General features: G+C 65.5%; 104 protein-coding genes, 1 tRNA gene and 3 pseudogenes (2 of these 108 only partly in view). 41 read left to right on the forward strand and 67 right to left on the reverse strand.

The window, feature by feature from the left end:
* From WS70_RS27990 to WS70_RS28050, 14 genes are all read left to right on the forward strand, one after another.
* On the forward strand, positions 1–1304 hold the end of the coding sequence (locus WS70_RS27990) for a phage tail tape measure protein (RefSeq protein WP_059598234.1). It extends 1309 nt beyond the left edge of the window; only the last 1304 of its 2613 coding nucleotides appear in the window; the start codon falls outside the window, past its left edge; it ends in the stop codon at positions 1302–1304.
* Between the two features lies 1 nt (position 1305).
* On the forward strand, positions 1306–2196 hold the full coding sequence (locus WS70_RS27995) for a phage tail protein (protein WP_059598233.1): 891 nt from the start codon (positions 1306–1308) through the stop codon (positions 2194–2196).
* Positions 2196–2405, forward strand: a complete 210-nt coding sequence (locus WS70_RS28000) for a tail protein X (protein ID WP_059598232.1) — start codon at positions 2196–2198, stop codon at positions 2403–2405. The genes WS70_RS27995 and WS70_RS28000 overlap by 1 nt, the downstream gene beginning before the upstream one ends.
* Positions 2393–3598, forward strand: a complete 1206-nt coding sequence (locus WS70_RS28005) for a contractile injection system protein, VgrG/Pvc8 family (protein WP_059598231.1) — start codon at positions 2393–2395, stop codon at positions 3596–3598. The genes WS70_RS28000 and WS70_RS28005 overlap by 13 nt, the downstream gene beginning before the upstream one ends.
* Entirely contained in the window at positions 3595–4197 is a 603-nt protein-coding gene (locus tag WS70_RS28010; RefSeq protein WP_059598230.1) for a phage baseplate assembly protein V, read from the forward strand. The genes WS70_RS28005 and WS70_RS28010 overlap by 4 nt, the downstream gene beginning before the upstream one ends.
* 53 nt (positions 4198–4250) lie before the next feature.
* Entirely contained in the window at positions 4251–4604 is a 354-nt protein-coding gene (locus WS70_RS28015) for a GPW/gp25 family protein (protein WP_059598229.1), read from the forward strand.
* Positions 4601–5752 carry a baseplate assembly protein gene (locus WS70_RS28020; RefSeq protein WP_059598228.1) on the forward strand — a complete coding sequence of 384 codons (1152 nt, stop codon included), beginning with the start codon at positions 4601–4603 and terminating at the stop codon, positions 5750–5752. Before WS70_RS28015 ends, WS70_RS28020 begins: the two co-directional genes overlap by 4 nt.
* On the forward strand, positions 5745–6326 hold the full coding sequence (locus tag WS70_RS28025; protein WP_059598227.1) for a phage tail protein I: 582 nt from the start codon (positions 5745–5747) through the stop codon (positions 6324–6326). Before WS70_RS28020 ends, WS70_RS28025 begins: the two co-directional genes overlap by 8 nt.
* Positions 6326–7408 (forward strand): gp53-like domain-containing protein, encoded by a 1083-nt coding sequence (locus tag WS70_RS33295; RefSeq protein WP_059598226.1) that lies wholly within the window; start codon positions 6326–6328, stop codon positions 7406–7408. The genes WS70_RS28025 and WS70_RS33295 overlap by 1 nt, the downstream gene beginning before the upstream one ends.
* Before the next feature lie 4 nt (positions 7409–7412).
* Entirely contained in the window at positions 7413–7868 is a 456-nt protein-coding gene (locus tag WS70_RS28035) for a tail fiber assembly protein (RefSeq protein ID WP_059598225.1), read from the forward strand.
* 137 nt (positions 7869–8005) lie between these two features.
* The gene (locus WS70_RS28040) at positions 8006–8254 is read left to right on the forward strand and encodes a Com family DNA-binding transcriptional regulator (RefSeq protein WP_082722416.1); all 249 of its coding nucleotides are present in this window, start codon (positions 8006–8008) and stop codon (positions 8252–8254) included.
* A complete protein-coding gene (locus tag WS70_RS32575; RefSeq protein ID WP_203236010.1) occupies positions 8211–8375 on the forward strand; it encodes a hypothetical protein in 165 nt (54 codons plus the stop codon). Before WS70_RS28040 ends, WS70_RS32575 begins: the two co-directional genes overlap by 44 nt.
* Entirely contained in the window at positions 8372–9499 is a 1128-nt protein-coding gene (locus WS70_RS28045) for a hypothetical protein (RefSeq protein WP_059598224.1), read from the forward strand. The genes WS70_RS32575 and WS70_RS28045 overlap by 4 nt, the downstream gene beginning before the upstream one ends.
* Complete coding sequence (locus WS70_RS28050) at positions 9490–10104, forward strand: formyltransferase family protein (RefSeq protein ID WP_059598223.1); 615 nt, start codon at positions 9490–9492, stop codon at positions 10102–10104. Before WS70_RS28045 ends, WS70_RS28050 begins: the two co-directional genes overlap by 10 nt.
* Positions 10105–10284: 180 nt before the next feature.
* Here the strand turns inward: WS70_RS28050 and WS70_RS28055 are convergent, their stop codons facing one another.
* The 13 genes from WS70_RS28055 to asd all read right to left on the reverse strand — a co-directional run bounded on the left by WS70_RS28055 (position 10285) and on the right by asd (position 25773).
* Positions 10285–11556: an O-succinylhomoserine sulfhydrylase gene (locus WS70_RS28055; RefSeq protein WP_197419294.1), complete on the reverse strand. Its 1272-nt coding sequence runs from the start codon at positions 11554–11556 to the stop codon at positions 10285–10287.
* Between the two features lie 176 nt (positions 11557–11732).
* Positions 11733–13268 carry an amidophosphoribosyltransferase gene (gene purF / locus WS70_RS28065; RefSeq protein WP_059472837.1) on the reverse strand — a complete coding sequence of 512 codons (1536 nt, stop codon included), beginning with the start codon at positions 13266–13268 and terminating at the stop codon, positions 11733–11735.
* A gap of 51 nt (positions 13269–13319) precedes the next feature.
* Positions 13320–13814 (reverse strand): CvpA family protein, encoded by a 495-nt coding sequence (locus WS70_RS28070; protein ID WP_010109891.1) that lies wholly within the window; start codon positions 13812–13814, stop codon positions 13320–13322.
* Between the two features lie 6 nt (positions 13815–13820).
* Entirely contained in the window at positions 13821–14633 is an 813-nt protein-coding gene (locus WS70_RS28075) for an SPOR domain-containing protein (RefSeq protein WP_059472836.1), read from the reverse strand.
* A 29-nt stretch (positions 14634–14662) separates the two neighbouring features.
* Complete coding sequence (gene folC / locus WS70_RS28080; protein WP_059472935.1) at positions 14663–15976, reverse strand: bifunctional tetrahydrofolate synthase/dihydrofolate synthase; 1314 nt, start codon at positions 15974–15976, stop codon at positions 14663–14665.
* Between the two features lie 98 nt (positions 15977–16074).
* On the reverse strand, positions 16075–16947 hold the full coding sequence (gene accD / locus WS70_RS28085) for an acetyl-CoA carboxylase, carboxyltransferase subunit beta (protein WP_059472835.1): 873 nt from the start codon (positions 16945–16947) through the stop codon (positions 16075–16077).
* An 83-nt stretch (positions 16948–17030) separates the two neighbouring features.
* Positions 17031–17846: a tryptophan synthase subunit alpha gene (gene trpA, locus WS70_RS28090; RefSeq protein WP_059598222.1), complete on the reverse strand. Its 816-nt coding sequence runs from the start codon at positions 17844–17846 to the stop codon at positions 17031–17033.
* Positions 17847–18287: 441 nt separating this feature from the next.
* Positions 18288–19136, reverse strand: a complete 849-nt coding sequence (locus tag WS70_RS28095; RefSeq protein WP_059472833.1) for a DNA-methyltransferase — start codon at positions 19134–19136, stop codon at positions 18288–18290.
* Between the two features lie 10 nt (positions 19137–19146).
* Positions 19147–20340: a tryptophan synthase subunit beta gene (gene trpB, locus WS70_RS28100; protein ID WP_059472832.1), complete on the reverse strand. Its 1194-nt coding sequence runs from the start codon at positions 20338–20340 to the stop codon at positions 19147–19149.
* A 69-nt stretch (positions 20341–20409) separates the two neighbouring features.
* The gene (locus WS70_RS28105) at positions 20410–21132 is read right to left on the reverse strand and encodes a phosphoribosylanthranilate isomerase (protein ID WP_059597661.1); all 723 of its coding nucleotides are present in this window, start codon (positions 21130–21132) and stop codon (positions 20410–20412) included.
* Positions 21129–21941, reverse strand: coding sequence for a tRNA pseudouridine(38-40) synthase TruA (truA, locus tag WS70_RS28110; protein WP_059472830.1), 813 nt, complete (start codon positions 21939–21941; stop codon positions 21129–21131). Before truA ends, WS70_RS28105 begins: the two co-directional genes overlap by 4 nt.
* Positions 21941–24517, reverse strand: a complete 2577-nt coding sequence (locus tag WS70_RS28115) for a FimV/HubP family polar landmark protein (RefSeq protein ID WP_059597660.1) — start codon at positions 24515–24517, stop codon at positions 21941–21943. The genes truA and WS70_RS28115 overlap by 1 nt, the downstream gene beginning before the upstream one ends.
* A 134-nt stretch (positions 24518–24651) precedes the next feature.
* Complete coding sequence (gene asd, locus WS70_RS28120) at positions 24652–25773, reverse strand: aspartate-semialdehyde dehydrogenase (RefSeq protein WP_059472828.1); 1122 nt, start codon at positions 25771–25773, stop codon at positions 24652–24654.
* Between asd and WS70_RS33955 the strand changes: the two are divergent.
* A pseudogene (locus WS70_RS33955) lies at positions 25772–25927 on the forward strand (3-isopropylmalate dehydrogenase); the annotation flags it as partial. The gene asd and the pseudogene WS70_RS33955 overlap by 2 nt on opposite strands.
* 177 nt (positions 25928–26104) lie before the next feature.
* Here the strand turns inward: WS70_RS33955 and leuB are convergent.
* The 5 genes from leuB to WS70_RS28155 all read right to left on the reverse strand — a co-directional run bounded on the left by leuB (position 26105) and on the right by WS70_RS28155 (position 30271).
* Complete coding sequence (leuB, locus tag WS70_RS28130; protein WP_059472826.1) at positions 26105–27172, reverse strand: 3-isopropylmalate dehydrogenase; 1068 nt, start codon at positions 27170–27172, stop codon at positions 26105–26107.
* 93 nt (positions 27173–27265) lie between these two features.
* Positions 27266–27916, reverse strand: coding sequence for a 3-isopropylmalate dehydratase small subunit (gene leuD, locus WS70_RS28135; protein ID WP_059472825.1), 651 nt, complete (start codon positions 27914–27916; stop codon positions 27266–27268).
* Positions 27917–27984: 68 nt separating this feature from the next.
* Positions 27985–28131 carry an entericidin A/B family lipoprotein gene (locus WS70_RS28140; RefSeq protein WP_059472824.1) on the reverse strand — a complete coding sequence of 49 codons (147 nt, stop codon included), beginning with the start codon at positions 28129–28131 and terminating at the stop codon, positions 27985–27987.
* A 4-nt stretch (positions 28132–28135) separates the two neighbouring features.
* Positions 28136–29545, reverse strand: a complete 1410-nt coding sequence (gene leuC / locus WS70_RS28145) for a 3-isopropylmalate dehydratase large subunit (protein WP_059472823.1) — start codon at positions 29543–29545, stop codon at positions 28136–28138.
* A 198-nt stretch (positions 29546–29743) separates the two neighbouring features.
* Positions 29744–30271, reverse strand: a complete 528-nt coding sequence (locus WS70_RS28155) for an Lrp/AsnC family transcriptional regulator (RefSeq protein WP_059597659.1) — start codon at positions 30269–30271, stop codon at positions 29744–29746.
* Positions 30272–30432: 161 nt separating this feature from the next.
* Here WS70_RS28155 and mdeB point away from each other — a divergent pair, with 161 nt between their 5' ends.
* On the forward strand, positions 30433–33156 hold the full coding sequence (mdeB, locus tag WS70_RS28160; protein ID WP_059597658.1) for an alpha-ketoglutarate dehydrogenase: 2724 nt from the start codon (positions 30433–30435) through the stop codon (positions 33154–33156).
* Between the two features lie 147 nt (positions 33157–33303).
* On the opposite strand, the gene WS70_RS28165 is transcribed toward mdeB, so the two are convergent.
* From WS70_RS28165 to WS70_RS28175, 3 genes are all read right to left on the reverse strand, one after another.
* Positions 33304–34548 carry a DUF1479 domain-containing protein gene (locus WS70_RS28165; RefSeq protein WP_059472820.1) on the reverse strand — a complete coding sequence of 415 codons (1245 nt, stop codon included), beginning with the start codon at positions 34546–34548 and terminating at the stop codon, positions 33304–33306.
* A 113-nt stretch (positions 34549–34661) separates the two neighbouring features.
* Positions 34662–35171 carry a hypothetical protein gene (locus tag WS70_RS33300; protein ID WP_226382881.1) on the reverse strand — a complete coding sequence of 170 codons (510 nt, stop codon included), beginning with the start codon at positions 35169–35171 and terminating at the stop codon, positions 34662–34664.
* 195 nt (positions 35172–35366) lie between these two features.
* Positions 35367–35756: a VOC family protein gene (locus WS70_RS28175; RefSeq protein WP_059597657.1), complete on the reverse strand. Its 390-nt coding sequence runs from the start codon at positions 35754–35756 to the stop codon at positions 35367–35369.
* A gap of 75 nt (positions 35757–35831) precedes the next feature.
* Between WS70_RS28175 and WS70_RS28180 the strand changes: the two genes are divergently transcribed.
* Entirely contained in the window at positions 35832–36794 is a 963-nt protein-coding gene (locus tag WS70_RS28180; protein WP_059472934.1) for a helix-turn-helix domain-containing protein, read from the forward strand.
* Positions 36795–36891: 97 nt separating this feature from the next.
* On the opposite strand, the gene gltA is transcribed toward WS70_RS28180, so the two are convergent.
* From gltA to WS70_RS28220, 7 genes are all read right to left on the reverse strand, one after another.
* Positions 36892–38193, reverse strand: a complete 1302-nt coding sequence (gltA, locus tag WS70_RS28185; protein ID WP_059472818.1) for a citrate synthase — start codon at positions 38191–38193, stop codon at positions 36892–36894.
* Between the two features lie 52 nt (positions 38194–38245).
* A complete protein-coding gene (locus WS70_RS28190) occupies positions 38246–38518 on the reverse strand; it encodes an FAD assembly factor SdhE (RefSeq protein ID WP_059472817.1) in 273 nt (90 codons plus the stop codon).
* Between the two features lies 1 nt (position 38519).
* Positions 38520–39221, reverse strand: a complete 702-nt coding sequence (locus WS70_RS28195) for a succinate dehydrogenase iron-sulfur subunit (protein ID WP_006028608.1) — start codon at positions 39219–39221, stop codon at positions 38520–38522.
* Positions 39222–39242: 21 nt separating this feature from the next.
* Positions 39243–41018 (reverse strand): succinate dehydrogenase flavoprotein subunit, encoded by a 1776-nt coding sequence (gene sdhA / locus WS70_RS28200; protein WP_059472816.1) that lies wholly within the window; start codon positions 41016–41018, stop codon positions 39243–39245.
* 4 nt (positions 41019–41022) lie between these two features.
* Positions 41023–41391: a succinate dehydrogenase, hydrophobic membrane anchor protein gene (sdhD, locus tag WS70_RS28205; protein WP_059472815.1), complete on the reverse strand. Its 369-nt coding sequence runs from the start codon at positions 41389–41391 to the stop codon at positions 41023–41025.
* A gap of 4 nt (positions 41392–41395) precedes the next feature.
* Entirely contained in the window at positions 41396–41812 is a 417-nt protein-coding gene (gene sdhC, locus WS70_RS28210) for a succinate dehydrogenase, cytochrome b556 subunit (protein WP_059472814.1), read from the reverse strand.
* 199 nt (positions 41813–42011) lie between these two features.
* A complete protein-coding gene (locus WS70_RS28220) occupies positions 42012–42812 on the reverse strand; it encodes a GntR family transcriptional regulator (RefSeq protein WP_082722317.1) in 801 nt (266 codons plus the stop codon).
* 299 nt (positions 42813–43111) lie between these two features.
* Between WS70_RS28220 and WS70_RS28225 the strand changes: the two genes are divergently transcribed.
* From WS70_RS28225 to acnA, 5 genes are all read left to right on the forward strand, one after another.
* Entirely contained in the window at positions 43112–44095 is a 984-nt protein-coding gene (locus tag WS70_RS28225) for a malate dehydrogenase (protein WP_059597655.1), read from the forward strand.
* 190 nt (positions 44096–44285) lie between these two features.
* Positions 44286–45305 carry an HpcH/HpaI aldolase/citrate lyase family protein gene (locus WS70_RS28230; protein ID WP_059472811.1) on the forward strand — a complete coding sequence of 340 codons (1020 nt, stop codon included), beginning with the start codon at positions 44286–44288 and terminating at the stop codon, positions 45303–45305.
* A 149-nt stretch (positions 45306–45454) separates the two neighbouring features.
* On the forward strand, positions 45455–45964 hold the full coding sequence (locus tag WS70_RS28235) for a hypothetical protein (RefSeq protein WP_059472810.1): 510 nt from the start codon (positions 45455–45457) through the stop codon (positions 45962–45964).
* Positions 45965–46042: 78 nt separating this feature from the next.
* The gene (locus WS70_RS28240) at positions 46043–47494 is read left to right on the forward strand and encodes a bifunctional 2-methylcitrate dehydratase/aconitate hydratase (RefSeq protein WP_059472809.1); all 1452 of its coding nucleotides are present in this window, start codon (positions 46043–46045) and stop codon (positions 47492–47494) included.
* A gap of 51 nt (positions 47495–47545) precedes the next feature.
* Positions 47546–50263: an aconitate hydratase AcnA gene (gene acnA, locus WS70_RS28245; protein WP_059472808.1), complete on the forward strand. Its 2718-nt coding sequence runs from the start codon at positions 47546–47548 to the stop codon at positions 50261–50263.
* A gap of 382 nt (positions 50264–50645) precedes the next feature.
* Here acnA and WS70_RS28250 read toward each other — a convergent pair whose 3' ends face one another.
* The 5 genes from WS70_RS28250 to WS70_RS28270 form a co-directional block, all read right to left on the reverse strand.
* Entirely contained in the window at positions 50646–51020 is a 375-nt protein-coding gene (locus WS70_RS28250) for a DUF2784 domain-containing protein (protein ID WP_059472933.1), read from the reverse strand.
* Between the two features lie 470 nt (positions 51021–51490).
* Positions 51491–51925, reverse strand: a complete 435-nt coding sequence (locus tag WS70_RS28255; protein ID WP_059472807.1) for a hypothetical protein — start codon at positions 51923–51925, stop codon at positions 51491–51493.
* A 120-nt stretch (positions 51926–52045) separates the two neighbouring features.
* Positions 52046–53668: a tyrosinase family protein gene (locus tag WS70_RS28260; RefSeq protein WP_059597654.1), complete on the reverse strand. Its 1623-nt coding sequence runs from the start codon at positions 53666–53668 to the stop codon at positions 52046–52048.
* Positions 53669–53719: 51 nt separating this feature from the next.
* Positions 53720–54469, reverse strand: a complete 750-nt coding sequence (locus WS70_RS28265) for a DJ-1/PfpI family protein (RefSeq protein ID WP_059472805.1) — start codon at positions 54467–54469, stop codon at positions 53720–53722.
* Positions 54456–55088, reverse strand: a complete 633-nt coding sequence (locus WS70_RS28270) for a hypothetical protein (RefSeq protein ID WP_059472804.1) — start codon at positions 55086–55088, stop codon at positions 54456–54458. The genes WS70_RS28265 and WS70_RS28270 overlap by 14 nt, the downstream gene beginning before the upstream one ends.
* On the opposite strand from WS70_RS28270, the gene WS70_RS32235 reads away from it, so the two are divergent.
* The 3 genes from WS70_RS32235 (at position 55029) to WS70_RS28280 (ending at position 58584) form a co-directional block, all read left to right on the forward strand.
* Complete coding sequence (locus tag WS70_RS32235; RefSeq protein ID WP_162498990.1) at positions 55029–55232, forward strand: hypothetical protein; 204 nt, start codon at positions 55029–55031, stop codon at positions 55230–55232. The two genes, WS70_RS28270 and WS70_RS32235, sit on opposite strands and share 60 nt — an antisense overlap.
* 1040 nt (positions 55233–56272) lie before the next feature.
* Positions 56273–56407, forward strand: coding sequence for a hypothetical protein (locus WS70_RS33490; protein ID WP_082716366.1), 135 nt, complete (start codon positions 56273–56275; stop codon positions 56405–56407).
* A gap of 428 nt (positions 56408–56835) precedes the next feature.
* Positions 56836–58584, forward strand: coding sequence for a S53 family peptidase (locus WS70_RS28280; RefSeq protein WP_059597653.1), 1749 nt, complete (start codon positions 56836–56838; stop codon positions 58582–58584).
* 110 nt (positions 58585–58694) lie between these two features.
* On the opposite strand, the gene WS70_RS28285 is transcribed toward WS70_RS28280, so the two are convergent.
* From WS70_RS28285 to WS70_RS28300, 4 genes are all read right to left on the reverse strand, one after another.
* Entirely contained in the window at positions 58695–59534 is an 840-nt protein-coding gene (locus tag WS70_RS28285; protein WP_059472802.1) for an ABC transporter permease, read from the reverse strand.
* A 29-nt stretch (positions 59535–59563) separates the two neighbouring features.
* Positions 59564–60823, reverse strand: a complete 1260-nt coding sequence (locus tag WS70_RS28290; protein WP_059472801.1) for an ABC transporter permease — start codon at positions 60821–60823, stop codon at positions 59564–59566.
* Positions 60824–60923: 100 nt separating this feature from the next.
* A complete protein-coding gene (locus tag WS70_RS28295; RefSeq protein ID WP_059472800.1) occupies positions 60924–61970 on the reverse strand; it encodes an ABC transporter substrate-binding protein in 1047 nt (348 codons plus the stop codon).
* 71 nt (positions 61971–62041) lie between these two features.
* Positions 62042–63142: an ABC transporter ATP-binding protein gene (locus WS70_RS28300; RefSeq protein WP_059472799.1), complete on the reverse strand. Its 1101-nt coding sequence runs from the start codon at positions 63140–63142 to the stop codon at positions 62042–62044.
* Between the two features lie 108 nt (positions 63143–63250).
* On the opposite strand from WS70_RS28300, the gene pdxR reads away from it, so the two are divergent.
* Positions 63251–64783, forward strand: coding sequence for a MocR-like pyridoxine biosynthesis transcription factor PdxR (gene pdxR, locus WS70_RS28305; RefSeq protein ID WP_059597652.1), 1533 nt, complete (start codon positions 63251–63253; stop codon positions 64781–64783).
* Between the two features lie 85 nt (positions 64784–64868).
* On the opposite strand, the gene WS70_RS28310 is transcribed toward pdxR, so the two are convergent.
* From WS70_RS28310 to WS70_RS28330, 5 genes are all read right to left on the reverse strand, one after another.
* Complete coding sequence (locus WS70_RS28310; protein WP_059597651.1) at positions 64869–65903, reverse strand: lipase secretion chaperone; 1035 nt, start codon at positions 65901–65903, stop codon at positions 64869–64871.
* Positions 65904–65906: 3 nt separating this feature from the next.
* Positions 65907–67001 (reverse strand): esterase/lipase family protein, encoded by a 1095-nt coding sequence (locus WS70_RS28315; RefSeq protein WP_059597650.1) that lies wholly within the window; start codon positions 66999–67001, stop codon positions 65907–65909.
* Between the two features lie 328 nt (positions 67002–67329).
* Positions 67330–69492 carry a TonB-dependent copper receptor gene (locus tag WS70_RS28320; RefSeq protein ID WP_059597649.1) on the reverse strand — a complete coding sequence of 721 codons (2163 nt, stop codon included), beginning with the start codon at positions 69490–69492 and terminating at the stop codon, positions 67330–67332.
* A gap of 86 nt (positions 69493–69578) precedes the next feature.
* Positions 69579–69971, reverse strand: coding sequence for a DUF2946 domain-containing protein (locus WS70_RS28325; protein ID WP_059472794.1), 393 nt, complete (start codon positions 69969–69971; stop codon positions 69579–69581).
* Between the two features lie 151 nt (positions 69972–70122).
* Complete coding sequence (locus WS70_RS28330; protein ID WP_059472932.1) at positions 70123–70659, reverse strand: cytochrome b; 537 nt, start codon at positions 70657–70659, stop codon at positions 70123–70125.
* Positions 70660–70925: 266 nt separating this feature from the next.
* Between WS70_RS28330 and WS70_RS28335 the strand changes: the two genes are divergently transcribed.
* On the forward strand, positions 70926–71561 hold the full coding sequence (locus tag WS70_RS28335; RefSeq protein ID WP_059472793.1) for a Pr6Pr family membrane protein: 636 nt from the start codon (positions 70926–70928) through the stop codon (positions 71559–71561).
* A gap of 92 nt (positions 71562–71653) precedes the next feature.
* Here WS70_RS28335 and WS70_RS28340 read toward each other — a convergent pair whose 3' ends face one another.
* The 4 genes from WS70_RS28340 to gndA all read right to left on the reverse strand — a co-directional run bounded on the left by WS70_RS28340 (position 71654) and on the right by gndA (position 75210).
* Positions 71654–72403 carry a peptidoglycan DD-metalloendopeptidase family protein gene (locus WS70_RS28340; RefSeq protein WP_226382882.1) on the reverse strand — a complete coding sequence of 250 codons (750 nt, stop codon included), beginning with the start codon at positions 72401–72403 and terminating at the stop codon, positions 71654–71656.
* Positions 72404–72574: 171 nt separating this feature from the next.
* The gene (locus WS70_RS28345) at positions 72575–72937 is read right to left on the reverse strand and encodes a cupin domain-containing protein (RefSeq protein WP_197419293.1); all 363 of its coding nucleotides are present in this window, start codon (positions 72935–72937) and stop codon (positions 72575–72577) included.
* Positions 72938–73262: 325 nt separating this feature from the next.
* A complete protein-coding gene (locus WS70_RS28350) occupies positions 73263–73595 on the reverse strand; it encodes a DUF4148 domain-containing protein (RefSeq protein ID WP_010112559.1) in 333 nt (110 codons plus the stop codon).
* A 199-nt stretch (positions 73596–73794) separates the two neighbouring features.
* A complete protein-coding gene (gene gndA, locus WS70_RS28355; protein ID WP_059472791.1) occupies positions 73795–75210 on the reverse strand; it encodes an NADP-dependent phosphogluconate dehydrogenase in 1416 nt (471 codons plus the stop codon).
* Here gndA and WS70_RS28360 point away from each other — a divergent pair.
* Positions 75199–75321 (forward strand): annotated as a pseudogene (locus tag WS70_RS28360) (6-phosphogluconate dehydrogenase); the annotation flags it as partial. The gene gndA and the pseudogene WS70_RS28360 sit on opposite strands and share 12 nt — an antisense overlap.
* Positions 75322–75587: 266 nt before the next feature.
* On the opposite strand, the gene WS70_RS28365 reads toward WS70_RS28360, so the two are convergent.
* The 3 genes from WS70_RS28365 to WS70_RS28375 are packed head-to-tail and all read right to left on the reverse strand — an operon-like array spanning position 75588 to position 78578.
* A complete protein-coding gene (locus WS70_RS28365) occupies positions 75588–76202 on the reverse strand; it encodes a DUF938 domain-containing protein (RefSeq protein WP_082716365.1) in 615 nt (204 codons plus the stop codon).
* A gap of 25 nt (positions 76203–76227) precedes the next feature.
* Positions 76228–77157, reverse strand: a complete 930-nt coding sequence (locus WS70_RS28370) for an NAD-dependent protein deacetylase (RefSeq protein ID WP_059597648.1) — start codon at positions 77155–77157, stop codon at positions 76228–76230.
* On the reverse strand, positions 77154–78578 hold the full coding sequence (locus WS70_RS28375; RefSeq protein ID WP_059472789.1) for a purine-cytosine permease family protein: 1425 nt from the start codon (positions 78576–78578) through the stop codon (positions 77154–77156). Before WS70_RS28375 ends, WS70_RS28370 begins: the two co-directional genes overlap by 4 nt.
* A gap of 120 nt (positions 78579–78698) precedes the next feature.
* On the opposite strand from WS70_RS28375, the gene WS70_RS28380 reads away from it, so the two are divergent.
* On the forward strand, positions 78699–78965 hold the full coding sequence (locus WS70_RS28380) for a hypothetical protein (RefSeq protein WP_156438314.1): 267 nt from the start codon (positions 78699–78701) through the stop codon (positions 78963–78965).
* A gap of 8 nt (positions 78966–78973) precedes the next feature.
* Here the strand turns inward: WS70_RS28380 and WS70_RS28385 are convergent, their stop codons facing one another.
* From WS70_RS28385 to rpoD, 3 genes are all read right to left on the reverse strand, one after another.
* Positions 78974–80749, reverse strand: coding sequence for an SWIM zinc finger family protein (locus WS70_RS28385; protein ID WP_059597647.1), 1776 nt, complete (start codon positions 80747–80749; stop codon positions 78974–78976).
* 390 nt (positions 80750–81139) lie between these two features.
* A tRNA-Ile gene (locus WS70_RS28390) sits at positions 81140–81215 on the reverse strand.
* Between the two features lie 122 nt (positions 81216–81337).
* Positions 81338–83380 carry an RNA polymerase sigma factor RpoD gene (gene rpoD / locus WS70_RS28395; RefSeq protein ID WP_059472786.1) on the reverse strand — a complete coding sequence of 681 codons (2043 nt, stop codon included), beginning with the start codon at positions 83378–83380 and terminating at the stop codon, positions 81338–81340.
* Positions 83381–83438: 58 nt separating this feature from the next.
* Between rpoD and WS70_RS33305 the strand changes: the two genes are divergently transcribed.
* Positions 83439–83777, forward strand: a complete 339-nt coding sequence (locus WS70_RS33305; RefSeq protein WP_059472785.1) for a hypothetical protein — start codon at positions 83439–83441, stop codon at positions 83775–83777.
* 46 nt (positions 83778–83823) lie between these two features.
* Here WS70_RS33305 and dnaG read toward each other — a convergent pair whose 3' ends face one another.
* The 4 genes from dnaG to WS70_RS28415 form a co-directional block, all read right to left on the reverse strand.
* Complete coding sequence (gene dnaG / locus WS70_RS28400) at positions 83824–85704, reverse strand: DNA primase (RefSeq protein WP_059472784.1); 1881 nt, start codon at positions 85702–85704, stop codon at positions 83824–83826.
* A 91-nt stretch (positions 85705–85795) separates the two neighbouring features.
* The gene (locus tag WS70_RS28405; protein ID WP_059472929.1) at positions 85796–86242 is read right to left on the reverse strand and encodes a GatB/YqeY domain-containing protein; all 447 of its coding nucleotides are present in this window, start codon (positions 86240–86242) and stop codon (positions 85796–85798) included.
* A gap of 167 nt (positions 86243–86409) precedes the next feature.
* A complete protein-coding gene (gene rpsU / locus WS70_RS28410) occupies positions 86410–86622 on the reverse strand; it encodes a 30S ribosomal protein S21 (RefSeq protein ID WP_004190342.1) in 213 nt (70 codons plus the stop codon).
* Positions 86623–86697: 75 nt separating this feature from the next.
* On the reverse strand, positions 86698–87930 hold the full coding sequence (locus WS70_RS28415) for a BaiN/RdsA family NAD(P)/FAD-dependent oxidoreductase (protein ID WP_257791910.1): 1233 nt from the start codon (positions 87928–87930) through the stop codon (positions 86698–86700).
* 121 nt (positions 87931–88051) lie between these two features.
* On the opposite strand from WS70_RS28415, the gene tsaD reads away from it, so the two are divergent.
* Entirely contained in the window at positions 88052–89092 is a 1041-nt protein-coding gene (gene tsaD / locus WS70_RS28420; protein ID WP_059472782.1) for a tRNA (adenosine(37)-N6)-threonylcarbamoyltransferase complex transferase subunit TsaD, read from the forward strand.
* A 344-nt stretch (positions 89093–89436) separates the two neighbouring features.
* Here the strand turns inward: tsaD and folE2 are convergent, their stop codons facing one another.
* The 4 genes from folE2 to WS70_RS28440 form a co-directional block, all read right to left on the reverse strand.
* Positions 89437–90246 carry a GTP cyclohydrolase FolE2 gene (gene folE2, locus WS70_RS28425; protein WP_059472781.1) on the reverse strand — a complete coding sequence of 270 codons (810 nt, stop codon included), beginning with the start codon at positions 90244–90246 and terminating at the stop codon, positions 89437–89439.
* A 118-nt stretch (positions 90247–90364) separates the two neighbouring features.
* Positions 90365–92269, reverse strand: a complete 1905-nt coding sequence (gene dxs, locus WS70_RS28430; protein WP_059597646.1) for a 1-deoxy-D-xylulose-5-phosphate synthase — start codon at positions 92267–92269, stop codon at positions 90365–90367.
* An 84-nt stretch (positions 92270–92353) separates the two neighbouring features.
* Complete coding sequence (locus tag WS70_RS28435) at positions 92354–93238, reverse strand: polyprenyl synthetase family protein (protein WP_059472779.1); 885 nt, start codon at positions 93236–93238, stop codon at positions 92354–92356.
* Positions 93235–93528 carry an exodeoxyribonuclease VII small subunit gene (locus WS70_RS28440; RefSeq protein ID WP_059472778.1) on the reverse strand — a complete coding sequence of 98 codons (294 nt, stop codon included), beginning with the start codon at positions 93526–93528 and terminating at the stop codon, positions 93235–93237. Before WS70_RS28440 ends, WS70_RS28435 begins: the two co-directional genes overlap by 4 nt.
* 269 nt (positions 93529–93797) lie before the next feature.
* Here WS70_RS28440 and WS70_RS28445 point away from each other — a divergent pair, with 269 nt between their 5' ends.
* Both WS70_RS28445 and WS70_RS28450 read left to right on the forward strand, forming a co-directional pair.
* A complete protein-coding gene (locus WS70_RS28445; protein WP_059472777.1) occupies positions 93798–94904 on the forward strand; it encodes an aromatic ring-hydroxylating oxygenase subunit alpha in 1107 nt (368 codons plus the stop codon).
* A 154-nt stretch (positions 94905–95058) separates the two neighbouring features.
* Positions 95059–95928 (forward strand): sulfurtransferase, encoded by an 870-nt coding sequence (locus WS70_RS28450; RefSeq protein ID WP_059597645.1) that lies wholly within the window; start codon positions 95059–95061, stop codon positions 95926–95928.
* 48 nt (positions 95929–95976) lie between these two features.
* On the opposite strand, the gene WS70_RS28455 is transcribed toward WS70_RS28450, so the two are convergent.
* Positions 95977–96852 carry a dienelactone hydrolase family protein gene (locus tag WS70_RS28455; RefSeq protein WP_059472775.1) on the reverse strand — a complete coding sequence of 292 codons (876 nt, stop codon included), beginning with the start codon at positions 96850–96852 and terminating at the stop codon, positions 95977–95979.
* 451 nt (positions 96853–97303) lie between these two features.
* Positions 97304–97633 carry a hypothetical protein gene (locus tag WS70_RS33310; protein ID WP_159082986.1) on the reverse strand — a complete coding sequence of 110 codons (330 nt, stop codon included), beginning with the start codon at positions 97631–97633 and terminating at the stop codon, positions 97304–97306.
* On the opposite strand from WS70_RS33310, the gene WS70_RS28470 reads away from it, so the two are divergent.
* Positions 97626–99422, forward strand: a complete 1797-nt coding sequence (locus WS70_RS28470; RefSeq protein ID WP_059597662.1) for a TadG family pilus assembly protein — start codon at positions 97626–97628, stop codon at positions 99420–99422. The genes WS70_RS33310 and WS70_RS28470 overlap by 8 nt on opposite strands.
* Positions 99423–99814: 392 nt before the next feature.
* On the opposite strand, the gene WS70_RS28475 is transcribed toward WS70_RS28470, so the two are convergent.
* Entirely contained in the window at positions 99815–101197 is a 1383-nt protein-coding gene (locus WS70_RS28475; RefSeq protein ID WP_059472771.1) for an NAD(P)/FAD-dependent oxidoreductase, read from the reverse strand.
* Between the two features lie 305 nt (positions 101198–101502).
* Positions 101503–104274 carry a DNA polymerase I gene (gene polA, locus WS70_RS28480; RefSeq protein WP_059597643.1) on the reverse strand — a complete coding sequence of 924 codons (2772 nt, stop codon included), beginning with the start codon at positions 104272–104274 and terminating at the stop codon, positions 101503–101505.
* A gap of 1 nt (position 104275) precedes the next feature.
* Here polA and WS70_RS28485 point away from each other — a divergent pair, with 1 nt between their 5' ends.
* Complete coding sequence (locus tag WS70_RS28485) at positions 104276–105025, forward strand: LOG family protein (protein ID WP_059472769.1); 750 nt, start codon at positions 104276–104278, stop codon at positions 105023–105025.
* A 347-nt stretch (positions 105026–105372) separates the two neighbouring features.
* On the opposite strand, the gene WS70_RS28495 is transcribed toward WS70_RS28485, so the two are convergent.
* Positions 105373–106695 carry an IS5 family transposase gene (locus tag WS70_RS28495; RefSeq protein WP_059474209.1) on the reverse strand — a complete coding sequence of 441 codons (1323 nt, stop codon included), beginning with the start codon at positions 106693–106695 and terminating at the stop codon, positions 105373–105375.
* A 249-nt stretch (positions 106696–106944) separates the two neighbouring features.
* Between WS70_RS28495 and WS70_RS28500 the strand changes: the two genes are divergently transcribed.
* Entirely contained in the window at positions 106945–107235 is a 291-nt protein-coding gene (locus WS70_RS28500) for a hypothetical protein (RefSeq protein ID WP_059598580.1), read from the forward strand.
* Between the two features lie 294 nt (positions 107236–107529).
* Here the strand turns inward: WS70_RS28500 and WS70_RS28505 are convergent, their stop codons facing one another.
* Both WS70_RS28505 and WS70_RS28520 read right to left on the reverse strand, forming a co-directional pair.
* On the reverse strand, positions 107530–108243 hold the full coding sequence (locus tag WS70_RS28505; RefSeq protein ID WP_226382884.1) for an SOS response-associated peptidase family protein: 714 nt from the start codon (positions 108241–108243) through the stop codon (positions 107530–107532).
* Positions 108244–109390: 1147 nt separating this feature from the next.
* A complete protein-coding gene (locus WS70_RS28520; RefSeq protein ID WP_059472766.1) occupies positions 109391–110917 on the reverse strand; it encodes an AMP nucleosidase in 1527 nt (508 codons plus the stop codon).
* Positions 110918–111072: 155 nt separating this feature from the next.
* Between WS70_RS28520 and WS70_RS28525 the strand changes: the two genes are divergently transcribed.
* The 5 genes and pseudogenes from WS70_RS28525 to WS70_RS28545 all read left to right on the forward strand — a co-directional run.
* Positions 111073–111471 carry a hypothetical protein gene (locus tag WS70_RS28525; protein ID WP_059472765.1) on the forward strand — a complete coding sequence of 133 codons (399 nt, stop codon included), beginning with the start codon at positions 111073–111075 and terminating at the stop codon, positions 111469–111471.
* A gap of 97 nt (positions 111472–111568) precedes the next feature.
* Positions 111569–112564, forward strand: coding sequence for a homoserine kinase (locus WS70_RS28530; RefSeq protein ID WP_059598579.1), 996 nt, complete (start codon positions 111569–111571; stop codon positions 112562–112564).
* On the forward strand, positions 112555–113364 hold the full coding sequence (locus tag WS70_RS28535) for a BPSS1780 family membrane protein (RefSeq protein WP_059472763.1): 810 nt from the start codon (positions 112555–112557) through the stop codon (positions 113362–113364). Before WS70_RS28530 ends, WS70_RS28535 begins: the two co-directional genes overlap by 10 nt.
* Before the next feature lie 435 nt (positions 113365–113799).
* Positions 113800–114252, forward strand: coding sequence for a MarR family winged helix-turn-helix transcriptional regulator (locus tag WS70_RS28540; protein WP_059472762.1), 453 nt, complete (start codon positions 113800–113802; stop codon positions 114250–114252).
* Between the two features lie 265 nt (positions 114253–114517).
* Positions 114518–115019: pseudogene (locus tag WS70_RS28545) on the forward strand (IS110 family RNA-guided transposase); it runs 511 nt beyond the window's last position.

Raw genomic sequence — 115019 nt, forward strand, 5'->3', positions numbered from 1 at the left:
TGGATCTCGGTATCACGGTCGGCCGTGCGCTGTTGCCGTCGCTCACGGACCTGATGAACACGGTCACGCCGCTGATCCAGCGCACCGCACAGTTCGCGGCCGGCCATCCCGGCCTGATCCGCGGCTTGGTCGGTTTCGCAACGGCGGTTATCGGTATGAAGGTCGCAACGCTCGCGGCCGGCTGGGGCCTAAATTTCTTCGTCAAGTCGCCGCTGAACATGGTCAGCACGGCGCTGACGACCGTCGGGGCGAAGTGGACGCTGTTTCGGGCGCTCTGGATCGGCGGCGGTTCGCGCCTTTCCACCGTGTTTCAGATTTTCGGGATGGGTGCAGGAACGGCCGGCAAGCTGGCGGCCGGAATCGGGCGCGCTGGGAGCCTGTTTATGGGATTGGGCCGTGGTGCGCTCGTGGTTGGCCGCGCGCTACTCCCGTTCGGTCAGGGCATGCTGATGACGATCATCGGGCCGCTGCGCCTGCTCATCCAGGGCGGGATGCTGCTCGGTCGCATTCTCGGCGGGCAGTTGGTCAATGGCCTGATGCTCGTCGGCCGCACGGTGCTCTGGCTCGGACGCGCGCTGATGCTCAATCCGATCGGCATCGCCATTACGGCGATCGCCGTCGGCGCTTACCTCATCTATCGCTACTGGACGCCAATCAAGCAATTCTTCGGTGGTATCTGGAACTCGATCCGCAGTGCGTTTAGCGGCGGAATTGGCAGCGTCATGCGGCTGATTATCAACTGGTCGCCGCTCGGCCTGTTCTACCGCGCGTTCTCGGGCGTACTTCGCTGGTTTGGCGTCGGGCTCCCGAAAACCTTCGCCGAATTCGGCTCGCACCTGATCGACGGCCTGGTCAACGGTATCCGTAATCGCTTCACGAGCGCGAAAGACACGCTGGTGGAATTCGGAAGCAACGTGAAAGCGTGGTTCGCCAATACGCTCGGCATCAAGTCTCCGTCCCGCGTGTTCATGGGGTACGGCGACAACATTGCACAGGGCGCCGCGATCGGCATCGGACGATCGTCCGCAATCGCCGCGCGCGCGGCCGCCGGGATGGCAACGCAAGCCGCGGCCGCAGCGTCCATACAGCGTATCAATGCGGCCCGTGGTGGCACGCCGGCGGGCGCTTCGGTAGCCGGCGCTGGGATCACGGTTCACTTCTCGCCGACGATCACGGTTCAGGGCGGTTCGCCCGAAGGCGTCAGGGACCAGGTGAACCAAGGGCTCGGCCTGTCGTTGCGCGAACTGGAGCGGATGCTCGATAACCTGCTCGCGCAACGCGCGCGCCGCTCGTACGGGGGCTGACGTGTTCGCAATTCTTGGCGATATCGAGTTCGACCTGATTGGCTACTTCGACGGTTTCGACGCGACCTTCGGCGCGGACTATGCCGAGCACGCGCTCCTGCAGGGCAAGCCGCGGCTGCAGCGCATGGGTGACAAGCTCGATGACATCCGGATTGCCCTGTCGTTTCACTACTGGTACTGCGACCCGGAGGCCGAGCTGGCGAAGCTGCGTGCGGCCGTGAGCGCGAAACAGGCCATGGCGCTTGTGTTCGGCAATGGCGATTACAAAGGCTGGTTCGTGCTGACCGAGGTTCAAGCGACCAGCAAACAGACCGATACGTCAGGGACGGTGCTGTCACTCGAGGCGAACATTACGCTGCGCGAGTTCGTCGGCGACAAGAAGAACCCGCTCAAGCCGCCAGCCGTGCAGCCCAAGGTGCCTCCGGCGGCCGCACAGGCAGTTTCCAGCGTCGCGTCGGCAGTTTCCACAGCACGCGGCACGGTCCAGCAAGCCGTGACCTGGGCGAATCAAGCGCAGTCCGCGATGCGCGCGGCCGTCGATGCGGTCAAGGCCGTCCAGAAGCTGAAGGACGATCCGCTCTCCGCGTTGAGCCGCTCCTCAAGCGTGCTGACCAACATCAAGCAAGCCGCCGATCCGTTGGCGAATCTATCACCGGCGCTGGCATCGCTGACGGACCAAATTCCCGAAGCGGCCGGCATTCTGCGAGCCAGCAATACCGCACTGGACGCTGTTCGATCGGCGGAAGGCCCTTTGGCGAATGCAACGATCGGCACGATTACGGGCGCGATCGACCATGCGGCCGGGCAGCTCACGACGGCGACCGGCGCGCTGAGTTCGGCCGCGCCCAGCCTCAGCAAACTGGCCGCGAAAGTTGCGACGCGGAGGATTTAATGTTTTTGACCCACATCACAACCGACGGCGAGCGGTGGGACCAAATCGCCTACCGCTATTACGGCGACCCGTTTGCCTACGAGAGGATCATTGCCGCGAACCCGAGCGTGCCGATCACGCCGCTTCTCGCGAGCGGCATTGCGCTGTCGATTCCGGTCGTTGCCGCCGACGACGTACTTGATGAGGAGCTTCCGCCGTGGATGCGGTAGTCGATACCCCGACGTCGGTTGCCGACGTTCCCGAGCCAGTTTTTACGCTCGTCTACGAGCAAAAAAACATTACCAACGACATCGCGCCCTACGTGGTGTCGGTGTCGTACACCGATTTCCTGTCCGGGCAGTCCGACGAGATCGAGGTCGTGCTCGAGGACACGGACGGCCGCTGGCTGGACGCATGGTATCCGGGCAAAGGCGACGCACTGACGCTGAAGATCGGCTATACAGGTGCGCCGCTGCTCGCGTGTGGGCGCTTCGAGATCGACGAGATCGGCTTTGACGAACCGCCCTCGACAGTCACGATTCACGGGCTCGGCACCGGCGTGAAAGCGTCGGTCCGGAGCCGCAAAGCCAAGGCGTACGAGCACACGACGTTGGCTACGATCGCGGCGCGCGTCGCAAAACGAAATCACCTGACGCTCACCGGTCGCATTCGGGATATCCGCATCGACCGGGTTACGCAGTATCAGGAACAGGATGTGGCGTTCCTGACGCGGCTCGCGCGCGAGTACGGGTATGCGTTCAAGATTTCGGGCAGCAAGCTCATCTTCAGCGAACTCGCGGACCTGAGAGGATCGGACGCTGTGCTGCAGTTCAAGCGCGAAGACCTCAAATCGGTCCGCCTGCGCGACAAGATCAAGGACGTCTACGCACAGGCCAAGGTCGGCTATCACAACCTGAAGACGAAGAAGCTCGTCGTCTACGGTGTGGCCGGTGATTCCGTGGGCGTCGTCGGTCAGTCCGAGGTGGCGGCCGGCAAGCGTAAGTCTTCCGGTCAGGCGACGAGCGGCGACACGTTGCGGCTGTCGACTCGGGCCGGCTCGAAGGCAACGCTGCAGACGAAGGCCCGTGCGGCACTTGACCATGCGAACCTCAAGCAGACTGGCGGAACGGTCGAGATGATCGGCGATACGAAGCTGGCCGCGGGTGCATCGATCGAGCTGCGCGAGCTTGGCAAGCTGTCCGGCAAGTATCTGATCGAGTCGGCACGGCATCGTCTCAATCGCGGCGGTGGCTACCAAACGGAAGTTGAGCTGAAGCGCTCGGCGATCGCGGTCCAGGCCGGCAAAGGCGGCGGCGCCGCGAAGAAACCCACCAAGGGGCTGCAGGTCTACGGCGTCACGGCGAAGGGCGACGTCGGTGTCGTGGGATCTACGCCCGTTGCGGCGAAAGGCAAGAAGAAATGAACGATACCCTCGACGAGTTCGGTGCAACGATCAAGTTCGGTACGGTCAGCGCTTCGAAGCCCGGCTTCGCGCGCGTGCGGCTGACCGACCTCGGCAACATGCGAACCATGTGGTTGCCGATCGCGTATCCGAAGACCTTGGCCGATCAGGCTTGCTGGACCTACGATGACGGCGAACAGGTCGCTGTGCTGCTGGACAGCCGCTGCGAGGACGGCGTCATTCTGGGCGCCATCTACTCCGATGCCGACAGACCGCCGGTGACCGATCCGAACAAGTTCATCGTGCGCTTCAAGGATGGCGCGGTGCTTGAATACGATCGTGCAACCCACACGCTGACGTGCTCTGGCATGCAGACGGTGATCGTGGATTCGAAGACGGAAATTGTGCTGCGCGCGGGCGAGAAGGTAACTGTCGACACGCCGGAGGCCGAGTTCACCCGTAACGTCACGGTGAAGGGCAAGCTGACCTATCGGGGCGGCATGGCCGGCTCGGGCGGCGACGGCGCGGTGCTGACGGGCGACATGAAGATCAACGGCAACGTCGACGCATCGGGCACGATCATGGACGCCGGCGGTAACTCGAATCACCACAGCCACTGAGCTTTTAGCCGGCTTTAATATCCCTTCGCGCGGTCGCGCGGCAACATTGCTGCATGACCCAGCTCTCAGAAATCACCTCCGTTCACTGGCAACCGGCCCTTAACCGCGACGGCGTGGTTGAGGGCTTGGACGACATCAATCAGGCGATCAGCCTGATTCTGGGAACGCCACAGGGTAGCGACCCGCATCGCCCCGATTTCGGTTCAAAGCTCTATCTGTACCTCGACATGCCGATCGACCGCGCCACACCGCATATCGTGCGTGAGTCGGTCGACGCGATCCGGCGCTGGGAACCGCGTTGCGAGGTCGTACGCGTCATTCCGTCTATTGCAGAATCGCGCGAAACGATCCGCGTGCAGTGGCGGCTTGCCGACGGCGTCATTCGCGAGACGGAGGTGCCGCGATGACGCTCGACGAACCGGATTTCATTGCCCGCGACCCCGAGGTCATTACGGCGGAGATTGTGGCCGACTACGAGGCGCGCACGGGGAAGACGCTGTATCCCGCGCAAGTCGAGCGTGTCCTCATCGACATCGTTGCCTATCGCGAAACCCTCGTTCGTGTCGGCGTCCAGGAAGCCGCGAAACAGAACCTCGTCGCGTTCGCTCGGGCTCCCATGATCGATTACCTTGGCGAGCTCGTCGGTGTGACTCGGCTGCCCGCGCAGCCCGCGAAGACGACGCTCCGCTTCTCGACCGACGCGGCGTTGCCGTCGAACCTGCTGATCGCTGCCGGCACACGCGTAGAAACGAGCGACGGTGCCGTCTCCTTTGCGACCGACGTCGACGTGACGCTCGTTGCAGGCCAGTTGACGATCGACGCGGCCGCGACCTGCGAAACGGCTGGTTCGATCGGGAATGGCTGGCAGCCGGGCCAGCTCGGCTCGCTCGTCGACGACTTGGGCGACGTCGACGTAATCGTGGCCAACACCAAAATCAGCGCGGACGGGTATGAAGAGGAGGACACCGACCGCCTGCGTGAGCGCATCAAACTGGCGCCAGAGGCATTCAGCACGGCGGGCTCGCGGCTCGCCTACGTGTTCCACGCAAAAAGTGCACATCAATCGATCATCGACGTCGGCATCATCCAGCCGGAAATGGAAATGCGAGATGGTCGGCTGGTTTCGGTCAACGGAGTGCCGCCCGGCTGCGTGCAGGTCTATCCGCTCGTCGACACGGGACTACCGAGCGACGCGATTCTCCAGCTCGTGCGAGACAACCTCGACGACGAGCGCAAGCGCCCGCTGACCGACTACGTCGACGTCCGATCGCCGACGCCGGTCGATTATGCGATCGACGTGCGACTCACGCTATACAAGGACGCCGACGCCGACACGACGATCACGCAGGCGCGCGCCGCCGCGAAAACCTACCGCGCCGATCGTGCCGCCGGCCTGGGGCGCGACATCGTCCCGCGCCAACTCAGCCGCGCCGTCCAGGTTCAAGGCGTGTACGACGTGGACCTTCTCGGCCTCGAGCTGCGCGTGCTTGCCGGAAATGAATGGGCGCGGTGTACGGGCGTGAGCGTTGTGCCGATCGGAGTAGCAAATGGCTGATTTGCTGTTACCGCCCGCTCTGGCGAAAGATGCGCGCTTCAAAGCACTCGCGCAGTTGGTCGAACGACTCGACAACGTTGACCTCTCTCCGCTCCTGGTCTATCTGATCGACGGTGTTGACGCGTCCGCTTTGCCGTTTCTGGCCGACCAGTTTTCCGTCATGGGTGAGGACGGATGGAACCTCGCCGAGTCGGACGAAGCCAAGCGCGCGCTGATCAAAGGTGCGATCGAGCTTCATCGCTACAAGGGCACGCCGTGGGCAGTCCGCGAAGTCATCCGCCGTCTGGGCTTCGGCGAAGTCGAGCTCGTCGAGGGCATCGCGCGCGTGTTCTACGACGGTAAGCGCCGTTACAACGGCTGGATGGTGCACGGAGATTCGGGTTTGTGGGCGGTCTACCGGGTCATCCTACTCGATCGGGCAATCACCAATGATCAGGCGGCGCTGCTGCGCGCGACGTTGGCCGCGTTCGCGCCGGCGCGCTGCGTGCTGGCCAGCCTCGAATACCGGGGCGTGCCGGTGCGTTACAACGGCGCCGCCCACTACGACGCACAGTACAACCACGGGAGCAGTTAATGGACAAACTCGTCGAGTCTTCCCAATGGGAGGAAGACCTTTACCAAATCGAAACGTCTGATCCCGTCGAAGGCGGTCCGGATGGCGTTTCGAACAAGCAGGCGAAGCAGCTTGGCGGCCGCACGCGCTATCTGAAGCAGCATGTCGAACAGTCTCAGTCCGGTCTCGCGAGCCACATTGCCGCGGGTGATCCGCATCCGCAGTACGCGACCAAAGCAGACCTCGTCCAGGAACTTGGCAATCTGGTCGGTCAGGCTCCGGGGACGCTCGATACGCTGAATGAGATCGCCCAGGCGCTCGGGAAGGATCCGAATTTCGCAACGACGATGACGAATGCGCTGGCATTGAAGGCGCCAATCGATTCGCCGGTTTTCACCAGCGTTGCGAAAGGGGTAACACCTCCTCAGTTCGACAACAGCACGAAGCTGGCGACGACGGCGTTTGCGCAGCGTGCGCTCGGCAACCGTCAGGCGATCAGCTCGACAAATACGAATCAGACGCTCACTCTCGCTCAATGCGGACAGACGCTGCAATATTACAGCGCGTCGGGCGGCGTATGGACCCTTCCCACCGCCGCGACAATCCCGAATGGCGCTGAATACGAAATTTTGAACGGGGGCAGCGGAACGCTCTTGATTCAAGTGGCTGGTGGCTCCGACAAGATCATTAGTAGCGCTGGCGTTGCCATAGCGTCCGTTACCCTTCAGTCCGGCGACTCCATTCGGATCGTCGGGAGTGCTGGAAGTTATGTATATGCGACTGGCGGAACTGGGACGATTCAGTGGTCTGCTTCGTTCGGCTCGTCCATCGCGCTAAACGGCTATCAAAAGCTGCCGAGCGGTTTGATTATCCAGTGGGGGGCTTTTACCAGCAGTGCGTCCGGAGATACGAGTGTCGCTTGGCCGATCGCGTTCCCGAGTACCTGTTTAAGTGTGATATCCACGCCAAATAACAATGGCTATTCAATGGTGACGCAATACAACAGCAGCAGAACCGGGGCGCTCTTCAATAACTGGCAGATGAGCGGTGGTAGCGCTGTGCGAATGGCCGGGGCTGTTCAATACGTGGCAATCGGAAACTGAAATCATGGGCCAAAAACAAGCAGCATACGACGCGAAAGGCAACATCGTTGCCTTCTACGATACGGTTGACAGCCCGGCGCCGCAGGGGGCGTCGGTGATCAACTTGACTGATGAGGAATGGGTGGCTCTCGTGAATGCGCAGGCGGCCGGCAAGCGCATCGTTGTCGACAGTGCCGGGAAACCTGTTGCGCTCGATCCGCTGCCGCCAACGCGAGCAGAGATCGCAAGCGCCAAGCGCGCAGAGCGCGACTCGGCTCTCGGCGCGACCGACTGGCTCGTTGCTCGACACCAAGACGAAAAGTTGCTTGGCAACGGGACGACGCTGTCGGCCGACCAGTTCGTGATGTTGCTCGGCTATCGGCAGTCGCTGCGGGAATGCAGTTCAATGCCGAACTGGCCCGACGTAACACTTCCGTCGCCCCCGCCGTTCGTGTACGAGCACGGGATGGCTTCTTCGTAAAAGACAGAGCGACCGCCGTGGGTGTTGGAGCACCCGCGGCGGCCACCGCATCACTGCTGTAGCCAGTGAATTGGCCAAGGCCCCGCCACCTTCCGGAAGGCGGGCGCCATTCTATCCTACGGAAAGGGCTTTCACATATGGCAAACAGTCAGCGCGCGCCCACGCCGCAATTGGCGGCCGGCGCACTCGATATCCGTTGTGGCCAGTGCCGCCGCAAGCTGGCCTCGGGCCGGTACATCGAGCTGAGCATCAAGTGCCCCCGTTGCGGGGCGATCAATCATCTGAAGGCCGCGAGCCTCGAACCAGCGCGCCACCGAGCGCCCAGACACATGGAATTTTGTAATGGGCGCGAAAATGCCTCTCCCGGTCAAACAGCCGGGTCGTAACGGGTACAAATACAAGCCGCGGTACGGCGTTGTCGTCGTCTGTCGGGATGAAGCTGAACAGCAGGCGGCCTATCAGGCTCTGCGCAAGCAGGGTTACAAGCTGAAGGTGGTGTGCGTATGAAGCTGGCCGTACACCACCGCTGCGCCGACTCGACGTCGTATCGCGCAGCGCGCGTTAAATCTCTGTTCAACGTCGACGATGGCCGGCGCTTCGATCTCGAGGCGGATCTGCCGATCGACGACCAGGACTGGCAAATCGGCGTTATCGTCGGGCCGTCCGGCTCAGGGAAGACCAGCCTCGGAAAGGCGATCGGGCCGTTGTACGCACCCGCATGGCCGGCGCGCAAACCGATCATCGACGCGATCGCGCCCAAGGGCTCCTTCGACGCGGTGACGGCGGCCTTGTCCGCCGTGGGTCTCGGTAGCGTGCCAACATGGCTCCGGCCATTTTCCGTGCTTTCCAACGGCGAGCAGTTCCGAGCGACCTTGGCTCGGCTCGTATGTGAAGCGCCGCAACTGGCTGTCATCGACGAATTCTCGTCTGTAGTGGATCGGCAGATCGCGCGAATCGGCGCCGGCGCCTTCTCGAAGGCATGGAGGCGCACAGGCGGCCGCGTCGTGCTCCTGTCCTGTCACTACGACATCCTTGATTGGGTCCAGCCGGATTGGGTTTTCGACACCGCATCCGGCTCGTTTGAACGGGGGCATCTTCGGCGCCGGCCGCCCATCGAGTTGGACGTCCGGCAAACCGACTGGCAATACTGGCCTCTGTTTGAGCCGCATCACTATCTGAAGCTGCCCCGGATGATCGCGGCGACCAATTACGTCGGATGGATCGACGGCGCGCCTGTTGCGCACCTCGCCGTCAGCACACGTCCAGGTCTCATTGAGGCCCGCGCATGCCGCCTCGTCGTGATGCCTGAGTGGCAAGGCGCGGGCGTGGGCATGCGGTTTCTGAACGTGGTTTGCGACGCCTGGAATCGCGGCCGCAACCGGTACGGCAGACCGATGCGGACGCTTTTCCATACGAGTCATCCGGGACTTGCGGCCGCGCTGCGCCGCGATCGACGCTGGACTCAGGTTTCCGGCGGCTTGGTTGGCGAGAGCCGGCAGCGTTCAGTTGAATCGCTGGCGGCCAGTCGCGCGCGCGCCGGCGCTGAGGGAAAGGCGACCGGCGGCTACGGCGGTCATTTCCGGGCGGTTCAAGGATTCCGTTTCCTTGGCGAGGAGGCGGCATGCGCTTGATGATCGTCGGCCAGAAATGGCTCGGCGCTGAGCTGCTCCGGCAGTGCGCGAGCGCCGGGCACGATGTAGCTGCCGTCGCCGCGCCGGGTGCGGTTGGCGAGGACTACGACCGCCTGTATGCGGCCGCGCAGCAGCTCGGGGTGCCGGCGCTCGTCGTCGGCCGTCGGCTCGACGCGGACGCTGTTCCGGACGGCGTGGACCTCATTCTTGCCGCCCACGCCCATGCGTTCATCCCGCGCGCCGCTCGCGAGCGGGCGCGGCTTGGCGTTCTGGGATACCACCCGTCGCTGCTGCCGCGCCATCGAGGGCGGGACGCCGTGCGCTGGGCTATTCACATGCGGGAGCCTATAACGGGCGGCACGCTCTACTGGCTCGACGATGGAGCAGACACCGGTCCGATCGCGTTACAGGATTGGTGCCATATCCGGCCGGAGGATACGCCGGCGTCGCTCTGGCGCCGGGAGCTAGGCCCAATGGGACTGCGCCTGTTTGCGGCTGCGCTGGCGATGATTGAAGAAGGCGAGTGCCGGCAGCTTGCGCAAGACTCCGCGCTGGCCACGTGGGAGCCGGCGTTTCATTCGAAGTCGCTGGCCGCGGCGGCGTAACCGGGCGATTGCATGGGCGGTTTGCAATTCGTTTGCGGCATGTGCAAACTCTGCCCATCCCAATTTATCGCGCGTGATCGCGTTCAAATATCGCGCCGCGCTTCACGCGGTGCCGCGCGGCTCGGCACGATGCGCATCAAGCACGATGCGCCGAGTCGAGCCGCGTCGAAACCGGCCGCGTCAGCCGGCGAGGCCGCGCGCGAGATCGCCGCGGATGTCCGCCGGATCCTCGAGCCCGACGGCGAGCCGGATCAGCCCTTCGGTGATTCCCGCCGCCTCGCGCGCTTCCGGCGCGATCCGGCTGTGCGTCGTCGTCGCCGGATGCGTGATCGTCGTGCGCGTGTCGCCGAGGTTCGCGGTGATCGACACGATCTTCGTGCCGTCGATCACGCGCCATGCGTTCGCGCGCTGCTGTTCCGGCGTGTCGCCCGTCAACTCGAACGACACGACCGAGCCGCCCGACTTCTGCTGACGCTTCGCGAGCGCGTATTGCGGATGCGATTCGAGCCCCGGATAGAACACGCGCTTGACGGCCGGATGCGCTTCGAGCCAGCGGGCGATCTCGAGCGCGTTCTCCGACTGCCGGTTCACGCGCAACGACAGCGTCTCCATCCCTTTCAGCAGCACCCATGCGTTGAACGCGGAAAGCGTCGGCCCCGCAGTGCGCACGAACGGGAACACCTTCTCCATGATGAACGCCTTCGAGCCAACGAGCGCGCCGCCCAGCACGCGGCCCTGGCCGTCGAGGAACTTGGTCGCCGAGTGCATCACGACGTCCGCGCCGAGCTTGAGCGGCTGCTGCAGCACCGGGCTGCAGAAACAGTTGTCGACGACAAAGAGCGCGTTCGCTTCCTTCGCGATCTTGCCGATCGCCTCGATGTCGGCGAGCTCGGTCATCGGATTCGACGGCGTCTCGAGGAAGAACATCTTCGTCTCGGGACGCACGGCGGCGCGCCACGCGTCGAGATCGGCCGGATCGACGAACGTCGTCGTGATGCCGAACTTCGCGAAGATCTGCCCGAACATGCCGAGCGTCGAGCCGAACAGGCTGCGCGAGCTGACGAGGTGGTCGCCCGCCTGCAGCGCGGCCATCACGACCGACATGATCGCCGCCATCCCGGACGCGGTCGCGATGCACGCCTCGCCGCCTTCGAGCGCCGCGAGGCGATCCTGAAACATCGTGACGGTCGGGTTCGTGAAGCGCGAGTATGTGTAATAGTCTTCCGAATGCTTGAAGCGCTCGGCCGCCTCGGCCGCGCTCGCATAGCAGAAGCTCGACGTCAGGAAGATCGCTTCCGAATGCTCGTTGAATTCGCTGCGCAGCGTGCCCGAGCGGACGGCGAGCGTGTCGAAGTTGAGAGAGTCGTCCATGTTCCGTTCATCCGTTTTCAAGCGCATCGCCGCCATGCGCGCCGCGCGGCGAATGCGCAGACCAACAAAAAGCCCGCTCATGCGTCGGCATCAGCGGGCTTAGTGTGCGGTACGAACAGCTATCGACTCGGGCCGGCGTGGCGCTCCTCGCCGGCCTTCGCTTTAGCTGTTTCGGGTTGCCCCGCGTCCGCAAGCTGAAATCAAATCGACGCAAGGCGCCATCGTATCACGCCTTTTCGGTCGCGTGCGCGCGGCGCTCACTCGACCGATAGCTGCAGGTTCATCTGCGAGCGCGCGGCGCCTTCGCCGCTCGGATCGCGATCCGCCTGCGACGCGGGCGCGAGACGCGCGCGCTCGATCGCGTCGAGATACTCGGGCGTGACGTCGCCCGTAATATAGTCGCCGTCGAAGCACGACGCCTCGAAGCGCTCGAGCGACGGGTTGATGTCGCGCACCGCGCGGCGCAGATCGTCGACATCCTGATAGATCAGGTAATCGGCGCCGATGATCTTCGCGACTTCCTCGTCGGTGCGGCCGTGCGCGACGAGCTCGCCGCGCGTCGGCATGTCGATCCCGTAGACGTTCGGGAATTTCACGGGCGGCGCCGCCGACGCGAAGATCACCGACTTCGCGCCCGCGTCGCGCGCCATCTGCACGATTTCGTGCGACGTCGTACCGCGCACGATCGAATCGTCGACGATCAGCACGTGCTTGTCCTTGAACTCGATGCTCATCGCGTTGAGCTTCTGGCGCACCGACTTCTTGCGCACCGCCTGGCCCGGCATGATGAACGTGCGGCCGACGTAGCGGTTCTTGAAGAAGCCTTCGCGATACTCGACGCCGAGCTTCGCCGCGACCTGCATCGCAGCCGGACGCGACGAATCGGGAATCGGCATCACGACGTCGATCGGCACGTTCGGCAGCTCGCGCTTGATCTTCTCGGCGAGGTAATCGCCCATCCGCAGACGGACGTTGTAGACGGGCACGCCGTCGAGGCACGAATCCGGACGCGCGAGGTACACGTACTCGAACATGCACGGATTCAGGCTCGGCTTGTCCGCGCACTGGCGGCTGTGGAACTTGCCGTCGACGTCGATGAAGATCGCCTCGCCCGGCTGCACGTCGCGGACGAACTCGAAGCCGATGCCTTCGACCGCGACCGACTCCGACGCGACCATCCATTCGGTGCCGTGATCGGTTTCGAGCTTGCCGAGGCAAAGCGGGCGGATGCCGAACGGATCGCGGAACGCGAGGAGGCCGTGGCCCGCGATCAGCGACACGATCGCGTACGAGCCGTGCGCGCGGCGATGCACGCCCGCGACCGCCCTGAACAGCGAATCCGGATCGAGCTCGAGGCCCGTCGTCGACAACTGCAGCTCGTGCGCAAGCACGTTCAGCAGCACTTCGCTGTCGGAGTTCGTGTTGATGTGGCGGCGGTCGATCCGGAACATCTCGTCCTTCAACTGCTGCCAGTTCGTCAGGTTGCCGTTGTGCGCGAGGATGATGCCGAACGGCGCGTTCACGTAGAACGGTTGCGCTTCGGCTTCGCTCGACGCGGAGCCCGCCGTCGGGTAGCGGACCTGGCCGATCCCGGACGTGCCGGGCAGGCTGCGCATGTTGCGCGTGCGGAACACGTCGCGCACCATGCCGTTCGCCTTGTACATGTGGAAATTGCTGCCGTCCGCCGTCGCGATGCCCGCTGCATCCTGACCGCGATGCTGCAACAGCAGCAAGCTGTCATAGACGAGCTGGTTGACCGGAGACTGGGAGATAACGCCTACGATGCCGCACATGGCATGTCCTTCAACGATACAAAAAACGGTTCGGTCGGTGCGCTCGCGCGATCAGACGTGAATGTACGCGGCGAGCCCGTCGGGCAAGAGCGGCTTCAGCTCGCGCACGCCCTGTTCGGCGAACGGACGCAGCAACGCGTCGCGCCAGAAATCCTGTTTCGGCAGCTCGGTCAGGCCGGCCGCGGCGACGAGCAGCACCACGAGCAGCACGCCGCGCACGAGGCCGAACATCATGCCGAGCGACCGGTCGACGCCGCCCAGGCCCGTCGCCTGCGCGATCCGCGACAACAGCGCGTTCGCGACGCCCGCGACGAGCACGACGCCGATGACGATCAACGCAAACGCGATCACCCATTGGGTCAGCGCGCCGCCCGGCCAGGTCGCCGGAATGTAAGGCAGCACGACGCCGACGAAACGGCACGCGATCAAAAATGCGGCGATCCAGCCGATCAGGCCGAAGATCTCGCCGACGAAGCCGCGCCACGCGCCGCGCAACGCCGACAGACCGATCACCAGCAGGACGGCGTAGTCGAAAGCGGTCAGCATCGCCCGTTACTGCGCGAGGCCCGCTTCGCGCACCTTCGCGATCGCGGCGGACGCGGCCGCGCGATCGGCGAACGGCCCCGCGCGCAACAGTGTAGCCGTACTGCCGTCGGCCTGCTTGCGATGCTCGACATAGGCGGGCACCCCCGCCGCTTTCAACTTCGTCGCCCAGGTGCGGGCGGTCGAGTCGTCGCGGAACGAGCCGAGCTGCAGCGCAAAGCGCGCACCGGGCGGCGATGCGGGCGACGATGCATCGCCGTCGGCCGATGCCGTCGCGGCCGGCGTGCGAGGAGCCGCGGCAGTGTCCTGCGGCGGCATCGCGGCCGGCTTCTGCGCGGCGCTCGGCGCCTTCGCGGCGGCGGTTTGGGTCTTCCTGGCTTCCTGAACGCCCGACTTCGCGGCCGCAGCGGGCGCCGGCGCGACGCTCGCCGCCGCGACAGCCCCGGACGCGGGCGGCTCGTCGTGCGCGACGCCCGCCTGGACGTCCGATGCGTCTTCGTCGTTCGCGGCGGCCGCCTGGTGCGACGGACGGCTCGGGATGTCGATCGCGACGTCGTCGGTGACGGGCTTCGGATGCGAATCGAGCACCATCGGCAGCACGATCACCGCGGCGACGACGAGCGCGATCGCGCCGACGAGGCGCCGACGCGCGCGTTGTTTTTCAGGAAGGGTCGGATCGAGCAGCAGTGCGTCGGTGTCGGGCCGCTCGGTGCGGCGCGACCGGCGCTCCACGCGTTCGGTGCGCACGGTCCGGGCGCCGGACCGCGACCCGCGCCTTTGCGGCGCGTCGTCATCTTTCTTGCCGAACGAAAAAATTCCCATGTATGGCTGAACCCGAAGCTACTCGTCAGTCAGTGGTCATGGCGGCGGTCCACGACGGGCATCACCCCCGCTACCGTGTAGAAGCTACCGAAAACCACGATTCTATCATTGTCGGATGCGCTTTTTAGCGCATCGAGGAACGCATCGGCCGGCGTCGCGTGACGCGCGACGCTATGTTGCGCGCCATTTTCGACGCCCGCGCCGCGCAGCACGCGCTCGAGCACCTCGGCCGACGCCGCGCGCGGCAGCGGCAGATCGGTCAGATGCCAGTGGTCGATCGAGCCCTTCAGCCGCTCGACGATCCCGGCGAGATCCTTGTCGGCCATCGCGCCGAACACCGCGTACGTGTACGGGTAGTAGCCCATGCCGTCGAGATTCTGTGCGAGCACCGCGGCCGCGTGCGGGTTGTGCGCGACGTCGAGCAGCACGAGCGGCTTGCCGGGCAGCACCTGGAAGCGCCCCGGCAGTTCGACGTTCGCAAGCCCGAGCCGGATGTCCTGCGCGGACACGGGCAGCTTCTCGCGCAGCGCCTCGAGTGCGGCGAGCGCGGCCGACGCGTTGAGCAACTGGTTCGCGCCGCGCAGCGCCGGATACGCGAGCGCCGGATAGCGCTTGTCGCGGCCGACGTAGGCCCACTGCTGGCGCTCGCTGCCCGGCTGCGTCGCGAAGCGGAAGTCGCGCCCGACGAGCCACAGATCCGCGCCGATCGCAGCCGCGTGATCGATGAGTGTCTGCGGCGGCGTCGGGTCGCCGCAGATCGCGGGCTTGCCCGGACGGAAGATGCCCGCCTTCTCGAACGCGATCTTCTCGCGGGTGTCGCCGAGATATTCGATGTGGTCGACGTCGATGCTCGTCACGATCGCGCAATCGGTATCGATCACGTTGACCGCGTCGAGCCGGCCGCCGAGCCCCACTTCGAGGATCACCGCGTCGAGCCCGCGCGACGCGAACAGGTGCATGATCGCGAGCGTCGTGAACTCGAAGTACGTGAGCGACACCGGTTCCGGCAGGCTCGTGCGCGCCGCCTCGACCGCCTCGAAGTGCGGCAGCAGCTCGTCGTCTTCGACGATCCGCCCATCGACGCGCGCACGCTCGTTGAAGCGCAGCAGGTGCGGCGACGTGTGGCAGCCGACCTTATAGCCCGCGCGCACGAGAATCGTCTCGAGGAACGCGCAGGTCGAGCCCTTGCCGTTCGTGCCGCCGACCGTGATCACCGGGCACGCGAACTGGAGCTTCAGCGCGTTCTTCACCTTGCCGATGCGGGTCAGGCCCATGTCGATGCCGACGGGATGCGCGCTTTCGAGGTGCGAGAGCCACGCGTCGAGAGTGGGAAAAGTGCTCATCGAATTCAAAGCGAATCAAAGCGAATACGCCGAAAAAACAAACGCGCCGCTCGGCGCAAGCCGAGCGACGCGCGGTCGTGCAATCACCCGCGTGGCCGTCAAGCCAGCGCGTCGGCCGGCTGGCGCTGCAGCAGCGCGAGCAGCTGCGCGATCTCGTCGCGCATCTTGCGGCGGTCGACGATCATGTCGATCGCGCCCGTCGTCAGCAGGAACTCGGCGCGCTGGAAGCCTTCCGGCAGCTTCTCGCGGACCGTCTGCTCGATCACGCGCGGGCCGGCGAAGCCGATCAGCGCCTTCGGCTCGGCGATCACGACGTCGCCGAGGAACGCGAAGCTCGCCGACACGCCGCCCATCGTCGGATCGGTCAGCACCGAGATGAACGGCAGCTTCGCCTCGGAGAGCTTCGTCAGCATCGCGGTGGTCTTCGCCATCTGCATCAGCGACAGCAGGCTTTCCTGCATCCGCGCGCCGCCCGAGGCGGTGAAGCAGATGAACGGCACCTGCTGCTCGAGCGCGTTCTGCGCGCCGCGCGCGAAGCGCTCGCCGACGACCGAGCCCATCGAGCCGCCCATGAACGAGAACTCGAAGCACGCGGCGACGACGGGCAGCGTGCGGATCGCGCCGCCCATCACGACCATCGCGTCGGTTTCGCCCGTCTCCTCCATCGCTTCCTTCAGACGATCCGGATACTTGCGGCTGTCCTTGAACTTCAGCGAATCGACCGGGACGATCTCCTGTCCGATCTCGTAGCGGCCTTCCGAATCGAGCAGTGCGTCGAGGCGCTCGCGCGCGCCGATCCGCATGTGGTGATCGCACTTCGGGCACACGTGCTGATTCGCGTCGACGTCGTTGCGGTACAGCACCGCTTCGCACGACGGGCACTTGACCCACAGGCCCTCGGGAATCCCCTTGCGGCTTTTCGGATCGGTCTGCTTGATCTTCGGCGGCAACAGTTTGTCGAGCCAGCTCATCGTATGGTTTCCTGTTCGGTGGCGGGCCGGGCAGTCTGCACCCGGGCCCGCCGTCAGCTATGTGTTGACTTCTCGCGCGTCGCTTACGCGGCCGGCTTGCGTGCGCCGTCGATCGCGGCGCGCAGCTCGGCGACGAACCCCTTGAGCTCGGCGGCGGCGCTTTCCGGCGCGGCCTGCTCGAGCAATTGCACGAGGCGGCTGCCGATCACGACGGCGTCCGCCACCTCGGCCACCGCGCGCGCCGTCGCGGCGTCGCGGATGCCGAAACCGACCCCGACGGGGAGCGGCACACGCGCCTTGATGGCGGGGATTTTACCTGCAATGCTCGAAACATCCAGATTTCCCGCGCCGGTCACGCCCTTGAGCGATACATAGTAGACGTAGCCGCTCGCCACGTGGGCGACTGCGGCGATCCGGTCGTCGGTCGACGTCGGCGCGAGCAGGAAGATCGGATCGATGCCCGCCGCGCGCATCTTCGCGGCAAAATCGTGCGCTTCCTCGGGCGGGTAGTCGACGACGAGCACGCCGTCGACGCCCGCGGCGCGCGCGGCTGCCGCGAACGCATCCTCGCCCATCCGCTCGATCGGGTTCGCGTAGCCCATCAGCACGACGGGCGTCTTCGCGTCGCGCTCGCGGAAGCGCTTCACGTCGTCGAGCACGCTATGGAGCGTCACGCCCTTCTCGAGCGCGCGCTCGGACGAGCGCTGGATCACGGGACCGTCCGCCATCGGATCGGAGAACGGCACGCCGAGCTCGATGACGTCTGCGCCGCCTTCGGCGAGCGCGTGCATCAGCTCGACTGTCCTCGCCGGATCGGGATCGCCCGCGGTGATGAACGGGACGAGCCCTTTGCGCCCTTGGGCGGCGAGTGCGGCAAACGTATTCTGAATACGGGACATGACTGTTTCCTATGTCGATCCGGAGTTAGCGCTTTAGCGCTTACTCCGGTCCCATGCAAAGCTGTCGATCCGGAGTTAGCGCTTTAGCGCTTACTCCGGTCCCATGCAAAGCTGTCGATCCGGAGTGAGCGCTTCGGCGCTTACTCCGGTCCCATGCAAAGCTGTCGATCCGGAGTTAGCGCTTTAGCGCTTACTCCGGTCCCATGCAAAGCTGTCGATCCGGAGTGAGCGCTTTAGCGCTTACTCCGGTCCCATGCAAAGCTGTCGATCCGGAGTGAGCGCTTCGGCGCTTACTCCGGTCCCATGCAAAGCTGTCGATCCGGAGTTAGCGCTTTAGCGCTTACTCCGGTCCCATGCAAAGCTGTCGATCCGGAGTGAGCGCTTCAGCGCCTACTCCGGTCCCATGCAACACAACGTTCGCTATCGCGCACGCCGCGCTACTCAAGCGCCGGTCGGCGCCACCAGCGCCGTCACGCGCTCTCGCGCGATCGCGCAATAGCTTTCGTTGATCTCGTAGCCGACGAAGTCGCGCCGCTGCCGCGCGCAGGCCACCGCGGTCGTGCCGCTGCCCATGAACGGATCGAGCACGCGGCCGCCAGGCGGGCAACTCGCGAGCACCATCCGCTCGACGATCTCGAGCGGCTTCTGGGTCGGATGGTCGACCCGCTCCGCATGCTGGCGGTGCAGGCGCGACACGGACCAGACGTCCTTCGGGTTGTAGCCCATCTCCAGCCACTTGCTGCCTTCGAACAGCTTGCGCGAGCGCGCTTTCTTCGTATCGGCGTCGTACGGGATGCGGACCGGATCGAGATCGAAGTAATAGCCTTTCGACACCGCGAAAAAGCCTATGTTGTCGTGCACCGACGTGAAGCGGCGCGTCGTGCCGCCCATGCTCGGCACGCGCCGGTCCCAGATGATCTCGTTGACCATCGTGAGCTTCGTCTTCAGGAAGCTGAAGATCTCGGGCGCGTACTGCCATGTGCAGAACACGTACATCGAGCCGCTGGGCTTGAGCTTCGGAATCGCGAGATCGAGCCATTCGCGCGTCCACGCGAGATGCTCGTCGCCCGAGCGCTTGTCCGAGTCGTTGCCGTAGTCCTTGCCGAGCCCGTATGGTGGATCGGCGACGATCAGGTCGATCGACGCATCCGGCAGGCTCGCGGCTTCGGTCAGGAAATCGCGGTTGTGCAATTCGATGCCGGCGGGCAGCGCGCAGGCGGCGGACGCGGCCGGAACCGCTTCCGCTTCGCTCGCCGCGCCGCCCCCCGGCTCTTCGATCAGGTCGCGCATCGGTCGGGGTTCAGAGCGCGATGCCCGATCGCTCGGCGACCGTGTGCATGTCCTTGTCGCCCCGGCCCGACAGGTTGACGAGCAGGATCTTCTCCTTCGGCAGCGTCGGCGCGAGCTTCGTCGCATAGGCGATCGCGTGGCTCGACTCGAGCGCCGGGATGATGCCCTCGATCCGGCAGCACTCGTGGAACGCCTTCAGCGCCTCGACGTCGGTAATGCCGACGTACTGCGCGCGGCCGCTGTCCTTGAGCCATGCGTGCTCCGGGCCGACGCCCGGATAGTCGAGGCCCGCCGACACCGAATGCGTCTCGATGATCTGGCCGTCGTCGTCCTGCAGCAGGTACGTGCGGTTGCCGTGCAGGACGCCCGGGCTGCCGCCGATCAGCGACGCCGCGTGATGGCCGGTGTCGAGCCCGTCGCCCGCCGCCTCGACGCCGATCAGCTGGACGGCCGCGTCATCGATGTACGGATAGAAGATACCCATCGCGTTCGAGCCGCCGCCGACGCAGGCGATCACCGCGTCCGGCTGCCGGCCGGCGAGCTCGGGCATCTGCACCTTGCATTCGTCGCCGATCACGCGCTGGAAGTCGCGCACCATCATCGGGTACGGATGCGGGCCCGCGACCGTGCCGATGATGTAGAACGTGTTCTCGATGTTCGTGACCCAGTCGCGCATCGCTTCGTTGAGCGCGTCCTTCAGCGTGCGCGAGCCGGATTCGACGGGCACGACGGTCGCGCCGAGCAGCTTCATCCGGTAGACATTCGCGGCCTGCCGGCGCACGTCCTCGGCGCCCATGTAGACGATGCACTCCATGCCGAAGCGCGCGGCGATCGTCGCGGTCGCGACGCCGTGCTGGCCCGCGCCCGTCTCGGCGATCACGCGCTTCTTGCCCATCCGCTTCGCGAGCAGCGCCTGGCCGATCACGTTGTTCACCTTGTGGGCGCCCGTGTGGTTCAGGTCTTCGCGCTTCAGGTAGATCTGCGCGCCGCCGAGCATCTCGCTCCAGCGCTGCGCGTGATAAATCGGCGACGGACGGCCGACGAAGTGCTTCAGCTCGCGTTCGTACTCGGCGACGAAGTCGGGGTCGCTCTTGAATTTCTCGTACGCGGCACGCAGCTCGTCGAGCGCGTGAATCAGCGTTTCGGCGACGAACACGCCGCCATATGGGCCGAAATGGCCACGATCATCGGGGAGGTTGTACATGACGTCACTCTCGGTTCGACCGCGCGGCGCGCCGGTTCTCGCTTCCGGCGCCCGCCGCGCGGGCTGGCATCACCCGGCGTCCGCTTCGCGCACTGCGCGCACGAACGCCGCCATGCGGGCGCGATCCTTCACGCCCTTTGCGCCCGGCGTTTCGATGCCGCTCGAGACATCGACCGCGAACGGACGCACCTGACGGATCGCATCACCGACGTTTTGCGCGTTCAACCCACCACTCAAAACGGCCCGACGCGCGAGCTCTGCTGGAATAAGTGACCAATCGAAGACCTTGCCGCTGCCGCCATAGTGCTCGACGAGGGTGTCGAACAAGAAACCGCGGGCTGCCGAATATTGAAGTGCCGATTCTACCAAATCGGCCGGCCGAGTCGCCACGCCCACGCGCAACGCGCGCAGCCACGGCAGCCGCGCGGCGGCGGCGAGCGCCGCGCACTGCCCGGGCGTCTCGTCGCCGTGGAATTGCAGCATCGACAGCGACACTTCGCTCGCGACGCGCGCGATCTCGTCCGCGGTCGGATTGACGAACAATCCGACGACCGACACGAACGGCGGCACGCGCTTCGCAAGCTCGGCCGCCTGCTCGATCGTCACCGCGCGCGGGCTCTTCGGATAGAACACGAGACCGATCGCGTCGGCGCCGAGCTCGGCCGCCCAGTCGACGTCGCCGGGCCGCGACAGCCCGCAGAGCTTGATCCGCGTGCGCGGCGGCGGCGCGGCGCGCCCGGCTTCGTGGTGCGCGTCTGCGGACGGCGCGTCGTTCGTCGTATCGGTCATCATGGTCGTCCGTCCAGATCGGCCCACACGCTGCTCCACGACACGCTGCCGAGCTGCGCGGGCGGCACCGCGAATTCGGCCGGATAGCCGACGTGCGCGAGATAGAGCCCTTCGGGCATGAAAGTCGGCGCCGCGCAGTCGCGGTCGCGGCTGTCGAGCACGTCCGCGAGCCACGACGCCGGGTAGCGGCCGCGTCCCACCGCGACGAGGCAACCCATCAGGTTGCGCACCATGTGGTGCAGGAACGCGTTCGCGCGGAAGCGGAAATGGATGAAATCGCCGTCGGGACGGATGCCGATCTGGTACAGATGCTTGATCGGCGACTTCGCCTGACACTCGGACGAGCGAAACGCCGAGAAATCGTGTTCGCCGACGAGATATTCGGCGGCGTCGCGCATCGCGTCGACGTCGAGCGGCATGTGGACCCAGCCCGCGCGTCCGGCGAGCATCGGCGAGCGCACCGGATGCACGTAGAGCGCGTAGTAATAGGTGCGCTCGAATGCGGCGAAGCGCGCGTGAAATGTGTCCGGCATCGGCTTCGCCCACTGCACGGAAACCGTGGATGGCAGGAACGCGTTCGTGCCGCGCACCCACGAGAAGTCCGCGCGGTCGAGCGCCGTATCGAAATGGACGACCTGGCCGAGGCCGTGCACGCCCGTGTCGGTGCGACCCGCGACCGTCGTGTGCAGCGAGGTCTGCGCGAATTCGGCGAGCGCCCGCTCGAGCGCGTCCTGGACGGTCTTGCCGTGCGGCTGCGACTGCCAACCGCAGAACGCCGCGCCGTCGTACTGAATGCCGAGTGCGATTCTCATCACGACAGATCGGCCAGTTTGGCGAGCATCACGTGCGCTTCGTCGCGCGTGTCGGCGTGACCGGCTTCGATCACTTCGTGCAGCAGCGTGCGCGCGCCGGCGAGGTCGCCGAGCTCGACATATTCGGACGCGAGCTCGAGCTTGTTGCGCGCGATCTTCGCGAGCGCTTCGGGCGTGAACACCGGCAGCGACGCGCTCGGGCCGGTCGGCAGATCGAGGTCGAAATCGAGGCTCAGCGCGCCGAATTGCGCGACGCCGAGCGGCGGCAGGTTCGGAGACGATGCGGCCGGCTCGCGGCTCGGAGCGGCAGGCGACGGCGCGGCGAACGATGCGCCGGGCTGCGGAGCAGCCAACGGCGTCTCGGCGTGCCCAGGAAGCGCGTTCGGCAGTGCGAAGCCAGGCGTACTCGCTTCGTGCGGCGCGGCGGCCTGCGGCGATGCGTCTCCGGCCTGCTGCGGCGCAGTTTGCGGCGGCTCGTCCGCGTGCGGCGTAGCTTCGTTCGACGTCAGCGGCTGCGCCGCGCCGAGCGCCGCGGGCTGGGACAACGCGCCCGCCCCCGATCCGCCCGCTCCCGCCGCAAATGCCTGAGATTCGGCTCCCGACGCATCCTGCCTACGCTGCCCCTCCGATTGCGATTCGATCGCGGGCGATCCGGCCACCGGCGCCGCCGCTTCACCCTGTTCGGCTCCGCCCAGCGGTGTCGCCTGATGCGGCTCGGCCCCCCACGGGCGGGCCACGGGCGTTTCGTCGCGAAGCGATTCGCCCCCATCATGATCCGCCCCTGGCGTTGCTTCGCCATGCGTTCCCACTTCACGCGAATCTTCCGCGCCAATTGGCCGGTGCGTGGCGGCTTGACCGTTAGTTGCGCTCTGCGCCGAACCCGAACCGGCCGGCTCGGCATGCTGCGATTCCGCCACTTGGCCCGCATCGTCCGAAATCGACGCGCGGGGTGGCAGCGGCATGTCGAGGCTGTCGAGCGCCGTGATCGCATCGTGCGGAAATGCCTGGCGCCACGCGTACGGCGCCGTCTTCGCGCCGGTCTGCGGAACACCGGACTGTGCGTCGTCCGATTCGGGCGTATGCGGCGCGCCGCTTCGCTCGTCCGGCTGCGGCATTTCCAGCGTCAATGGCTCGACGGGCGGCGTTTGCGGCCCACGAGTCGCAGCGATGTCCGGCCCGGTCGCAGGCGCCGACTTCGATTCGGCGATCGTCGATTCGGTCTTCGTCGGCGCAGTCTTCACTTCGGCGGGCGGCGCGATCGGCGACTCGCGATGCGCGGCAGCCGTCGCAGCTTGCCCGCCTGCTTCGCGCTTTTCTTCGGCCGCCGCATCCGGCGCACCGGCAATGGCGGCGACCGCATCCGGATCGAGCGCCGGCGCCGGCGTGAATGCGCCCGGCTCGATCGCGTCGGCAGGCGGCCCCTTCTTGCGCCGGCGCAGCGCGAAGCCCGCGATCAGCGCGACGACGGCCGCGCCGACCGCGATCGCAGCCCCCGAATTGAACGACAGTTGCGGCACCGCGGTGCGCGGCGCGGTGCTCACGGGCGGCGTCACGGCAGGCGCGGAAGCGGCGCTCGTCGTCGATCCGGCCGTCGCCGCCGCTTCGGAACCGCCCTCCCCCGAGCGGGGCACAGCGGACGCCGCCGCGCTCGGCTGCGGCTTCTGCGCGCTTCCGGCCACCGGAGCGGGCGTCAGCGCGCCGTTCGCGGCAGGCTTGCCGATCCCGTGCTTCTGCAGTTCCATCAACACGCGATTCTTCAGCGCGAGCAGTTGCTGCAGGCTCGACGGCCGCGCTTGCGACGCGCCCGTCGCCACCTGCGCCGACGAACCCGACAGCGCCAGATTCGCGGCGCCAGGAACGAGCAACGCTTCCGCGCCGGCCGCCGACGCGCCGCTCGCGGCGGCGGGGGCTTGCTGAATCGAACCGCTCCAGACGTGCGGACCGCCGACACTGGACGATGCCGCGGGAGCCGCCGCCTGCGCGGCTGCGGACGGCGCATGCGTCGAAGCGGCGCCGGGTGCCGATGCGCCGTTCGCGCTCGACGCCGTGCCGGCGGCAGCGGAAGCCGCAAGCGCCGCCGCGGCGTGCGATGCCGTCGACATCGACGTCGCCGCCGGATGCGACGCCGCAGCCGTTGCCGCCGACGCGACCGCATGCGACGCCGCGCCCGCCGCCGAAGCCGCACCGCTCGCCGCGGCGCCGCTCGCGGCCGCACCGGCCGCCGCGCCTGTCGCATCGAGCGTCGGCACCGCCAATTGCGCGCCGATCTTCAAGCGGCTCGGATCGCGCTTCATGAACGCCTGCGGATTCGCATCGAAGAGCGCGCGGCCCACGCGGGCCAGCACGGCAGGATCGTGCGATTGCGTGACGGCGACGGCGATGTCGTTGAGCGACTGGCCGGGTCGCACGGTGATCGTGAGCGGCGCGGCTGGGTCGCCCGCCGCGGCGCTCGCCGCATCCGGCGCCGCGTGCGCGACGGTCGCGCCGGCAAGTACGAGGACGGCGGCCGCGACAGCGCGTCGCGCGGACGGGCGGCCGTCAGAGATCGTCGTAGAAGAAAGGAATCGAAGCGTCATCGGCTTGGTCGCCGCGGCATTACGCGGCCTGGGTTCGCGTTTGGAATGAGACAAAATCGGACCGCAAATAAAAAAGCGTCGCGTGAAACGCGACGCTTTCGGGTTGTGTACGCGTCGTAATCGCGTAGTTTACTTTACTTGTCGAGCAGAATGCGCAGCATCCGGCGCAGCGGTTCGGCCGCGCCCCACAACAATTGGTCGCCGACGGTAAATGCCGACAGGTATTCGCCACCCATTGCGAGCTTGCGCAGCCGGCCGACCGGCACCGACAGCGTGCCCGTCACGACGGCGGGCGACAGATCACGCATCGACGCTTCGCGCTCGTTCGGCACGACCTTCACCCAGTCGTTCGCCGACGCGAGGATGCCGTTGATCTCGTCGAGCGGCACATCCTTCTTCAGCTTGATCGTGAGCGCCTGCGAGTGGCAGCGCATCGCGCCGATCCGCACGCACAGGCCGTCAACCGGGATCGAGCCCGGCTCGCCCATCGCCGGCTTGCCGAGAATCTTGTTGGTTTCCGCGCCGCCCTTCCATTCTTCCTTCGACATCCCGTTGCCGAGATCCTTGTCGATCCACGGAATCAGCGAGCCCGCGAGCGGCACGCCGAACTGGCTCGTCGGCATCGCGTCGCCGTTCATCGCGGCGAGCACGCGGCGGTCGATGTCGAGAATCGCCGACGCCGGATCGGCGAGCTGCGCCTGAACCGCACCGTTCAGCGCGCCCATCTGCGCGAGCAGCTCGCGCATGTTCTGCGCGCCCGCGCCCGACGCGGCCTGGTACGTCATCGCCGTCATCCAGTCGACGAGGTTCTCGCGGAACAGGCCGCCCAGCGCCGTCAGCATCAGGCTGACCGTGCAGTTGCCGCCGATGAAGTTCTTCGTGCCCTTGACGAGCGCGTCCTTGATCACGCCGAGGTTCACGGGGTCGAGAATGATCACCGCGTCGTCCTTCATCCGCAGCGACGACGCCGCGTCGATCCAGTAGCCGTTCCAGCCGGCCGCGCGCAGCTTCGGAAACACGTCGTTCGTGTAGTCGCCGCCCTGGCACGTGATGACGACGTCGCACTTCTTCAGGTCGTCGATGCTCGTCGCATCCTTGAGCGTGGTCTCGTTTTTCGCGAATGACGGCGCCTTGCCGCCCGCGTTGCTGGTGCTGAAAAACACCGGCTCGATCAGATCGAAATCGCCTTCTTCCTGCATGCGCTGCATCAGCACGCTGCCGACCATGCCGCGCCAACCTACGAGACCTACGTTCATGACTCATCCTTTGCTGGAGCTTCCCCGCCTTTTCCGTCCCCGGCGCGACCGCGCGGGGAAACAGGCGGGCACGACGGACGACGATCAGATTTTCGTGATCGTTTTCGTGATGATGATTTTGCCGACGAGAATGGCGCGCGCACCCGCACGGGCTTCATTGCCGTGGGGTTTCAAGACCGGGGAGATCAGGGAAGTCAGCGCCATCGCTCGAGTCTACACAAACCCAAGAGGCCGCACAACGGCCAGGAAAACCGGACGGACCCCGTTTTCGGGGCCGCCCGGCCGAACTGCGACGACGAACCGCTCCGAACGCGCGGCCCGTGCGCCGCGATTACAGCGCGGCGACGACCGCGTCGCCCATCGCCGCGGTGCCGACCTGGCGGCAACCCGGCGTCGCGATGTCCGCCGTCCGGTAGCCCGCTTCGAGCACCTTCTTGACCGCGTTCTCGATCCGGTTCGCCTGTTCGGCGCGGTTCAGCGAGTAGCGCAGCAGCATCGCGGCCGACAGGATCGTCGCGAGCGGATTCGCGACGCCCTTGCCTGCGATGTCCGGCGCGGAACCGTGCGACGGCTCGTACAAGCCCTTGTTGTTCTTGTCGAGCGACGCCGACGGCAGCATGCCGATCGAGCCCGTCAGCATCGACGCTTCGTCGGACAGGATGTCGCCGAACATGTTGCCGGTCACGATCACGTCGAACTGCTTCGGCGCCTTCGCGAGCTGCATCGCCGCGTTGTCGACGTACATGTGCGACAGCTCGACGTCCGCGTATTCCTTCGATACGTCGATCATGATGTCGCGCCAGAACTGCGACGTCTCGAGCACGTTCGACTTGTCGACCGACAGCAGCTTCTTCGCGCGCTTCTGCGCGGCCTGGAACGCGACGTGCGCGATGCGGCGCACTTCCGGCTCCGAATAGCGCATCGTGTCGAAGCCTTCGCGCGCGCCGGCGAACGGGCCGTCGGGCGCTGCGCGCACGCCGCGCGGCTGGCCGAAGTAGATGTCGCCGTTCAGTTCGCGCACGATCAGGATGTCGAGGCCCGCGATCAGCTCGGGCTTCAGCGGCGACGCGTCGACGAGCTGCGGATAGCAGATCGCCGGGCGAAAGTTCGCGAACAGCTCGAGATGCTTGCGCAGACCGAGGATCGCCTGCTCGGGGCGCAGCGCGCGCTCGAGCGAGTCGTACTTCCAGTCGCCGACCGCGCCGAACAGGATCGCGTCCGCTTCCTTCGCGAGCGCGAGCGTCGCTTCCGGCAGCGGATGGCCGCTCGCCTCGTAGCCGGCGCCGCCGACGGGCGCCTGTTCGAGCTCGAACGTCTCGCCGAGCGCGTTCAGCACCTTCACCGCTTCGTTGACGATCTCCGGACCGATGCCGTCGCCGGGCAGCACTGCAATCTTCATGCGAAATTCCTGACTGGATGAATGAGTTGTTGGATTCGGACGAAGCGCGCGCGCCGGCCATCGGTCGCGGCGCGCGCTCGCGCGAGAGAGCCGTCAGCCGATCAGCCGGTTGTCGAGCCACGGCTGCTTCGCGAGCCGCTCCGCTTCGTACTGACGGATCTTGTCCGCGTGGCGCAGCGTGAGGCCGATATCGTCGAAGCCGTTCACGAGACAGTACTTGCGGAACGCGGTGATCTCGAACGGATACTCGCGGCCGTCCGGCGCGCGCACGACCTGCGCGTCGAGATCGATCGTGAGCTGATAGCCGTTGAACGCGTACGTCTCGTTGAACAGGTGGTCGACCTGCTGCTCGGTCAGCACGATCGGCAGCAAGCCGTTCTTGTAGCAGTTGTTGAAGAAGATGTCGGCGAAGCTCGGCGCGACGATCGCGCGGAAGCCGTACTGCTGCAGCGCCCACGGCGCATGCTCGCGCGAGCTGCCGCAGCCGAAGTTCTTGCGCGCGAGCAGGATCGACGCGCCTTGGTAGCGCGGCTGGTTCAGCACGAAGTCCGGGTTCAGCGGACGTTTCGAGTTGTCCTGGCCGGGCTCGCCGTGATCGAGATAGCGCCACTCGTCGAACGCGTTCGGGCCGAAGCCCGTGCGCTTGATCGACTTCAGGAACTGCTTCGGGATGATCGCGTCGGTGTCGACGTTCTCGCGATCGAGCGGCGCCACGACGCCGGTATGCACATTGAATTTTTCCATGATCCGTCAACCAGATTGGAGGCCGGCCGCGCGGGCCGGCGAAATCGAATCGTCGCGCTCGCGCGCCGTCACTCCGCAGCCTTCTTGATCGCGTGGCCGGCGGCGTTGATGTCCTCGCCCATGCCCGCGACCGTGTTGCAGCCCGCAACGCCGAACGCGAAGCCCGCCAATGCGATCACGGCGGCGAGCCGCCCGAAAAATGCCGTTGCTTTCACGCACTCACCCCAGCTTGCGAATGTCGACGAAGTGGCCTTCGATCGCCGCCGCCGCGGCCATCGCCGGGCTGACGAGATGCGTGCGGCCGCCCTGGCCCTGACGCCCTTCGAAGTTGCGGTTCGACGTCGACGCGCAGCGCTCGCCCGGCTCGAGCCGGTCGGCGTTCATCGCGAGGCACATCGAGCAGCCCGGCTCGCGCCATTCGAAGCCGGCTTCCGTGAACACCTTGTCGAGCCCTTCGCGCTCGGCCTGCGCCTTCACGAGGCCCGAGCCCGGCACGACCATCGCGAGGCGCACGTTCGGCGCGACGCGGCGATTGAGCTTCTTGACGACGTACGCGGCCGCGCGGATGTCTTCGATCCGCGCGTTCGTGCACGAGCCGATGAAGATCTTGTCGACGTTGATCGCCTCGATCGGCGTATTCGGCGTGAGCGCCATGTACGCGAGCGCGCGCTCCATCGCGTCGCGCTTGACCGGGTCCTTCTCGCGCTCGGGATCGGGCACGCGGCCGTCGATCGACGTGACCATTTCCGGCGACGTGCCCCACGTGACCTGCGGCACGATCTCCGCCGCGTTCAGCTCGACGACGGCGTCGAACCGCGCGCCTTCGTCGGACCTGAATGTCTTCCAATATTCGGCCGCCTGATTCCATTCCGCGCCCGTCGGCACGAAGGGACGGCCCTTCAGGTATTCGACCGTCGTGTCGTCGACGGCGACCATGCCGGCGCGCGCGCCCGCTTCGATCGCCATGTTGCAGACCGTCATCCGGCCTTCCATCGACAGCGCGCGAATCGTCGAGCCGCCGAATTCGATCGCGTAGCCGGTGCCGCCCGCGGTGCCGATCTTGCCGATGATCGCGAGCACGATGTCCTTCGCGGTGCAACCGCGCGGCAGCGGGCCCTCGACCTTCACGAGCATGTTCTTGCTCTTCTTCTGCAAAAGCGTCTGCGTCGCGAGCACGTGCTCGACTTCCGACGTGCCGATGCCGTGCGCGAGCGCGCCGAACGCGCCGTGCGTCGACGTGTGCGAATCGCCGCAGACGATCGTCATGCCGGGCAGCGTCGCGCCCTGCTCGGGCCCGATGATGTGGACGATGCCCTGACGGACGTCGTTCATCTTGAATTGCGTGATGCCGTATGCATCGCAGTTCGCGTCGAGCGTGTCGACCTGCAGCTTCGACACCGGATCGGCGATGCCGTGGCTGCGGTCCGTCGTCGGCACGTTGTGATCGGAAACCGCGAGATTCGCGCTGATTCGCCACACCGGACGCTGCGCGAGCTTCAGCCCCTCGAACGCCTGCGGGCTCGTGACTTCGTGCAGCAGTTGGCGATCGATGTAGAGCAATGTGGTGCCGTCCTCCTCGGTGTGGACGACGTGCGAATTCCACAATTTGTCGTAGAGAGTCTGTGCCATGGGTATGCGGGGTCGTTTGACTGCGAACATGCGTTCGGGTGCAGTCGATTATGCCACGCGAAGCCCGCACCTTTGTACCAGGAAAACGAAAAAACCCATAAAAAACAGTGGGTTGAGTGGTACAGCCGATACGGGTATCAGGATTACCCGGCAAATCGGAAGGAAGGCATCGCGCCGCCGGAATCGCGAACGCTTCGCTCACACCCATTCCTGCGGCGCGTCGTCGCCGTCGGCAAGCGTGAGCCCGTCCGCAGGCAGCGGCAATGCGGTCCGATAGCGGACCTGCTTGAGCGCGAAGCTCGACCGGATGTTCGACACGCCGGGAATCGTCGTCAGCTGATCGAGGATGAAGCGCTCGAGGCTCTTCATGCTCGGCACGACGACGCGCAGCAGGTAGTCCGCGTCGCCCGACATCAGATAGCACTCCATCACCTCGGGCCGCTTGTCGATCGCCTCCTCGAAGCGGCGCAGCGCGTCCTCGACCTGCTTCTCGAGGCTCACCTGGATGAACACGTTGATCCGCAGCCCAAGCGGCTCCGGATTCAGCAGCGTCACCTGCTGCTTGATGAGACCGAGCTTCTCGAGCGCGCGGACGCGGTTGAAGCACGGCGTCGGCGACAGGTTCACCGCGCGCGCGAGCTCCGCGTTCGTGATCCGCGCGTTCTGCTGCAGTTGATTGAGGATGCCGATGTCGATCCGGTCCAGCCGGCGGGAAGGAGCGCTCATAGTACAAATATTCTGAAAACAGAGATTTTTCAGGAATTTGTACGTTACACGAAACCAAAATTCCAACCAAAAGAGATGCACATTCTGCGGCTGCGTGGATAACCTTGACGGCTGTTGCTGCCGATGTCGCTTCCTCGAACCCGCCCCATCTGGAGCCGCGCATGAACGACTTGTCGAACGGTATCCGCCCGGTCCTCTCGGCCGCGCGCCGCCACGACGACACCGATCCGCAGGAAACCGCCGAATGGCTGGACGCGCTCGACGGCATCGTCGAGCACGCGGGCGTCGACCGCGCGCGGTACCTGCTCGCGCAGCTCGCCGAGCACGCGGCGCGCCGCCGGATCGCGCCGCCGCACGCGAACACGACGCCGTACGTCAACACGATCCCGCTCGACGCGCAGCCGCCGTATCCGGGCGACCTTCAGCTCGAAGCGCGCCTGGCGGCCGTGCTGCGCTGGAACGCGCTCGCGATGGTGGTTCGCGCAAACCGCGCGTATGGCGAGCTCGGCGGCCACATCGCGAGCTACGCGTCGGCGGCCGATCTGTTCGAGGTCGGCTTCAACCACTTCTTCCGCGCGGCGGGCGACGCGTCGGGCGGCGATCTCGTCTACTTCCAGCCGCACTCGTCGCCGGGCGTCTATGCGCGCGCGTTTCTCGAAGGATTCCTGAGCGAAGCGCAGCTCGAGCACTATCGGCGCGAGATCGCCGGACCGGGCCTCTGCTCGTATCCGCATCCGTGGCTGATGCCCGATTTCTGGCAGTTCCCGACGGGCTCGATGGGCATCGGTCCGATCAATGCGATCTACCAGGCGCGCTTCATGCGCTACCTGCAGAACCGCGGACTGCTGCACACCGACGGCCGCAAGGTGTGGGGCTTCTTCGGCGACGGCGAGATGGACGAGCCCGAATCGATCGGCGCGCTGTCGCTCGCGGCGCGCGAAGGGCTCGACAATCTCGTGTTCGTGATCAACTGCAATCTGCAACGGCTCGACGGCCCGGTGCGCGGCAACGGCCGCATCGTCGACGAGCTCGAATCGCAGTTCGCAGGCGCCGGCTGGAACGTGATCAAGGTGCTGTGGGGCTCGGACTGGGATGCGCTCTTCGCGCGCGACGCGACGGGCGCGCTTGCGCGCGCGTTCGCGCAGACGGTCGATGGCCAGTTCCAGACCTTCTCGGCGAACGACGGCGCGTACAACCGCGAACGCTTCTTCGGCCAGGACGACGCGCTCGCGTCGCTCGTCGCGCATCTGCGCGACGAAGACATCGACCGGCTGCGCCGCGGCGGCCACGACGCGTGCAAGCTGTACGCCGCGTACGAAAGCGCGGTCCGTCACGAAGGCCGGCCGACCGTGATCCTCGCGAAGACGATGAAGGGCTTCGGAATGGGCGCGATCGGCCAGGGCCGGATGACGACCCATCAGCAGAAGAAGCTCGACGTCGAGCACCTGCTCGCGTTCCGCGACCGTTTCCGGCTGCCGCTCACGGACGAAGACGTCGAGCAGCTCCGTTTCTACAAGCCCGCGGAAGACAGCCCGGAGATGCGATACCTGCATGCGCGCCGGGCTGCCCTGGGAGGCTGTCTGCCCAGAAGGCGGAAAGCGGCGACGACGGCATCGACCGTGCCGTCGTTGCCTTCCTGGGGGCAATTCGCGCTCGACGCCGGCGGCCGCGAGATGTCGACGACGATGGCGATCGTGCGGATGCTCGGCGGCCTGCTGAAGGACGCGGCGCTCGGGCCGCGCGTCGTGCCCGTCGTCGCCGACGAGGCGCGCACGTTCGGGATGGCGAACCTGTTCCGGCAGGTCGGCATCTACTCGCCGCTCGGCCAGCGCTACGAGCCGGAAGACCTCGGCTCGATGCTCTACTACCGCGAGGACACGCGCGGACAGATCCTCGAGGAAGGCATCTCCGAGGCGGGCGCGATGTCGTCGTGGATCGCCGCGGCGACGTCGTACAGCGTGCACGACCTGCCGATGCTGCCGTTCTACATCTACTACTCGATGTTCGGCTTCCAGCGGATCGGCGACCTGATCTGGGCCGCCGCCGATCAACGCGCGCGCGGCTTCCTGATCGGCGCGACCGCCGGCAAGACGACGCTCGGCGGCGAAGGGCTCCAGCATCAGGACGGCACGAGCCATCTCGCCGCGTCGACGGTGCCGAACTGCCGCGCGTGGGATCCGGCGTTCGCGTACGAAGTCGCGGTGATCGTCGACGAAGGGATGCGCGAGATGCTCGAACGGCAGCGCGACACGTTCTATTACCTGACCGTCACGAACGAAAACTACGCGCAGCCGTCGCTGCCCGCGGACCGGGCCGACGCGGTGCGCGACGGCATTCTCAGGGGCATGTATCCGCTCGACGCGACGGCGCAGCCCGCCGCGTGCGTCCAGTTGCTCGGCTCGGGCGCGATTCTCGGCGAAGTGCAGGCGGCCGCGCGCATGCTGCGCGACGGCTGGCAGATCGATGCGGCCGTGTGGAGCGTGACGAGCTTCACCGAACTGCAGCGCGACGGCATCGCGGCCGAGCGCGCGCAGCGTCTGTTCGACGGCGACGAAGCGAACGAAAACGCGACGCCTTACGTCACGTCCGCGCTCGCCGCGACGCGCGGGCCGGTGATCGCCGCGACCGACTACGCGCGCGCGCTGCCCGAGCTGATCCGCGCATACGTGCCGCGCCGCTACGTGACGCTCGGCACCGACGGCTTCGGCCGCAGCGACACGCGCCAGGCGCTGCGCGCGTTCTTCGAGGTCGATCGCGCGTCAATCGTGATTGCGGCGCTGCGCGCGCTCGCCGACGACGGAGCCGTGACGCGCGACGTCGTGCGCGATGCGATCGAGCGCTACGGCAAGCGCGACACGTCGCGCACGCCGCCGTGGGAGCGGTGACGGCGCGAGCATGATGCGACCGACGCCCGTTTCAGCAGGTCGAGCGCGCGTCTCCGACGCAATGGCTTCGCTCGGCGCGCGGCACGCAGGCATTTGCGGGCGCCGGGGCGATCGTATTTCGCCCCGGCGCCAACGCCTGCCGACCGCTCACAACCCGAACCCCATCTGCTCGCGCCCGAGCGCGGTCAGATCGTCCGCCTGCGCACGCCCGGCGAAATCCGTCTCGAAGTGATCGGCCGGAAAATCCGGCGGGCTCTCGCCGCGCAGGAAGCTCGGCAACTGCCGCGTCAGGTAAGCGTCGTTCTTCGCGCACCCCGGCGCCGACGCGATGTACATCACGTTGCTGTAGCCCGTCCCGCGATGCGCGTCCTCGACCGCGTGCACGACGTCGCCGTGCCAGAACACCGCGTCGCCCGGCTGCATCGGCGGAATCGGTGCGAGCGCGGCGAGGAGCGGCGCATGCCATTCGGGCAGCACCGATAGCGCACGGCCCGGCCGCGCGCCGCACAGGTCGTCGCCGGGCACGTCGTCCTGCAGCGCGCGCAGGACGACGTAGGCCATCGCGTTCGCGATCGGAATCAGTTGCAGCGTCCCGTCGCCGGGCCCCTGCGGCGTCAGCGCCGTCCAGCCCTGGAACGTGCGGAACATCGAGCAGACGGCGGGCGACGGAATCTCCTCGACGTCCGGCCGGAACGCCGCGTCGAACGGATCGTAGGCGCGCCAGTCACCCGCGAGCACGTGCCGATAGACGCGCCGGAAGTTCGGCCCGAGCCAGCGCTCGACCGAGCCGCCGTCGACGTGCGGCGACAAGCCGAGCGACGACGAGCCCGGCGGCCGCCGGCGGATGCGGTCCGCATAGGCCGGCACGCGCGCCGGATCGAAATGCACGCGCCCTTCGCTCTGCGCGCGCCACAGCCGGTTCAGGAAAACACGCGCCAGGGTCAGTTCGGGCGACTGGCGCGCGGCGATCTGCGGCTTCGACCAATAAACGCCGTAGATCTGCGGCTTGCTCGACGCGAGCGTGCCGAAATAGCGGTCTTCCGCGCGATGGGCGAGTTTGTCGTCGAGCCGGTTCGACTCGACGTACGCGGTGATCTCGTCGTTCCAATCGCTCGCCCGCCGCGCGTCGAACACGCCGCGGATCACGCAAGCGCCACGCGCCCTGAGCGCGGCGAGCGACGCCGAATCGACGCGATCCGCGGCGACGTCGGCGAAGCGCAGCACGGGGATCGTGTCGCGGCCTTGCGCGCGATCGGTCAGGATCGAGTCGGCTTGCCGCGCGATCTCGCCCTCGAGCTCGCGAAACACCTGCGCGCGGTTCGGCAGTGCGGCGCGCAGCGCCGCTTTCGTCGTGCGGATCGCCGCCGGCAGGTCGTCGATATGAAACGGCATCGGGTGTCTCCTTGATCTGATTCTGGATGGGTGCGGCGTACGTCAACGCACCCATTCAGCGTAGATCGCCTGATCCGTGAGAAGTGATGCAATTGCGCCAACCATCGATAGGATTACGCCAGCCGTCCGGACAAGCGCGCCGAAGGCCGAAAGAACCGCCACGCGGCCTGGCGCGGGAGCAGTGCACGACGCGCGACGGCACGGCTTTCGGCGTTGCAACGCATCCGATCGGGGAGAGCGACGACGACGCGGCAACTGCCGCGTCCGCGTCCGTCGCGGGACCGCGCGATCAGCGCGCTATCACCGGCGGCGCGAGCATGTAGTGCTCGCTCGAGAACATCGCGGCGCGATGCTCGTCGCACAGCGACTGGGCCGTCTCGCGAGCGCGGCGTGTTCGACATCGCCGCGGCGTCATAGGTGGCCATCGCAACGAGCGCGTGCGCCCAGCCGGGCGATGCGTCGCGCTGCGCGCCGACAAAGACGGGCTGCGCCCATTGCCGGCAGTCGGCCGCCGTCGATCGTACGGGCATCGGAAGCGCGGCCCGCTGCACGTTGTCCTCGGCGACGCCGGCAATTGCGCCTTCGATCGCCAGCAACCAGGCGAGCGCCACGACAAACCGCATTGCGCACATACGCTCCACCTCGCAAAAGATAGGGAATGCACGCATTCCAGACGGCTGCGCGCGGTGCCATATGCCGATTCGGCCGCATCGCGCCCATTCTCTCCCGCCGCGCGATCGCCGGCCGCACGACTGCCGTCGAAGGGCTTTGGCTACGCGCCGACGCTTATTCCCGCCTCGAAGCGGAGACGCGCACGTCTACTCCGGCTCGTGGCAGCATACGCACAGCTTGTTGCCGTCGAGATCGCGAAAGTACGCGCCGTAGTAGTTCGGGTGGTAGCGGGGTCGCAAGCCGGGCGCCCCTTCGCTCGTGCCGCCCGCTCGCAGCGCGAGCGCGTACACGCGGTCGACCATCGCGCGATTCGCCGCGAGAAACGCGGTCATCTGACCGTTGCCGGGCGCGTGCTGCGCGCCGTCGAACGGCCGGCCGATCAGGAACACCGGACGCGGCGCGTCGGCCGGCATCCAGCCGGTCCAACCGTCGGGATCGCGAAACTTGAGCGCGAACTGCAACGCTTCCATCAACGGCGCGTAGAACGCATAAGCGCGTTCTACGTCGGTTACGCCCATGCAGACATGTGAGAACATTCGCGTGCCTCCCGGATCGTCGAAACCCGACGATGATGCCACGCCCACCCGCCACGCGGACGAATGGACGCCGACATGAAGCCGCGCTACGAACGCATCGCGATTCCCGAAGGCTGCTCGGTCCGCGTCTATCGGCGCAGGCTCGCGCAGATTCCGTTCGAATGGCACCACCATCCGGAATACGAGCTGACGCTCACGCTGAACAGCCGCGGCAAGCGCTTCGTCGGCGATCACGTCGCCGATTACGCCGGCGACGATCTCGTGCTCGTGCCGCCGAACCTGCCGCATACGTGGGCGTCGGACGCGCGTATCGATCCGGACGCGCCGCTCGTCGCACTCGTCGTCTGGTTCGACGGCGACTGGGCACAGCGCATCGCCGACTGCTGCCCTGAATTCGCAGGCTTGCGCACGCTGCTGCGCCGAGCCGCGCCAGGGCTCGCGTTCGGGCCGGACGCCGCGGCCGAGATGCGCTCGCGGCTGCCCGCGCTCGTCGACCGCGCGCCGCGCGTGCGGCTCACGACCGCGCTCGACGTCCTCGCTTTCCTCGCCGACGCGCACGCGACGCCGCTCGCGACGGCCGCCGCCTACCACACCGCCGACGGCGCCGCGCTCGCGCCCGAAGCCGAGCGCCTCGACCGCGTGCTCGACCTGCTCGACCGCCGCTTTCACGAACCGCTGCGCATCGCCGAACTCGCGGCAGTCGCGCACCTGTCCGAGCGCTCGCTGCAACGGCGGTTCGCGCAGCACGTCGGCGAAACCATCGGCCGCTATCTGCAGCGGCTGCGGCTCGCGCACGCGGCACGGCTGCTCGCGTCGACCGACTGGCCGGTGTCGCTCGTCGCGACGCGCTCCGGCTATGCGAATCTCGCGAACTTCAATCGCCAGTTCCTCACCGCGCGACAGATGACGCCGCGCGCATACCGGCAATTTCTCGCGGAGCACGACCGCCCGCCCGACGACGCGCCGGCACGGACGAAAGGCATCGACGTGCGCCCGCCGTCGCTCGAGCGCGGTACGACCACGAAAACGCGCCGCTGAAAAACAAACACCCCGACGGGCGAACCGTCGGGGTGTTTCATTCAGCGTTGCACGCACCACGCGCGGCGGACTGGCCGCACGCGCTGCGCGCCGCCGATCAGCGCTGATCGATCGGCTTCGCCGTACGCGGGGTCTCGCCGATGAAGAGCTGCCGCGGGCGACCGATCTTCTGCTCGGGATCGGCGATCATCTCGTTCCACTGCGCGATCCAGCCGACCGTGCGCGCCATCGCGAAGATACAGGTGAACATCGACGTCGGGATGCCCAGCGCGCGCTGAACGATGCCCGAGTAGAAATCGACGTTCGGGTACAGCTTGCGCGACACGAAGTATTCGTCTTCGAGCGCGATCTTCTCGAGCTGCATCGCGAGCTTGAAGAGCGGATCGTCGTGCAGGCCCAGTTCGTTCAGCACTTCGTAGCAGGTCTCGCGCATCAGCTTCGCGCGCGGATCGTAGTTCTTGTACACGCGGTGGCCGAAGCCCATCAGCTTCACGCCCGAGTTCTTGTCCTTCACCTGCTTGATGAACTCGGGGATGTTGTCCGGCGTGCCGATCTGCTCGAGCATGTTCAGCGCGGCTTCGTTTGCGCCGCCGTGCGCCGGGCCCCACAGACACGCGATGCCGGCCGCGATACACGCGAACGGGTTCGCACCCGACGAGCCCGCGAGACGGACCGTCGACGTCGACGCGTTCTGCTCGTGGTCGGCGTGCAGGATCAGGATGCGGTCGAGCGCGCGGACGAGCACGTCGTTGACCTTGTACTCTTCGCACGGGTTCGCGAACATCATGCGCATGAAGTTCGCGCTGTACGACAGGTCGTTGCGCGGATAGACGAACGGCTGGCCGATGCTGTACTTGAACGCCATCGCGACGAGCGTCGGCAGTTTCGCGATCATGCGGATCGCCGACACTTCACGGTGACGCGGGTCGTTGATATCGAGCGAATCGTGGTAGAACGCGGACAGCGCGCCGACCGCGGCGACGAGAATCGCCATCGGGTGCGCGTCGCGGCGGAAGCCGCGGAAGAAGAACTGCATCTGCTCGTGCACCATCGTGTGCTTCGTGACGGTGGCGACGAATTCCTTCTTCTGCGCGGCGTTCGGCAGCTCGCCCTTCAGCAGCAGATAGCAGGTTTCGAGGAAGTCCGCGTTTTCAGCGAGATTGTCAATCGGAAAGCCGCGGTACAGCAGTTCGCCCTTGTCGCCGTCGATGTACGTGATCGCCGAGTTGCAAGACGCCGTCGACATGAAGCCCGGGTCATACGTGAACTTGCCGGTCTGGCCGTACAGCTTGCGGATATCGATTACGTCCGGGCCCATCGTACCCTTGTAAATCGGCAGTTCGACGCTCGGCGAATTGTCGCTGAACGATAGCGTGGCTTTAACATCAGACGGGGTCATGACACATCCTCAATCGAAAAAAGAAACGGATTCGATAACGGGCACAACGCTCTCAAACGCTGCGCAGCATCTCCAGCAGCCTGGACATGTCCGGGCCGGCAAAGTCGCCTTCTGGTTCCTTGCGTGCGAGCAGCAAGTCCATCAGGTCGTTGTCGCTTAGATCCAGCAGGCGCGACAGTGCGCTCACGTCCGCGTCGCTGAGGTCGTGCTCGTGTCTGTCGAAGAAACGCTCGAAAATGAGATCGTTCTCCAGCAGACCGCGCCGCGCGCGCCAGCGAAGCCGCGCGCGGCGATGCGGGTCGGATTGATGCGACGATTCGCTCATGTCAGACCGCGCGGCGAACCATCAATTCCTTGATCTTGCCGATCGCCTTCGTCGGGTTCAGGCCCTTCGGGCACACGTCGACGCAGTTCATGATCGTATGGCAACGGAACAGACGGTACGGATCGTCGAGGTTGTCGAGGCGCTCGCCCGTCGCACGATCGCGGCTGTCCGCGATGAAGCGATACGCCTGCAGCAGGCCCGCCGGACCGACGAACTTGTCCGGATTCCACCAGAAGCTCGGGCACGACGTCGAGCAGCTCGCGCACAGAATGCACTCGTACAGGCCGTCGAGCTCGTCGCGCTCTTCCGGCGACTGCAGGCGCTCCTTCTCGGGCGGCGGCTCGTCGTTGATCAGGTACGGACGGATCGAGTGGTACTGGTTGAAGAACTGCGTGAAATCGCAGATCAGGTCGCGCACGACGGGCAGACCCGGCAGCGGCCGCAGCACGATCTTCTGCGGCAGGTCGTTCAGGTTCGTCAGGCACGCGAGGCCGTTCTTGCCGTTGATGTTCATCGCGTCCGAACCGCATACGCCTTCGCGGCACGAGCGGCGGAACGACAGCGTCTCGTCGACCGACTTCAGCTTGACGAGCGCGTCGAGCAGCATCCGCTCGTGCTGGAGCTCCAGCTCGTACGTCTGCATGCGCGGCGCGGCGTCCTTGTCCGGATCGTAGCGGTAGATTTCGAAAATGCGTTTGGCCATTTCAGATTCCTTTGCGCTGGCTTAGAACGTACGCGCCTTCGGCGGCACGGACTCGACCGTCAGCGGCTTCATATGGACGGGCTTGTAGTCGAGGCGATCGCCTTCGCTGAACCACAGCGTGTGGCGCAGCCAGTTGTCGTCGTCGCGGTGCTCGTAGTCGCTGTGCGCGTGCGCGCCGCGGCTTTCCTTGCGCGCTTCCGCCGACACCATCGTCGCGCGCGCGACCTCGATCAGGTTCGCCAGCTCGAGCGCTTCGACGCGCGCGGTGTTGAACACCTTCGACTTGTCCTTCAGGTGCACGTGCGTGACGCGCTCCTTCAGGCCCGCCATCTGCTGAACGCCCTCTTCCAGCAGCTTCGACGTGCGGAACACGCCCGCATGCTTTTGCATCGTCGCGCGGATGTCGTTCGCGATGTCCTGCGTGTACTCGCCCGACGTCGACTTCTCGAGCTTCGCGAGGCGCTCGAGCGAGAATTCGGCGGCGTCCGCCGGCAGCGGCTTGTGCTCGCGCTGGTTCTTCACGTGCTCGACGATGTGGTTGCCGGCAGCGCGGCCGAACACCACCAGATCGAGCAGCGAGTTCGTGCCGAGGCGGTTCGCGCCGTGCACGGACACGCACGAGCATTCGCCCACGGCGTAGAAGCCGTTGATCGGCTCTTCGTGGCCGCGCGGCGTGCCGACGACCTGGCCGTGGATGTTGGTCGGGATGCCGCCCATCTGGTAATGGATCGTCGGCACGACCGGGATCGGTTCCTTGATGCAATCGACGTTCGCGAACTTCAGCGCGATCTCGCGAATCGACGGCAGACGCTTCATGATCGTCTCGGCGCCGATGTGCGACAGGTCGAGCAGCACGTGGTCCTTGTTCGGGCCGACGCCGCGGCCTTCCTTGATTTCCTGATCCATCGAGCGCGACACGAAATCGCGCGGCGCCAGATCCTTCAGCGTCGGCGCGTAGCGCTCCATGAAGCGCTCGCCGTTCGAGTTGCGCAGAATGCCGCCCTCGCCGCGCACGCCTTCGGTGATCAGCACGCCCGCACCCGCGACGCCCGTCGGGTGGAACTGCCAGAACTCCATGTCCTGCAGCGCGACGCCCGAGCGGGCCGCCATGCCGAGGCCGTCGCCCGTGTTGATGAACGCGTTCGTCGACGCCGCGAAGATCCGGCCCGCGCCGCCCGTCGCAAACAGCGTGGTCTTGCCTTCGAGGATGTAGACGTCGCCCGTTTCCATTTCGAGGGCGGTCACGCCGAGCACGTCGCCGTCCGCGTCGCGGATCAGGTCGAGCGCCATCCATTCGACGAAGAATTGCGTCTTCGCCGCGACGTTCTGCTGGTACAGCGTGTGCAGCAGCGCATGACCGGTGCGGTCTGCCGCCGCGCACGCTCGCTGGACCGGCTTCTCGCCGTAGTTCGCGGTGTGGCCGCCGAACGGGCGCTGGTAGATCGTGCCGTCCGCATTGCGGTCGAACGGCATGCCGAAGTGCTCGAGCTCGTACACGGCGTTCGGCGCTTCACGGCACATGAACTCGATCGCGTCCTGGTCGCCGAGCCAGTCGGAGCCCTTGATCGTGTCGTAGAAGTGATAGTGCCAGTTGTCTTCGCTCATGTTGCCAAGCGACGCGCCGATCCCGCCTTGCGCGGCGACCGTGTGCGAACGGGTCGGGAACACTTTCGACAGCACGCAGACGGAGAGACCCGCGCGCGACAGTTGCAGGGACGCGCGCATCCCCGAGCCGCCCGCGCCGACGATCACCACGTCGAACTTGCGACGCGGCAGGGAAGTTTTGATTGCAGCCATTCTTTTAAACTCTCCAGAGAATCTGCGCAGCGTAGCCCGCGCACGCGAGCAGCCAGACGATCGTCAGCGATTGCAGCAGCAGGCGCACACCGACGGGCTTCACGTAGTCCATCCAGATGTCGCGCACGCCGACCCATGCGTGATAGAAGAGCGAAAGCAGCGTGACGAAGGTCGCGAGCTTCATCCATTGCGTCGCGAAGATCGACGCCCAGCCCTCGTACGAGAAATCGCGCGCCGTGAAGAACCAGACGAGCAGGATGACGGTGTAGATCGCCATCACGGTGGCGGTGACGCGCTGCGCGAGCCAGTCGCGCAGACCATAGTGAGCGCCGACGACGAGGCGCTTCGAGCCGATACGGTTATTCGCTGCCATTTTCTTAGAATGCTCCGAACAGTTTGAGCGCGACGGCGATCGTGAGGACGGTCGACACGACGAACACGACGACCGACGTCTTCCGGCCGCGTTCCTTCGACACCGCATCGTGATTCATGTCCATCATCAGATGGCGGACCCCGGCGCAGAAGTGGAACAGGAACGCCCACGACAGCGCGAGGACGATCAGCTTGACGACGATGTTGGAGAGGAATGCCTTGAAGACTTCGAAGCTGAGTTCGGACGTGAGGCTTTGGTCGAAGAGGTAAAGCAGGAAAGGAAGGAACAGGAACAGCAGCGCACCGCTCACCCGGTGCAGAATCGAAACCCGAGCCGCGAGCGGCATACGGTATTTGAGCGTGATGTCGCCGAACCCGATGTTCCGGTACTCCGGCCTCGGTTTTCTTACTGTTTCAGTCATGCTAGACCCCTACTATGTTGTCACACTAATCCGTGATTTTAGCGCCTTTTTATTTCGCGCTGCAGCGAAAGCTCTGCTCTGGAGCGTTGCATTCCACGGAATAAACGCGGCGCGAAACGTGCTATGCGCGTGGGGTGCGCAATTACCTGTCGTTTCGCCTTACCTTGATTCAGGCTGCGCCTTACCTTGCATCCGAAATTCAGCTCAAATCGTTCTGATAGTAGTACCCGGTTGTGACATACCATCCGCGCCGCACTTCGACGGGACGATCGCCATACGTGTACGACACGCGCTCGACCGACAGCAGCGGAAAGCCCGACGGAACGCCGAGCAGGTCCGCGACGGAAGGCTCGGCCGCGATCGCGCGAATCTTCTCGCTCGCGCGGATCATCCGCGTGCCGAACTCGCTCTCGAACATCGCGTACAGCGGCCCCTTGTATTCGCTCAGGCGCTCGAACGTGAGCCCGCGGAACATCGCGCCCGGCAGCCAGATCTCGTCGAGCACCGTGACGGCGCTGTCGAACTCGAGCAGGCGCCGCACCTGGACGACGGGATCGGCGGGCTTCAGATCGAGCTGGCGCGCGATCTCGGCGGGCGCGCGCATCCGCCGGCACTCGAGCAGGCGGCTCACGTGCGGATGCTCGACGCCGTCGTCGGCGAGGAGCCGCAGGAAACGGAATTGCGCGCGCTCCTCGCTGTGGGTCGCGACGAACGTGCCCTTGCCCTGGCGGCGCACGAGCAGGTTGTCGGCCGCAAGCTCGTCGATCGCCTTGCGCACCGTGCCTTGGCTCACCTTATATCGGCCGGCGAGCTCCACTTCGCTCGGGATGATCTCGCCCGGTTTCCAGTCGCCCGCCTCGAGGCTCTGCGTGATCAGCGCCTTGATCTGCTGGTAAAGTGGGCTGAAAGTCGGCGAAGGCGCGGCCGCAGCCTCGCCGCCGGGCTGCGTGGAGCCGGCTGCGCCGTTCGGGTTGGGTGCGCTCGCCTGATTGGAAGTCATGGCGCGCATTTCAACATAAACCCCGCTTTTCCGTCCAGATTTTTCCCTCGAAAACATCTGTCTTATATAAGACATAAGATACTGTTTGACTTTACCCGCCCCCACTCCTACACTCCGGGTCGAGCAAGGGTTCGCGGGGTTTGCAGCGCGCGTCCCGGGCTACGTGCCTAGCCTATCTTCAGGCGCCGCCGCGCATGCGCCGCGAGTCCTCCGCCCTGCTTTAAAGCAACGCTTCGTGTAACGCGCATAGAATGGCGTTTTCCCTAGCGTCCCACGCTCAATGTCCTGGAGATTTCTCAATGGCTAAGCCCGCAAAGCGCGTTGCCGTCACCGGCGCCGCAGGTCAAATCGCTTACTCGCTGCTGTTCCGCATCGCGAACGGCGACCTGCTCGGCAAGGACCAGCCGGTCATCCTGCAACTGCTCGACCTCCCGCAAGCACAAGCCGCCGTCAAAGGCGTCGTGATGGAACTGGACGACTGCGCGTTCCCGCTGCTTGCAGGCGTCGTGATCGCCGACGACCCGAAGGTCGCGTTCAAGGATGCCGACGTCGCGCTGCTGGTCGGCGCCCGCCCGCGCTCGAAGGGCATGGAGCGCAAGGATCTGCTGTCGGCCAACGCGGAAATCTTCACGGTTCAGGGCGCCGCGCTGAACGAAGTCGCGAGCCGCGACGTGAAGGTGCTGGTCGTCGGCAACCCGGCCAACACGAACGCGTACATCGCGATGAAGTCCGCGCCGGATCTGCCGAAGAAGAACTTCACGGCGATGCTGCGCCTCGACCACAACCGCGCGCTGTCGCAGCTCGCGGCCAAGTCGGGCAAGCCGGTCGCGTCGATCGAGAAGCTCGCCGTGTGGGGCAACCACTCGCCGACGATGTACCCCGACTTCCGCTTCGCGACCGCCGAAGGCGAATCGCTGCTGAAGCTGATCAACGACGATGTCTGGAACCGCGACACGTTCATCCCGACCGTCGGCAAGCGCGGCGCGGCGATCATCGAAGCGCGCGGCCTGTCGTCGGCGGCGTCGGCGGCGAACGCGGCGATCGACCACGTCCGTGACTGGGTGCTCGGCACGAACGGCAAGTGGGCCACGATGGGCATCCCGTCGGACGGCTCGTACGGCATCCCCGAAGACATCATCTACGGCGTGCCGGTGATCTGCGAAAACGGCGAATACAAGCGCGTCGAAGGCCTCGAAATCGACGCGTTCTCGCGCGAGAAGATGGACGGCACGCTGGCCGAGCTGCTCGAAGAGCGCGACGGCGTCGCCCACCTGCTGAAGTAATGCCCTTCGACCGGTCTGCCGCGCTGCGGCGGACCGGTCGGCCGGCGGGGCCGGGCGCGACGCCCGGCCCCGCCGGCAATCCGATTCGCACGGGCTTTGCGCCTGGCGCCACGCATCGGCGCCGCCCCAGAGCCCGCACGAATCCGATGTTCCACGTTGGCCCAGATCCTGACCTGACGCAGAAGAACAGATGTCCGCGCTCACACCCGCAGAAGTGCTGTACGAAGGCGTTGCGCCGCCCGCGATCCCGCCGTGCTGCGATCATTACGCGGGCAGCGAGAAGCTGATGCTGAAATCGCTCGCGCTGCAGGCCGAGCTCGGCCCCGTCTTCGACATCACGCTCGACTGCGAGGACGGCGCCGCCGTCGGCCGCGAAGCCGAGCACGCGGCGCTCGTCGCGGCGCTCGTCGGCGGTGACGCGAACCGCTTCGGGCGCGTCGGCGCCCGGATCCACGACATTTCCCACCCTCACTGGCGCGACGACGTCCGCATTGTCCTGCGCGCGGCGCGCCCGCTCGCCTATCTGACGCTGCCGAAGGTCGGCGGCGCAGCCGACGCGGCCGAGATGTGCGCGTTCATCGAAGCATCCCGCCGCGAGCTCGGCATCGCGCAGCCGATCCCCGTCGACGTGCTGATCGAGACGCACGGCGCGCTCGCCGATGCAGCGCAAATCGCCGCGCTGCCGACCGTCGCGACGCTGAGCTTCGGCCTGATGGACTTCGTGTCCGCGCATCACGGCGCGATTCCGGACGACGCGATGCGCGCGCCCGGCCAGTTCGACCACCCGCTCGTGCGCCGCGCGAAGCTCGAGATCGCCGCCGCGTGCCATGCGCACGGCAAGACCCCATCGCACAATGTGACGACCGAGGTGCGCGACATGCGCGTCGTCGCCGACGACGCGCGCCGCGCCCGCGAGGAATTCGGCTACACGCGGATGTGGAGCATCCATCCGGCGCAGATCCGCGAAATCGTCGCGGCGTTTGCGCCGCGCGCGGGCGAAATCGTGCGCGCGACCGAGATCCTGCTTGCCGCGCAGGCGGCCGACTGGGGCCCGACGCGCCACGACGACGCGCTGCACGACCGGGCGAGCTACCGCTACTACTGGTCAGTGCTGCGCCGCGCGCGGGCGACCGGCCAGCCGCTGCCGGCGGAATCGGCGCCGCTCTTTCGACGCGCGGACGAACCGGCGGCGGAGCGACGCGAAGCATGAACGGTGCACGAGCGCGCAAAAACTGAATTCGACGGGCCAAATAGGTGAAAATAGCGGCCGCTGCGCGCTTCCGGGGCGCGTGCAGTTCAACCCGGTGGACGAGCTGTGCGTCCGCCCTTGTTAACGATTAAATGTAAGGTTCTGACTCCATGAAGAAACTGCTGATCGCCACCGTCATCGGCGCGCTGTCCGCCACGATGCTGGCCGCGGCGCCGAGCGCGTTCGCCCAGGCTTCGTCCACCACCGCGAAGAAAGCCACGCCGAAGCGCCCCGCGCCGAAGCGTCACCTGATCCCGCGCAGCAAGAAGGCGCAGGCGCGCGCGGCCGCGAAAACCGATCCGGTGCCGGAAGGCGCGGTCAAGTGGTCCTGCAAGGACGGCCTGTCGTACGACCTCGCGGGCGACATGAAGCGCGACCAGATCGTCACGGTCCACTGGGCCAACAAGAACTACAAGCTGCCCCGTCAGCAGACGACGACGGGCGCGGACGTGTTCTACGACCCGGCAAGCGGCATGAAGCTCGTCGTGATCCCGACGAAGGCCATGCTCTTCAGCGACAAGGACGACAGCCGCCTCGCCGACGAATGCCAGACGCCCGAAATGGCGGCCGGCAACGCCGTCGCGCCGACCCAGTCGAACGAGCTGAAGCCGGCGAACTGAGGTCGATCCCGACAGCAACCATCTTGCATGGGACCAGAGCAAGCGCTGAAGCGCCGGCTCTGGTCGACAGGAGCTTCGATGTCCGCCCCAATCCCGAACGTCCGGCCCGCGCCGGATTCAGTGCTGGTCGATATCGCCGACTACGTGCTGAACCATCGCATCGACAGTGCGCTCGCGCTCGAAACCGCGCGCCACTGCCTGATCGATACGCTCGGGTGCGGGCTCGAAGCGCTGTCGTATCCCGCCTGCACCAAGCTGCTGGGGCCGATCGTGCCGGGCACGATCGTGCCGCACGGCGCAAAGGTGCCCGGCACGCCATTCCAGCTCGATCCGGTGCAGGCCGCATTCAACATCGGCGCGGCGATCCGCTGGCTCGACTTCAACGACACCTGGCTCGCGGCCGAATGGGGCCATCCGTCCGACAATCTGGGCGGCATCCTCGCGACGGCCGACTGGCTGTCGCGCACCGCGATCGCGGCCGGCAAGCGGCCGCTCGCGATGAAGGACGTGCTCGTCGCGATGATCCATGCGCACGAGATCCAGGGCTGCCTCGCGCTCGAGAATTCGTTCAACCAGGTCGGCCTCGACCACGTGCTGCTCGTGAAGGTCGCGTCGACCGCGGCCGTCGGCCGCCTGCTCGGCCTGTCGCGCGACGAGCTGATCAACGCGCTGTCGCTCGCGTTCGTCGACGGCCAGGCGCTGCGCACCTACCGCCACGCGCCGAACACCGGTTCGCGCAAGTCGTGGGCGGCAGGCGATGCAACATCGCGCGCCGTGCGCCTCGCGCTGATCGCGAGGACGGGCGAGATGGGCTATCCGTCCGCGCTGACCGCGAAGACCTGGGGCTTCTACGACGTGTCGTTCGGCGGCAGGCCGTTCCGCTTCCAGCGCCCGTACGGCACGTACGTGATGGAAAACGTGCTGTTCAAGATCGCGTATCCGGCCGAATTCCATGCGCAGACGGCCGTCGAGGCCGCGATGACGCTGCACGCGCAGCTCGCGGCCGCCGGCCGCACGGCGGACGAGATCCGCCGCGTCTCGGTGCGCACGCACGCGGCGGCAATCCGCATCATCGACAAACAGGGCCCGCTCGCGAACCCGGCGGACCGCGATCACTGCATCCAGTACATGATCGCCGTGCCGCTCCTGTTCGGCCGCCTGACGGCCGCCGACTACGAGGACGCAATCGCGGCCGATCCGCGGATCGACGCGCTGCGCGCGAAGATCGCGTGCGTCGAAGACCCGCAATTCACGAAGGATTACCACGACCCGGCGAAGCGCTCGATCGCGAACGCGCTCGCGATCGAGTTCAACGACGGATCGACGCTCGCCGAGGCGGCGGTCGAGTATCCGATCGGCCATATGCGGCGGCGCGCCGACGGGATTCCGCTCCTCATCGACAAGTTCAGGACGAATCTCGCGCGCCGTTTCCCGGCGAAGCAGCAACAAGCGATTCTCGACGTGTCGCTGGACCAGGCAAAGCTCGAAGCGATGCCGGTCGATGAGTACGTCGATCTGTATGTGATATAGCCGTCAGATACAGGACTTCTTCTTTCCTAGCCTCAAACCCAGGAAATCACCATGGCCCACAATCTCCACAAAACACTCAAGGAATTCGACAGCGGTTCCGGCAAAGGCAAGTTCTACTCGCTGCCGAAGCTCGGCAAGGAACTGAAGACGAAGATCGAGCGCCTGCCGGTCTCGATCCGGATCGTGCTCGAGTCCGTGCTGCGCAACTACGACGGCAAGAAGATCACCGAAGAGCACATCGAGCAGCTGGCCAACTGGAAGCCGAACGCGAAGCGCGTCGACGAAATCCCGTTCGTCGTGTCGCGCGTCGTGCTGCAGGACTTCACGGGTGTGCCGCTCCTCGCCGACATCGCCGCGATGCGCGGCGTCGCGAAGCGCGCGGGCAAGAATCCGAAGAAGATCGAGCCGCTGGTCCCGGTGGATCTCGTCGTCGACCACTCGGTCCAGATCGACTACTTCCGCCAGAAGGACGCGCTCGACCTGAACATGAAGCTGGAATTCCAGCGCAACAACGAGCGCTACCAGTTCATGAAGTGGGGCATGCAGGCATTCGACACGTTCAAGGTCGTGCCGCCGGGCGTCGGCATCGTCCACCAGGTGAACCTCGAGTACCTCGCGCGCGGCGTCCACAAGAAGAAGGACGACGGCGACACCGTCTACTACCCGGACACGCTCGTCGGCACCGACAGCCACACGACGATGATCAACGGCATCGGCGTCGTCGGCTGGGGCGTGGGCGGCATCGAAGCCGAAGCGGGCATGCTCGGCCAGCCGGTGTACTTCCTGACGCCGGACGTCGTCGGCGTCGAGCTGAAGGGCAAGCTGCGCGAAGGCGTAACGGCGACCGACCTGGTCCTCACGATCACCGAAATGCTGCGCAAGGAGAAGGTCGTCGGCAAGTTCGTCGAGTTCTTCGGCGTTGGCACGAAGACGCTCGCGCTGCCGGACCGCGCGACGATCGCGAACATGGCGCCGGAATACGGCGCGACGATGGGCTTCTTCCCGGTCGACGAGAAGACGATCGACTACTTCAAGGGCACGGGCCGCACGAAGGCGGAAATCGCCGCGTTCGAGAACTACTTCAAGGCGCAGGACCTGTTCGGCATTCCGAAGGCGGGCGACATCGACTACACGAAGACGCTGACGCTGGATCTGTCGACGGTCGCACCGTCGCTCGCAGGCCCGAAGCGTCCGCAGGACCGCATCGAGATCGGCAACGTCAAGTCGACGTTCACCGATCTGTTCTCGAAGCCCGTCGCGGAAAACGGCTTCGCGAAGAAGGCGGAAGACCTGAACGCCGAGTACAAGACGAGCAACGGCGTCGACGTGAAGAACGGCGACGTGCTGATCGCCGCGATCACGTCGTGCACGAACACGTCGAACCCGAGCGTGCTGCTGGCCGCCGGCCTCGTCGCGAAGAAGGCCGTCGAAGCCGGCCTGACCGTCGCGCCGCACATCAAGACGTCGCTCGCGCCCGGATCGCGGATCGTCACCGAGTACCTGACGAAGACGGGCCTGCTGCCCTACCTCGCGAAGCTCGGCTTCGAAGTCGCCGCGTACGGCTGCACGACCTGCATCGGCAACGCGGGCGACCTCACGCCCGAGCTGAACGAAGCGATCACGAAGAACGACATCGTCGCGGCGGCCGTGCTGTCGGGCAACCGCAACTTCGAAGCGCGCATCCACCCGAACATCCGCGCGAACTTCCTGGCGTCGCCGCCGCTCGTCGTCGCGTACGCGATCGCCGGCAACATCACGCGCGACCTGATGACCGAGCCGGTCGGCCAGGGCAAGGGCGGCAAGGACATCTATCTCGGCGATATCTGGCCGACGAGCGAAGAAGTCCAGTCGCTCCTCAAGTTCGCGCTCGATCCGGAGAAGTTCGAGAAGAACTACTCGCAGCTCACGAAGAAGGGCGACCTCTGGAGCAAGATCGAAGGCGAAAGCGGCCAGGTGTACGACTGGCCGAAGTCGACGTACATCGCGGAACCGCCGTTCTTCGGCAGCGAATTCTCGATGGAGCCGGCCGATTCGATCGCGACGGTCAAGGGCGCGCGCGCGCTCGGCATCTTCGGCGATTCGGTCACGACCGACCACATCAGCCCGGCAGGCTCGATCAAGGAAGACTCGCCGGCCGGCAAGTGGCTGAAGGAAAACGGCGTGCAGAAGGCCGACTTCAACAGCTACGGCTCGCGTCGCGGCAACCATGACGTGATGATGCGCGGCACGTTCGCGAACGTCCGGATCAAGAACCTGATGATCCCCGCGAAGGCCGACGGCACGCGCGTCGAAGGCGGCCTGACGATCCACCAGCCGAGCGGCGAACAGCTGTCGATCTACGACGCGGCGATGAAGTACATCGACGCCGACACGCCGACCGTCGTGTTCGCGGGCGAGGAGTACGGCACGGGCTCGTCGCGCGACTGGGCGGCGAAGGGCACGCAACTGCTCGGTGTGAAGGCCGTGATCGCACGCAGCTTCGAGCGGATCCACCGTTCGAACCTGGTCGGCATGGGCGTGCTGCCGCTGCAGTTCAAGGGCTCGGACAGCATCCAGTCGCTCGGCATCACGGGCGACGAGACGTACGACATCGAAGGTCTCGGCGACGACTTCAAGCCGCAACAGGACGTCACGCTCGTGATCCATCGCAAGAACGGCGAAACGAAGCGCGTGCCGGTGCTGCTGCGCATCGATACGCCGATCGAAGTCGATTACTACAAGCACGGCGGCATCCTGCCGTTCGTGCTGCGCTCGCTGCTCGCAGCGTAAGCATCCTGTTTTTTGCAGGGACCGCGCGACGCAGCGATGCGTGCGCGGTCGATTTGAAGCCCGGCCTGGCCGGGCTTTTTTGTGCCGGTTCATCCGGCTGCGGAAACCTCGCGTGCGATCGCGGAGCCTGCTTCGCGCGGTCAGTGCGGTCAGTGCGGTCAGTGCGGTCAGTGCGGCTCGCCGCGCGCATGCCGCGAATATCAATATATGAACAGCGGGATATCGCACCCAATTACGAAATCTGGCAGGCTCGTTTTGCCGAAATTCGGCATCGACGTCGTTCGGCCAACGAAGAAGTGCATCGACCCCATCGACGATCCGAACCGCGATCGCCGGACGAAGCCGCTTGCAACGACGCGAGTCGATTTTGTCGCCTCCGCGACTATCGGTTCCGGCGAGCGGGAATCCGGCGCCACGTCAGCCACACGATCAGCGTGAACAGCACGTACGCGACCGTGAACACCCACGCCGGCAAGTCGTAGTACAGCAGTCGGCCGACCCAGCGCTGCAGGAAGCCCTGCGCACTCGGCGAACCGGTGCGCAGACGGTCTTCGAGCACCGTCAGCGGGCAATCGATACCGAGCGCCGCCAACGCGGCGACGACGCCGATCGCAAGCAGATGGACGAGCCTGAACGTCCGGTCGCGCACCCATCGCCAGCCGAGCGCGGCGCCCGTCCAGACCGCGACGAGTCCGCCGACGATGAAAAGCACGATCAGCGCATGCAAGACGAGTACCGCATCGGCAAGCCAGACCATGATGTCCTTTGAGCGGGCGGCGGGATCGCCGCGCGGGACGTCGCCGCGCGTCGATGCGGTGCCTGCTTGCTGTGGCCATGCCGTCGACGCCGGTGCGTGGCGCACGCGGATGGACGCGGGTAGGCGCAGCTACATCGACCACGCGTGCGACAACGGCCGCAGGACGAACCGGATCGTCCACCGCCAGCGCACCGCTTCGCTCCGGGCGACGACCGTCGCGCTCACGAGCGCCGCAGTCCCGCAAAACGGAGCATACGCCGATGCCGGCGCGCATCGACATAGCGATCGAAGGCGCTGCCGACGACTGGTGCGGACTCGCGGCGGCATTGCGCCGTTCGCACTCGAATCGAGCGCTTACCGAGTAAGAGCTGATTCCTGGACGGCCGCGCAACGCAGCAACGCGTGCGCGGCCAGCGCCTGGCCCGGCCACGCCGGGCGTCTCGATCGGCAAGCGGCGGTCGGATCGACCGTCAGCTTGCCGGCTTGTCGAGCACCGCATACCACGAACACACGACGCCTGCGGGCGCGACGCCGCCCGCTCCGTTCGAGTGCGGCACGGTGCGCACGATAGACCCGGCGAGCGCGGGCCGCTGCTTGATGCCGTTCGGCCAGGCCGGACTCAGATAGCCGACGTAGTCGTAGATCCACTCCTCGCCGCCCACCTTGCCGCGCCCCTGGAACCTCACGGTATTGGGCGCGCCGTAGTCGACGTAGCCGCTCAGCGTCAGTTCCCATCCGTCGCCATAGATGCGGCCCTTGAAGACGCCCATCGGCGCCTTGTCGATCTGGATGTTGGCGCGGCCGAACTCCAGCTTGTCGAAGTCCATCGACAAGTTAGGATTGTTGATCAAACTGCGGTACGTCCAGATGCCTGCCAGGCTGCCGATTTCCGGGTCATAGCTCATGTCGCACTCCTTTGTCACGTCGGATCGGCCTGCGCGCCGAACCGGAGCTGCACATGTGGAAAAACATGGAAAAAAGAAACGGACCATCGGCGAGGACGCGCACGGCGCCCTCGCCGTCCTTCAGTCGGCGACCTCGAACTGCGGCTGCAATCCAGCCACCGTCGCGATGGCAGCCCTCGCCGCGCTCGGCACGCCGCCCCCGCGGTGAATGAATTCCACCCGGAATTTCGCTTTCGGCACGTCGTCGGCCGGAATCGCACTCAACGGGAAATGCGCGACGACGTCCAGATGCGTCAGGCAATTCGCGCAATGCACGACGTTCCAGCGGCTCAGAACCGATTTGTGGCCGAGGTAATACTCGCGCGTCTTGCCGTTCGAGTCCGTCACGGCCGCGTACGCCTTCATGATGAAGGATCCTTGGAACTGCGCGCGGTCAACGCCCGTCACCGTCAGCTTCTTCGTGCTGTTTCCGCTCGGTACGGCCAGCAACGACGCCTTCAGTTCGGAAGCGACGTCGTCGAGCGAACCCCGCCCGTACGTGAATCCGAGCTGGCGCTCGATGTTGATGCAGTCCTCGGACATGTAGGCGTCGCCATTGGATTTCCTGAACGGATTGAGCGGCGTCTTGAGACCGAGCGCCTCGCCCGGCGCGAAACCGGGAGTCGGCCCTTGCGAATCGCTCGCGTTCGTGCCCGGATAGTCGCGGATGATGTCGAGATGGTCGGTGTGCCCCGTCTGCTTCTGCCAGACCCAGAACATGCGATCGACGTTGCAGTGATGGAAAAAGAAAATCGGATCCATGCCGGCCGTGTTGTTTTCCCCCATGTCGCCGTTCGCGCCGGCGATCTGTCCGACTTCGTCGCCGGGCCCGTTGCCGAGATCGAAACCGCCGACGGACAGATGGATGTCGTTGTGCGGCGATTCGACGGGCGTCACGTAGCCCGGGTTCGAGCTGTTCCATACCGATGCGGAAGTCGTATTGGAAAACACCGTGTAGTTCGGCGCCGACAGGCAGCGGATGTATTTCGCATAGACGCCGTTCCTGGTCGGATTGGGATCCTCCGGCGTCGGCGAACTGCCGCGCAACCATGCCTTCACGTTGCTGTTGAGCAGTTCGGTATTCTTCTTCGGATTCGGGAATTTCGCATTGTGTATAGTCGTCTGCTCGCGTGCCTCCGGCGTGCCGACGAGGCCGGACAACGGGTAACGCTTCGTCACATACCCTTTTGGTTTCTCGTAGATGTTGCCGTCACCCGGCAGGTGATCGGACAGCGCTTCGGGCAGCACGAACGAGCGCAGCGGATTGTCGATTTCCTTGCCGTCCAGCACGAACGTCTCCTGGGTCAGAATCGACGGAATCCCGTGCTTCAGCGTATAGTCATCCGTCTCGTCCCAGAACGGCATCGACACGCCCGGCACGATGCTCTGGAGCGCCTCTTCGAGCTTGTAGACATACATCCGGTGCCAGGTCGGGAACAGCACGTTGCCGTGATTGCAGTAGCCGCCCCAATACGGATAGATGTCGTCTGGCGGCAAGGCGTCCACCGGCTTGCGATACTGGAACGGTTCGCCGTGATAGCCGCCAAGCGCGAAGAACGATTTCGGATCCGACGGCGGCAATGCCTTGATGCCGGCCCACGCGCGCACGAGATCTTCGAGCGGCTTCTTGTCCTCATCTGTGTCGTAGAGCTTCTGAAGGTCGCGCACCGACCGGCGCACTCTCAATCCATTCAAGTTAGACATGTCCACTCCTTTTATCGCGTAGCGTTGTAGTCCCTCGGCATGCCTCGGGATTTACGGATGACGGCGTCGTCTTGCGAGCACGCGCGCGATGGTCTCGGCCATGCCGGGAAACGCGCACGCGCTGCCCTCGCCCGGCTCAAGAACGGGCGGACGGGCGACCGACGGATCGCCATCGGTAAATGGGGGTAAAGGGTTGTACTGAATGCTGAGCTGAACCTTGCCGGCCACGACGTCGTTGGATAGCAGCGCAACGATCTTCAGCCCCTCATCGAGCCCGGATGAAATGCCGCCGCCCGTGATGCGCGTGCCGTCGATGACAAAGCGCGGATAGTCCGGCGCCACGTCGATGCATGGAAACAGCCTGAGACAGGGGAGAAACGCCCAATGCGTCGTCGCTTTGTAACCATCCAGATAACCGGCTGCCGCGGCAAGCAGCGCCCCTTCGCACACCGATGCCGCGTAATCGGCGAACGACGCCTGCCGCGACAGAAAATCCATGCGCGCCGAATCGAGCATCAAGCGCTGCAGCGCAGCGGGATCGCCGCCGGGCACCCAGAGCAGATCCACTTGCTCGACATCGCGAAAGCTCGGCAAATCGCCACCAAGCGTCAGGTGGTCGCGCGTCGCAACGGAAGAACCGTCGAATGAGATCAGATGCACTTCGCGATGCGGCGCATCGTGGATCACGTCGGGCTCGATCTGCGCCATCCAGTCGAACAGCTCGCGCGGCACCGCGACGTCGAGCAGGTCTACGCCGTCGTACACGATGATGCCGATCCGATAAGCGTCAGTTGATCGCATGGCTCGCCCTCGCCACCGTTATCGCGTCGTCCATCGCCCGCATTGCGACGTGATGGAGCATCATGCCGACCAGCATCGAGCACACCAGTCCATTGGCGCCCCACGGCCAGTCGACCAGATCCGCCCACGTCGTCAGCAGCATGGCCGACAGGCTCATTGCGAACATCATCGTACCGAGCGCGACCGCGACATCGACGATCCGCCTGAGCGGGCGGACGCCGCGCTTTCGCTCGCCGTGCACGCTCAGGATGCTCAAGCCGAGCATCGCCGCGGCGGTGAACGGAAACAGGCGGACGTGCAGGATCCAATCGTCGACGAAGGACGCACGGCTGCACAGTGCAAGCACTGCCTCCGGATAAGTCGACGCAAAATCCGCAAGCAGCGCGCCGCTCAACACGGCCGCGCCTGCGATCGGCAATACGCCTGCGCGCACGTCTCGCCATGCACGCATCGTCCCGACGCCGGCAAGTGCGAGCGCAGGCAGCGCGTTCCATGCCCAGAACGTCGGCGTATGCGATGCCGCGATGGGCAGCACGCACGCAACCCAGCCCGCCAACGCGTGCAGTACGACGCGAACCGAGCGCGCCCGATCGAAGCCGATGCTGGATGCACGGAACATCTGATGATCCCCGTCATGTATTTCTTCGTGTTCGTTGGCGCGGCCGCCTTCGGCGTGGTCTCGATTCCGATCGCCCGATTTCCGTCGGCGGCATCGCGCTTCATCGACGACGGATACGGCGCACAATCGTCGCCGAAGGCATAGCATTCGCGCCATGTCCTTCCGCTTCGATGCAATGGGACCCGGTGCGCACGCGACAGCGCCTGCGGCGAGCGCCCCTTTCGGCACGGGCGTCGTCAACGCGCAGCCCCCTTTTTGCCGGCGCTCCGGGCTTTCGCGCCCTCCTTCTGTATCCGGTGCAGTTTCGTCCTGCGAACGATGCCGTGCGCCTCCGCGCGACATGTCACGAGATCATGAGCGATCTCTCGTCGACGATGCTTCGTTGCCGGCCGTCACGGCCGTTCCCTCGATCATTCGAATGTCGAAGCATCTCAACTCGACGAATCACAGATCAATCTAGGCGGCGGCAGAGCGATTCCCCAACTACCAGAAGTAGTAGGCCCGGTCGGCTTGCGATGCCGATCGGCCGGGCCGCGCCGCACACCACTTTCTGCGACGCGGAAGAGCCGCTTGCCAACGGCACGGAAGCATCGACATGCTGTTGGGCGCGCACCGCTCCGAGCAGTCTTCGTAACGATGTGCTTCGTTAAAAGCGTTTGCGATGAATGGACTCGTTGCTATTGGTTCGCACTGTCTCGCGCTTACTTTCGCTGCGCCAGCCACGCATGCGCCGCCGATCGAACACCGTTCTTTGTCGAGACGATTACGCGTGTCGCCCTCTTCGTCGGCGCCCCACAGACGACGCGCCGCCATCGCGCGGATTTTGCGTGTCGATTGTTCCCATGCGATTCCAGCGACACGATCGAAATCTGATGAACAGAAGACCATGCGCGATGATGTTCATCGTGCCCCCACCGCCGGTGGCCTGCGCATCCTGCTGGCCCACGCGATCGATCCCAAAGCCCCGCGAGCGTTCGGAGCAATACGGGGTGAGTGCATCGACGCCATCACGCACACGATCCAATCTCCCGGCTGCGTCATTGCGTCAGGCATCGACCCAAGGGAAAACCCTATAATGTCGCTTCGGCTCGGGCCGCATCCGGTCGTCCGCGCCCACGTACCGAGCCACGCGCGGAGGCAGGATCCGTGCCATATTTCGATGCGGCCTTCGCCGCGAATCCATCATGAAGCGAATCGGAGCGTTTTTCATTGCGACCTGGTCGGCCGCCGCGCTGCTCTATCTGGGACGGCACTCGGTGCCGATGATCGCGATGAGCGGCGTCGTCGCGCTTGCGAGTTTCGATCTGTTTCGTCCGTAACCCGGCTGCGGCGTGCAAGCTCGCGGCCGCTTCCACATCGGCCGCCGCCAAGCGAAATCGCTGCCCGATCGGACCGCCAATCGTATCGGCTCACGGCGAAAACAGCGTTCGTCGACGCCTCACCGGTCTCGACTTCGCACCTCGACGCAGCCTCTAGAAGGGTCCGTCAAAAGAGAAAGGTGTCGCGCGCACGCACCACATTCTTTCATTCAGCATCCCAAGCAATTTCATCCAACTCCATTTCACCTTTCATTCACCGTTCACCATTCAGATAGTGGGCTGGTGTGTCACTTTTTCTCTGTCAGCAGTAACAGCTAACGAAACTGGCAGTTACCGAAACGAGAAGTGCTCGCATACGCTTAGCGCGCTCTCTTCCCCACAAGGGTCGGAGCTTGACAACGTCGCACTCTCTCAAAAGGACACACTCGATGAACAGGACCGCCGAAATTGCACTCTCCCTTTCCCCGCTGTGCAGGCGACTTGCCTGCGTGTGGCCGTTCGCGCTCGCCGCCGGCGTCGCCCACGGCGCGACGGACTGGGTCGATACGCATACCAAATCTTTCTTGAACCATGCGCAGATCGAGACGCTCGCCCACAGCGCGAACACCGCATCGCTCGAGGTCGCGTCCGGCGAAGCTACGCACATCGTGGTCAGCCTGAAGCTGCGCAATGCCGAGCAACTGAAAGCCATCGCGCACAACGTCAACGATCCGCATAGTTCGCAGTACCGTCAATTCATCACGAGCGCGCAATTCCTGTCGAACTACGCACCGACCGAAGCGCAGGCGAAGCAAGTCGTCGACTATCTGCGCAAGAACGGCTTCGTCGACATCCGCGTCGCGCCGAACCGCATGCTCGTTTCCGCGCGCGGCACCGCGGGCACGGTCAAGCAGGCGTTCAACACGTCGCTCGTCCACTTCGAATACGCGGGCCGCTCGGGCTTTGCGAACGCATCCACCGCGCAGGTGCCGAGCGCGCTCGGCGACGTCGTCGGCTCCGTACTCGGCCTGCAGAACGTCGCGCGCGCACGGCCGCTGTCGAAGACCGGCGCCGTCGCGAAACCGCAGGCGCTCGCGTCGGGCACGGCGACGGGCCACTACCCGTCGGAATTCCCGGGGCTCTACAACGCGACCGGCGTGCCGACCGCGGCGAACGCGACGGTCGGCATCATGACGATCGGCGGCGTGTCGCAAGCGCTGTCGGATCTGCAGCAGTTCACGAGCGCGAACGGCTATTCGAGCGTGTCGGCACAGACCGTGCAGACCAACGGCTCGGGCGGCAACTACAGCGACGACCAGGAAGGCCAGGGCGAATGGGATCTCGACAGCCAGTCGATCGTCGGCTCCGCGGGCGGTCAGGTCGGCCAACTGATCTTCTACATGGCCGATCTCAACGCGTCGGGCAACACCGGCCTCACGCAAGCGTTCAACCAAGCCGTATCGGACGACACGGCGAAAGTGATCAACGTGTCGCTCGGCTGGTGCGAAACCGATGCGAACGCGGACGGCACGCTCGCCGCCGAAGAGCAGATCTTCACGCAGGCGGTCGCGCAGGGCCAGACGTTCGCCGTGTCGTCGGGCGACGAAGGCGTCTACGAATGCAACAACCGCGGCTATCCGGACGGTTCGAACTACTCGGTATCGTGGCCGGCGTCGTCGCCGCACGTGCTCGCGATCGGCGGCACGACGCTCTACACGTCGTCGTCAGGCACGTTCTCGAACGAGACCGTGTGGAACGAAGGACTCGACGGCAACGGCAAGCTGTGGGCGACGGGCGGCGGCGTCAGCACGATCCTGCCGAATCCGTCGTGGCAGTCGGGCAGCAACCGCAAGCTGCCGGACGTGTCGTTCGACGCCGCGCAAAGCACGGGGGCGTACATCTACAACTACGGCCAGTTGCAGCAGATCGGCGGCACGAGCCTGTCCGCGCCGATCTTCAGCGGCTTCTGGGCACGGATCCTGTCGGCGAACGGTGCGAACCTCGGCTTCCCGGCCGCGCGCTTCTATCACTCGATCCCGGCACATTCGTCGCTCGTGCGCTACGACGTCACGTCTGGCAACAACGGCTATCAGGGGTACGGCTACAACGCGTCGACCGGCTGGGACTACCCGACCGGCTGGGGCAGCATCAACATCTCGAATCTGAACCAGCTCATCCAGTCGGGCGGCTTCAACTAAGCCGGCGCCCGCCGGCGTGAGCAGCAGATGCCAGGCCGCAATCGGCAGGCGGCGAACGACAAGCGCGACGCGACCGGAGGGCGCGCCGCGCTTTTCTGCATACCGACGTTTCAGCTCACCGCACGCTTCGCGTTGCGTCCGCGCAGCCATTCGAGCGCAAGCAGCAGACAGGTCGAAAAGACGATGAGGATCGTCGCGAGCGCGGCGATCGTCGGACTGATGTTTTCGCGGATGCCAGTGAACATCTGGCGCGGCAGCGTCGTCTGGTCGGCGCCCGCGAGGAACAGCGTGACGACCACTTCGTCGAACGACGTCGCGAACGCGAATAGCGCGCCCGACATCACGCCCGGCGCGATCACGGGCAGCGTCACGCGGAAGAACGTCGTCACCGGATTCGCGCCGAGCGACAGACTCGCGCGCACGAGATTCTGATTGAAGCCCTGCAGCGTCGCCGCGACGGTCGTCACGACGAACGGCACGCCGAGCGCCGCGTGCGCGCAGATGAGCCCCGTATACGTGTTCGCGAGGCCGAGCGGCGCGAAGAACAGATACATGCCGACGCCCACGACGACGACGGGCACGATCATCGGCGACAGCAACACCGCCATCAGCAGGCCCTTGCCGCGAAAATCCGTCTTCGTCAGGCCGATCGCGGCGAGCGTGCCGAGCACGGTCGCGACGAGCGTCGCGGCCGGCGCGACGATGAAGCTGTTCTTCGCGGCCATCCGCCACTCGTCGGACGCAAGCAGGTTCTCGTACCAGCGCATCGAGAAGCCCGGGATCGGATAGACGAGAAACGTGCTCGACGAGAACGACAGCGGCACGATCGCGAGCACGGGCAGGATCAGATACAGCAGCGTCAGCACGACGAGACCGCGCAGCACGAAATACCATGCACGCTCGGCCATCGATACGTGCGGTGCAAAGAGCGGCTTCGCAAGCAATTTCATGTTCGTTTTCCTGGTTCGCCCGGCTTCGCTCAGCCGAGGCTCAATTGCGTGCGGGTGAAGCGGCCGTAGATCGCGTACAGCACGAGCGTCGCGGCGAGCAGCAGGCCGCCGAGCGCGCACGCCATCCCCCAGTTGATCGTCACGTTCGTGAAATACGCGACGTAGTAGCTGACCATCTGATCGTTCGGGCCGCCGAGCAACGCGGGCGTGATGTAGTAGCCGATCGCGAGGATGAACACGAGCAGCGCGCCCGCACCGATGCCGGGATACGTTTGCGGCACGTACACGCGCCAGAACGCGGCGAACGGGTGGCTGCCGAGCGACACCGCCGCGCGCTGATAGCTCGGCGGAATCGACTTCATCACGCTGTAGAGCGGCAGGATCATGAACGGCAGCAGGATGTGCGTCATCGAGATGTAGACGCCGACACGATTGAACAGCAGCGCAAGCGGCTGCGAGATCAGTCCGACGTCGATCAGCGCGCGATTGACGAGCCCTTCGCTTTGCAGCAGCACGATCCATGCGGCGACGCGCACGAGCACCGACGTCCAGAACGGAATCAGCACGAGGATCATCGCGAGATTCGCGCGCCGCTCGGGCAGCGTCGAGATCCAGTACGCGAGCGGATAGCCGAGCAACAGCGCGAACAGCGTGACCGCGAAGCCGATCACGAGCGTGCGGCCGAAGATCGCGAGATAGATCGATTGATCGGGATCGGCGGGCACGACCTGGCCGAAGCCGTCCTGCTTGTGATCGAGCGCCGCGAGCAGATAGAACGGCGAATAGCGGCCGCCGTTCTTCGCGATCGCCTGCCAGTAAGCGGAGTCGCCCCAGCGCTCGTCAAGCTCGATCAGCTTCGCGCGCGTCTGCGCGGGCGTGAGTGTCGCGTTCGCATCGCCCGTCAACGGCATCGCGCGCGCGGTCTTCGCGACGAGCGACCGATAGCCGGGGATTTCGGTGTTCAGGCGCCGCGCGAGCGCGCCCATCGCCTCGCTGTCGGCGACCAGCGTGAGATCGGCCGCGAGCGCCACGTAGGCGGCGTTGCCGGGCGGCGCCTTGCGGTCCCAGTTCGCGAGCGCGGCGACCGCATGCGGCAGCGCGGTCGCGATCTCGGGATTCTGCACGGCGCGCGTGAGCAGCGCGCCGATCGGGACCACGAACACGAGCAGCAGGAATACCGCGAGCGGCGCGACGAGCAGCAGCGCCATCGCGCGTTTCCTGGCCTCGGCCGCTTTCAGTTCACGCTTGAGCGAGTGAGTCGGCGGCGCCGACTGCGTAGCGATCGTCATCGAATTCAACGGTTGTCTCCGGCCGAAACGCCGTTCGGAGGAATGCCGCGCGCGCCGCCGTGACGCGCGCGGCCGATTGCTTCATCGGCTCACGCGGCCGTCACTTCGACGCCCATGCGGCGAAGCGCTGCTCGAGTTCGTCGCCATGGTCGGTCCAGAACGCGATGTTCTGCAGCACGGCGCTCTTGCCGTTCGCCGGAGAGTTCGGCAGGTTCGCGAGCGTCTTCGCATCGAGCGCCTTGATCGCCGTCACGTTCGCGGGGCCGTAGGCGATGTGGTGCGCGTACTCCTGCTGCGGCTTTTGCGACAGCGTGTACGCGATGTACTGCTCGGCAAGCGCCTTGTTCGGCGAGCCCTTCGGAATCGCCCAGTAGTCCAGATCGTAGATGCTGCCGTTCCACACGACCTTCAGGTTCTTCCCTTCCTTCTGCGCGGCGTCGATCCGGCCGTTGTACGCGGTCGACATCACGACATCGCCAGCGACCAGGAATTGCGGCGGCTGCGCGCCCGCCTCCCACCACTGGATGTTCGGCTTCAGCTCGTCGAGCTTCTTGAATGCGCGATCCTGGCCCGCCTTCGTCGCGAGCACCTTGTAGACATCTTTCGGCGCGACACCGTCCGCCATCAGCGCGAACTCGAGGTTGTAGCGCGCGCCCTTGCGCATCCCACGCTTGCCGGGGAATTTCTTCACGTCCCAGAAATCGGCCCAGCCGGCGGGCGCGCTCCTCAGCTTGTCCGCGTTGTACGCGAGCGCCGTCGACCACACGAAGAAGCCGACGCCGCAAGTCTGCGGCGATTCGGGAATCAGTTCGGACTTCTTCGCGATCTTCGTCCAGTCGAGCTTCTCGTACAGACCTTCGTCGCAGCCGCGGTTCAGATCGCCCGACTCGACTTCGACGACGTCCCAGTTCACGTGCTTCGCCTCGACCATCGCCTTCACTTTCGCTTGCTCGCCGTTGTACTCGACGGCCGTGATCTTGTTGCCGGTCGTCTTCTCGAACGGCTGATTGAACGCGGCCTTCTGCGCGTCGCCGTTCGCGCCGCCGAAGTTGACGACCGTCAGCTCGGCCGCGCCCGCCGCCGTGCAGAACGCAACGAGCGACAGCAACGCAACCGCGCGGCGCGGCGTGTTGAGTGCGTGGATCATGATGTTTCCTCTCGTGACAGGTGAAGCGTGGTGGTTGTGCGAAACGTGATGCGTGACTTGCAGTCTCGCGTTCATGCGAAGACCCGCAGATGCTCGGGCCGAAACTCGAGTGAAATCGGCGCGCCCGGCGTGAACGCGGCGAGCGCGCCGGTGCCGAGCGGCACCTTGACGAAGCATTCGTCCTGTCCCGGCAGCACGCAGCGCATCCGGACGTGATCGCCGAAATAGATGAGGCTGCGCGCTTCACCCGACAGCGCATTCGCCGCGCCGTTCGCCGCACATCCATTGCCCGGCGCGACGTTCATCCGCTCGGGGCGGACGCATGCGATGCCGATCGCGCCCGCTTGCGCGTTGCCCGTGTTCAGGCCGACGAGGCGCGTACCGTCGTCGAGCCGGAATTCGCAGAATTCGCCGTTCACGCTCGCGACCGTGCCGCGCAGCCGGTTGCTGTCGCCGATGAAGTTCGCGACGAACTCGTTGCACGGCGATTCGTAGAGCCGATCGACGGTGTCGAGCTGCTGCACGATGCCCTTGTCGAACACAGCGACGCGATCGGACATCGTCAGCGCCTCGCCCTGATCATGCGTCACGTAGACGAAGGTCAGCCCGAGTTTTTCGTGCAACGCCTTCAGTTCGTACTGCATGTGTTCGCGCAGTTGCTTGTCGAGCGCGCCGAGCGGCTCGTCCATCAGCACGAGCTTCGGCTCGAACACGAGCGCGCGCGCGAGCGCGATCCGCTGTTGCTGGCCGCCCGACAACTGCGCCGGATAACGCTTCGCGAAGCGCTCCATCTGCACCATCCGCAGCGCGGCCGCGACGCGGTCCTTGCGCTCGGCGCCGGACATCCGGCGCACGGTCAGCGGATAGTCGACGTTCTGCTCGACGGTCAGATGAGGAAAAAGTGCGTAGTTCTGGAACACCATGCCGATGTTGCGCTTGTGCGGCGGCACGTTGTTCAGCAGCTCGCCGTCGAGGCAAATCTCGCCGCCCGTCGGGAATTCGAAGCCCGCGAGCATCATCAGGCAAGTGGTCTTGCCCGAGCCGGACGGCCCGAGCAGCGTCAGGAATTCGCCGCGCCGGATGTCCAGATCGAGCGATTTGACGACGAGCGTTTCGCCGTCGTAGGTCTTGCGCACGCCGCGAAAGCTGACGATCACATCATCGGTCTTCATCGTCCCGTCCCCTTTTCGTCTTGGCTCGGTATTTCGAGATGCGATTCACTATACGGCGCACACGGTCCTACAATAGGGAACCATTTCAATATTTCCGGTAGAACCACTTTGGACACCGTGATCCTTTCCGACTGGCTTGCCGCGCGACTCGAGCGGCACTCGGCCGAGCCGATGTACCGGCAACTGCTGCGCTTGATGCAGCAGGCGATCCTGTCAGGGGAGCTCACGCCCGGCACGAAGCTGCCGAGCTCGCGCATGCTCGCCGCCGATCTCGCGATCGCGCGCAACACGGTGCTGCACGTTTACGATCAGCTGACGACGGAAGGTTACGTACTGACGACGACGGGCAGCGGCACCTACGTCGCCGACACGCGTCCCGACGCGGCGGCGATGCGCGCGCAAGCCGGTGCGCCCGCGCATGCATCGGACGAATCCGCTGCCGCATGGCAGCGCGCGCACGGCGGCGCGCTGTCCGCGCGCGGCACGCAGTTGATCAAGTACGCGGGCGTATCGCGCCGCCAATGGGGCGCGTTCATGCCGGGCGTGCCGGACGTGTCGGAGTTTCCGACGCGCACGTGGAGCCGCTTGCAGGCGCGGCTGTGGAAGGAAGCGAATCCCGAGCTGCTGACCTACGCGCCGGGCGGCGGCTACCGGCCGCTGCGCCGCGCGCTGTCCGATTATTTGCGCGTCGCGCGCTCGGTTAAATGCTCGCCCGACCAGATCATCATCACGACCGGAATTCATCAGTCGATTGATCTATCGGTGCGCCTCCTCGCGGACGTCGGCGATCGCGCGTGGGTCGAGGAGCCGTGCTACTGGGGCGTGCGCAGCGTGCTGCAGGCGGCGGGACTCGTGCTCGCGCCCGTGCCCGTCGATCAGGAAGGACTCGCGCCGCGTCCGCAGGATTTGAAGCATCCGCCACGGCTCGTGCTCGTCACACCGTCGCATCAGTATCCGCTCGGCATGGTGATGAGCCTCGCGCGCCGCCGGATGCTGCTCGAATATGCGCGGCAGCATCAGTGCTGGATCATCGAAGACGACTACGACAGCGAGTTCCGCTACGGCAGCCGGCCGCTCGCATCGCTGCAGGGGCTCGACGACGCGGGCCGCGTGATCTATGTCGGCAGCCTCGGCAAGATGCTGTTTCCGAGCCTGCGGCTCGGCTACATGGTCGTGCCCGAGCATCTCGTCGAGACGTTCAGGACGGGGCTGTCCGAGCTGTATCGAGAAGGACAACTGATGCAGCAGGCCGTGCTCGCCGAATTCATCATGGACGGCTATCTGACGTCGCACGTGCGCCGGATGCGCGCGCTGTACGGCGAGCGCCGGCAATTGCTGATCGACGCGATCCACGCGCGCTTCGGCGATGCGCTGCCGGTGATGGGCGACGAAGCGGGCCTGCATCTCGTGATCGGACTGCCGAACGGCTGCGACGATCGCGCGATCACGCAGACCGCATTCGACGCGGACGTGATCGTGCGGCCGCTCACCACCTACTACAACCATGCGGAGACCGCGCGCGAGGGATTGCTGCTCGGCTATGCGTGCGTGCCGAACGAGCGCATCGCGCCTGCGTTCGACACGCTCGCGCAAACGATCGAAATGGATCTGAATCGAGCCGCGAAGCGGCGCGTCGCGTGATGCGCAGCGACGCGCGGCATATCCGAATGCGCATACGCATACGAATACGCACGAGCGCGCACCGCATGCGCTCGTGCACGACACGCTACTGCGTCTGCGTCGCCGCGCCGCCGCGATCGAGCGACGCCGCACGCAACGCCTCGCCCGGCTCCGTGAAATAGCGCTGCCGCAGTTGTGCGACCTGCGCGTCGCGATCCTGCGGCGACAGGTTCTGCGCATCGAGCTGCGCGCGCTGCGCTGCGTACTCGTCATACTTCGCGCGCCACGCATCGTTCGCCTGCTGCATCTTCGCGACGCGATCCGCGGCTTCCGGCCCGAGCGATTGCGCGAGCTGCGCACGCATCTCGTCGGGCGATACCCCCGACTTCTGCAATTGCGCGATCCGCGTGACCGCATCGTTCTGCTGCTTCTCGCGTGCCTGCTCCGCGCGCTGATCGAGCGGCAACTGCTGCTCGAGCGCGGCAAGACGCGCGGCTTTCTGCGCATCCGTCAGCGAAGCATCCTGCATGATCTTCAGCCGCGCGAGATCGTAACGCTGCCGCTGCTGCTCGGCGCCGAAGAACGGCATGCTCCAATCGCCGAGCGTGCGGCTCGCGATCGACTCGCGCTGATCGAGTGCGAGCTGCAATGTCGCGATGTCGAACTTGTTGCCGAGTGCACCATCGTCCGGCAGCTTCGCGAGCTGGTCGAGATACGCGCGGTAGCGTTTCCAGACATCGAGCGCCTCGCCCTGCGCGACCGTGCCGTCGAGCTGCGCGGCGATCTCGCGCGAAACGAGCGCATCGAGCGCCGCGGCGCTCAGCTCGTTCTGCGCGCTCAGGCAATAGTCGAAGAAATCGCGCACCGCGCGCGCCTTCGCGAGATGCCCGTGCGCGTCGAGCGGCAGGCGCGGCGCCGACGAGCCCGCGAGCGATGCGGGCAACGCATCGGCTCCGGAACCCGCATCGGCGCTCGCCGCCGCGACGGCGGGCGACGACGACGCGACGACAGGCGCGACGCCGGACACGCCGGCGTCGTGCTTCGCCGGCGCGCCTACGACATACCAGACCGCACCGGCCGCGACGACGCCGGCCACCCCATAAAGCGCGACGCGTCGCGCGATGCCGCCTTCCCCCGTCATCGATCACACACCTTGCATCTTCAGCCGGTTCGCATGCGTGCGGATCACCGCGACCGGGTCCTCCGCATACGCGCCGCGCACGCCGAGCAACTGGTTGATCTCGTCGAGGTGATTCCACTTGTAGCTCGTGCTGAGCACCTGGCCGTACAGCGAGCTGCAACGCGACACGAGCCCGTCATTTGCGCCGGAGCCGCGGTTGATCATCACCGTGCCGGTGCCGACGAACGCGAGCGTCGACGGATCGAGCGCGTTCGCCGGATCGACGACCGGAATCGTGCTCGTATCGGTTACGCCCGTCACGCCGAGAACCGACAGCGTCGGCTGGATCGCCGTGCCGCCCCACGAATACAGCAGATGCGTGCTGCCGCCGACCGTCTCGGTCGGCGCCCCCGTCTGGCACGAGCCCGGTGCGCCGAGCCCGGCGCTCGGATAATTCTGGTTGTAGATCGCGGTCTGCGACGTCGTGAGCGTCTTCAGCGCGGCAAGCGCATCCTGGTTCGTGTTGTTGTTGCTGCTCGTCAGGATGCCGAACACATTGACGAACGCGGCGATCACCGTCGACGACAAGCCGGTCGGATCGTACGCCAGCACGGTCTGCACGAAGTCCGCGAACTCCGAGCCGCGATGCGGCGTACCGATCGTCGTCACCGACGCGACGAGCTGCGGCGCGACGGCCGCGACGTAGCGCGACGTGAGCCCGCCCTGACTGTGGCCAATCAGGTTCACCTTCGACGCGCCCGTCGCGGCGAGCACCTGCTGCACGTACGCAAGCAACTGCTCGCCGCGGCCGTTCGGCCCGTCGTCGCTCTGGAAGCCGGACAGGTTCGCGACGTAGACCGTCGCGCCGTGCGCCTGCAGATCCTCGGTGATGCCGTACCAGTACTCGAGGACGTTCGCGTATTTGTCGGTGCCGGTCAGGCCGTGCACGAGGATGATCGGATACTTGGTCGCCGCGTAGTTGTCGACGGCAGTCGTCGCCGCGACGGCGGATTGCGTGCCTGCAAGCGAGAGGAACGTCCCGATGCTCGCGGCGGGCGCCGCGCTCATCGCGAACGCGACCGCAGCCGCCATTGCTTTGGATCGCATCGATCTGGCCATGTACTTCTCCTTTTGTTTGAATCGTATCGGATGAGGAGGATTGCTTCTGTTGGCATGACTACGTTTCGCGCCGCCCGAATACGCAGCCTGCACGCCGACACATTTGCACGGCCCAACGGTGCTGCATAGGGTGCGATGACGATCTTTGACGATTTAAACGAACACCCCTGCATCGGCAAACGGAGTGAAGCATGCCTAACGAAAATTTGCCGTCGGTTAGACACGGCTCTCTAATCGATTGACGCGGACAGCGCGGATTAGCGGGTGCGCCGCCCGCATCGCGGATGTTGCATTGCGATGCAGGCGGAAAGGAGGAGTCGGCAGGGGGTCAGAGTTTGGTGCTCAAGCGGATCCAGGCGGTGCGGCCGGGCTCCGTGACGGGCATGTTCGCCGGGTAGCCGAAAGCGGCGTTACCCGCGAGGTTCAGGTGCTCCGCATAAGCCTTGTCGAGCACGTTGTCGATGCCGACCGAAATCTGCACCGCCTTGCTCACGTTGTACTGCGCATGCAGCGACAGCACGCCGAAACCGGCGCTCGGACCAAAGTCCTTGCCGACCACGTTGCCCTCGTTCAACGCATAGCGATGCTGCGGCGCAACGACGCGCCACAGGCCGCCTGCCGACCACGGCCCGTGCGAGTATTCGACGCCGAAGCGCGCTTCGAGCGGCGGCATTTGCGGCAGCGGTGCGCCGCTCTGTACGTTACGTCCCCATGCATACGCGAGCGACGCGTCGAAGCGCCATGGCGTAAGCGGACGCCACGACGCGCCGAGTTCGCCGCCCATGATCTGCGCGTTGACGTTCGTCGCCTGCGTCGTCTGCCCCATCGGACCCGTCGCGTAGTCGAACAGGATGAAGTCCTGCACATAGCCCGCGTAGGCGGATATCCACGCATCGAGCTTGTCGCTCTTGTACTGCGCGCCGATGTCGAGCTGCGTCGTCTTCTCCGGCTTGATCGCCGAGAACGCGTTCACCGAGCCGGCCGGGCCGCGCTTCGCCGAAAACAGTTCCCAATAATCGGGAAAGCGCTCCGCGTGCCCGATGCCCGCGTACCAGGTGACGGGCAGCGACGCGAGATCGCGCTCGTAGCGGACGAAGCCGCTCGGCAGCACGCGCGAGCGAAGATCGTCGAGGGTCGGGTTGCGCATGCTCGTCATCATGCCGCCCGTCGTCGCGCGCTTGTCGCGCGCAGCCGCGTAATCGATCCGCGCGCCGCCGATCACGCGCGACACGTCGCTCGCATACCAGGTCAGCTCGCCGAACGCGCCCGCGTTCCACATGTTCGCCTGCGGATTCCACGGTTTGTCGCCGTAGTTCTGCATTCCCATCGCCGAGCGCGAATCGAGACGGTTCGACTGCGCGTCGACGCCCGTCACGAGCTTGAACGCATCGGTGAAGCGCAGCGTCGCCGCGACGCGCGCGCCAAGCGTGCGGCGCCGCACTTCGGACGCCATCCGCATCGGCATGCTGCTCGTCGGATCGGGCATCCGCAGCGTGTAGTTGTCCATCACGTGATCGGCTTCGTTGTAGAAGACCTGTGCCTCGATCCGGTCGAGCACGTCGCCGATGTGCTTCTTGTCGAACTTCAGGCCGAACGTCTCTCGCCGGAAATGCGCGCCGTCCATCCCGCGGCCCGCGTAGCGCGCGTAGCCGTCGCCCGTGCCCGCCGTCAGCTCGAGCCGCGTGTTGTCGTCTGGCGTCCAGCCGAGCGCCGCGTCCGCATTCCACTTGTCCCACTGCGACGGCACCGTGCGGCCGCTGCCGTCCTCGTAGTCCTGCGAATGCGCATGGTTCGCGGTCACGCGGCCGTAGAAGTCCGGCGTGCCGGCGGTCACGTCGACGTTCTGATCGTTGCGGCCGAACGAGCCGCCGACGACGCTGCCGTCGAAACGCATGCCCGGCGTCTTGAAGCGCGGCGTCACGCGCTCGAACAGCACCGTGCCCGCCGACGCGCCCGGCCCGTACAGCACCGTCTGCGGCCCCTTGACGACCGTCACCTTGTCGTAGCTCTCGGGTGCGATATACGACGTCGGCGCGTCCATCCGGCCGGGGCACGCGCCGAGCGTCGGCATGCCGTTCGCGACGATGTTCAGGCGCGAGCCGAACATCCCGCGCAGCACCGGGTCGCCGTTCGTACCGCCGCTGCGGATCGACGCGAAGCCGGGAATCGTCTTCAGGTAATCGGCGCCGTCGCTCGCGGGCAGCGGCTGGCGCGGCGCTTTCGGATCGGTGACGACGACGAGCGGCGTCGATTCAGGCGCCGCAACGACTTCGATCGTCGGCAGCACGGGCGCGTCCGCAGTCGTGCCGGTTGTCGTGCCGGCGGCGTCGTGACGATGCGCGACGTCGGTCGTCTGCGCGACGGCCGGCGCGGGATTGAAGGTGAAGGCGCCCGCCGCGAGCGCGGGGACGGTCAGGCTGATCGCGCGACGGCGACGGCGCGCGCGTTCTGCACGCGCAGCGCGCACGTGACGCAAGTACTTGGATGTCATGAATCGAAACTCGAAGGACGCCCCTCCGCGCGATCGGCAGATCGAACGGATGCGGGGATTACGTGAACAGGAATGAAATCAGGCGTTCAGGCGTCTGTCGGCGGGGCGCGCGGATAGGCGCGGTTGTAGCGTGCGAGCGAAGGCGCGGCGGCGCGAGGTGCGACGGACGGCGCAACGGCCGCCGCATGCACGGCGCAGGCGGCCGGCGCAGCCGTGCCGATCGCCGGGCTGTGCGCGAAGAATGCACAGTAGCCGCAGGCGTCGAGATGCAGTGCGTGATGCGCGACGCCGTCGTGTGCGGGACCGCCGTGCGCGGCGCCGGCTTCGGCCGGCCGGGCGTGGTGCTCGTCGCCGCAGATCACTGCGTCGGACGGCCCGGCGGGCCGCGCGTTCGCCTGCGAGACGAGCGGCGCGACGATCGCCAACCAGATCGCAAGCATGCCCAGCCAGGCAGTCAGTTTGCGGAATCGGTTGGGCATGGCGCGGGATGGCGTAAAGGGAATGTAATGCCGCCCGAATGTTACAGAATGTTGGCTGGCTTGAATAGCGTGAAACGGTCGCGGCCGCGCCGCCCTCGCGCATGCATCGTTGCACGCGCAACGATGTGCGGCGCGGCGTCGCGACGCGTCGTCAGAACGTCATCCGGCGCAGCGTCGCGTCGCGCTTCACGAAGTGATGCCAGAGCGCGGCGAGCGCATGCAGGCCGATCACGTAATAGAACACGTTGCCGATCACCTCGTGCGCGTCCTTGATCGACGAGCGCAGGCCCGGATTCGGGCCGAACAGCGTGAACGACCAGTCGATCCAGGCGAGCGTCACGGGCTTGCCGCCGAAGTTCAGCGTCATGATGCCGAGGAGCGGCTGCGCGACGATGAACACGTACAGTGCGAGATGCGCGAGCTTCGACAGCAGCGAGAGCAACGCCGGCTGCGGCAGCGCGCGCGGCGCGCGGGTCGCGAACCGCCAGACGATCCGCAGCACTGCGAACGTCAGCACGAGCGTGCCGGAGAGGTAGTGGACGTTCGACCAGAACAATCGGCTGTCGGCACCCTTCGGCCCGCGGACTTCGATCGAGAGATACGCGAACGCGACGAGCAGGAAGATCGCCCAATGGAAGAACACGGCAGGACGGTTGTAGCGCGCCTGGCCGGCGGGGACACGGTTCATGATCAGTCTCGTTCGTATTGAAGGGAACCACGGCATCGCGTACGGCATCGCGTACGGCATCGCCCGCGACGTTATCGAATTGTAATGACGCGCGATGCGCCGTCCATGCAGCTCGATCAAGTTTCGGCGCAATAGCGCGTCGTGCAGGCTCGGGTAGGGCCGCATGTCGGCGAAGCGACGCGTGAACTATGCTCGATTCTAGAAACGAACAGTCGCGCACGATCCCGCCACGACGCCCGCATCACCGCTACACGCAAGGCCCCACCATGCAGAAAGCCGTTTTCGTCGCAGCCTACAGGCTCCTGTGCTGCGCGCTGACCCTTTCGGCGACGAGCTACAGCATCGCGCTCAGATGGCACGCGCCGACCTTCCGGCTCAGCAATTTCTTCAGCTACTTCACGCAACTGAGCAGCCTGTACGCGGCTGCCGTGCTGGCCGCCGGCTTGTGGCTCGCTACGCGACCGCCGTCGCGACGCTATGAATCGGCGCGCGGCGCCGTCGTGCTCTACATGGCGATCGCGGGCATCGTCTATGCGCTGCTGCTCGCGGATGTGGATGCGCTGCATCATGCGACGCCGCATTATACGAACTGGGTATTGCATCGGATCATGCCGATCGCCGTGTTTCTCGATTGGCTGTATGTCGCGCCGCGCGTGCGGATCGACTGGTCGCATCTCGCGCGCTGGCTCGCTTTTCCGCTCGCCTATCTCGGCTATACGCTCGTGCGCGGCGCGTTCGTCGACTGGTATCCGTATCCGTTCGTCGATCCGCGTGCGCACGGCTATCTGATCGTCGCCGCGTACAGTGGCGCGATCGCGGCAGGCAGTATCGGATTCGCCGCGTTGATCGTGCTGCTCGGCAACTGGGCCGGCGCGCCGGCACCGCAGACGGAGCGCGCCTGACGGTGCCGCCGTGCGCCCGAGCGCGCCCCGGCGAGCCGGGGAAGCGTCGCGCGGCGGCCGCGCACGACGCGGCGGGCGGCGCGAAGGGATGGTCAGGGGCCGACGCGCGGCAGCAGGCCGAGCGGATCGACGGCCTTGCCGTTGCGCCGCACTTCGAACTCGAACGTCGAGCGGCCGCTCGCGTCGGTCGCCATCTCCGCGACCGGCTGGCCCGCGCTCACCGCATCGCCTTCGTTGACGAGCAGCTTGTCGTTGTGACCGTACGCGGTGATGAGACCGTTCTCGTGTTTCAGGATCACGAGCGGGCCATATGCGGCAACGCCCGTTCCCGCGTAGACCACGCGTCCGGGCGCGGCCGCGCGCACCGTGCGATCGCCGCCCGTCGCGGTGATCACGATCCCGTGATTCCTGCCGGCGCCGAACGGCGTCGTCACGGTGCCGCGCGCAGGCCACGCGAGCGCCTGCGCGGCCGCTTCCGGCTGCGCGGCGGAAGGCGGCGGCGCGAGCGTCGTCATGCTCGGCGGCGGCGCGACGCGCAGCACCTGGCCGGGCGTCACCATGTCGGTCGGCGCCATGTGATTCCAGCTCGCGACGTCCAGTGTGCGCTGACCGAACGCGGACGCGATACTCGCGAGCGTATCGCCCGGATTCGCCCGGTAATAGCCGGCGAGCACGCCGGACGACGCCCGCGGCGCTGGCTGCTGCGGCACGTGCGTCGGCTGCCACGAGTCGGTCCACGGCGTCAGCGTGCAACCGCCGACGAGCGCGGCGCCCGCCGCGACGAGCGTCGCACGCACCGCCCAGCCCATGCCGGGCCGTTCCACGAACATATTGCTTCTCAAGCGTACCTCCATCATTTCACTTCATTGCTGCGGCGGCGTGCGCCGCCTTTGCTTGCGCGTCCGAACAGCCGGGCCAAGCCAAGCCCCGCATCTGGGGGGGCGCGCATGGCCACACCACTTCTTTTCGGGCCAACGCCGCACGAGCCCCGGCCGGACCGTTCCTATCGGAACTCAAACGCTGCCTTCGGTTTCGACGACAAGAATCCGAGCCTCGCCGAGCGGGCACGCGACATGTTCCGTCCCCGCCGACGCGAAGAAGATGTCGCCCGCCTCGAGAACGGTCGCATGCTCGGCGCCGGCATCGCGATAGCGCATCTCGACCCGGCCGTCGAGCACGACGAACACTTCCTCGCCGTCGTTCACGTGCCACTTGTACGGCTGATCCGTCCAATGCAGGCGGGTCGTGATGCCGCGCATGTTGGCGATGTCGATGGCGCCCCACGCGCGCGATGCGGTGAAGCGCCTGCTGCGGACGATCTTCATGGGCATTCCCGTGGCGTTGCGGCGGCCGGCGCGGCGATCGCGCGGCCCCATGCCGGATGGATAGTAACTCGCCCGACATGGCCGATGTAAATTGCCAGGGACTCGGCCGGCTGGCCAAACCTGCCCGACATGCGCCCTCGCCCGCTTCCGGCGGGCAGCGCAGCGGCGAATGCGATCGTTCGACGGGCAAATGCGTCGTGCGCCGGGCGATGGCTGCGGCCGGCCCGCGCGCCGCCGCGCTTTTCAGCGCCCTAAAAGACTCAGCCCGCGCGCTCCATCGAATGGAACGCGCGGGCTGAGTGGACTGCTGCTATGCGCCGGCCTGAATTCTCCGCGCCCGCGTTCGAATGCGGCGCGCGACGTAACGCCGTGCCGCTCAACGCCCCTTGTAGACCGGTGCGCCATCGGCGATGCGCTTCATCTTGTTCGGCGTGCCGGATTCGGCGGCAGCCGCCGGTTGCGCACCGTAGCCGCTCGTGTCGGCCTGTGCGGCGACGTTCTGCTGGCCGTGGATCCGCGCTTCGGCCGCCTGGATTTCCTCGGGGTAGTTCACGCGGTCAGCGGCGGGGTTGTAGCCCGCTTGCTCCAGCTGGATGAGCTCGGCCTTGACTTGCGCGCGGGTCACCGGGCCATTCGATTGTTGAGCGAACGAAACGGCCGGGACGGCGAGAGCGGCGGCGACTGCGACAGTAGCGATAAGCGATTTCATGATCCAACCTCCGTGACTTTTTTTGCTTCGCCGCAAGCACCATGCGAGCAGCGATTAATCACAGTCTAGTCACCAAGGCACCTAGGGAAAACCATTGATCAACGAAAACACTGTTTCGCGACCGATAACAATTGCCATCTCCCTCTAGAAAAACCCTACCAATAGCATAGATGATTGCAACAATTACCGATCGCGCGTGTCACTCGGCCCAGCTCGCGTGGAAGCTGCCCGGCTTGTCCGTGCGCTCGAACGTGTGCGCGCCGAAAAAGTCGCGTTGCGCCTGCACAAGGTTCGCCGGCACGCGCGCCGACCGGTAGCTGTCGAAGTACGCGACCGCCGACGCGAACGCCGGCACCGGCACGCCCGCCTTCACCGCGGCGACCACGACATCGCGCAGCGCAGACTGATAGTTCGCGGCGATGTCCTGGAAGTACGGATCGAGCAGCAGATTCGCGAGCGCCGCATTCTTCGCGTAAGCATCGGTGATCTTCTGCAGGAAGCGCGCGCGAATGATGCAGCCCGCACGGAAAATCTTCGCGATCGTGCCGAGATCGAGGTGCCAGCCGTATTCCTTCGACGCCGTGTCGAGCTGCGCGAAGCCCTGCGCGTACGAGATCACCTTCGACAGGTACAGCGCGCGGCGCACCGACTCGACGAACGCGGCGCGATCGCCTTCGAGCGGCGCCGCCGTCGGCCCGGTCAGCACCTTGCTCGCCGCGACGCGCTGATCCTTCAGCGACGACAGCACGCGCGCGAACACCGATTCGGTGATGAGCGGCAGCGGCACGCCGAGATCGAGCGCGTTCTGGCTCGTCCACTTGCCCGTGCCTTTCTGCGCGGCGCGGTCGAGGATCACGTCGACGAGGTGCTTGCCGGTTTCTTCGTCCTTCTTGCCGAAGATCTTCGCGGTGATCTCGATCAGGTAGCTGTCGAGCTCGCCCTGGTTCCATTCGGCGTAGACCGCGCCGAGTTCGTCGTTCGTCAGGCCCGCGACCTGCTTCAGCACCGCGTAGCTCTCGGCGATCAGCTGCATGTCGCCATACTCGATTCCGTTGTGGACCATCTTCACGTAATGGCCCGCGCCGTCCGGGCCCATGTAGGCGACGCACGGCTCGCCGTCGGCTGGCGCCTTCGCGGCGATCTGCTTGAGGATCGGCTCGACGAGATCGTACGCGTCGCGCTGGCCGCCCGGCATGATCGACGGGCCGCGCAGCGCGCCCTCCTCGCCGCCCGAAACGCCCGTGCCGATGAAGTGCAGCCCCGCCTGCGCGAGCTCCTGGTTGCGGCGAATCGTATCGGTGAAGTGCGTGTTGCCGCCGTCGATCAGCACATCGCCCTTGTCGAGCAATGGCTTGAGCGCCGCGATCGTCGCGTCGGTGGCTTCGCCCGCCTTCACCATCAGGAGGATGCGGCGCGGCGTCTCGAGCGACGCGACGAACGCCTCGAGCGTATGAGTCGGCACGAGCTTGCGATCGGGAAATTCGGCGATCAGTTCATCGGTCTTCTCGCGGCTGCGGTTGTAGACCGACACCGCATAGCCACGACTTTCGATATTCAAGGCCAGATTGCGCCCCATCACCGCGAGACCGACCACACCGATTGCTTGTTTGCCCATTGTTCAATTCTCCGGAAAAAACAGGACGCGACCCACCGGGGTCGCGCGCATAGGCGCAAGGATAAGGGAAACCGCGCGAGTGCGCCGCGAATGGGAGGGGTTCGGGAGCGATTCGGCCCACGTTGTCCGGCCGCACGGTGGCGGCTGGATGCGGATTCGGCGTTGGCTCAACGCCGGTTCGGCGCATGGATTCGGCGGCGAGGCAACGCCGGTTCGGTGATGCTTCCGCGTTAGTTCGGAATACTTTCGACGTGCGCACGCGAGCTTGGTCGATTTGCGTCGTGCGCGCAACGGCGGGAGCGCGGCGGCATCCGTTCTGCGCTCACGCGATCGGCCCGCACGCGAGCGCGCCCGCCCGACGCTCGCCCCGCATGCGCTCACGCGCGCTTCCGAAACACGACGCTCAGATTGTTCGCCGGCATCTCGACGATCTCGTCGAGCGCGAGGTCCGCCGCGCGCCCGAGCTCGGCCACCGTCTCCAGGTCCCGCACGCCCCACGCCGGATCGCGGCTGCGCAGCTGCGCGTCGAACTGCGCGTTCGACTCGGCCGTGTGCGCACCGCCGCGGCGATACGGTCCGTACAGATACAGCACGCCGCCGTCGGGCAGCACGCGCGCCGCGCCGTCGAAGAGCGCGCACGCGGCCGCCCACGGCGCGATGTGGATCATGTTGATGCAGACGATCGCATCGGCGGCGGCAAGCGGCCACGGCTCGACGCAGACATCCAGCGCGAGCGGCGCGCGCAGGTTCGGCAGCGCGGCATCGGCCGCCCACGCGGCGATCGACGCGCGCGCCGCCGCCTCCGTATCGGTCGGCTGCCAGACGAGGTCGGGCAGCGCGGCCGCGAAGTGAATCGCATGCTGGCCGGTGCCGCTCGCGATCTCGAGCACGGTGCCGCGCACCGGCAGTACGCGCTTCAGCACGTCGAGAATCGGCTCGCGATTGCGTTCGGTGGCAGGCGCCCATTGGCGCGAAGAAGAATCGATCTGCATGACGAAACGAGTCGGTATGGGTGCGTCAAACGTGAAGCCTTCCGCGCGCATCATGCGCGCCGCTCGCCGCGAGCCCGAGATGCGCGGCGAGCGCGTCGAGCGTTTGTCCGCACGACGCTTCGACCTTCAGCGCCAGCAGCGGATCGGCGCGCGTGTGCCCGAGATTGATCGCGACGATCGGCTTGCGCTGGTCGTTCGCCCACACGCAGAACCGATAGCCCGAATACACCATCAGCGACGAGCCGACGACGAGCATCGCGTCGGCCTCGTCGAGCGAACGCGCGGCCGCCGCGACGCGCTCGTGCGGCACGTTCTCACCGAAGAACACGACAGCGGGCTTCAGCAGGCCGCCGCACGCGGGGCACGCGGGCACGCGAAACGTGTCGAGCGCGCGCCATTCGAGATGCGCATCGCCGTCGGCGGCGGGCTCCGCCTGCGCGTCGAACAGCGCGGGGTTGTCCGCTTCGAGGATTTGCTGGATCGCCACGCGCGCATGATGCGCGCCGCAATCGAGACAGGTGACGCCGTCGATGCCGCCGTGCAGCTCGATGACGTCGGTGCTGCCTGCACGCTGATGCAGCCCATCGACGTTCTGCGTGACGAGCCGCGCGACACGCCCCGCCGCGCCGAGCCGTGCGAGCGCGTGATGCGACGCGTTCGGCCGTGCGCGCCCGACCACCGGCCAGCCGAGCATGCTGCGCGCCCAGTAGCGGCGGCGCGCGTGATCGGAATCGAGAAATTCTCGCAATTGGATCGGCTGCGAGCGCATCCATGCGCCGTTGCGGTCGCGATAGCCGGGAATGCCGGAATCGGTGCTGATGCCCGCGCCCGTCAGCACGAACAGACGCGGATGGCGCTCGACGAACGCGTGCAGCGCGTCGAACGCGTGCGGATCGGCCGACGGAACGGCATCGGAAGGCGGAAGCGCCTGCGACGAAACGGCGGAATCAGTCATGACAATGAGGGCTCGTCCGGCAGGACCAGCCGCTCGGGGATGTGCGCGGCTCGCCTGCGTGCCGTCACATGATACAGAACGCCGGGCACGACGAGGCCGATGATCCACGAGATGTCGGTGCCGCCGAGCTTCGCGACGAGCGGCCCGGTGTAGAACTCGGTCGCGATGAACGGCATCTGCACGAGCACGCCGACCGCGTAGATCGACACGCCCGCGACGTTCCAGCGTCCGTAGCGGCCGTCGGGATCGTAGAGCGCGGGCACGTCGTAGCGCTCCTTCGTCACGCAATAGAAGTCGACCAGATTGATCGCGCTCCACGGCGTGAAGAACGCGAGCAGGAACAGGATGAACGCAGAGAAATCCTTCAGGAACGCGTGGCGGCCGACGAGCGCGAGCCACGCGACCGCAGCGACCATCGCGAGCACGTACGCCATCCGCGCGCGCTGCGAGATCTGCGTGCGGCCCGAGAAACCGGTGACGATCGTCGCAACCGACATCACGCTGCCGTACGCGTTGAGCGTCGTGATCGTCAGCTTGCCGAACGCGATCGCGAAATAGAGCAGCGCGGCCGTCGCACCGCCCGCGCCGAGGCTCACGATGAACTGCACTTCGTGACCGGCGAACTGCTTGCCCGCAAGCGCCGCCGCGAACAAGCCGAACGCCATCGACGCCTGCGCGCCGAGCACCGAGCCGAGACCGATCGCCCAGAACGTGCGGCGCGCGGACGTCGCGCGCGGCAGATAGCGCGAGTAGTCGGCGACGTACGGCCCGTACGCGATCTGCCACGACGCGGACAGCGACATCGCGAGCAGGAAGCTCGACAGCGAGAAATGCCGGATCGCGAGCAGCGCGCCGATATCGTGCCCGGACAGGAGCCGCGCGAACATATAGACGAACGCGATCACGCCGACGACGCTCGACGCGCGGCCGAGCGCGTGGATCGTCCGGTAGCCGAACACCGCGAGCACGACGACGACCGCGATGAACGCGAAGATGCCGACCGTGTCGGCGACGCCGAACAGCTGCGCGAGCGCCTGCCCGGCGAGCACGGTGCCGCTCGCGGAGAAGCCGACGTACATCAGGCAGACGAGCACGAGCGGAATCACCGCGCCGTAGACGCCGAACTGCACGCGGCTCGATATCATCTGCGGCAGGCCAAGTTGCGGCCCCTGCGCGCCGTGCAGCGCCATCACCGCGCCGCCCAGCAGTTGGCCGAGCGCGAGCCCGACGAGCGACCAGAACACATCGCCGCCCAGCACGACCGCGAGCGCGCCGGTGACGATCGCCGTCACCTGCAGGTTCGCGCCGAGCCACAGCGTGAACTGGCTCGACAGCCTGCCGTGGCGTTCGTGGCCGGGGATGTAATCGATGGTGCGGCGCTCGCGCAACGGGCGGCGTTGGACGTCGGTGGCGTTCGGCATGGCGGCGGGTCCGGGAAAAGTCTGAGGTTCGGAGCGCTCACCCTAACCACCCAAAATTGTATAGACAACTCTTTCGTGTACTCTGGTTTATACCGAGACGGGAGATGGATGGAAACCTGAATGCCCATTTCGAGCAGTGGTAAGAACGGAGCGTACCGTCCGCAACCCGCGCTCTGGGAGTTCGAACGCAAGGCCCGAGAGATGGACGATTTTTCGAATCGCTGCCGCCAGCGCTTCATCAGCGAGAAATATTTTCGCTGGCTGGCGGGCCTTCTCAATGAGCACATTGCACTGTGGGAGCATACGCTGCCGGCCAACGGCTCGGAGATGCAAAAGCGCACGACCAGTGCCTTGGCTCCGGGCAGATATCTGCCCGACACGGCCTGAGGGCGACTTCAGGACAGTGTGGCGAGCAGTTTGATGAAGTTGCGCTTCGCGCGATATGTCGCCCGAATCTCCTCCAGTTCGCTGTTGAACTCCGCGCGCTCACCGAGCTTTGCCCGCAAGCGGCTGATGGCGCGCACGATGTCGAACGCTTCATCATATCGGGCGTTGCGTGTACCGCTTTCCGCAGCAACCGGCAGCAGGCGATGATAGAGGGCGATGGCATCGTGCGGATGGGTCTTGCCACGGACAGCCGCCATTTCCGGCCACAGTTGTGTTGCAACCGGACCGCCGTTAAACGTCTCCCATGCAACGTCGTTCTCTTTCCCGGCAAGAAAAATTCTGACCAGTTCGGTTCGCGTTGACCGATGCCAGACGGTGCGCTTCGATTTTGCGACCGACTCCTCCTCCCTGACCAGCGCCCAGAGGCGCCTGAGCGCACGCCCCCGGATTTCGTCATGCTTACCGGTAGCCGTAGCGACCTTCATCAATGCGGGGAATGCATCGGCCGTCGGGTGCATCTCGAAACGTCGCCATGCGAACGCATCGGCCTGTTCGAATTCGCTGCGACGCAGATACGCATCAACGCAGAAGTCGAGCAGGCGCGAATCAACATTCCTGCCCGACTCCTTGAGACCACGCTCCGCCCACGCGAGTCCTTCGTCCAGGCGACCGTGATTTGCGCAAAGCTCCGCCACCTGCAAGAAGCGGTACGAACTCGACAGATCCTTCGAACGGATGCGAATGAGCGCATCGACGTCCCCGTCAAGCTCGGCCAGCGCCTCCATCGCATGGTCTAACTTCATGCGCCGCGAGTCGAATGACCGCCGAAATTCGTTGCTGGGAGCGAGCGCGGGCAGCGCTTCCCAGGCCTCGCTGACGAGTTGACGATAGCGGCGCAAGCCGCTATCGTCCAGCGGCTCCGCATACGCCGGCAAGACGTTGTAGAAAGTGTCCCACATGCCTTCCGTCTGCAAACGGAAAAGCCGCTCCGCAAGCTTTACGGGATCCGGTCGAGTCAGTTTACATGCATCGAGGTGGACGGCTGCAAGCTCAAAAATCGCCGGCATCACCTCCCCGCCCGAATCGTCAATCTGCTCGAGACTCTTTTCCGCGCCGGCAATCGCCAGTGCTGACAGTTCGACCACCTGCGCGGCGTGTGACCCGGAAAGCCTCTGGTGCAACATATCGGCCAGCGACATCAGGCCATCACCGTATGCACCCGCTTCCCGCCAGTCCAGCGGTCGGAAAATACGTGTCGCCTGCCTCACGGCAGCCTTCATCCCAGCCAAGTCGGATGCCCCCGCCGCACGCGCGGAGAACAGCAGTTTGTCGCGCAGCGTCGGGTCGCGCGTGACGGCTTCGAGCAACAAGTCCTGAAGCGCGTCCTTGGACAGCGTCGCTACGTATTCCCGAATCACTTCCTCGTAGGTCTTTCGCTTCCTGCGCGGCTTCTCCAGGGCGGGCTCGTCGGAATGGAACACCTCTTCGCCCGAATTTTCGAGCCAAGAGAGAGCAACGGCGACCGCGTGTTTGCAGAAAACACCGTCGTCGCCCACCGGACAGTTGCAGTCGTAAGCGAGTTCGCCATCGTCGTCGACGGCAAGTTCAACCCGGTAACGATGCGTGCCGCGTACGCTGGCACGAACAGCTTCGTCGCGCGCCTCCAAACGGGAGACCGCGCCATCATGGAAATAGGCCTTGCCGCGCGCAAACGTCTTCGTTTCAGCCAGCGACTGGACTTCGGCAAGAGTGAGAACCTCGGAGAGCTTTGCGGACTGGGGCATCGGGTGACTGGCGAAAGCGGATTATGCCGAGACGGGCGGCGCACAGGCACGATGATACCCGGGCCAGCCATGCAGTCGCCTCACGGCACGGCGACGCGTTCCTCCTGCAGCGGGATGCGCATTGAATCAATTGCCGCCTCCAGCGCCGTTACGCTCGCGGCATGACTTTAACCTGGATCACCGTCGAGCGCGTCGAAAAATCGACACTCGTGGGCTATCGTGCGGTGGTGAATTTTTGGCGCAGCGTTGCCTATGACAAGAGCCAAACGAAGCCGCTTGGCAGCAGAACGCACTGGAGATCGCGCGCCTCGAATCGTCGTTTTCTTCCCCCGGCATTGCCCCGGAAGAGACGCAGATTGAACTCAGCCGCTGAAGTAGAAATAAGAATCTTGGTGGGCCCGGTGGGTTTCGAACCCACGACCAATCGATTATGAGTCGACTGCTCTAACCCCTGAGCTACAGGCCCTAAAAACGAACGCGACGCAAAAAAAGACCCGGTAATGCTGGCCGGGTCGGCATTGTAACAACTAAGTAAGGAAATCGCCGCCGGATTTCTGCCCCCGGCGGCGATCGATCGGAGACGGACGATCAGTTCCCTTCGAGAAACGACTTGAGCTTGTCAGAACGGCTCGGATGACGCAGCTTGCGCAGCGCCTTCGCCTCGATCTGACGGATCCGCTCACGCGTGACGTCGAACTGCTTGCCGACTTCCTCGAGCGTGTGATCGGTGCTCATCTCGATGCCGAAGCGCATCCGCAGCACCTTCGCCTCGCGCGGCGTCAGCGAATCGAGCACGTCCTTCACGACATCGCGCATGCTCGCATGCAGCGCGGCATCGGCCGGCGCGACCGTGTTGGTGTCCTCGATGAAGTCGCCGAGATGCGAATCGTCGTCGTCGCCGATCGGCGTTTCCATCGAGATCGGCTCCTTCGCGATCTTCATGATCTTGCGGATCTTGTCTTCCGGCATCTCCATCTTCTCGGCGAGCGTTGCCGGATCCGGCTCGAGGCCGGTTTCCTGCAGGATCTGCCGCGAGATGCGGTTCATCTTGTTGATCGTCTCGATCATGTGAACCGGAATCCGGATCGTACGCGCCTGGTCCGCGATCGAACGCGTGATGGCCTGTCGGATCCACCACGTGGCGTACGTCGAAAACTTGTAGCCGCGGCGGTATTCGAACTTGTCCACCGCTTTCATCAGGCCGATGTTGCCTTCCTGGATCAGGTCGAGGAACTGCAGGCCGCGGTTCGTGTACTTCTTCGCAATCGAAATCACGAGACGCAGGTTCGCCTCGGTCATCTCGCGCTTCGCCTGACGCGCCTTCAGTTCGCCCGCCGCCATCTGGCGGTTGGTTTCCTTCAGGTCCTTGAGCGGCAGCACGACGCGTGCCTGCAGGTCGAGCAGACGTTGCTGCTGTTCGCGGATCGCCGGGATGTTGCGCGACAGGATCGCGCTGTACGAATGGCCTTCGGCCGTGATCTTCTCGGCCCAGTCGAGATCGGTCTCGTTACTCGGGAAGCGCGCGATGAACTCCGAGCGCGGCATGCCGCACTTGTCGACGACGATATGCAGGATCTGACGCTCGACCTGACGCACTTCGTCGACCTGCGCACGCAGCGTGTCGCACAGACGCTCGACGGTACGCGCGGTGAAGCGAATCGACATCAGCTCGTTCTGGATCGTCTCCTGCGCCTTCAGGTACGACTTCGACTTGTAGCCTTCCTTCTCGAACGCGCGACGCATCTTGTCGAACCATTCGCTGATCAGCGCGAACTTCTCGAGCGACGCGCGCTTCAGCGCTTCGAGCTGGGCCGCGTTGGCAGTCGCCTGCGCGGCGCCGTCGTCGTCTTCCTGTTCCTCTTCTTCGTCCTCTTCGGCTTCCTCGTCCTCGTTCTCGATTTCCTCGGCGTCCTTTTCGGAGAAGCCGTCGGCGTCCGCGGCGTTCGGATCGATCAGGCCGTCGACGAGCTCGTCAACGCGGCTCTCCTCGTTCGCGACGCGCTCGGCCATCGCGAGGATGTCGGCGATCGTGGTCGGGCACGCGGAAATCGCCATCACCATGTGGCGCAGGCCGTCTTCGATCCGCTTCGCGATCTCAATTTCGCCTTCACGCGTGAGCAGTTCGACCGTGCCCATCTCGCGCATGTACATCCGCACCGGATCGGTCGTGCGGCCGAATTCGGAATCGACGGTCGACAGCGCGACTTCCGCTTCCTCTTCGACCTCGTCGTCGGACGACGCGGCGGGCGCGTTGTCGTTCAACAGCAGCGTCTCGGCGTCGGGTGCCTGCTCGTACACCGCGACGCCCATGTCGTTGAACGTGCCGATGATGCCTTCGAGCGCTTCCGTTTCCGTGAAGTTGTCCGGCAGATGGTCGTTGATTTCGGCATACGTGAGGAAGCCGCGCTCCTTGCCGAGCTTGATCAGCGCGCGCAGCTTCGTACGACGCTCTTCGAGCTCCTCGGCCGTGCCGGGCGTGCTCGTCGCGAACGCTTCCTTCAGCAGCGCCTTTTCCTTGGCGCGGCGATCTCGCGCCTTGGCTTTTTCGCCTTTGCCCGACGCAGCGGTAGGCTGTTCGTCGCTCTGGTTTGCGTCGTCATCGACGGATACTTCGTTCAGCTTTTTCGTCATGGAGTTCGCCGTACCGGCTAAATCGACTCGCGGCTGCTGGACTACAGCCGGTTGAACCGTGGATGCTCGAGTAGCTGCCGTTTCGTCCGGCGCGGCAGCCGCTCCCCTTGCGCTTTTCGCACTCGCCCGCTTCAAAGCCGGCTTGGCCGTCTTCGCTTCGGACCTCACGACGACCCGTGATGCGCTGGCCGTCGGCGCCGGCGCAGCCTTGGCGGTGCCGGCCGCGGCCCTCTTCCTCACAGGGTGCGCCGCGCGGGCCGAAGACGTCTTTGCGGAAGCTGCGGATTTGGCCGTCGCGACCTTCACGGTCGATTCCGTCGCCTTGCCCGCCGCTTTTTTTCCGCCGATAGTCTTTGCCATTGCGATTCTCGCCTCTGCTAAGAAAACAAACCGCTGAAAACCTTATATTATAGCACGTTGAGACAGACCCTTCCCCGGCCGGTTCACAGCCCCAGCCTTCGCTTCATGTCTGCCAGGTTCTGATGCAAGTCCTTGATTTCCGCCAATTCCTCGGAAGAGGGCGCCGGCCGCTTCGAAAGGCTGTTGAGCCTGTCACAGCATGCGTCGTAGCGCATCTTGAGCACCGCTGCCTGAAGCTCCTCGCCTGCGATCCGTTCCTGCTCGCGCAGACCCTCCTGCGCCACGTCGCTTTCCGGATTCTGCTGCATCAAGTCGCGGACATTTTCATCATAGACCAGAATTTCCCGGAAAATTTCGTCGTAGGTGGGCGCGTTAGCCGAATTGCGTAGCACATCCGACAAAAGCCGGAACTCCGCCCCATCGCCGAGCGCGCGCGCATGGCCGACCACCTCGTCGAACAGTTCCCCGTTTCTCGGCAGCGCCCGCAGCGTCGCGAGGCTCTCGTCGTCGAGCGTCGCCGCGATCCGCGGATGCATCACCAGATTGCGCAGCGCGCGCTTCTCGCTGTCCGTCACGCGCCGCCGCTCGCTGCGCGCGGGCGCCTGACGGGCCGGCGCGGCGATCCGTGCGTCCACTTCGACGAGCGCCGCGACTTCGTCGAACGGAATCTGCAGCCGGTCGGCGAACATGTGCATGATCTGCGCACGCAACGCGTTCGCCGGCAGCGCCTGCAGCATCGGCTTCGCGTCGAACAGCGCCTTCGCGCGCCCCTCCGGCTGGTCGAGCTCCTTGCCCGCCATCGCCTCGTTCAGCAGGAACTGCGACAGCGGCATCGCCCGCTTCACCTGCTCCGAGAACGCATCCGTCCCGAATTCCCGCACGTAGCTGTCCGGATCGTGCTCCGGCGGGAGGAACAGGAAGCGGATCGTCCGGTTGTCCGCCGCGTGCGGCAGGCACGCCTCGAGCGCGCGCCGCGCGGCGCGCCGGCCGGCAGAGTCGCCGTCGAAGCTGAAGACGACCGTGTCCGTCTGCCGCAACAGCTTCTGCACGTGAATCGGCGTGCACGCGGTGCCGAGCGTCGCCACCGCGTTCGGAAAGCCGAGCTGCGCGAGCGCGACGACGTCCATATACCCTTCGACGACGAGCGCGTATTTGTGGTCGCGGATCGCGAGCCGGGCCTCGAACAACCCGTATAGTTCGCTGCCTTTGTTGAATAAGGGTGTCTCGGGCGAATTCAAATACTTGGGCTCGCCGCCGCCCAGCACCCGGCCGCCAAAGCCGATCACCTGCCCCTTCACGTTGCGGATCGGGAACATGATCCGCTCGCGAAACCGGTCATAGCGGCGCGCCGCGCCGTTCCCATCGGTCTTCTCGCTGACGATCACAAGGCCCGCATCGACGAGCGAATCGTGGCGGTAGTCGTCGAACGCCGCCTCGAGGTTCTGCCAGCCGTCCGGCGCGTAGCCGAGCCCGAAACGCAGTGCGATCTCGCCCGTCAGTCCACGCCGCTTCAAATACTGGATCGCGTTCGGCGCACCGCGCAACTGCTTACGGTAATAGTCGCAAGCGGCGTGCATCACATCCGACAGCGCGGTCGTGACCGCTTTCGACGCGGCGGGCGGCACATAGCCGTCGCCCGGGCCTCCACCGCCACCGCCGCGCATCGGCGACGGCTCGTGCGGCACCGTGAGCCCAACCGATTGCGCGAGCTCCTGCACCGCCTCGGGAAACGTGAGCCCCGCGTGCTCCATCAGAAAGCCGATCGCGGTGCCATGCGCGCCGCAACCGAAGCAATGGTAGAACTGCTTCGTCGGACTGACCGTGAACGAAGGGCTCTTCTCGTTGTGGAACGGGCACAGCCCCATGAAATTGGCGCCGCCCTTCTTGAGCTGCACGTACCGGCCGACCACGTCGACGATGTCGACGCGGTTCAGCAAATCCTGCAGGAACGAATGCGGAATCACCGTTGGATCGATCGGAAGACGTGCCGGCCGACGCGCGCCGCCGCGGCCGCCGGGCCGCTTGACGGGCGGGCGCGCGTCGCGCCGGCCGGGGTTACTTCGAGAGCGCCGCCTTGACGAGCGCGGACACGGCTGTCATGTCGGCCTTGCCGGCGAGCTTGCCCTTCAGCACGCCCATCACCTTGCCCATGTCCTGCGGGCCCGCTGCGCCCGTCTGCGCGACGGCCGACCGCACTTCGGCCGCCACCTCTGCTTCCGACAACTGCGCGGGCATGTACGCGGTCAGGACCGCGACTTCCGCCTGCTCCTTCTCGACGAGGTCGGTGCGGCCCGCGGCTTCGAACTGGCTGATCGAATCCTTGCGCTGCTTGATCATCTTGTCGACGACCGCAATGACGCCCGCATCGTCGAGCGTCACGCGCTCGTCGACCTCGCGCTGCTTGATCGCAGCCAGCAGCAGGCGGATCGTCGCCAGCCGCTCGCTTTCCTTCGCGCGCATCGCGGCCTTCATGTCTTCACTGATCTGGTCTCTCAGACTCATCGTATATCCGGTATGAAAATTCCATGCGACACCGCCCAGCGGCGTCAACACAAAAACCCGCTTGAGACGGTTTCTCAAGCGGGTTTGCTCGAATTCGGCATCGACGGGCTGCGCTCGGCGAATCCCATCGGTGCGCCGCCTAGCGAACCACGCGGCGCGGGCAATACTCAGTAGAGCTTCTTCGGCAGCATCTGGCTGCGGATGCGCTTATAGTGGCGCTTCACCGCAGCGGCCTTCTTACGCTTGCGCTCCGCAGTCGGCTTCTCATAGAACTCGCGCGCGCGCAGCTCAGTCAGCAGACCGTTCTTTTCGATCGTGCGCTTGAAGCGGCGCATCGCAACTTCGAAAGGCTCGTTTTCCTTAACGCGGATGATCGTCATGACCCGTCACGTAAAAAAAGTAAAGGTATCGCGGAGAAAGGTTTTGGAGTATAGCAGACGCCTTGCACAAACGCACTAACCCGTCAAGCGGTGCGTGCAGTCGGCGGCCGCGCGCCCGGCCGCGACGCCCGAAGCCCACGCCCACTGGAAATTATAGCCGCCGAGCCAGCCCGTCACGTCGACCGCCTCGCCGACGAAGAAGAGGCCAGGCACGCGCTCGCTCATCATCGTCGCCGACGACAGCTCGCGCGTGTCGATCCCACCCTTCGTCACCTCGGCCTTCCGGTAGCCCTCAGTGCCGTTCGGCGTGAGCGTCCAACGCGACAGCGTTTCGCCGATCCGGCGCAGCGTCTTGTCCGGCAGGTCGGCGAGGCGCGCGTCCACGCGCACCCGCTCGGCCTCGAGCCACGCATGCGCGAGCCGCGCCGGCACCCATTCGGCGAGCAGCGCCCCGATCTGACGTCGCGAGCCCGCCTTCGCGCGGACCAATTCGTCCGCCGCGTCCAGCTGCGGCACGAGATCGACATGGATCGGCTCGCCCGAGCGCCAGTAGCTCGAAATCTGCAGGATCCCGGGCCCGGACAGTCCTCGATGGGTGAGCAGGATGTCTTCGACGAACTCACCGCCGACCTTTTTCGCGCCGGTCGACACCCGCGCCTCGAGCGACACGCCCGACAGCGCCGCGAACGGCGCCCACGCATCGACGGCGAAGGTCAGCGGCACGAGCGCCGGCCGCGTGTCGACGAGCTTGTGGCCGAACTGTTTCGCGATCCGGTAGGCAAAATCGGTCGCGCCGATCTTCGGGATCGACAGCCCGCCCGTCGCGACGACGAGCGCCCGCACGCCGATCGCGCCCGCGCTCGTGTCGAGCGCGAAGCCATCCGCGTGCACGTGCCGCACCGTGTCGACCGACACAGGCCGCCGCCACGCGACGCCGCCCGCGTCACATTCGCCCTTCAATACGTCGATAATTGCGTCGCTCGAATGGTCGCAGAAGAGCTGCCCCTTGTGCTTTTCGTGCCACGTGATCCGGTAGTTCTTCAGGAGCCCGAGGAAATCGCGCGGCGTGTAGCGCGCGAGCGCCGAGCGGCAGAAATGCGGATTCGACGACAGGTAGTTGTCCGGCCCCGCGTACAGATTCGTGAAGTTGCAACGCCCGCCGCCCGAGATGCGAATCTTCTCCGCGAGCCGCGGCGAGTGATCGAGCAGCACGACGCGCCGGCCGAGCTGACCGGCCACCGCGGCCGTCATCATGCCGGCCGCGCCCGCGCCGATCACTGCGATGTCGAAATTTTCCATGGCGCGGATTGTACCTGCGTCGCGCGGCACTTCGCCCGCGCGACGACGGACAAAGCGACCGCGCTGTTATACTTTTTTGTTACGTTGATTTCCGGCCGCGCGCGTCTCGACGCGGCCGCCGCACACCATCATGCTCGTTCTCGGCATCGAAAGCTCCTGCGACGAAACCGGCCTCGCGCTCTATGACACCGAGCGCGGCCTCCTCGCGCACGCGCTCCACTCGCAGATCGCGATGCATCGCGAATACGGCGGCGTCGTCCCCGAGCTCGCGTCGCGCGACCACATTCGCCGCGCGCTGCCGCTGCTCGAGGAGGTGCTCGCCGCGAGCGGCGCGCGCCGCGAGGACATCGATGCGATCGCGTTCACGCAGGGCCCGGGCCTCGCGGGCGCGCTGCTCGTCGGCGCGAGCATCGCGAACGCGCTCGCGTTCGCGTGGGACAAGCCGACGATCGGCATCCATCATCTCGAAGGGCACCTGCTGTCGCCGCTCCTCGTCGCCGAGCCGCCGCCGTTCCCGTTCGTCGCGCTGCTCGTGTCGGGCGGCCATACGCAACTGATGCGCGTCACCGACGTCGGCGTCTACGAGACGCTCGGCGAAACGCTCGACGACGCCGCGGGCGAAGCGTTCGACAAGACCGCGAAGCTGCTCGGTCTGGGCTACCCGGGTGGACCGGAAGTGTCGAAGCTCGCCGAAACCGGCACGCCGGGCGCGGTCGCGCTGCCGCGGCCGATGCTCCATTCGGGCGATCTCGATTTCAGCTTCAGCGGGCTGAAGACCGCGGTGCTCACGCAGATGAAGAAGCTCGAAGCAGCGCACGCGAGCGGCGCCGGGTTCGAGCGCGCGAAGGCCGACCTTGCGCGCGGCTTCGTCGACGCGGCCGTCGACGTACTCGTCGCAAAATCGCTCGCCGCGCTGAAGAAGACGCGGCTCAAGCGGCTCGTCGTCGCGGGCGGCGTCGGCGCGAACCGCCAGCTGCGCGAGGCGCTGTCGGCCGCGGCCGCGAAGCGCGGCTTCGACGTCCATTACCCCGACCTCGCGCTCTGCACCGACAACGGCGCGATGATCGCGCTCGCGGGTGCACTGCGGCTTGCGCGCTGGCCGTCGCAGGCGAGCCGCGACTACGCGTTCACCGTGAGGCCGCGCTGGGATCTGGCGTCGCTTGCGCGCTGAAGCGCAGCGCGCCTGTCGAAGACGCACCCGAAGAAACATCGCCGCGGCGAGATGGCCGCGCAGCACCGCTGCCATACCGCGTCGCGGTCGGCTTTCCATCGACGATGAGGCGCAGGCAACCGGCGGGTTGTACCGGCCGCCTGCAAATGTCGGCGAATATCGCCAACGCCGCGCACCCGCCCGCTCGGCACACGCGCCGACTACGATCGATGCCCCGCACCAGCCATCACCACGCGACAACCGCTCCCGAACCGCAGTCATTCGATTGCCGTCACCCAAAACGAAAGGGGCTGTTCACGTCGAACGGCCCCTTTCCGCATACGGCTACAACCGCCGCGCGACGCCTACGCGGCTCGCCGCCTGTCGCGCTCGATCAGTGCATACGCGCTGTGATTGTGGATCGACTCGAAATTCTCCGCCTCGAGCACGTACGCGACGATCCGCTCGTCCGCATCGAGCCGTCGCGCGACGTCGCGCACCAGGTCCTCGACGAACTTCGGATTCTCGTATGCGCGTTCGGTGACGAACTTCTCGTCAGGGCGCTTGAGCAGCCCCCACAGCTCGCACGACGCCTCTTCCTCGGCAATCCGGATCAGATCCTCGACCGGCACGTCGGCCGCGAGCTCCGCGTCGATCGTCACGTGCGAGCGCTGGTTGTGCGCGCCGTACTGCGAGATCTTCTTCGAGCACGGGCAGAGGCTCGTCACCGGCACGAGCACTTTCGCGAACACGCGCGTAACGCCGTCGCACACGTCGCCCGTCAGCGTCACTTGGTAGTCGAGGAGGCTGCGCACGCCCGACACGGGCGCCGTCTTGTTCACGAAGTACGGAAACGATACCTCGATGCGTCCCGCCTGCGCTTCGAGCTTCTCGAGCATCGTCGCCAGCATCGCGCGGAACGCGTCGGCCGTCAGCGGCGCGTCGGTTTCCTCGAGCAGCGCGACGAAGCGCGACATGTGCGTGCCCTTCTGATCGGCCGGCAGATGCACGTCGAGATTCCAGGTGCCGACCGTGGCCTGCGTCTCGCCTTCGGCGGTGCGCACGGTCAGCGGATGTCGGACGGCCCGCACGCCGACGCGCTGGATCGGCATCTGTCGGGTGTCGACCGTGCTCTGCACATCGGGCATCACGAATTCGGGATTCATCAGGTTCATCTTGTTCGATCCTTATAGGGTCACGCGGCACGACATCGCCATATGCCGCATGACCTGCCGGAAATGCGACATGGGCCCGCAGGCCCATGCATTCGGGGGAAAGCCACCGCGCGACGGCTTACGCGACGCGCTTCGCCGGGCTTGCGACGCTCGTCGCGTGGCTCAGGAAGCGCTCGCGAATCGACTTCGCGATACCGTCGCCGTCGAGACCGCACATCGACAGCAGCTTCGCCGGATCGCCGTGATCGATGAAACGGTCTGGCAAGCCGAGCTGCAGCACCGGACGGATCACGCCGCCCTCCATCATCGCCTCGACGCATGCGGAGCCCGCGCCGCCCATCACGCAGCCTTCCTCGACGGTGACGAAGTAATCGTGCGTTTGCGCGAGCTCCTGCACGAGCTCGGCGTCGATCGGCTTCACGAAGCGCATGTTCGCGACGGTCGCATCGAGCACTTCGGCCGCCGCGAGCGACGGTGCGACCATCGTGCCGAATGCGAGAATCGCGACGCGCTTGCCCTCCGGCTGCGACGTGCGGCGACGCACCTCGCCCTTGCCGAGCGGGATCTCGGTGAACGCCTTGACGGTCGCAACGCCCGTGCCCGCGCCGCGCGGATAACGGACCGCGGTCGGGTTCGGCTGCTGCAGCGCGGTATGCAGCATCTGTCGGCACTCGTTCTCGTCCGACGCGGCCATCACCGTCATGTTCGGGATGCAGCGCAGGAACGCGAGGTCGTACGCACCCGCGTGCGTCGCGCCGTCCGCGCCGACGAGGCCCGCGCGGTCGATCGCGAACACGACGGGCAGGTTCTGCAGCGCGACGTCGTGAATCAGCTGATCATAAGCGCGCTGCAGGAACGTCGAGTAGATCGCGACGACGGGCTTGAGCCCCTCCGTCGCGAGGCCGCCCGCGAACGTCACCGCGTGCTGCTCGGCAATGCCGACGTCGTAGTAGCGCTCCGGGAAGCGCTTCTCGAACTCGACCATGCCGGAGCCTTCGCGCATCGCCGGCGTGATGCCGACCACGCGCGAATCGAGCTCGGCCGCATCGCACAGCCACTCGCCGAACACCTGCGTGTAGGTCTTCTTCGCGGGCGTCGTGGACGGCTTGATGCCTTCAGCCGGGTTGAACTTGCCGGGGCCGTGGTAGAGCACCGGGTCGGCCTCGGCGAGCTTGTAGCCCTGGCCCTTCTTCGTCACGACGTGCAGGAACTGCGGCCCGCGCAGCTCTTTGATGTTCTGCAGCGTCGGGATCAGCGAATCGAGATCGTGGCCGTCGATCGGCCCGATGTAATTGAAGCCGAATTCCTCGAACAGCGTCGCGGGCACGACCATGCCCTTCGCATGCTCCTCGAGCTTGCGCGCGAGCTCGAGCATGGGCGGCGCGACGCTCAGCACGCGCTCGACGCCCGCGCGCGCGGCCGCGTAGAAACGGCCCGACATCAGGCGGGCGAGATGGCGATTCAGCGCGCCGACGGGCGGCGAGATCGACATGTCGTTGTCGTTCAGGATCACGAGGAGCTTCGCATCCTCGGACACGCCCGCGTTGTTCATCGCTTCGAACGCCATGCCGGCCGTCATCGCGCCATCGCCGATCACCGCGATCGAGAAGCGGTCGTCGCCCTGCAGCTTGCTGCCGATCGCCATCCCGAGCGCGGCCGAAATCGACGTGCTCGAATGCGCGGTGCCGAACGTGTCGTATTCGGACTCCGAACGGCGCGGGAAGCCGGAGATGCCGTCCTGCTGGCGCAGCGACTTCATCGCGTCGCGGCGGCCCGTCAGGATCTTGTGCGGATAGGTCTGGTGACCGACGTCCCACACGATCCGGTCGTCCGGCGTGTCGAACACGTAGTGCAGCGCAATCGTCAGCTCGACCGTGCCGAGATTGGACGACAGGTGGCCGCCCGTCTTCGACACGCTGTCGAGGACGAACGCGCGCAGCTCGTCGGCGAGCGGCTGCAGTTGGCGACGATCGAGACGGCGCAGATCCGCCGGGTCGTCGATGGTTTTCAGCAAGTCGTACATCGTCGTTCCATTGTAGGAAAACAAACGCGCCCGCACTTCTTACACGCACCACCCGTAGCATGGGCGCGGCGGCGGGCTTTCGCGTCAGCTGACCCGGTTCACCACCAGGTCCGCCAGTTCAGCCAGGCGCCGTGCGCGCGCGCCGAACGGTTCGAGCGCGGCGTACGCGTCGGTGCGCAGTTGCGCGGCAAGCGCGCGCGACGCGTCGAGGCCGATGATCGACACGTAGGTCGGCTTGTCGTTCGCCGCGTCCTTGCCGGCCGTCTTGCCGAGCGTCGCGGAATCGGTGGTGACGTCGAGAATGTCGTCCACCACCTGGAACGCGAGGCCGACAGCGGCCGCGTATGCGTCGAGCGCGCGCATCGCGTCTTCGGACGGCGTCTCGCCCGCGAGCGCGCCCATCCGCACCGACGCACGCAGGAGCGCGCCCGTCTTCATCCGGTGCATCGTCTCGAGCGCGTCGCGCGAAAGCGCATGACCGACGCTCGCGAGATCAATCGCCTGACCGCCCGCCATGCCGATCGAGCCGCTCGCGAGCGCGAGCTCGCGCACGAGCGCGGCCTGCCGGTCGAGCGGCAGCGCGGCGGCGTCCGTCAGCGCGACGAAGGCCTGCGACTGCAGCGCGTCGCCGACGAGAAGCGCGGTGGGCTCGTCATACTCGACATGGACGGTCGGCTTGCCGCGACGCAGCGCGTCGTCGTCCATGCACGGCATATCATCATGCACGAGCGAATACACGTGAATCATTTCGAGCGCCGCCGCTGCAGCGTTCAGCGCCGCTTCCGACGCGCCAGTGAGCTCGCCCGCCGCATGGCACAGCAGCGGACGCACCCGTTTCCCCCCCCCGAGCGCCGCATAGCGCATCGCTTCGTGCAGTTGTGCGGGCGCTACAGTTTCGGCCGGCAAATAATGGCCGAGGGCCGTCTCGACACGCTCGAGCACCGAGCGCATCCATTGGTCGAATGTCATAGATCGTCGTCTCCGCCGTCCGCGGCGGCCGTTCCGGCGGAAAGCGGCTTGAGCGTGGCGCCGTCGAGCACACGCACCTGCTGCTCCGCTTTTTCCAATTGTTGTTGGCAAAATGCAACGAGCGCCGCGCCGCGGCGATACGCCGCAAGCGAATCCTCGAGGCTCAGCGTCCCGCCCTCCATTCGGGCGATGAGCGCCTCCAGTTCCGCGAGCGCCGCCTCGTAATTTTCCGGCAGCGGCCCGGAACCGGGGTCGGACGCGGACGCGCCTGGGGTTGCGGTTTTCGCCATGGACGGGGTGTCAAAAGTCAAAACAAGTCGGACATTCTACGGCAAAAGAGAATTTTCCGACCTGCCGACTTGGCTTCAAGGGGCTCGAGCGCAGCGCGCTTCGTGTGCAAATCGCACGAAACCCGTCCAAATTCCGGGAAAAATTTGACACAAATCAGTCACTTATCCCACCCCAAGAAAGTTGATCCGGGTATAATCGCCGGTTCCCCTAAATCGAATTTTCGATGGTTGGGTTGTTCACTGCTTTCACGCTTTCACCGGGAGTGGGAATGTCCAATCTGAGCGACGCATTGCAACTGAAGTCGGCACACAGCCAGCTTCCAGTCACCGCTTATTTCGATGAGGCGCTCCTCGCGCGCGAAATCGAAACACTTTTCAAGAAGGGACCTCGCTATGTCGGGCACGAATTGATGGTGCGCGAAGCGGGGGACTATTTTGCGCTGCCTTCCGAAAACGAGGGCCGCGTGCTGGTGCGCAACCAGACTTCGCAGATCGAACTGCTCTCGAACGTGTGCCGCCATCGCCAGGCGATCATGCTGAACGGCCGCGGGCAGACGCAGAACATCGTCTGCCCGCTGCATCGCTGGACCTACGATCTCGACGGCCAGCTGCTCGGCGCACCGCATTTTCCGGACAAGCCCTGCCTGAACCTGCACGCGACGCCGTTGCAGAACTGGCAAGGCCTGCTGTTCGAAGCCGAGGGCCGCGACGTCGCGCACGATCTTGCGCAGCTCGGCACGAAGCACCATTTCGACTTCTCGGACTACATGTTCGATCACGTCGAGATTCACGAGTGCAATTACAACTGGAAGACCTTCATCGAGGTCTACCTCGAGGACTACCACGTCGTCCCGTTTCATCCGGGTCTCGGCAGCTTCGTGTCGTGCGACGACCTGAAATGGGAGTTCGGCGACTGGTACAGCGTGCAGACGGTCGGCGTGCACAACGCGCTCGCGAAGCCGGGCAGCCCGACGTACCAGAAGTGGCACGATCAGGTCCTCCGCTATCGCGACGGCGTGCCGCCCGAGTTCGGCGCGATCTGGATGGTCTACTATCCGGGCCTCATGATCGAGTGGTATCCGCATGTGCTCGTCGTGTCGTGGCTGATTCCGCGCGGCCCGCAAAAGACGACGAACATCGTCGAGTTTTATTACCCTGAGGAAATCGCGTTGTTCGAGCGCGAGTTCGTCGAGGCGGAGCGCGCCGCGTACATGGAAACCGCGATCGAGGACGACGAAATCGCGCTGCGCATGGACGCCGGCCGCCGCGCGCTAATGGAGCGCGGCGAATCGCAGATTGGCCCGTATCAGAGCCCGATGGAAGACGGCATGCAGCACTTCCATGAGTTCCTGCGCCGGCAGCTCGGCGCGATCTGAGCGGAGTCCCGCGCGACGCTTCATCCGACATTCGTCGAAACCTGATCCGCTCCCGGCCTTGCGCCGGATCGGCACGGAAAAGAAAGACGGGCTGCAGCCCGTCTTTTTTTGTTTAGACTTAGAGCATCCGGCCCGTTTCTCCAAGGGAGTCGTCATGCCACACACTCACTACACCACGCTCATCTCGGCCGACAATCTCGCCGAACGTCTTGCGGCCGCGCCGAGCAGCGTGCTCGTCTTCGATTGCCGCTTCGATCTCGCCGATACCGGCTTGGGCGAGCAAGCGTACGCAGCCGGTCACATTCCCGGCGCGCACTATCTGCATCTCGACCGCGACCTGTCGGGCGCGAAGACCGGCACGAACGGTCGTCACCCATTGCCCGCGCGCGACGCGCTCGTCGACACGCTGAAGGCCCACGGGCTCAAGCAGAATCAGCAGGTCGTCGCGTACGATGCGCAAGGCGGCATGTACGCGGCGCGCCTTTGGTGGCTGCTGCGCTGGCTCGGCCACGATTCCGCCGCGGTGCTCGACGGCGGCCTGCAGGCCTGGCAAGCAGCCGGCCACGCGGCGACACAGGGCACGCCGCAGAAGACCCAGGGCGACTTCCACGCGGCCGCGCCGCTCGCGACGGTCGTCGATGCGCGAACGGTGCTCGCGAATCTCTCGACGAGGGACCATCTCGTGATCGATGCCCGCGCCGCCGACCGCTATCGCGGCGAAAACGAGACGATCGATCGCGTCGGCGGACACATCCCTGGCGCGCTCAATCATTTCTTCAAGAACAACCTGACGGCTGACGGCCGCTTCAAGAGCGGCCACGAGCTGCGCGAGGCATTCAATCCGCTGCTCGGCGCGACGCCTTCGAACAAGGTGATCCTGCAATGCGGCTCGGGCGTCACCGCATGCCACAACGCGCTCGCGATGGAGATCGCCGGCCTGCACGACCCGGCGCTCTATGCGGGATCGTGGAGCGAATGGAGCGCGGATCCGTCCCGCCCCGTCGCGACCGGCGCGAACCCATAAGCGACACGCCACGCGCGCCGCCGCCCGCCACGGCGGCGCGTACCGGCGTCACATCACGCCGTGATGCCGAAACCACGCGACGGCGCGCTTCCACCCATCCTCGGCGTCCGCCTTCACGTAGCTCGGGCGGTAATCGGCGAAGAACGCGTGGCCCGCGTCCGGGTACACGACGATCTCCGATTCCCGCGCCGCCTTCGTGCCGGCCGCCGCGAGACGCGTGCGCATCTCCGCGAGCGAGCGCTGCGGAATGCTGTCGTCCTTGCCGCCGTAGAGGCCGAGCACAGGCGCCTTCAGTTGCGACGCATGATCGACCGGATTGAACGGCGTCATCTCGTTCGTCTCGCCGACCACCCTGCCGTACCACGCGACCGCCGCACGCACGTGCGGATTGTGCTCGGCGAACAGCCAAGCCTGCCTGCCGCCCCAGCAAAAGCCCGTCACGCCAAGCCGCGACAGGTCGCCGCCGTTCTTCCCCGCCCAAGCGACCGTCGCGTCGAGATCCTCGCTGACCTGCCGGTCGGGCACCTTGCTGACCACCTGGTCGAGCAGCGCCTGGATCGACGGATATTTCGACGGATCGCCCTGTCGTGCGTACAGATCCGGCGCGATCGCCAGATAGCCGAGCTTCGCGAAGCGCCGGCAGATATCGGCGATGTGGGCGTGCACGCCGAAGACCTCGTGGATCACGACGATCACGGGCAGGTTGCTTTTGCCGTCCGGCTGCGCGCGATAGGCCGGCACGCTCGCGTCGCCCGAGCGGATCTCGACGGTGTCGACGTCGAGGCCGGCGCTGTCGGTCGCGATCGTCTGGGCGGACACGGGCAGCACGGCCGCGGCGAAGGTGCCGCCGAGCGCCGTCTTGACGAACTTGCGGCGGCTGAACGGAACGTGCGGAACCAGGCTGTCGACTTCGGGTTTCAACATGGATGTGCTCCTCTCTTCTCGTTGTCGCGGCCACGCGGCGCACGCGGCGCACGCGGCGGCGACATGAATTCGAACCGCGGCGGCCCTGGCGCGATGCAGCCGCGCCGAGCGTCGCCGCCCGCCCCGCCGAGGCGGAACCCGCACACGATGCCCAACAATGCGGGGAGGCGTCAACCTTTTGTCAGAAGTGAAAATCGCGGCGGCATTGGCCGGCCTTCGCGAACAGGTCGCGGCGCGATGCCTGATCGCCACTGTCGGCGCTTCTAGAACATTGCATCGAAATGCCGGCCGAAGATGCGCGTCGCGTCCTCGACATGCAATCGCCGGCGAGCGCAGCATGTCGCATGAGCGCGTATCGAACGATCGATCGTCGTGTCGCACGCGCCACGCATGCGACATGCATTGCCATTTTCCGCCGTGACCGTCATCGAATCGCACGCGCCCATTTCATTCACATTCCTACGGATTCCCACTCCCTGCTTTTCATTTCCCCTTGCATATCGAGATAAGTCCTCGTCGACACGTATTCCGGGAAAATATTGGATTGCCAAATAAATGCGATTGCCCGCATGATTCGCTGGCGCGCCATGCGCGCAACCGGCAGCACCTCCCGCCGACAGTCGCAGCCGAACAGAAGGCGCCCGTGTGCGGCGAGCGCTGCGCGGTGCATGCGAACCGGGAGCGCCGTCGATGACAACGAACGTCCGATGCCGATCGATCGCGCATCGCGCAAATCAGAATACGCAACGCCGACGAAGCACAACGAGGTTGGAATGAACAAGCCGACACGCCGCCCGATCACCGGTGATATTTCCAACCGCCGCAAGCCGAGTCGGCAGCGCCGCGCACGACGCTCGCCCGCCCGTCAGCGCGGCTCGCTCGCCGTCATCGCGGCGATCGCGATCGGCGTCGTGATCGCCGCGCTCGGCGCAGTCGATCTCGGCAATCTGTTCTATCAGCGCCGCGCGCTGCAAGGCATCGCCGACACGGTCGCGCTCGCGGCCGCTCAAACGATGGACGACGGCTGCGTGAAGCCCGCCGCGACCGCGCAATCGGCGGCGCTCGGCAATGGCTTCGACAGCAGTGCGTCGGGACAATCGATGACGGTCGTCTGCGGCCGCTGGGACGTGAAGGACAACGCGGGGCCGAGCTTCTTCGCGGGCTCGGCCGCAGGCTCGGCAGCCGGCAGCGACGCGCAGCTCAACGCGGTTCAGGTGACGGTCACGCGCACCGTGCCGTACTACTTCCTCGGCTCGCAGCGCACGGTCGCTGCAACCGGCACCGCGCAAGCGACCAACGTCGGCGCGTATTCGATCGGCACGACGCTCGCGCAATTGCAAGGCGGCGTCGTGAACGCGCTTCTCAACGGGCTGCTCGGCGCGAATCTGAATCTGTCGGTGCTGTCGTATCAAGGCCTCGCGAATTCGCGGATCAGGATCAAGGACCTGATGGCGGCCGCGAACGTCGGTACCGTGAACGCGCTGCTGAATACGCAGACCACCGTCCCGCAGCTCGCGAGCTGGATGCTGACCGCGCTGTCGCAAACGTCGGTCGCGAATACGGACTTGCAGACGAGCATCGGCGCGTTGCAGACGATCGTCAGCGCGAACATCCCGGGCGGGCGGACTTTCAAGATTGGCAACACCGCGAATTCGACAGGCATCTTCTCGGTCGGTCTGTCCGACCCGCAGGCCGCGCTGGACGCGACGTTCAGCCCGTTCGACGCGCTTCTCGTCGCCGCCGAGATCGCCACCGGCCAAACCGCGTTCTCGCTTGCGAACGGGCTCAACGTCGGCGGATTGAACGCGAGCCTGCAAGTGCAGATCATCCAGCCGCCCGTGCTCGGCATCGGCGAGGCAGGCGTCGATCCCGTCACGAAGACTTGGCGCACGATCGCGCGAACGGCGCAGGTGCGGCTCTATCTGAATATCGGACTCGGCACGGCAAACCTGCCGCTCGGGGTGCTCGGCGCGCTCGTGCCGGTGCAGGTGAACCTGCCGCTGTCGCTACAGATCGCGCCGGGGCAGGCGTGGCTGGAGTCGGCCAGCTGCAAGTCGTCGCCGTCGACCTGCACGTCGGCCATCGGCGTGCAGACGGGCCTCGCGAACCTGTGCATCGGCGACACGCCGGCCAACCTGTCCGCGTCGCTGCCGTTCACCTGCTCGACGCCCGCGACGCTCGTCAACATCGCGAACCTCGTGACGATCAAGTCGCTCGCGTCGCTCCCGGCCGACGTACCCGCGAGCAGCACGCCGACGCTCACGTTCTACGGGACGACGGGCGGCTATCAAAGCACGAATTCGAATGGCGTCGGCAGCGTGCTCGGCAATGCGCTGTCGGGCCTCGGCGCATCGCTGCAGCAGACGCAGATCTCGCTCATCGGCATCAGCCTGCCGCTCGGACCGATCCAGACCGCGCTCGATACGTTCCTCGGCGGCGTGCTGCCGCCGATGCTGTCGGGCCTCGATTCGGCGGTCGTGCCGCTGCTGCAGTTGCTCGGTGTGCAGGTCGGCGAAAGCACGATCCACGACATGTCGCTGACTTGCGGCGTGTCGCAGCTCGTCTACTAGACGCGCTCAAGGGCGTTGCCGCCCCAAATCACAATACGGGGTGCTCGCGGGACTGCGGGCCCAACTACTGGACGGGCTCTGCGCATCAAGAAGAAGCCAACCTCCATGCCGACACCGCGGACCATCATATCCGCCCGCACTCCGCTCGGGCGGATCGACCGTCGGCTTCATCCCTCGGGGTGAGGCCTGAATCATGAGCAACTACGGACGACGAACGATGCGCGTGCGAGCGCAAGGAGAAGCCAATGCGTGTCGCGCATGAAGAAAAGTGACGGCGCGCGCGCCGGCGGCGAGATTCGGCAGCACCGGAGCCGACGAGCCACGCGCGCCGAACGAGCGCCGCGCGAACGACGGCCGGCTCGCGCCATGCCGCCGTTCTCTCCGCGGCTTCGCTAGTGCAGCTTCACCCGCGGCAGCGTCGAGCGCCGCAGCCAGTGCGCGACGGTGTCGAGCACCATCCGCGGATAACCGTGCAGCGCCGCGACGTGCAATCGATACAGCGACATGTACATGAAGCGGGCGAAGAGCCCTTCGATCAGCATGTTGCCGCCGATCAGCCCGCCCATCAGATTGCCGACCGCGCTGAAGTGCCCGAGTGACACGAGCGAGCCGAAATCGCGATAGGTGAATTCGGGCAGCGGCCGGCTTTCGAGCCGGCATGCGAACGCACGCAGCATGAAGCTCGCCTGCTGATGCGCGGCTTGCGCGCGCGGCGGCACGTTGCGGTCGTGGCCGGGCCACGCGCAGCCTGCACAGTCGCCGAGCGCGAAGACGTTCGGATCGGTCTCGGTCTGCAGCGTGCGGCGCACGACCAGTTGGCCGAGCTTGTTCACTTCGAGGCCGTCAAGCTTCGCGAGCACCGAGGGCGCCTTGATGCCCGCCGCCCACACCGTCAGGTCCGCGCGCACGCTCTTGCCGCTCGCTGTGCGCACAACGCCCGGCGCGACTTCGGTCACGCGCTCGCCGAGCATCAATCGCACGCCGAGTTTCTCGAGCAGCTCGGCGGTTGCCGTCGACACGCGCTCTTGCAGCGCCGGCAGGATGCGCGGCCCGGACTCGATCAGTACGATGCCGACGTCGTGTCGCGGATCGAGCTTGTGCAGCCCGTACGCGGACAGCACCTGAGCGGTGTTGCGCAGCTCCGCGGACAGTTCGACGCCCGTCGCCCCGCCGCCGACGATCGCGACCTGGATGCGCGGCTCGGCAGGCTCCACCGGGTCTGCAGGCTCGGCAGGATCTGCCGGGTCCGTCGCGGAGGCGGTCTGCGCGACGAGCTCGTGAGGCTGATGCTCGGCTCGCATGCACGCGGCGATCAGGCGCTTGCGGAACCGCTCCGCCTCGGCGACCGTGTCGAGCGCGATCGAATGCTCCGGCGCGCCCTGCACGCCGAAGTAATGCGTCGTGCTGCCGATCGCGATGACGAGTGTGTCGTATTCGAGCTCGCGCTGCGGCAACAGCTCGGCGCCGTCGTTATCGGCGACGGGCGCGAGCGTCACGCGCCGCGACGTGCGGTCGAGCGCGATCAGCTCGCCCTGATGGAACTCGAAGCCGTGCCAGCGCGCCTGCGCCGCATATTCGAGCTCTTGCGTGAACGGGTCCATGCTGCCCGCCGCCACTTCGTGCAGCAGGGGTTTCCAGATATGAGTCGGGTAACGATCGACGAGCGTGACGAGCGCACGCGCGGGCCGATTGCCGCGCGCGCCATAGCGGTCCCCGAGGCGCGTCGCCAATTCGAGCCCGCCCGCACCGCCGCCGACGATGATGAAACGATGCATCCGATTCCCCTTACGATTCGAGACTGCTTGCGGTCAAGGCGGCGAGCACGACCGCGTTCGCCGCCAATCGACATCCTAACTAGTTCGGACACTTTAGGCACGCGAGCGCCTCGGCGTCGCTCGCATCCGCGCGATCACGGCGCGGCGATGCCAGTTTCTGCATTGTCCCGGAGTTTGCATGACAGCCGCAAGCGCTTAAATTGCAACGAGCGCGAAAGAAACGGCGGGGGATGTGATGGAAACGGTACGCGCCGGGCCTGATGCACGGCGCATACCTGCGACGCGCACGTCGCGCGGACGACGCGTCAGTGCGCCTCTTCCCAGTTTTCGCCGACGCCGACCTCGGCGACGAGCGGCACCTTCAGCTTCGCGACGCCGCACATCATTTCGGGCAGCTTCTCGCGCACGACCGACAGTTCGCTTTCCGGCACCTCGAGCACGAGTTCGTCGTGCACCTGCATGATCATCCGCGCGGCGAAGCCGCCGCGCTCGAGCCAGTTGTCGACTGCGATCATCGACAGCTTGATCAGGTCGGCCGCGGTGCCCTGCATCGGCGCGTTGATCGCCGCGCGCTCGGCGGCCTGGCGGCGCGGGCCGTTGCCGCCATTGATCTCGGGCAGCCACAGGCGGCGGCCGAACACGGTTTCGACGTAGCCCTTCTCTTTCGCGCGCGTGCGCGTCTCCTCCATGTAGCGGGCGACGCCCGGATAGCGGAGGAAGTAGCGGTCGATGTAGAGCTTCGCCGCATCACGCGTGATGCCGAGGTTCGACGCGAGGCCGAACGAGCTCATCCCGTAGATCAGGCCGAAGTTGATCACCTTCGCGATGCGCCGCTGGTCGGACGTCACTTCGAGCGGCGTCACGCCGAACACCTCGGCCGCGGTCGCGCGGTGAATGTCCTCGCCATGCGCGAACGCACGCAGCAGCGACTCGTCCCCGGAGATGTGCGCCATGATGCGCAGTTCGATCTGCGAATAATCGGCCGACACGATCTTGCTGCCCGGCGCCGCGATGAACGCCTCGCGGATGCGCCGCCCTTCGGCCGTGCGCACCGGAATGTTCTGCAGGTTCGGATCGTTCGACGCAAGCCGCCCCGTGACCGCAACCGCCTGCGCATAGTTCGTGTGCACGCGGCCGGTGTTCGGATTGACCATTCGCGGCAGCTTGTCGGTGTAGGTCGATTTCAGCTTCGACAGGCCGCGATGCTCGAGCAGCAGCTTCGGCAGCGGATAGTCTTCGGCGAGCTTCTGCAGCACTTCTTCGTCGGTCGACGGCGCGCCGCTCGGCGTCTTCTTGACGACGGGCAGTTGCAGCCGCTCGAAGAAGATCTGGCCGATCTGCTTCGGCGAGCCGAGATTGAATTCGCCGCCCGCGAGCGCATACGCCTCTTGCTCGAGCTCGACGAGCCGCGTCGCGATCTCGCTGCTCTGCCGGGTCAGCCGGTCGCCGTCGATCAGGACGCCCGTGCGCTCCATCTTGCGCAGCACGAGCGACACCGGCATCTCGATGTCGCGATACACGCGCGTGAGCCCCGGCTCGCGCTCGATCTGCGGATACAGCGCGTGATGCAGCTGCAGCGTGATGTCCGCGTCCTCGGCCGCATACTCGGACGCCTTGTCGATCGGCACCTCGTCGAAGCCGATCTGCTGCGCGCCCTTGCCCGCGACGTCCTCGTACTTGATCGTCTTCACGCCGAGATGGCGCAGCGCGAGGCTGTCCATGTCGTGCGTACGATGCGATTCGAGCACGTACGACTCGAGCAGCGTGTCGTGCTCGATGCCGTTCAACGCGATCCCGTGGTTCGCGAGCACCTGCGCGTCGTACTTCAGGTGCTGGCCGAGCTTCTTCGTGCCCGCGTCCTCGAGCCACGGCTTCAGCTTCGCGAGCACTTCGTCGCGCGGCAGCTGCGCGGGCAGGTCCGGCCCGCGATGCGCGACCGGCACGTACGCGGCGTGCCCCGGCTCCACCGAGAACGACAAGCCGACGATCTGCGCGAGCATCGGATCGAGCGACGTCGTCTCGGTATCGAACGCGGTCAGCTCCGCAGCCGAGATCTTCGCGAGCCATGCGTCGAACTGCTCCCACGTCTGCACAGTGTCGTAGTTGCGCGCGGCGGCGAGCGGCAGTTCGGCGGTCGCGCCGCTTGCAGGATCCTGAACCGCGCCGGCCTCAGCGGCCGCGCCGTTCGCGGCGGGCTCGCTGTCGAGCTCGCGCAGCCAGGTCTTGAAGCCGTGGGTCGAGAAGATATCGCGCAGCGCGTCGCGGCCTTCGCCGTCCGTCGCGAGCGACGACTCGATCGACTCGACGTGCGGCGCGAGCTCGCATGCGGTCTCGACCGTCACGAGCTTGCGCGCGAGCGGCAGGAAATCGAGTGCGCGGCGCAGGTTGTCGCCGACGACGCCCTTGATCTCGCCCGCGTGCTCGACGACGCCGTCGAGCGTGCCATATTGCGACAGCCATTTGACGGCCGTCTTGGGGCCGCATTTCTCGACGCCCGGCACGTTGTCGACGGTGTCGCCGATGAGCGACAGATAATCGACGATCAGCTCGGGCGGCACGCCGAACTTCGCGAGCACGCCGTCGCGATCGAGCGCCTCGTTCGTCATCGTGTTGATCAGCGTGACGTGGCCGGTGACGAGCTGCGCGAGGTCCTTGTCGCCCGTCGACACGATCACCTTCATTCCGCGCCGCTCGGCTTCCTTCGCGAGCGTGCCGATCACGTCGTCGGCTTCGACGCCCTCGATCATCAGGAGCGGCCAGCCGAGCGCGCGCACCGCCGCGTGGATCGGCTCGATCTGCAGCGAGAGATCGGGCGGCATCGGCGGCCGGTGCGCCTTGTATTCGGCGTACAGATCGTCCCGGAAGGTTTTGCCCTTTGCGTCGAACACGCACGCGCTATACTCTGCACTGACATCCTTGCGCATGCGGCGCAGCATATTGATGATTCCGTAGAGCGCTCCGGTCGGCTCCCCGCCAGGGCCGCGCAAATCAGGCATCGCATGGTAAGCCCGATACAGATAGCTCGAACCATCAACCAATAGCAGGGTCTTACCTTCCAGATTTCGTTCTTCAGGCATTATGAATAAGAGAAAAGTGATTCCGAGTCTGCGTTCGCTCGCAGATCAAGAACGCGCGACGGCGAAGAAGGCCCGCGCTTCGTGGCAGATGTTCACGATTATGGCAGAGTTTATCGAGGCGACCGAGTACCTGTCCGAGATCCGCCCTGCCGTCAGCATCTATGGTTCCGCGCGCCTCAAACCGGATTCGCCGCACTACAAACTCGCGGTGCAGATCGCGCGCAAGCTGTCCGACGCGGGCTTCGCCGTGATCTCGGGCGGCGGCCCGGGGATCATGGAAGCGGCGAACAAGGGCGCGCACGCCGGCAAGGCGCCGTCCGTCGGCCTCAACATCGAGCTGCCGCACGAGCAGGCCGGCAACCACTTCCAGGACATCTCGCTGCGCTTCCGCCATTTCTTCACGCGCAAGGTCACGTTCGTGAAGAACTCGGACGCGGTGATCGTGATGCCGGGCGGCTTCGGCACGCTCGATGAGCTGTCCGAAGTGCTCACGCTGATTCAGACGAAGAAATCGCGCCTCGTACCGATCGTGCTCGTCGGCAGCGAATTCTGGACCGGACTGCTGCAGTGGTTCCGCGATCAGATGATTCCGATGGGCCTCATCAATCCGGACGACATGAACCTGATGAAGGTGATCGACGATCCCGACCAAGTGCTCGAAGCGGTGCTGGCGTTCTACGAGGATCGCGGCGAGGAAACTGAGGAAGCGCAACCGCCGCGGCCGGAAGAGGACCGGATGTTCTACCTGTGACGAACACGCGCGCCGCATGCCGTTGCGGCGCGCACGGCGCACATCGAGTACACGCGAACGGGCGGGGCCGACGAAGCGCCCGCCCGTTTTTCTTGTGCGCCGCGACGATCGAAACCCAGCGATTTGGGCGCGGCGCGGCACGCACTTCGTAACCGTTCATTTCACCGGCCGCAGGGCAAATGTCAAATTCGGCGCGCCACGCGTCCCGAATCGATATGCTCGCCGATCGGATTGTCAAGCGGCGCCCTACCCGCATCCGGCCGCGCGAACTGTGCGAGAACGCACCGTTACAAATCCACACGCCAATTAGTCGGCCCTGAACAATTCGTTTTGTCGCGCAGATGAAGCTACGCCGCCGACGGCGCAGCGGCTCGGAAGCTGAGCAAAGCGACGAGAATCAGGGCGTAAAAAAGCCGCAGGTTGCGCAGGATCATCCGCAGGTTGTGGCCAGCGCCGCACAGCACCGCATGAATCGCATCGCCCAACGAACCCTTGAGCCAATTTCGATCGAGCTTGCCGTCGGCCTTCATGTGCCCGATGGCCGGTTCGATTGCGCTGCGACGCCGGATCATTGCTCGCAGGCCGCGTGTGATACCGCGTCGCAAACCTGGGTGATAGACCTTCACACCATCGACGGCGACGCCCTTGTAGCCGCGGTCGACGACGGCGATCTCCGGCTGCACATCGCTCAGGATCGCCGCTTGTTCTAACGCTTCGGCCAACGTGTGCCCGTCGTATGGATTGCCCGGCATTGAACGAGCTCCGACTACCAGACCTTCCTTGTGCGTCGTGGTGATCGACACCTTCACGCCAAATTCGTACGGCTTGCGCGCTTTGCCTTTCGCCAGGCACTCCACTTCCGGCGCGTGCAGCGCATACAGCTTGTTTTTGTCCTTCTGCTTCTGCGTGAGAATCCGCTTCGTGCGGCTGATCAAGTCTTCCAACTCCGCGCGACTTTGCTGAACAACGCCTTCCAGTTGCCGCTCCACGTCACGCATCACGCGCCCCACTCGTGAACGCAAAGTGCGCAGCGCCTTCTTCATCCGCTTGTACTGCTTCGCATGCGCATAGCGCCCGATCTGGCCCGCCAGACGCGGCGCTTCGCGGTTGTAGTTCTGCCGCAGCTTCAGCCCGTGCTGGGCGGCGGCCTTCACCAGATGTTCCCGGCAACGTTCGAGCAGGCGCGAATCGGTGGGATGCGCAATCGCCTTTTCCATCACCGTCGTATCGACAATCACCCGCTTCAGGCTCGTCGTCTTGATGACCTTTGCGCGTTTGGCCGCTTCGATCGTCTCAGCCAACAGTTCTTCAACGCCGGCTTCGCCCAGGCGCTTACGCCAGCGCGTCAGGCTCGACGGATCGATCGGCGGTTTCGTCTGCAAGTACGTCTCGCCGGTGAACACTTGCCAGTACGGGTTCTCCAGCCATTGCCAGACGACCTCTTCATCCGACAGGTCGAACGCGTGCTGCAAGTACAGCAGCCCTGCGATCAAACGCGGCGACGTTGCCGGTCGGCCACGAGACGATGCGAAACTCGCACTCATCGTCGTGCTCAACCGAGCCCAGTCGATCAGATCGGCCAGGCGAATCAACGGATGCTTCAGATTGATCTGCTCGCGCAGCGGTTGGCGGAAGAAATCTCCCTCTGTCACCGGCAACTTCGGACCCATCCACACCTCGTCAGGATTTGCAGGATTCACGCGTCAATATGCCTGCTTCCTGCAAATCCAACAACACCGTTTCGGCCTCACCGCCTTTCCGTATAAGCCGTCCAGGATTGTTCAGGTTCGACCAATTAATCCACCGCGCCGCCACACTTTGTCCTGCTGCGTGTCCGTCGGAACGGACACGGCGGGTTTGGGGCTCGAAGCCTGCACGCGTCGGAACGGACGCTCATCTCAACTCGTGAGGAAAAGAACATGAAACGCTCGTTGATCGCCCTTGCATTGACCGGTATCGGTATCGCGCTATCGGGCGCGGCGCACGCCGTGAATGTGGACGTCAACATCGGCGCGCCGGCTCCTGTCGTCGTCGCACCGGCGCCTGCCCCCGTCGTCGTCGCCCCCGCGCCCGCGCCCGCCGTCATCGTCGGCTGGCACGGCGACCGTTACTGGGACGGCCACCGCTATTGGGAACGTCGCGAGTGGGAAGAGCATCACCGCCATCGCGGCTTCTGCCCGCCGGGACACGCGAAGAAGGGCGAATGCTGATGCCGCGCGCCTGATTCGCGCCGCGCGGCAAACATCGACGGCGGCCGTCTGCGCAGCCGGCCAATGCGAAACGAAACAGCCCGATCGGGCAGTTTCAGTCAGGCCGACGATCTTCTCGACAAGGTCGTCCATGATCGGATCATGGACGACCTTGTCGTCTTTTGCGCAATCGCCTCGGCGCCGCACGCACCGGCGCGTTGTCGCGTTACGGGAACGCGACCTCCGCGAAGCAGCGCAGTTCGAAGTCGCACTACGCTGCAAAATCAATGCTTTCCAGAGTTTCTCTAACTTCAATCACTTGACGCGCTGTATCTTTTCCCGCGAATTGATCTGTGCTTTTTGGCAAGTTAGACAACCTTTCCACGACCTCAGCGCTGGCTCGGCTGCCATCTCGTCCGCCTGAGAAAGCGACCACGACGTGCGCGCGACTTCGACATTTTTCGCGTCGAATCGCGCGTCGTCATCGACTGACCGCAGGATGACAACGGACCGCTCCTCGTCGCCCGGGCGGTACACGTGCCTCATCATCGGATGCTCGTCGGCGCTCACCGTCAGCATCGCCATTGCGAGGATTTCGCCGCCTTTCAGCGTCTTCCGCGCACACAACAAACCGACGACACAAAATGGTCGCCAGCCAGCGAGCCCGATCCAGTAGCGGACGTGCTTTCCGGTTTCCCATTTCGGCTCGTAAATCCACACTGCCGGAATCAAACAGCGCTGGCCCGCTCGCCACGCACTTCGGTATGCTGGCTTCTCACCCGCCGTCTCGGCGTACGCGTTGACCGTCAGGTACTTCTTGCCCGGCGGCCGGTTCGCCGTTGGGACTACGTTGGCGGCCCTTGGCAGCGCGAAGCAATGAGCATGTGAACGGCGCATCGCCAACAACCAGTCCGCAGCAATTGGCCGGCCCAAGCAATTGGCCGGCCCAACAACGCCTCCTCGCCCCGCCTCCAGGAAGCGTCTCAATAAAGTGAGCAGGACTACCACGGCAATCAGACCAACAAACAAATTAAATTATTAACAATTGTCACAAAACAGAAAAGAATCTTAGAAAAAATAGGCAGAACGAATTATTACATATATGATTCAATATCATTACTTTTTAATAACTAGCAAAAAGATACATTCCATCACAACAGGGTGCACGCCGATTCGGTTCACCAATGAGCAAAAAATCATCAGCCTCACAAAATATCACATTCATTACCAATTTATTTAAAATTCACAAGAATACATCGCATCAGTTATGAATATAATTATCCACAATCAATCGAACTGTCCTCTCTCGATTACCGCTAATGATGATTGGTCCAGGATTCCCTCTGACGGCCATCAATATACAATCGCACGCCACGAGAGACTTGCATATACAGGTCACGGATGGATTTACATCGAGGCAAACCCTCAAGAATCGATAAATTCCACCATAAGAGGCAGGACCGCCAACTCCCCACCGTTTCCACGCGGACATATTGATATGCTGCTCAATATCCTTCGCGGAGTTGTCATAGAAAACACCGGGAAAAATGGAATTGTAATTAGTTCATACAACTACTTTATCGGAGTCGAAAGCGGAAATTCAATCTCAATTTTTGAAGGCGCGGCCGCTCAGGTTTTCGAAGGCGCAGAACCAGCATAATATGTACCCACACTGGCGGCACCGGAAACGCTGGCCAGATCGTCGCGATCGGTTGCCGTGCAGTTCGGACGGCGATGCGCAGCCGTTCAGCACCAGTGGCAAGAGCGGCCCGTAGGCCGCGATTCTCTGCTTCGTATTCGATTCTCTTTTTCGTGTTTTTCGCGCCGACGCGCCGCTACAGCCAATGCGGCCGCATCGTGCGTCGCGAGCGCACACCGCACCGATGCCCGCAGACGGAAACGGGACATACTCAAAGGCGTAATCCATCGCCTGCACGTCAGCGCGAACAAGATCGATCCAAGGATCGACATGCGAACTTGCAACCTGCTCTCCAAAGGAGACTGCAGGCTGCGCTCGCGATAAGCCAGAGTATGACGGCGCACTACATGAAGTCGCGCGAAGTGGAACGCGCCCGGCCAGTCCCATTGAAGCGCGCAAGTTAGACACTGACGCTGATGTTAGACAAGAAGGCCCCCCCCCGAACCAGCTGGGGAGCCTTGTACAGTCAGGGGGTTGTCACTGAAACGCCACTTCCGCAAAGCTGCGCAGCTTGCGGCTATGCAGCCGGTCTAGGCCGTTCGTGCGCAGGATCTCCATCGCCTTCACGCCGATCTGCAGATGCTGATCGACCTGCCCGCGATAAAACTGGTCCGCCATTCCGGGCAGCTTCAACTCGCCGTGCAGCGGCTTGTCCGACACGCACAGCAGCGTCCCGTAAGGCACGCGGAAGCGGAAGCCGTTCGCGGCGATCGTCGCGCTTTCCATGTCGAGCGCGATCGCGCGGCTCTGCGACAGCCGCAGCACCGGTTCGCGATGGTCGCGCAGTTCCCAGTTGCGATTGTCGACGCTCGCGACGGTGCCCGTACGCATCACGCGCTTCAGCTCGACGCCTTCGAGCTGCGTGACTTGCGCGACCGCGCGCTCGAGCGCGACCTGCACTTCGGCCAATGCCGGGATCGGCACCCACAGCGGCAGATCCGCGTCGAGCACGTGATCCTCGCGGACATAGCCATGCGCGAGCACGTAGTCGCCGAGACGCTGCGTGTTGCGCAGCCCCGCGCAGTGGCCGAGCATCACCCACGCATGCGGACGCAGCACCGCGATGTGATCGGTGATCGTCTTTGCGTTCGACGGTCCGACGCCGATGTTGACCATCGTGATCCCGCTGCCGTCCGCGCGCTTCAGGTGATACGCGGGCATCTGCGGCGCGCGCGGCGGCGGCGTGCCTTCCGTCGACGCATCGCCGAGGTTCGCGTTGTACGTGACCACGTCGCCCGGCTCGACGAACGCCGTGTATTCACTGCGATACGCACGCACCTCGGGATCGTCGCTCGCCGACATCATCGTGCGGCCGAGCTTCACGAATTCGTCGATATAGAACTGGTAGTTCGTATAGAGCACGTAGTTCTGAAAATGCGTCGGCAGCGTCGCCGTGTAGTGGCGCAGCCGATGCAACGAGAAATCGACGCGAGCCGCGGTAAAGAGCGCGAGCGGATGCGGCTCGCCCGGCGCGGGTTCGTATGTGCCGTTGACGATCCGGTCGTCGAGGTACGCGAGATCCGGCGTATCGAACACGTCGCGCATCGCGACGAGGCGATCGCGATCGAGATCGCCTTCGAGGTGGATCCCTTCGGAAAACGCGAAGTGAACCGGGATCGGCTGCGCCGAGACGCCCACTTCGATCCGGACGTGATGGTTCTTCGCGAGCAGGCGCAATTGCTCGCGGTAGTAATACGCGAACAGGTCGGGGCGCGTGACGGTCGTCTCGAACACGCCCGGACCGGCGACGAAGCCATACGAGCGGCGCGAATCGACATGCGTGTTGACGTCGGTGCGGATGCGCACGAACGGATAGCACGCGCGCACGCGCTCGTCGAACGTGTCGTTGCGGCGATAGCGCGCGAACGCGTCGCGCAGGAACGCGGTATTCGTTTCGTAGATCTCGGAGAGCCGCGCGACGGCGGCGATCGGGTCGTCGAACGCGTCGACGGACGGACTGTCCGGCGTATGCATCCGGGAACGGCGGTTGGGATCGTTCTTCATGTAGCGGTGCCTCGTCAGATCGTTTCGACATTACCACGGAACCCGCTTGCGCGGCCGATGCCCATCGCGACGGCAAGGCCGCCCGCGTGTCGACGGACGGCACCGTCAAGACGCCGGTATTTGCTAAAATCGAATGGTTCACTGGGAGAAACACGATGAAGCCGCTCCTTTTTGCCGCCGCCATGACGGCACTCGCTCTCGGCGGCCCCGCCTACGCCGCCGATGCCGCCCAGGCGGCAGCCGACGCGAAGGCCCAGGCCGCGGCCAACGAGGCAGCCGGGCTGCCCGATCTCACGAAGATCAACCGCCCCGGCGCCGAAGTGACGTCGAAGGTCGATTTCAACGACGTGAAGCGCACGCCGAGCTTTCACGAAAAAAGCAAGAACGGCACCGAGGTCACCGAATACCGCGATCGCGGCAAGCCGGTCGAGATCAACGTGAAATCGAACTTCGGCACCCGCTATCAGATGAGCGCGTCGCCCGACACGTCGCCGCGTCCGCACGACGCCGGCGTGCCGGTCACCCGCCTGCCGTCTGTCAACCTGCGCTATTGACGACGCCCGCCGGCGCCACGCGGCGCCGGCCCCTCTTCCGCCCTTTTCGCGACACCGGCGCGCCGCCGGCACGCCAACCCGAACCAACGTCTCTTGCATGGCCGTTTTCACCGCAGTTTCCGACGCTGACCTCGCACTCTGGATGCGCCACTACGATCTCGGCGACGTTGTCGCGTTCCGCGGCATCCCGTCCGGCATCGAGAACAGCAACTTCTTCCTGACGACCACGCGCGGCGAATACGTGCTCACGATCTTCGAGAACCTGACGGCCGGGCAACTGCCGTTCTACGTCGACTTGATGAGCCATCTCGCGAAGCACGGCGTGCCCGTGCCCGCGCCCGTCGCGCGCGACGACGGCACGCTGTTCGGCGAGCTGCACGGCAAGCCGGCCGCGATCGTCACGAAGCTCGAGGGCGCGGCGGAGCTCGCGCCGCGCGCCGAGCACTGCGTCGAAGTCGGCCAGATGCTCGCGCGCCTGCACCTCGCGGGCCGCGACTATCCGCGGTATCAGCCGAACCTGCGCAGCCTGCCGTGGTGGCGCGAGACGGTGCCCGCGATTGCGCCGTTCATCACCGGCGAGCAGCGCGCGCTGCTGGAAAGCGAGCTCGCATACCAGGCCGCGCTCTTCGCATCCGACGACTATGCGGCGCTGCCGGAAGGCCCATGCCATTGCGACCTGTTCCGCGACAACGCACTGTTCGCGCAAGCGGATCGGGGCACCGGGCATACGGTGCGGCTCGGCGGCTTCTTCGATTTCTACTTCGCCGGCTGCGACAAATGGCTGTTCGACGTCGCGGTGACGGTCAACGACTGGTGCGTCGATCTCGCGACGGGCGTGCTCGACGCCGTGCGCGCCGACGCGCTGCTGCGCGCGTATCAGACGGTGCGCCCGTTCACGGCAGGCGAGCGGCGCCACTGGGGCGACATGCTGCGCGCAGGCGCGTACCGCTTCTGGGTGTCGCGCCTGTATGATTTCCACCTCCCCCGCGCCGCGCAGATGCTCAAGCCGCACGACCCGGGCCATTTCGAACGCATCCTGCGCGAACGCATCGCGCACGCGGGCACGCTCCCCGAGACCCACGCATGCAACTGATCGAAGTTCCCGCCAAGACCGGCTACGTGTGGTTCCGCCAGGGCATTTGGCTGTTCCGGCGGAATCCGCTCGCGTTCGTCACGCTGTTCTTCACGTACCTGCTCGCGATGATGCTGGTATCGCTCGTGCCGGTAATCGGCGCGGCGCTGCCGCTGTTGTTCATTCCCGGCATCGCGGTCGGCTTCATGGCGGCGTGCCGCGACACGATCGCAGGCAAGCAGGTGCTGCCGACGATCCTGATCGATGGCTTTCGCTCGTACGGCCCCGTCGTCACGCAGCGGCTCTTCGCGCTCGGCGGGATCTACATCGTGTCGATGGCGCTCGTGTTCGCGTGCTCGGCGCTCGGCGACGGCGGCATGCTGCTGAAGATCATGTTCGGCCTCGGTGCCGAGAACCTCGAACCCGAAGCGCTCGCGTCGCCGGGCGTCGCCATTGCGGTGCTGATCGCGGCCGCGCTGTACATGCCGGTCGCAATGATGTTCTGGTTCGCGCCGGTGCTCACCGCGTGGCACGACATTCCGCCCGTGAAGGCGCTGTTCTTCAGCGTCGTGAGCTGCTGGCGCAACAAGGGCGCGTTCACGATCTACGGGCTGTTGTGGTTCGCGGTCGCGCTCGGCGTGTCGTTCGGGCTCGCCGCGCTGATGCAAGCGCTCGGCGCGGGCGCGTACGCACTCACGGTGATGATGCCAGCATCGATCATTATCACCGCAATGCTCTATTGCTCGTTCTACGCGACCTATCGCGGCTGCTACGGCGTGCAGGAGCCGGGCGCGCCGAATCTTCCGGATTCTGCTCGGTAGGCAACGCGGACGGAGACGGCGCGGCGGCGCGGCGGCGCGGCCGAGCATGCATCGCGTGCGTCAGTGCGTCGGGCGGAGTCGACGCTGAGGCCGCGGCGGGTGCTTTGACGGAAAAAGCGCCGATGACGCGGCGCTCAAGCCGATATTAATGCCCGCTCGGATGCGGGCATCCGGCGCCATGTTGCCGATGTGACACGCGACGTAGCCGAACGACGCTCGCTCGGGTTTTCGACGCTGCGCCTCTTGCACATTTCGTCGAATCCACGCCCAACCCGCGGCAACTTCGCTCCATTGGCCTCGCTGCCAAACTCGGCCCCTTGCCGCCGTCGATCGATCCATCCCCCTTTTGACCACCCAGCACCTCTCGCCAACCGGCACGATCAGGCGCAAAATCATTAGGACTCTAATTTTTTGCACATTACAGAAAATCTCGCCATGAACGACTCGCCGACCTTCCCGCTCACGCTCGACGACCAGCTCTGCTTCGCGCTCTATTCGACGTCGCTCGCGATGACGAAGGCGTACAAGCCGCTGCTCGACAAGCTCGCGCTCACCTATCCGCAGTACCTCGCGATGCTCGTGCTATGGGAATCCGACGACATGGCGGTCAAGGACATCGCCGCGCGGCTCAGCCTCGATCCGGCCACGGTCACGCCGCTCCTGAAGCGCCTGGAAGCGCTCGGTTACATCGAACGGGTGCGTGACACGAATGACGAGCGGATCGTCCACGCGCGGCTCACCACCGAAGGCGCCGCGCTGAAGCAGAAGGCCCGCTCCGTGCCTGCCGAGCTGTTTTGCGCGATGCGACAGACGCCCGATTTCCTGATCCGCCTGCGCGAGGATCTCACGCGGCTGCGACAAGCGCTCTCGGACGCCAGCGACGCCTGATCGACACGCGTTCGTCACCGTCGGATCGTACCCCGAAAATTTAATTTGCACACTAATAATTAGTTAGATATATTTCTGTCGTGGCCCGCGCTTCGCAATTCGCCGGGCCCTTTCCCCTCACGAAGTAGGAGAATTGAAATGAGCGCGCCCCCCCCCGTGAACGTGAGAGCAGAGGCAGGAGGATCCTCACGGGCCAACGCCATCGAAGTGCCCAGGTGGGAAATGCGCGCATTTCCCGGCAACCGGAGGATCCACGAGGAACGGTATGGCCGTGGGCGTGGACATCGCCAAGCAGGTTTTCCAGGTGCATTACGTCGATCAGACAAGCGGAGAGATCGTGAACCGGCCGATCAAGCGGGCCGAGTTTCTCGAGCACTTCGCGAACCGTGCGCCGTGCCTGATCGGGATGGAAGCGTGCGGCGGTGCGCACCACTGGGCCCGGCAACTCTGACGAGGATGGGTCATGAGGTCAGGCTGATGCCAGCCGAGTTCGTGAAGGCGTTCAACATCCGCAACAAGAACGATGCGGCAGACGCGCGGGCGATCTGGCTGGCGGTGTAGCAGCCAGGCAAGCCGGTCGCGGTGAAAACCGAAATGCAGCAGGCCATGTTGGCGCTGCACCGGATGCGCGAGCAGCTTGTGAAGTTCCGCACGATGCAGATCAACGGACTGCGTGGCCTGCTGACGGAATACGGCGAAGTGACGAGCAAGGGGCGAGCAGCACTGGACAAGGAGATACCAGCGGCACTTGGCCGAATTGCGGAGCG

It is taken from the genome of Burkholderia mayonis (genome assembly GCF_001523745.2).
GTDB lineage: Bacteria > Pseudomonadota > Gammaproteobacteria > Burkholderiales > Burkholderiaceae > Burkholderia > Burkholderia mayonis.

Coding starts and splice junctions, on each gene's coding strand:
- asd (WP_059472828.1), bottom strand. CDS start 25,773: ATGAACGTAGGTCTCGTAGGTTGGCGCGGCATGGTCGGCAGCGTGCTG.
- WS70_RS28540 (WP_059472762.1), top strand. CDS start 113,800: ATGAACGACTCGCCGACCTTCCCGCTCACGCTCGACGACCAGCTCTGC.
- WS70_RS28495 (WP_059474209.1), bottom strand. CDS start 106,695: ATGGGTCCGAAGTTGCCGGTGACAGAGGGAGATTTCTTCCGCCAACCG.
- WS70_RS28240 (WP_059472809.1), top strand. CDS start 46,043: ATGTCCGCCCCAATCCCGAACGTCCGGCCCGCGCCGGATTCAGTGCTG.
- WS70_RS28155 (WP_059597659.1), bottom strand. CDS start 30,271: ATGAGCGCTCCTTCCCGCCGGCTGGACCGGATCGACATCGGCATCCTC.
- trpA (WP_059598222.1), bottom strand. CDS start 17,846: ATGTCCCGTATTCAGAATACGTTTGCCGCACTCGCCGCCCAAGGGCGC.
- WS70_RS28105 (WP_059597661.1), bottom strand. CDS start 21,132: ATGATGACCGATACGACGAACGACGCGCCGTCCGCAGACGCGCACCAC.
- WS70_RS28095 (WP_059472833.1), bottom strand. CDS start 19,136: ATGCGCGACCTGATCGAAGAGCCGGGGGGCGGCGCGGCGAGCGAAGCG.
- gltA (WP_059472818.1), bottom strand. CDS start 38,193: ATGACCCCGTCTGATGTTAAAGCCACGCTATCGTTCAGCGACAATTCG.
- WS70_RS28450 (WP_059597645.1), top strand. CDS start 95,059: ATGCCACACACTCACTACACCACGCTCATCTCGGCCGACAATCTCGCC.
- folE2 (WP_059472781.1), bottom strand. CDS start 90,246: ATGAACCTGATGAATCCCGAATTCGTGATGCCCGATGTGCAGAGCACG.
- WS70_RS28375 (WP_059472789.1), bottom strand. CDS start 78,578: ATGCCGAACGCCACCGACGTCCAACGCCGCCCGTTGCGCGAGCGCCGC.
- purF (WP_059472837.1), bottom strand. CDS start 13,268: ATGTGCGGCATCGTAGGCGTTATCTCCCAGTCTCCGGTCAACCAGCTC.
- WS70_RS28250 (WP_059472933.1), bottom strand. CDS start 51,020: ATGGTCTGGCTTGCCGATGCGGTACTCGTCTTGCATGCGCTGATCGTG.
- rpsU (WP_004190342.1), bottom strand. CDS start 86,622: ATGACGATCATCCGCGTTAAGGAAAACGAGCCTTTCGAAGTTGCGATG.
- WS70_RS28290 (WP_059472801.1), bottom strand. CDS start 60,823: ATGACGATCGCTACGCAGTCGGCGCCGCCGACTCACTCGCTCAAGCGT.
- WS70_RS28325 (WP_059472794.1), bottom strand. CDS start 69,971: ATGCCCAACCGATTCCGCAAACTGACTGCCTGGCTGGGCATGCTTGCG.
- WS70_RS28260 (WP_059597654.1), bottom strand. CDS start 53,668: ATGTCTAACTTGAATGGATTGAGAGTGCGCCGGTCGGTGCGCGACCTT.
- WS70_RS28310 (WP_059597651.1), bottom strand. CDS start 65,903: ATGACGGGGGAAGGCGGCATCGCGCGACGCGTCGCGCTTTATGGGGTG.
- dxs (WP_059597646.1), bottom strand. CDS start 92,269: ATGTACGACTTGCTGAAAACCATCGACGACCCGGCGGATCTGCGCCGT.
- WS70_RS28470 (WP_059597662.1), top strand. CDS start 97,626: ATGAACAAGCCGACACGCCGCCCGATCACCGGTGATATTTCCAACCGC.
- WS70_RS28255 (WP_059472807.1), bottom strand. CDS start 51,925: ATGAGCTATGACCCGGAAATCGGCAGCCTGGCAGGCATCTGGACGTAC.
- WS70_RS28070 (WP_010109891.1), bottom strand. CDS start 13,814: ATGCTGACCGCTTTCGACTACGCCGTCCTGCTGGTGATCGGTCTGTCG.
- WS70_RS28000 (WP_059598232.1), top strand. CDS start 2,196: ATGTTTTTGACCCACATCACAACCGACGGCGAGCGGTGGGACCAAATC.
- sdhC (WP_059472814.1), bottom strand. CDS start 41,812: ATGACTGAAACAGTAAGAAAACCGAGGCCGGAGTACCGGAACATCGGG.
- WS70_RS28295 (WP_059472800.1), bottom strand. CDS start 61,970: ATGATCCACGCACTCAACACGCCGCGCCGCGCGGTTGCGTTGCTGTCG.
- WS70_RS33490 (WP_082716366.1), top strand. CDS start 56,273: ATGAAGCGAATCGGAGCGTTTTTCATTGCGACCTGGTCGGCCGCCGCG.
- WS70_RS28535 (WP_059472763.1), top strand. CDS start 112,555: ATGCAACTGATCGAAGTTCCCGCCAAGACCGGCTACGTGTGGTTCCGC.
- WS70_RS28455 (WP_059472775.1), bottom strand. CDS start 96,852: ATGTTGAAACCCGAAGTCGACAGCCTGGTTCCGCACGTTCCGTTCAGC.
- WS70_RS28285 (WP_059472802.1), bottom strand. CDS start 59,534: ATGAAATTGCTTGCGAAGCCGCTCTTTGCACCGCACGTATCGATGGCC.
- WS70_RS28220 (WP_082722317.1), bottom strand. CDS start 42,812: ATGACTTCCAATCAGGCGAGCGCACCCAACCCGAACGGCGCAGCCGGC.
- WS70_RS28020 (WP_059598228.1), top strand. CDS start 4,601: ATGACGCTCGACGAACCGGATTTCATTGCCCGCGACCCCGAGGTCATT.
- WS70_RS33300 (WP_226382881.1), bottom strand. CDS start 35,171: ATGCGGTTTGTCGTGGCGCTCGCCTGGTTGCTGGCGATCGAAGGCGCA.
- WS70_RS28180 (WP_059472934.1), top strand. CDS start 35,832: ATGAAGCCGCGCTACGAACGCATCGCGATTCCCGAAGGCTGCTCGGTC.
- WS70_RS28270 (WP_059472804.1), bottom strand. CDS start 55,088: ATGTTCCGTGCATCCAGCATCGGCTTCGATCGGGCGCGCTCGGTTCGC.
- tsaD (WP_059472782.1), top strand. CDS start 88,052: ATGCTCGTTCTCGGCATCGAAAGCTCCTGCGACGAAACCGGCCTCGCG.
- WS70_RS28365 (WP_082716365.1), bottom strand. CDS start 76,202: ATGCAGATCGATTCTTCTTCGCGCCAATGGGCGCCTGCCACCGAACGC.
- WS70_RS28485 (WP_059472769.1), top strand. CDS start 104,276: ATGAATAAGAGAAAAGTGATTCCGAGTCTGCGTTCGCTCGCAGATCAA.
- WS70_RS28010 (WP_059598230.1), top strand. CDS start 3,595: ATGAACGATACCCTCGACGAGTTCGGTGCAACGATCAAGTTCGGTACG.
- WS70_RS28025 (WP_059598227.1), top strand. CDS start 5,745: ATGGCTGATTTGCTGTTACCGCCCGCTCTGGCGAAAGATGCGCGCTTC.
- WS70_RS28315 (WP_059597650.1), bottom strand. CDS start 67,001: ATGGCCAGATCGATGCGATCCAAAGCAATGGCGGCTGCGGTCGCGTTC.
- WS70_RS28385 (WP_059597647.1), bottom strand. CDS start 80,749: ATGCCCCAGTCCGCAAAGCTCTCCGAGGTTCTCACTCTTGCCGAAGTC.
- mdeB (WP_059597658.1), top strand. CDS start 30,433: ATGAACGACTTGTCGAACGGTATCCGCCCGGTCCTCTCGGCCGCGCGC.
- WS70_RS28075 (WP_059472836.1), bottom strand. CDS start 14,633: ATGGGAATTTTTTCGTTCGGCAAGAAAGATGACGACGCGCCGCAAAGG.
- WS70_RS28165 (WP_059472820.1), bottom strand. CDS start 34,548: ATGCCGTTTCATATCGACGACCTGCCGGCGGCGATCCGCACGACGAAA.
- trpB (WP_059472832.1), bottom strand. CDS start 20,340: ATGTACAACCTCCCCGATGATCGTGGCCATTTCGGCCCATATGGCGGC.
- WS70_RS28280 (WP_059597653.1), top strand. CDS start 56,836: ATGAACAGGACCGCCGAAATTGCACTCTCCCTTTCCCCGCTGTGCAGG.
- WS70_RS28335 (WP_059472793.1), top strand. CDS start 70,926: ATGCAGAAAGCCGTTTTCGTCGCAGCCTACAGGCTCCTGTGCTGCGCG.
- leuD (WP_059472825.1), bottom strand. CDS start 27,916: ATGGAAAAATTCAATGTGCATACCGGCGTCGTGGCGCCGCTCGATCGC.
- WS70_RS28440 (WP_059472778.1), bottom strand. CDS start 93,528: ATGGCGAAAACCGCAACCCCAGGCGCGTCCGCGTCCGACCCCGGTTCC.
- WS70_RS28045 (WP_059598224.1), top strand. CDS start 8,372: ATGAAGCTGGCCGTACACCACCGCTGCGCCGACTCGACGTCGTATCGC.
- WS70_RS33295 (WP_059598226.1), top strand. CDS start 6,326: ATGGACAAACTCGTCGAGTCTTCCCAATGGGAGGAAGACCTTTACCAA.
- WS70_RS28050 (WP_059598223.1), top strand. CDS start 9,490: ATGCGCTTGATGATCGTCGGCCAGAAATGGCTCGGCGCTGAGCTGCTC.
- WS70_RS28230 (WP_059472811.1), top strand. CDS start 44,286: ATGTCCGCGCTCACACCCGCAGAAGTGCTGTACGAAGGCGTTGCGCCG.
- WS70_RS28175 (WP_059597657.1), bottom strand. CDS start 35,756: ATGTTCTCACATGTCTGCATGGGCGTAACCGACGTAGAACGCGCTTAT.
- WS70_RS28405 (WP_059472929.1), bottom strand. CDS start 86,242: ATGAGTCTGAGAGACCAGATCAGTGAAGACATGAAGGCCGCGATGCGC.
- WS70_RS28190 (WP_059472817.1), bottom strand. CDS start 38,518: ATGAGCGAATCGTCGCATCAATCCGACCCGCATCGCCGCGCGCGGCTT.
- WS70_RS28115 (WP_059597660.1), bottom strand. CDS start 24,517: ATGACGCTTCGATTCCTTTCTTCTACGACGATCTCTGACGGCCGCCCG.
- WS70_RS28235 (WP_059472810.1), top strand. CDS start 45,455: ATGAAGAAACTGCTGATCGCCACCGTCATCGGCGCGCTGTCCGCCACG.
- WS70_RS28320 (WP_059597649.1), bottom strand. CDS start 69,492: ATGACATCCAAGTACTTGCGTCACGTGCGCGCTGCGCGTGCAGAACGC.
- WS70_RS28330 (WP_059472932.1), bottom strand. CDS start 70,659: ATGAACCGTGTCCCCGCCGGCCAGGCGCGCTACAACCGTCCTGCCGTG.
- acnA (WP_059472808.1), top strand. CDS start 47,546: ATGGCCCACAATCTCCACAAAACACTCAAGGAATTCGACAGCGGTTCC.
- WS70_RS28475 (WP_059472771.1), bottom strand. CDS start 101,197: ATGCATCGTTTCATCATCGTCGGCGGCGGTGCGGGCGGGCTCGAATTG.
- WS70_RS28445 (WP_059472777.1), top strand. CDS start 93,798: ATGTCCAATCTGAGCGACGCATTGCAACTGAAGTCGGCACACAGCCAG.
- gndA (WP_059472791.1), bottom strand. CDS start 75,210: ATGGGCAAACAAGCAATCGGTGTGGTCGGTCTCGCGGTGATGGGGCGC.
- rpoD (WP_059472786.1), bottom strand. CDS start 83,380: ATGACGAAAAAGCTGAACGAAGTATCCGTCGATGACGACGCAAACCAG.
- leuB (WP_059472826.1), bottom strand. CDS start 27,172: ATGAAGATTGCAGTGCTGCCCGGCGACGGCATCGGTCCGGAGATCGTC.
- accD (WP_059472835.1), bottom strand. CDS start 16,947: ATGAGCTGGCTCGACAAACTGTTGCCGCCGAAGATCAAGCAGACCGAT.
- truA (WP_059472830.1), bottom strand. CDS start 21,941: ATGAGAATCGCACTCGGCATTCAGTACGACGGCGCGGCGTTCTGCGGT.
- leuC (WP_059472823.1), bottom strand. CDS start 29,545: ATGGCACAGACTCTCTACGACAAATTGTGGAATTCGCACGTCGTCCAC.
- WS70_RS28015 (WP_059598229.1), top strand. CDS start 4,251: ATGACCCAGCTCTCAGAAATCACCTCCGTTCACTGGCAACCGGCCCTT.
- WS70_RS28525 (WP_059472765.1), top strand. CDS start 111,073: ATGAAGCCGCTCCTTTTTGCCGCCGCCATGACGGCACTCGCTCTCGGC.
- WS70_RS28520 (WP_059472766.1), bottom strand. CDS start 110,917: ATGAAGAACGATCCCAACCGCCGTTCCCGGATGCATACGCCGGACAGT.
- WS70_RS28040 (WP_082722416.1), top strand. CDS start 8,006: ATGGCAAACAGTCAGCGCGCGCCCACGCCGCAATTGGCGGCCGGCGCA.
- WS70_RS28500 (WP_059598580.1), top strand. CDS start 106,945: ATGAAACGCTCGTTGATCGCCCTTGCATTGACCGGTATCGGTATCGCG.
- WS70_RS28370 (WP_059597648.1), bottom strand. CDS start 77,157: ATGACTGATTCCGCCGTTTCGTCGCAGGCGCTTCCGCCTTCCGATGCC.
- WS70_RS28345 (WP_197419293.1), bottom strand. CDS start 72,937: ATGGGGCCGCGCGATCGCCGCGCCGGCCGCCGCAACGCCACGGGAATG.
- WS70_RS28380 (WP_156438314.1), top strand. CDS start 78,699: ATGCCCATTTCGAGCAGTGGTAAGAACGGAGCGTACCGTCCGCAACCC.
- WS70_RS28300 (WP_059472799.1), bottom strand. CDS start 63,142: ATGAAGACCGATGATGTGATCGTCAGCTTTCGCGGCGTGCGCAAGACC.
- sdhD (WP_059472815.1), bottom strand. CDS start 41,391: ATGGCAGCGAATAACCGTATCGGCTCGAAGCGCCTCGTCGTCGGCGCT.
- WS70_RS32575 (WP_203236010.1), top strand. CDS start 8,211: ATGGGCGCGAAAATGCCTCTCCCGGTCAAACAGCCGGGTCGTAACGGG.
- WS70_RS28530 (WP_059598579.1), top strand. CDS start 111,569: ATGGCCGTTTTCACCGCAGTTTCCGACGCTGACCTCGCACTCTGGATG.
- polA (WP_059597643.1), bottom strand. CDS start 104,274: ATGCCTGAAGAACGAAATCTGGAAGGTAAGACCCTGCTATTGGTTGAT.
- folC (WP_059472935.1), bottom strand. CDS start 15,976: ATGAGCACTTTTCCCACTCTCGACGCGTGGCTCTCGCACCTCGAAAGC.
- WS70_RS28265 (WP_059472805.1), bottom strand. CDS start 54,469: ATGCGATCAACTGACGCTTATCGGATCGGCATCATCGTGTACGACGGC.
- WS70_RS28435 (WP_059472779.1), bottom strand. CDS start 93,238: ATGACATTCGACCAATGGATGCGCTCGGTGCTCGAGCGTGTCGAGACG.
- WS70_RS28055 (WP_197419294.1), bottom strand. CDS start 11,556: ATGAGCGGGCTTTTTGTTGGTCTGCGCATTCGCCGCGCGGCGCGCATG.
- WS70_RS28035 (WP_059598225.1), top strand. CDS start 7,413: ATGGGCCAAAAACAAGCAGCATACGACGCGAAAGGCAACATCGTTGCC.
- WS70_RS28195 (WP_006028608.1), bottom strand. CDS start 39,221: ATGGCCAAACGCATTTTCGAAATCTACCGCTACGATCCGGACAAGGAC.
- sdhA (WP_059472816.1), bottom strand. CDS start 41,018: ATGGCTGCAATCAAAACTTCCCTGCCGCGTCGCAAGTTCGACGTGGTG.
- WS70_RS28350 (WP_010112559.1), bottom strand. CDS start 73,595: ATGAAATCGCTTATCGCTACTGTCGCAGTCGCCGCCGCTCTCGCCGTC.
- WS70_RS28225 (WP_059597655.1), top strand. CDS start 43,112: ATGGCTAAGCCCGCAAAGCGCGTTGCCGTCACCGGCGCCGCAGGTCAA.